Here is an 88,329-nt window from a genome sequence, read left to right on the forward strand (position 1 = left end):
TGTCCGGAGTGGACCTGACCCTGCGCGCCGGCTCCACGGTCGCCCTGGTGGGCGGCAACGGAGCCGGCAAGACCACCCTGGTCAAGCTGCTCAGCGGCATGTACGCGCCCACGGAGGGCCACATCGCCGCCGACGGCGTACCGCTCGCCGAACTGGACCTGGAGGCCTGGCGGCAGCGGCTGACCGGCGTCTTCCAGGACTTCGTGAAGTTCCAGCTCCCGCTGCGGCAGGCGGTCGGCGCCGGCTGGCTGCCGTCGATCGACGACACCGCCGCGGTGACGCGGGCCCTGGACAGGGCCGGCGCCGCGCCCGTCGCCGAGCAGCTCCCCGACGGCATCGACACCCAGCTCGGCCGGCTCTACGCGGGTGCCGAGCTGTCGCACGGCCAGTGGCAGCGGCTGGCCCTGGCCCGCGCGCTGATGCGGCCGCACCCGCTGCTGCTGGTGCTGGACGAGCCCACCGCCGCCCTCGACCCGCAGGCCGAGCACGAGCTGTACGAGCACTTCCTGCGCCACGCGGCCACGGGGCACGGCCGGATCACGCTGCTGGTCTCGCACCGCTTCTCCACCGTCCGCAGCGCCGACCACATCATCGTCCTGGAGGAGGGCCGGGTCACCGAGCAGGGCTCCCACGAGGAGCTGATGGCACTGTCCGGCCGGTACGCCACCCTCTACAGCGCCCAGGCCGAGGCCTACTCATGAGACGCGGCGGCCACGGTGACGCCGCTGATCGACAGGCCCTCGACGTCCTGTGCCACGTCGGCCCGCAGCACCCCGGTGAACGAGCTGTCCCTGATCGTGATCTCCCGCAGCGGCTGCTCGGGGTAGCCCCGCAACAGGTACGCGCTGCGCGTCCGGTCGCTGCGCACCCCCGCGACGTTGATGTTGCGGATGAGCGGGGCCTCGTCGCCGTTGTGGCCGTCGCCGTGGTAGAGATCGATCGAGACCGCCTCCTTGGTCAGCCCGCTGATCTCGATGTCCTTGACGAAGACGTTCTCCACGAAGCCGCCGCGCACCGAGTTCGTCTTGATGTAGAGCCCGAAGTACAGGCCGGGCCCGCCCCAGCGGCAGCGGCGGACGAAGACGTTGCGGATCCCGCCGGTCGTGTCCGTGCCGATCGCGACCGAGCCGTACCGGTGACGCATGTCGCAGTCCTCGATCAGCACGTCCTCGCACGGCACCCCCACCCGCCGTCCGTCGGGGCCGCGCCCCGCCTTGATCGCGACGCAGTCGTCGCCCACGTCGAACACGCACCCGGAGATCACCACCGAGCGGCACGACTCGGGGTCGCAGCCGTCGTTGTTGGGCCCGCGCGAGTGGATCGTCACGTTCCTGACCAGGACGTTCTCGCAGCGGACCGGGTGGATCTCCCACATGGGGGAGCGCACGATGCGCACGCCCTCGACCAGCACGTTGCGGCACAGGTACGGCTGGATCAGGTTGGGCCGCAGGTAGTGGCCCGCGCCGAACACGCGCTCCTCGACGGGCACGTTCCGCGCGGCCATCCGCTGCAGCGCGGCCCAGTCGGCGGCCTCGTGCGGCGTGCCCGGCCGCCAGCCGAACTCCGGCGTGCCCACCCACGGCCACCAGTGCTCGGGCCCCGCCCCGCCGTCGAGCGTCCCGGCGCCGGTGATCGCGATGTTCTCCTGGCCGTAGGCGTAGACGAAGGGGGAGTAGTTGTAGCACTCGATGGCCGAGAAGCGGGTGTAGACGGCCGGGAGGTAGTCGGCGGGGTCGGTGCTGAACAGGATCGTCGCGCCCGCCTCCACGTGCAGGTCCACGTTGCTGAGCAGGTGGACGGCGCCGGTGGGGTAGGTGCCCGGCGGCACCCGCACGTGGCCGCCGCCCGCCCGGTGGCACGCCTCGATCGCGGCGTGGAACGCCCCCGTCCACGTGCCCCCCGAGCCGCCGAAGTCCGTGACGTCGAACCAGCGGTCGGGGAACTCCGGCGGGCGCACCCGCTCGCGCAGCTCGTCGGCGTACCGCCACGCCTCTTCCTCGTTCATGCCACCTTCCTCATGCGTAGCGCGTGGTAGAGGGGCAGCGCGATCACCCAGGACGGGTTCCACGTGTTCGCCTCGCCCTTGCGCTGCCAGTTCGTCTGGAAGAAACCCTCTCCCTGCTCGCCGGGCGTCTCGAAGCCCCAGTCGCCGGGCTCGCGGCAGATGCCCTGGCCCATGGCGTGCAGGATCGTCTCGGCCCTGGCCGCGTACCGGGGACCGCCGGTCAGCAGGCCGAACTCCATCAGCTCGGAGGTCGGGAAGAACACGTCGAGGTGGTGGTTCTGCACGCTGACCGACGGCCAGCCGCACGCCTTGAACCCGCGCCGCTCGAACGTGCTGCCCGCGTCGAACTCCGGCGACCAGACGTAGACGAACGTCAGCAGCCAGTCCGCCGCCGCCTGCGCCCACCGCGCGTAGAGGTCGCGGCCGGTGAGCCGGTAGAGCTCGAAGGCGGCCAGGAAGTAGTACATCCCGGCCTCCTTGTCCTCGCCGGAGGCGTCCAGCGTGGCGTGCGCGAACGGCCGCTCGAACGTGGCCGCGTGCAGCCGGTGGTAGCGGCCCAGCACCTCCTCGGCGCGCCGCAGCCACACCCGCTCGCCGCCCAGCCGGTACGCGCCCAGCATGGCCTGGACGCAGGCGATGCCGGCCGCGCTGACCATCGTCGAGAACGGCCGCCCGTCCGGCGTCCAGCCGATCGGGACGATGCCCTCCTGGAGCCTGGTCCGCCAGAAGAAGGCGGCGGCCTCCTCCACGGCCTGCTCCCACGCGGGCGGGACCGGCAGCCCCGCCTCCCGGAAGTGCAGCGCGATCCCGGCCAGGTCGGCGACCGTCTCGCCGTGGGCGCGGCTGGAGACGAAGTCCGCGCCGTCCTTGCGGAACATCTCCCACCTGCCGTCGTCGAGCAGGTACCGGCCGTGCCGCAGCCCCGGGACCGGCGTCCGGCTGCCCTCGACGTAGAAGTCCGCCGCCCGGCGGGTCCGCTCCGGGCGGCCGAGCAGGGCGTCGCACAACGCGAGCTTCAGGCACTGGCCGGTCCAGCCGTACAGGTACGACCGGGGCCGTCCGTGGCGGGTGCCCTCGTAGGCGAGGTAGCCGTGGCCGGTCCAGCGCGCGTCCATGGCCCCGGCCTTGAGGCGGACGATGTCCTCCCGGGCGAGCGGGCGGGCGCCGTCGTCCTCCTGGTAGAGCCGCGTGTGGACGATCTTCCTGAAGCCGTGGCCGCGCGGCTCGACCGGGCCCCAGTCGAGGGTGTGCCTGGTGGTGATCGTCTCGCCCGGGGCCAGGTTCCGGTAGCCGATCGGGGCGTCGGCCACCTCGGCCTTGCTGACGTAGCAGACGTCGGGCCTGCCGTCGAACATGATCACGCCGGTCATGGCCGCCACCGTGAGGCCCGGCGACCTGATGACGCCCAGGGAGCCGTAGGTGACCTTGCCCTCCGCGTCGCGGCGGGGGGCCGGGTGGGCGAAGAGGCTGACGTACCGGCCGGACCAGGCGGCGTTGACGGCGGGGACGGGCAGGCGGTCCAGCTCGCACACGAACCCGCCGCCCGGCTCGACGCGGGGGACCCTGCGGCGGGGGTCGGAGGAGGGGTTGCCGTTGTAGAGGACGCCGGGCACGGTGACGTTGGCGTCGGCGGTGGGGAGGGGGAGCAGGAGGCCCGCCGCCACGTCGGTCACCTCGTGCTCGCAGTCGTTGGACCAGGTGGCGGTGAGGGCGAGCAGGCCGTCGGGGGTGAAGGCCAGCTCCAATCGGGCCCCGAGCGGTCCCGTCCGCGCCGTCACCACCATGGCCTCGCCCCGGGGCGCGACGTGGACGGAGGCCGGGTGCTCGATCCGCCAGGGGCGGCCGGTGGAGGCGGTGAGCAGGCCGCGCAGCGGCGCCCGCAGGTGCGGGCCGTCCGCGTCGCGGTGGCACAGCCGCACCTCGGGGCCGCCCTCGCCGGGCACCACCTCGACGAGCTTCCCGCCCGGCTCGGCGAGGGCGGCGACGACGCCGGGCGCCGGCGCCGTCATGGGCGCCGCCTGAGGCGGACGGCCTGGGCGCCGATGGCCGGCAGCGGGACCGTCAGCGTCTCGCCCTCCTGGATCCCCAGCGAGCCGACCGTCATCTGCCACGTGTCGATCACCTCGACCTCGTACCGCCCGGCCGGCACCTCGTACACCCGCTCCGGGAACCGGTGCTCCCCGCAGTACTCCAGGTAGAACTCGCCGGGCACCTCCAGCATCGGCGCGTCCCGATCCCGGTAACGCGCCTGCGCGGGCGTCTCGGCGATGACCTCCCGCAGCAGCCCCAGCCGCGCCACGGCCGAGCCCACCAGCGTGCCGCCGGCCTCCGACCAGGTCAGCCCCTCGTCGTCGAGGTACGACTCCCCGTGCGTGACGTACCGGCGCCGCACCGACCCGTCCCACGCCTGGGCGACGACCTCCTCGGGGGTCAGGCTGTGCCATGGATCGTCCGAGTCCCCCTCGTACCCGCACATGTCCATGAGCACCGGCTTGTAGTGGTCGCGCGTCAGCACCCAGGCGTCGCGCGGGCTGCGCGCGGCCACGCTGCCGTGCGTGAACGCGCGCCGCCACAGCAGCGGCGCCCCCGCCTCGGCGGTGATCGACAGCGGGTGGTGCCCGGGATCCTCCTCGGCGACCAGATCGGCGAGACGTACCCAATCATGTTCGGAAATCTCAGGGAAAAGGGTGGCATCGGCCGCCAGCGACCACCACACGTTCGCGTGCGCGGCCAGCCGCGGCACCACCTCCGCCACCAGGCGGGCGGCCGCGTCCACGTCGCCGACGCCGTCGGAGGGGTGCAGCAGGACCAGCTCGCCCGTCACGCCGATCGCGCCCAGCTCCGCCACCCGCTCCTCCAGCGAGTCCAGCGAGCACCGGGTCGCGAACGCCGCCATCCGCACCCGGTCGAACGGCGACGACTCCAGCGTGGCCAGCGTCCGCGCCCGCCGCTTGTCGTCCTGCAGGTGCCAGCCGAGCGCGGTGGTCGCCATCGAAACCATGATCACACCCTCGTCATTCGCAGCGCCAGGTACGGCCGGCGTGGCAGCCCGACGCGCACCTGGTCCCGGTGCACCCCGTCCACCGGGGTGATCGTCATGTTCCAGGCGTCGATCAGCTCCACCTCGTAGTCCCCCGCCGGGAGCTCGACGGTCACGGAGGACGGCTGCCGCCGCCCGATATAGCGCAGGTGCACGCCGTCGCGGCGGGTCTCCATGACCTCGCGCAGGAACGCGATCCTGGGCGGGCTCTCCCCGTACAGTCCGCCGCCGTTGCCGATCCACGCCCGTTCCTGGAAGCCGGCCAGGCTCTCGCCATGCCCCACGTAGCCGCCGCGGGTCATGCCTTCCCAGAACCGGTCCACCAGCTCGGCACCGGTGACGTTGCCCCAGCGTCTGCCGATGTTCCCCTCGTAGGAGATCTCGTCGATCACCACCGGCTTGGGGCAGGCGCGCAGCCACCCGTCCGTCAGCGTGGCGTCCCAGTGCTGGATGCTCTGGTGGGTGATCCACGGCCTGGTGTTGTCGTACAGCGACGCCACCTCGTACATCCGGGTCCCGTTGTGGATGGAACGCAGGTGCTCGTACGGGTCCAGCCGCTGAATCGTGCGCAGGATGTCGTCCCAGTCGCGCACGGTCTTGGCGCGGTTGAAGTCGTACTCGTTGGCGGCCGACCACCACACGTTGCGGTAGGCGGCCAGGCGGGAGATGACGTGGCGCAGGTAGGCGTGGTCGGTCTCCCGGCCCATGTCCTCGACCCCGCGCAGGCCGCCGTCGTACGGATGGAAGAGGATCACGTCGGCCTCGACCCCAAGGTCGCGCAGGTCGCGGATCCTGGCCTCCAAGTGGCGGAAGAAGGCCGGATTGAACCGGCTCTTGTCCAGCCCGTCGGGGTCCCGCCCGGCGAACGGCACCTCGGGGGGCGCCATCTGGCCCGTCGGCAGCACGCACATGCGGAGCTTGTTGAACGGCGAGGCCGCCAGCGTCCGCAGCGTCTCGCGCTCGCGGTCCTCGTCCATGTCGTGCGTCCAGTGGTAGCAGGTCGTCCCGAACGGCAGGTACGGCGTCCCGTCGGCGTAGGCGAACCCCGTCCCCACGGCCCGCACGGGCCCGTGGTTGCCGGCGGAGGCGGGCGTCACCTCGAAGTCGCCCGCGTGCCCGTCCAGCTCGCTCACGTTGCTGACGGTCGTGAACCGCCACGGACCCACCGCGTCCGGCATGAACCGGACGCGGTAGACACCGTCGCCGTCGTAGAAGCCCTCGGCCTCCACGACGCGGTTGCGGTAGCGGTACCGGGCCGACAGGCGAACCTCCACGAAGGGGTTGCCGCCTGCCGGTCCGGCCAGCTCGATCTCGTGGACGCCCCAGCGCTCCACGGTCGCGGGAAAGGTCACCAGTCCTTCCCAGCGGCGGCCTGCGCCTTGATGTAGGCGGGGATGCCGTCCTGCTCGGTGACCGTCAGCGACTGCTCGGGTGTCATGCCGTCGCGCAGGACGTGCTGGCGGAAGACCTGCCACAGGGGCAGGTCCCAGTACTCGGTGTTCTGGTAGTTCTGCACGGTGGCGTTCTCACCCCAGTAGACGGCCGAGGTGTCGAGGCCCGCCAGCTCGGGGACGCTCTTGCCGAAGTTCGACACGACGGCGTCGGTCTGCAGCACGGCCTTGATGCCCTGCTTCGACAGCTCCGTCTGGGCCTCCTCCGACACCAGCCACTTCACGATCCGCAGCGCCTGGTCCTTGTGCGGCGCCGCCGGCGGGATGAACGCGGCCCGGCTGTTGGGCTGGTAGACCGCCTTCGAGCCCGCCTTGAGCACCGGAACCGTGGAGACGCCGATGGAGACGCTCTTCGCGTCCTCCTTGAACTGCTCCTCGTCCCCGTCCTCGATGAACAGCTCCCGGCCGGCGTACATGTTCAGCCGGGACAGCGTGTCCACCGCCATCGCCAGGTGGCCCGGCTTGGCCATGTCGCCCTTCAGGAAGTCGTTCACGGTGGTGAACTCGTTGCGCGGGATCATCAGGAACCGGTACAGGCTCTCCACCTGCTGCTTCCACCCGGCGCCGGTGATGCTCACCTTGACGTCCTCGGGCTTGGGCTCCTCGCTCGTGGCCGGCAGGAACGGGTAGAGCCCGAGCTGGTTGAACTCGAGGTACTGGTCGGGGTGTTGCATGTAGCCCTTGTAGTGGTCGAGCCCGTCGTCCCGGGTGAGCTTCTTGGCCAGCCGGTACGCCTCGTCGTACGTCTGGCCCGCCTTCGGGTACGGCACCCGGAACCTGTCGAAGATCTTCTTGTTGTAGAGCAGCACGTGCTCGTCGATGAACAGCGGCACCCCGTACACCCCGCCGTCGGAGCGCGACTTGACCAGCTCGACGGCCGCCTTGTTCAGCTTGCTCAGGTCGATGCCGGCCTGCTGCAGCGACGGCGTCAGGTCGCCGACCCAGCCCAGCGGCTCCAGGTCGCGGTCGATGCGGGTACGCGGGTCGTCGATGACGATGTCGGGCGTGACGCCGGCCTTCTTGAGGTCCTCGTAGCGGACCGGGTAGTCCCAGGTCGCGTACTTGATCTTGACGTCGGGGAACGCGGCGCGCAGCTTGTTGCCGATGACCTCGTCGAAGACCTTGCTCGCCTGCCGGTTGTCGTCGGCGGTGGCCTCGAACGGCTTGTAGTTGGCCGCGAAGACGAACAGCTCGTCGTCGCAGACGCTGAACGGCTTGTTGTACTTGTTGGGCACGTCCTTGCAGGCTGCCGCCGAGGCGTTCGCGGGAGCGGCGACGACGGTCAGAGCGAGGGCGAGCAGCGCGAGCCCGCGGGCCTTGTTGTTCATTGGGTCTCCCCGTTGGAAGGCGTGTAGCTGCACTGGCGCACGACATTCCGCCGGACGCCGTTCTTGAATTCGGTGATCGTGTGCTCGGGCCAGTTCGACAGCAGGCCCACGGCGTCACGGAGGTAGGCCTCGTTGAAGACGACGTGCCGGATGTTGTTGCGGTTGTAGGAATAGACCATGTGGATGAAGCCGTCGCGGCTCTGCGTCAGCACCGGATAGGTGAACTGCGGCCCCGACTGCGCCTCCACGTCGACGGAGTTCTCCCAGGTGCGGCCCTTGTCGGGAGACAGCGACACCCGCATGGGGGAGCGGTGCTCGACCCAGGGGTTGTAGGCCAGCACCAGCTTGCCGTTGTCCAGCTTGAGCGCGGCGATCCGCGAGTTCGGGTTGCCGATGGGCTCGGCGACGGGCGCGCTCCAGGTGCGGGCGAAGTCGGTCGACACGCTCTTGTGGATCGCGCCGTCGCCGGTGCGCATGTAGGCGACCAGCTTGCCCGGCTCCACCTCGACGACCGTCGGCTGGATCGAGCTCTTCGCCGTCTTGATCCAGCTCGTGTGCTCCTCCGGATACGCCTTCCACGAGCTCATGTCCTGGCTGAAGACGTAGAAGCCGGAGCTGGACTCCGCCTCGTCGTAGATCGGCACCAGCACCTCCCCGTTCGACATGCGGATCGGGTTGGTGCCGACCATCCACCCCCACTCCTTGCGGATGTAGGAGGGCGGGCTCCAGGTGTGGCCGCCGTCGTCCGAGGTGATCAGCCGGATCGGCGCCTGCTCCCAGCCGTGCCCCTCGATCGTCACGAAGAACAGGTAGAGGCGCTTGCCGTCCGACCACAGCACCGGGTTGCCGTCGGCCTTGCCCGGCTCGTCGAACACCGCTTCGGGCTTGGACCAGGTCTTCTTGCCCACCGCCAGGCGCGACAGGTAGAGCGCCTGGTTGGGCGCGCCCTCCGAGGTGCCGCCGTAGTAGACGGTCAGGATGTCGCCCGTCGGCGCCTGCGCGATCGCGGCAGCGTGAACCTTGGGCACGTTCGGGTCGGGGGCGGCCACGTCCTGGCGGCAGGCGTACGAGCCGGTCGGCTCCACCCGCACCACGCCGCCGCCGTCATCGGTGAGGTACGACGGGACGGCCACGGCCGCCGCCAACGCGCCGTACAAGATGCTCTGCCTGAATCTCATGGCTGGCCAATCTCCAGGTATTTGATGGTCTTCCGCAGGTAGGAGAAGGCGACGTGGAGGCGTCCGCCGCCGCCGTCGATGACGCTCGGGTAGGAGTAGCCGAGCTCGTTCTGCCAGTACTCGGGGTCGGCGTCCTGCAGCACCCGCCGGTGCGGCCAGCTGGTCCCGCCGTCCTCCGACACCGCGAGGACCAGCGGGGTGCGCAGTGCCTTCCTGCGCCGTTCCCCGTTCTTGGTCACCCATCTGAACTGGTCGCGCTCCAGGCTCGCGTCGTTGTAGACGAGCGCGAGCCGGCCATCCACCCTCGTGAGCTGGACGGAGGAGTCGTTGTTCGGCAGGTCGGTCCGTTCGGGAGCCGGCCACGTACGGCCGTCGGCGGAGGCCGAGGCGTGGATGCGGCCCGCCCTCCGGTCCCTGAACAGCGCGAGCAGCCGGCCGCCCGGCCGCCGCGCGATCGTCATCTGCACCAGGTCGCGGCTGCCCGGGACCGGGTGCTCGGCCCACGTGCGCCCGCCGTCGGCGCTGACCGCGACGACGCTGCGGTCGCCGGAGGCCCCGCAGTGGTAGGCGGGCAGCAGCCAGGTGCCGTCGTCGAGGATCAGCGGCGGGTGCCGCACGAAGATCCCGGGCTCGGCGAGCAGCACCCGGGGCCCGCTCCACGTACGTCCGGCGTCCGCCGAGGTCCTGGCCACGACGTGCGCGCTCTTCTGGTCGTACGGCTCGCTGGAGGTGTGCAGCAGCCAGAGCAGCCCGTCCACCTCGAACAGCACCGGGTTCTGCTCGCTGCGCTCCGGGTCGGCGGCGATCACCTGGGGCGGTTCCCAGCGGTCACCGGTCAGCCGCGACAGCACGACGTCCGTGCCGGGGTGGCCCTCCTCGGGGCCGCTGAACCAGGTGCACAGCAGGTCGCCGCCCCGCGTGCGCAGCAGGTTGGCGGCGTGGTTGTCCGGGCCGTGCGGCGCGGGCAGCAGCGCCTCGCGCATGCCCGGGAGATCCGCCGACGGCCGGATGATGCCGTCGAAGCGGGGGTCGTTCATGCGTTCACCTCCCGTACGTCCGGATCCGCCACGCCGCGCAGCTCCAGCTCCTCGGCCAGGTGGCAGGCCACCTGGCGGCCGCCGACCTCGCGCAGCGGTGGCGGCTCCGTACGGCAGGTGTCCCTGGCGTACACGCAGCGGGGATGGAACGGGCAGCCCGGCGGCACGTGCGCCGGGTCGGCGATGTCGCCCAGCAGCTTGATCCGTTCCCGGTGCCGCTTGGCCGCCGGGTCCGGGTCGGGCACCGCCGACAGCAGTGCCTCGGTGTACGGGTGCAGCGGCCGCGTGTACAGCTCCTCGGTGGGCCCCTGCTCGACGACCTTGCCGAGATACATGACCGCGACCACGTCCGAGACGTGCTCGACGATGCCCAGGTCGTGGCTGACGAACAGGTAGGCCAGCCCCGAGTCCGCCTGCAGGTCCATCAGCAGGTTCAGGATCTGGGCGCGGACCGACACGTCCAGCGCGCTCACGGCCTCGTCGGCCACCACCAGCCGGGGCGACAGGGCCAGCGCCCGCGCGATCCCGACCCGCTGCCGCTCGCCGCCGCTGAAGGCGTGCGGGTAGCGGTTGGCGTACTCGGGGCGCAGGCCCACCCGGTCGAGCAGCTCGCCGACGCGCTCGTCGATCTCCTCCCTGGAGCCGTACCCGTGGGCCCGCATCGGCTCGCCGATGATCTCGCGCAGGGTCTTGCGCGGGTTGAGCGAGGAGTGCGGGTCCTGGAAGATCATCCGTACCTGCGCCCGGTACGGCTTGAGCTCCTTCTCCTTCAGCCCCGCCACGTCGATGACCGAGCCGTCCGGCCGCCGGTAGAGCATGCGCCCGCCGGTCGGGTCGTGCGCCCGCACGATGCACCGGCCGAGCGTGGTCTTGCCGCAGCCGGACTCGCCGACCAGGCCGAGCGTGCTGCCCGGCTCGATGGTCAGGTCGACCTCGTCCACCGCCTTGACCGCGCCCACCTGGCGGCCCAGCAGCCCGCTGCGGATCGGGAAGTGCTTGGTCAGCCCCTCGATGCTGAGCAGGGGTTCCGTGCTCACGCTTCCTCCTCGTAGAGCAGGCAGGAGACCTCGCGGTCGGCCATGGGGACCCGGCGCGGCAGCACGACCTCGCACTTCCCGGCCACGACGGAGTCGCAGCGCGGGTGGAACGCGCAGCCGTCAGGGCGCGCGTACGGCGGGGGCACCATGCCCTTGATCGCCGTCAGCCGGGTCCGCGAGACCCGCCCGAGCCGGGGCATCGAGCGCAGCAGCGCCCGCGTGTACGGATGCCGGGGCGCGGCCAGCACCTGCTCGGCCGCCCCGTACTCCACGACCCGGCCCAGGTACATGACCGCCATGCTGTCGGCCACCTGCGCGGCCACCCCCAGGTCGTGCGTGATCAGCATGATCGCCATGCCGAAGTCCGCCTGCAGATCCCGCAGCAGCTCCAGGATCTGCGCCTGGGTGGTCACGTCCAGCGCCGTCGTGGGCTCGTCGGCGATGAGCAGGCTCGGCCGGCACGACAGCGCCATCGCGATCATCGCGCGCTGCCGCATCCCGCCGCTCAGCTCGAACGGGTAGGCGTCCACCCGGCGCTGCGGCATGGGGATGCCGACCCGGTCGAGCATCTCGATCGCGCGCTGCCGGGCGGCGGCCTTGCCGACGTTCTCGTGCAGCCGGACCGCCTCGACGATCTGGCTGCCGATCGTGTGCACCAGGCTCAGCGAGGCCATCGGCTCCTGGAACACCATCGCGATGTCCCGCCACCTGACCTGCCGCAGCAGCCTGCGGTCCGCGCCGACCAGCTCGACGGGGCCGCCCTCGCGGTGCAGCGTGATCCGGCCGCCCTCGATGTGGCCCGGCGGGTCCACCAGGCGCAGGATCGAGCGGGCCATGACGCTCTTGCCGCAGCCGGACTCGCCGACGATGGCCAGCGTCTCACCCCTGTGCACCCGCAGGTCCACGCCGTCCACCGCGCACACCACGCCGTCGTCGAGCAGGAAGTGGGTACGCAGGTCCTCGATCTCAAGCAGCACGTCGTCTGCGGCCACGCCGAACCCTCCTGTTGCTGCGCCGATGGTCGCGCTCACTGTCGCCCTCCGCGGTCACGCCAGAAGGGCTTCCTTCTCCGGGCTCGGCTCGCCGCTCCGTACGGATCGGCGGCATCGCGCAGACCGTCCCCGAAGAAGTTCATGGCGACCACGACGATCACCACCGCGACGCCCGGCGCCAGCAGCCAGGGCGCGTTCGCGACGACGCGGACGTTCTGGGCGCCCTCCAGCAGCACGCCCCAGCTCACCGCCGGCGCCTGCAGGCCGAGCCCGAGGAAGCTCAGGCTCGTCTCGCCGAGGATCATGCTCGGGATGGCCAGCGACAGCGAAGCGATGATGTGGCTGGCGAACGACGGGATCATGTGCCGGAAGATGATCGACAGGCGGCCCACGCCGTCCAGCCGGGCGGCCATGACGAAGTCCTCCTCGCGCAGCGACAGGAAGCGCCCGCGCACGTCACGCGCCAGCCCGGTCCACCCGATCAGCGACAGGATCACCGTGATGGCGAAATACCTGGTCAGTGGTCCCCAGTCGGTCGGGAGCGCGGCCGAGAGCGCCATCCAGAGCGGCAGGGTCGGGATCGCGATGAGGAACTCGATGACCCGCTGCACGGCGTTGTCCACGCCGCCCCCGAAATATCCAGATATGCCGCCTATGAGCATGCCGAGTAAGAAACTGGCCGCGACCCCCACCAGGCCGATCGACAGCGACACCCGGGCCCCGTGGATGAGCCTGGACAGCAGGTCGCGCCCGTTCTGGTCGGAGCCCACCAGGAAGACCGGCTCGCCCTTGGCGACCGGGCCGATCAGGTGGAGGTCCGACGGGATCAGGCCCAGCAGCTCGTACTCGTCGCCGTGCACGAACAGCCCGACGTCGATCCGCCTGCCGGGATCCTCGGTGTAGCGCTGCTCGTACGTCTTCGGGTCGCGCTCGGTGCGGTAGCCCTGCACGTACAGGCCGAGGTCGCCCGAGAAGCGCAGCACCTGCGGGGGCGCGTACGTCATCGACGTGTTCGCGGTCGCGCTGGACATCGGCGCGAAGAACTCCGCGAAGATCGCCACGAAATACACCGGCACCAGGATGGCCATCCCGGCCAGCGCGAGCCGGTGCCTGCGGAACTGCCGCCACATCAGCCGCCACTGCGGCAGCGTTCCCACTTCCTTGGTCGGTCGCCTGAGGAACATGTGGCGCTACTCTCTCTTGTACCGTTTGCGGATTCGCGGGTCCCACCACGCCAGCGCCAGGTCGCTCAGCACGGTTCCGATCACGGTCAGCGTGCTGAGGATCATGATGAAGCTGCCGACCAGGTACATGTCCTGGTTCATGACGCCGTTGAGCAGCAGCGGGCCGCCGGTCGGCAGGCTCATGACCACCGACACGATCGTCTCCCCGCCGATCAGGCCGGGCAGCAGCCAGCCGACCGTGCTGAAGAACGGGCTGAGCGACATCCGCACCGGGTACTTCAGCAGCAGCTTCCACTCCGGCAGGCCCTTGGCCCTGGCCGTGTGCACGTACGGGCGGTAGAGCTCGTCCAGCAGGTTCGCCCGGGTCACCCGGATCATGCCGGCGGTGCCCGACACGCCGATCACCACGATCGGCACCCAGAGGTGGCCGAGCAGGTCGAGGACCTTGCCCAGGTTCCAGGCGGCGTCCTGGAACTCGGGGGAGAACAGGCCGCCGACGCTCTGGCCGAAGAAGCGGAAGCCGACGTACATGAGGACCAGCGCCAGCATGAACTCCGGCACCGCCATGCCGATGAACCCCAGGAAGCTCGCCCCGTAGTCGCCCCACGAGTACTGCTTGACCGCGCTGTAGATGCCGATCGGGAACGCGATCGCCCAGACCATGAGCAGCGAGCTGATCGACAGCATCGCCGACAGCGCTACCCGCTCGCCGATGAGGGTGGAGACCGCCTGGTTCCAGGCAAACGATTGACCAAAATCGCCGTGCAGCAGGATCGCCGTGATCCAGCGCCAGTACTGCAGCAGGAGCGGGTCGTCGAGGCCGTACCGGTGCCTGAGGTTGGCGATCTCCGCCGGGGTGATGCCCTCGCCGCCCGCCTGCGCGTTGGCCACGAGCGTCGAGACGTAGTCGCCCGGCGGCAGGTTGATGATGACGAACGTGACGATCGAGATCGCCCAGAGCGTCACCACCACGTAGACCAGGCGGCGGCCGAAGTAGCCCAGCACGTCGGCCCCTCAGAGGGAGTACTGCTCGGGCTGGGTCGGCCCGGGGTTGGTGGGGGCGGCGGCCATCGAGTCGGGCACGTTCTTGAAGCTGTTCGACACGATGCCGTACTCGTCCGGGTAGGTGCTGATCCCGATCGCGTAGAACTGCTGCGCCGCGATCTCGACGACCTTCTTGGCGGACTCGATCGCCTTGGCGGGGTCGTACTCGGTGCGCATCGCGGTGAACGCCTCCAGCTGGTCGCGCACCTCCCTGGGCGGCTCGTCGCCGGCCTTGCCCTTGCTGCCGTACCACTGCGCCCAGCGGATGGCGTAGCGGGCGCTGCCGGAGTTGCTCGGCACGTAGTAGTGGTCGCCGCCGGTGCCCGTGATGATGTCGAAGTCGCTGCACGTGTACGCCGAGGCCTGCGGCTGGTTCGCCATCGTGCGCTCGGTGAACAGCGTGCCCGCGACCGGGTCCACCCGGAGCCCGACCCCGACCGCCTCCCAGCCCTTCTTGACGAACTCCAGCGCCTCGGTGTGGTGCGGGAAGTCGGTGCTGGCCATGACCGTGACGACCAGCGGCTTGCCGTCGGGGCCCAGGCGCTTGCCGTCGGCGTCCTTCTTGGTCAGCCCGGCCTGGTCGAGGTGCTCGTTCGCCTTCGCCGCGTCGAACTCGGTGTACTGCTTGGCGAACGCCTCGTCGTAGGCCACGTTCCGCTTGGACGGGGCGGCCTGCCACGGCTCGCCCTGGCCCGCGTACACGCCGTCGATGATCTCCTTGCGGTTGATCGCGTACGACAGCCCGATCCTGAAGTCCTTGTCCTGGAACAGCTTGCGCAGCTTGTCGTCCGCGATCGTCTGGTTGAACTGGATGATCATCGTGTTGCTGAGCCGGCTCGGCACGTCGAACAGCCGGTACTTGCCCTTGGCGGCGTTCTGGGAGATCAGCGGCTTGTTCTCCGGCGTGTTGAAGTTGCGCAGCTGCATGCCGATCTCGCCGTTCATGATCTTCAGCAGCTCGACCTCGACGTCGCCCAGCACCTCCGCCCGGTAGCGGTCGATGTAGGGGAGCTGGCGCCCCTGCTGGTCGACCTTCCAGTAGTACGGGTTGCGCTCGGCCACCAGCGCCGTGCCCTTGCCGACCGGGTTGCTCACCTTCCAGGCGTGCAGCGTGGGCTGGTCGGCGTTGTGCCACGGGTCCTGCTTGAGCATGAACAGCTGCGTCCAGTCCTCCAGCTGCTCGTCCTTGGCGAGCTTGTCGACGTCCGGGTTGTACTTCTTGTGGAACTGCTTGAGGTAGTGCTTGGGCAGCAGGAACCCGATCGGGCCGGGCCGCTCGAACGTCGCGACCGCGATCTGGAACAGGAAGCCCGCCTTCGGCTCCTTGTAGACGTAGCGGACGGTCCGCTCGTCCACCTTCTCGACCTTCACCCGCTCGGTGGTGCTGCCGTTCTCCAGGTAGAGGTCGTAGATGCCGGTGGTGTGCAGGTCGTGGTACGTGGCCACGTCCTCGAAGGCGAACATCAGGTCGTCGGCGGTGCACGGCTGGCCGTCCGACCACTTGAGGCCCTCGCGGAGGCGGAAGACGTACTCCCGGCCGTCGTTCCTGACCTCGAACTCCGCCACGTTGGCCACGATGTCGTCGGGGCCCTTCTGGCCGTTCGTGCCGGGCTTGAGCCTGACGAGCGGCTCGTACCCGAGGGTGTTGGTCAGCCAGTCGATGTCGTCCTCGCCGACGATGGCCGAGGCCCAGGTGCCGCCGTACGTGCCCGGCTCCTTCAGCGGCGTGACGACGAGCGGGTTCTTCGGCAGGCGCTGCTCCAGCGGGGGCAGCTTGCCGCTCTTGACCAGCTGCGCGAGCGCCGGGGACTCCTTGGCGGACATGTCGGCGGCCTGGGCGGCGCCGCCCGTGTCGGGGCTGGTGTCGAAGAAGCTGCAGCCGGAGGCGGTCGTCAGCAGGAGGAGACCGCCGCCGCGGAGGAGGTTCCTCCTCGTCAACGGGTGCTGGGTCATGGGGTGCTCCGTTCTAACGATTGACCTTCACCAGGCTGAAGGTCGCCGTGGTGTAGGGGTGTACGCCGTTCGCCTCCTGGTTGCCGTCCACGGCCAGGCCGACGTAGAACCGGCTGGTTCGCATGACGACGCGCTCGTAGCCGATGCGCGTCCAGTTCAGCGAGTTGTCCGAGAGGAAGGCCTCGAACTCGTTGTCGCCGCCCGTCGGCAGGCTCCGGCAGACCAGGCGCAGCCAGTACGGCTTCTTCGACAGCGGATCCTCGCTGAGGGCCGGGTAGACGCCGACGCTGGGCTCCTTGCCGGTCGAGGCCACCCTGATGGCCTTGGCGCGCATGCCGCCGCCCACGTCGCCGTTCGCCGCGTACGCGATGCCGGCCATCATGAACGGCGAGTTCGGCGCGAGGTCCTGGCGCACCATGATCCCGGCCACGGCCTCGACGTGCGCCGCGCTCACGCTGTCGACCCGCGCGGTGATCTCGATGACCTCGCCGCGCCTGCTGAACCCGACCGGCTGGTAGGCGAAGTGGAAGGAGTCGTTCCAGCCCGCGATCTTCCCCGATCCCTTGAGAGTGAACACGTCGTCCTTGAGCGCCGTGCTGCCCGGGATCGGCACCCTGCCGACGTCCTGGACCTTCCACCCCGTGTGCGTCCTGGTGCGGGTGACGTGGATCGGCACGAGTGAGGAGGTGGTGGCGGTCCCCGTGCTGTCGGTGGCCCTGGCCGTGAGGCAGTGGTCGCCGTCGGTGGCGTCCGCCCAGGTCGCCTGGTACGGCGCCGCCGTGGCTTCGCCGATCTTCTCGTCACCGTGGAAGAACTCGACCTTGGCGATGGACGCGCCGTCCAAGGCCTTGGCGGCGGCCTGGACGACGACGGACTGCTTGTCCTGCGCCGCCGCGAACACCTGGTCGACCTTGGGGGAGGTGATCGCCACCTCGGGGTTGCGGGCCCCGGACCGCTGGATGGAGTTCAGGTAGCGCTCCAGGTTGGTGTACCCGCTGCCGTCCACGGCCTTGGCGTCCTCGGCGTTCTCCGGGTTCAGCCCCTGGGCGGTCTCCCACTCGTCCGGCATGCCGTCGTGGTCGCTGTCGGCCGGAGCGGGCACCTCGGCCGGCAACGGCAGCCAGCCGCCCACGTCCTTCTGCGAGTTGATGTGCCGCCCGGCGCCGGTGCGCACCTCGTTGACCAGCCGCGCGTCGATGGCGTCCCGCCGCGGCAGGATGGCCCCGGCCTGCTCCAGCAGGGTCGCGAACGCCTGCTGCGGCGTCTGCTCGGTGATCCCGTTCTCGAACTCCACCGGCTTCGGCAGCAACGTGATCCCGCCGATCGGGTACGTGATGCCCTTGGTGTTGTCGGCCGTGATGTCCGGGTGGCCCTCCACCTCGTTGCCGCTGACGTGCCACTGCCCGAACCGGCCGGGCGCCACGATCTCCCTGGCGATCGCGGGCAGCGTGTTGGGGCCCGGCTTGTAGTAGTTCCCGACCATGTTGACGCCGTTCGACCACTCGCCGCCGTAGCAGGACGTGATCCCGTGGTTGTAGATCACGTTGTTGCGGTGGTCCACCACCATGGACATGCCCTCGGTGAAGCTGAAGCGGGGGTTGCGGGCGTTCTGGTGGACGAGCAGGTTGTGGTGGTACGTGACGTTGTCGCCGCCCCATAAGCCGCCCATGCCGTGGCGGCCCTTCGGGTGCACCGAGTTCGTCAGGCCCTCGGAGATGATGCACCACTGGACGGTCACGTTCGTGACGCCGTACACGGAGAAGCACTCGTCCACGCCCCAGCTGAAGGAGCAGTGGTCGATGATGACGTCCTTGACGCCTCGGGCGCCGAAGGTGTCGATGGGGGTGCCGAGCTCGTCGCCGCCCCGGAACCGCAGGTAGCGGACGATGACGTTGTTGCCGCGGATCTTCGTCTCGTTGCCGGTGACGCAGATGCCGTGACCCGGGGCGGTCTGGCCGGCGATGGTGAGGTTGGAGCCGGTGATGTCGAGCCCGCCCTTGAGCTTGATGTTGCCGGACACCCTGAAGACGACCGTCCCGTCGGACTTCGCCACGGCCTCCCGCAGCGACCCCGGCCCGGAGTCGTCGAGCGACGTCACCTCATAGACCGCGCCGCCACGACCGCCGGTGGTGTACTTCCCGGCCCCTTCGGCCCCGGGGAAGGCGGGCACCTTCGCCGCGCCCCCGGCGCTCGGACTCGGGCTCCGGCTCGGCTCCGGGGCGGCCGCCTGCGCCGCTCCGGCCCATGCCACGGCGGGGGTGACCAATGCGGCCGAGCGTACGAAATTGCGACGACTTAATTCTGATTGCTGAAGGTCGAAGCCGTCGGCCTCGGTCATGGGAAACGCTCTCTTTCCGCCCGAATAGGCAGGGCTGTGCCACCATTCGGCACGACTCCGGACCACGCTGTCGGTAGGTGAGAATTTTTATTCAGCCATGAATGGAGTGGATTCATCACATCGTGAACGACACCGTTGTGACTGTCAAGAGCGCTTTCCAACCCAGCCAGGACCCGGCGTCAACTCCCCCCACCCACCCGAACCCGCCCACCCCCCTCACACCGACCTCCAGCCGCCCCACCCTCCGCCACCCAAGCCCGCCACCCTCCGCCACCCAAGCCCGCCGCCCTCCGCCACGCGGGATCGCCGCCCTCCGCCACGCGGGATTGCCGCTCCCTCGCCCCGCAAGCTCGGCGACCTTCGCCACCCAAGACGGACAGCCTCCGGCACGTGGGATCGCCCCACCCCGCAAGCCCGGCGACGCTCTCGGCACGCAAGATCGCCGCCAGCCCTGCAAGCCCGGCGACCCCCGCCACACGAGCTCGACGCCCTCCGTCCACGCTGGATCGCCGCCCGCCACCGCATGATCCCGGCGACCTCCGCAACCAAGCCTGGCGATCCCCGCCACCCAAGACGACGCCTCCGGTACCCAAGACGACGGCCTTCGGCACCCAAGACGACGGCCTCCGGCACCCAAGACGACGGCCTCCGGCACCCAAGACGACGGCCTCCGGCACGCGAGCACGGCTCAGCGCACGGTGCAAGGCGTCCAGCCGCCGCGCCCTCCGGTGCCCCTGCTCTCACCGGCCCTCAGCCCTTATCGGACCTCGGCACTCATCGGCCCCGCTGCCCCCGCCCGGCTCGGCCCTCAGTTCGGCCCTCAGTTCGGCCCTCGGCTAGGCCGCCCTCGACGAGGCAGCCCCAGCGAGGCAGGCCCAGCGACGCAGCCCCTAACACCAGGTGAAAGTCAGTCCTTCAGGAGCTGCTCGGCCACACCCACATCCGTGATGAGAGTGTTCACCCAACCCCCACGAAGCGCCGCCCGAACGGCCGCCGTCTTCCGCCGACCCCCCGCGATGGCGATCCGCCGTGGCACCCGGAGCAGGTCAGCGGCCGAGATGCCAAGGATGCGCTCCTCGAGCGGCGAGGGGATCAGCCGTCCCTCGGCGTCGAAGAAGCGCAGGCACACGTCCCCCACCGCCCCCATCTCCCGCAGCGCCTCGAAGTCCTCCTCCGAGATGGCGTTGCCGCTGTCACGCAGCAGCGGCGACGGATCCAGGCTCCCGATCCCCACCAGCACTGTGGTCAGCCGCGACCACGCATCCACGACCTGCCGTACGACATGATCGTCCGAAAGCGCCTGCCGGGCGGCCGCGGATCCGACCAGGCCGGGCGCGGGCAGGAAGACGGGCTCGGCGCCCGTGAGGTCGGCCAGATGGGCGGCCAGGCGGGTGGCCTGGACCTGCGCGGACCCCTTGCCCACCCCGCCGATGAGCTGGACGACCTCCTCCGCCACCTGCACGGGGCGGCGCTGCATGGCCTCCACCGTGGCCAGCAGGCTGGCGCTCCAGGACGAGATGCCCAGATGCTCGCCGCCGATCAGGGTGGCGTCCAGGTACGTGGCGCCGGCCGAGCCCAGCGCGGCCACCACGTCGTGGTTGTCGCCGGTGGCGTCCACGACGATGATCTGCTCCACGCCGTACTTGCGCTCGAGATCCTCCTCCAGTAACGCGTGCACGCCGCTGGGCACCACGACCACCGTGCGTACGATGCCGATCTCCGCGGCCTCCTTGAGCAGCCGCGACACCCGCGGCTGCGAGATGCGCAGCTGCGCCGCGATCTGCGGCTGGCGCACCCCGTGCTCGTGGTAGAGGCGGGCGACCCGCACCAGGAGCCGCATACGCTCCGACTCCTGGCCGAGCCGGCGACCGCTGAACCTCATGGGCTCGCCGCCGGAGCGGCCCTTCTCGAACTGACTGTCAGCTCCCACGATCGCTGGCCTCCGCTTCGGCTCCGCCGCTCCTGCTGGTCCGGTGGCGAGCCCGGGCCACTGCCGAGTGCCATTCTCCTAGCCCGCGGCGACGCTCGCACCACGATGGCCCGGGTACGTGGCACAGCCCACCACCCGACACCCGGCACAGCGCCCACCGGCACAGCACCCAGCGGGACCGCGCCCGCCGGCACAGCACCCGCCGGGACCGCGCCCACCGGCACAGCAACCGCCGGCACAGCACCCGCCGGGACCGCATCCGCCCGGACCGCATCCGCCGGGATCGCACACCGACCGCGGCACCCCTGGCCCCGCCAGCCTCATCCGACGGCCCACTCGCCACAGCCGACCCAGCCTCACCGGCTGGGCGCGGGGCCCACCGCGCAGCGCCGGCCATGGCCGACCCAGCCCCACCGGCCCCCTGCCCGGCCGCCGTAGTCGGCCCAGCACCATCGTCTTGCAACCAGAGCCGCCCCGAGCCGCAGAAGACCGCCGTCGGGGTGCCCGTCCGCCCCGCCGTCGCTCCCGTTCCCGTTCCCGTTCCCGAACGTCAGCGAGCCCACGTCGCGCCCCTCCCTCCCACCACCGCGCCTGGCCAACGCCCGCCACCGCGCCTGGTTAACGCCGGGCGAAGGCCTGCAGCTTCGCGAAAAAGTCCTCGAAGATGAACCGCGCGTCGATCGAGTCGTACATACGGATCGCCCGGTTCTCGAGGGAGAAGTCGTACGACCCGTCGTGGCGGAAGTTCGGGGCAGGCCGCTCCACCCACGTGCCGCAGTCGGGGTGGAGCATCAGACCGATCGCGGGGGAGTCGCCGAGCGCGCGGAACTCGATCGACCCGCTGTGCTGCTCGTTCCACTCGACGAGCTGGCGCACCAGGTACTCGCCGATCTCGCCGTACGGCGCCACCTTCGCGTCGAGCTCGGCGTATCCGACGGCCGTCATCCGGTACGTCGGCGCCGGGACCTGCCAGACCTTGACCGCCGAGGAGAACACGACGTTGGCCGCCACGATGTCGTTGGACAGGTTGAATTCCGGCCGGGCAGGCCGGCCGCCGCGCCCGTCGTACCCGTTGCCGCCGATCCAGATGACGGTCACGTCGCGTTCGGCGATGCGCGGCTCCAGGAGCAGGGCCGAGGCCATGTCGGTCAGCGGGCCGAGGAAGGCCACGTACAGCGGCTCGGGGACGTCCCGCATGGCCTCTTCGATGATCAGGTCCGCGCCGGGCGACGGGACCGGCGTGACCACGTCGTGCAGGGCGTACGGGGCGCCGTCCTCGACCCTGACCGTGCCGTCGAGCTTCATCAAGCGCAGCAACAGGTCGATTTCCGCGCGGCTTTCCTCCATGCTCGACCGGGTGTGGCGGTTGCCGAAATGTGCGGCGATCAGGCCGCGAATATCAAGGCTCGGTGAGAGCAGGGCGTGCACGATGGCGAATTGGTCGTCCGCCTCGTTTTTGGCGTCGGTGTTGACGATCACTCTGCGACGGTGGGAAAAGGTACGACCCGCCATGCACGCCCTTCCATCTGACTTGAATATCTATTCAAGTGAGTATCTATATTCTGATATTAGGTTGTGACATTTGTGGTGTCAAGGTCCCACAGGATGACGGACAGCGCGAACGGCGAGATGGTGTGGTCGTCGTGCGTGGCGTCCTCGAGGAGCTCCCACCGTCCGTGCTCGGGCCGCCCGCCGGCGAGCAGCGCCACCCGGTCGCGTACCGGGGCCTGGTAGACACGGTGCCCGACCCCGTTGAAGCAGCACTCGTCGAACCGGTTGAGGATCTGCACCTGTCCGCGCCCCGGCCCGACGGACGCCAGCACGTACATGTCGAGGAAGTCGTCGGAAGCGGCGGCGTAGAAGCCGGGCAGCGCCTCCTTGGTCTGCTCCCAGTCACCGGTGGTGGGGCGCGGCTTGGGCGAGGCGGGACGCAGGAAGAACGGCAGCGACCCGGCCGTGGGGTAGCTGCGGGTGACGCGCGGGTCGAGCGCCGCGAACACCGTCGTCGTCCAGCCGCCGCCCGACAGGCCGATCATCTCGACGGAGACCGGCCGGTACGTGGCCTGCGCGTAGTTGAGGGTGACCGTGAGCGGTTCGAGGAAGAAGGTCAGGGCGGAGAACTCGGCGCTCTCCCAGGGCGGGAGCTCGCGGTGGGAGGGGTTCGGCAGCAGCTTCGCGGGGTCCTTGGGGTCGGCGATCTGCTGCTGGTTCCAGTGCTGGAACGGCATCGCGTACGCCATCACCCGGTAACCGCGGTCGAGCAGGGCCTGGACGGTGCGGAGCATGGTGTCGAACGGCTCGCCGTGGCCGTTGTGGTAGAGGGCGAGGCGCCGGTTCCACGCGCGGCGCGGGACGATGTCGTACACCTTGGCCGACACCTGGTACCGCAGCGGGACCGTCAGCCGGTCGACCCTGCGGACACCCGTCAGGGAGGCGAAGTCGGGGGCCGACACGTCGGTCTCGACGGTGGGGAGCGTCTTCGGCCGGCCCGCGCCCTTCCAGATGTAGTCGATCATGCCCTTGCGTTTGGCGGCGATGTCGGCGGCCGACGCGATCCCGATCAGCGGCTCGATGTCGACGCCTGCCACAGCGGCCGGCAGCGTCTTGTACTCAGGCCCGAACCTGGCCGCCACCTCCTGATTGACCGGCGCCACCGGCCGCGCCGCCCCCTTACCCCCGCGCACCCCCTCATCCGGTCCACCTTCCTGCACCGCACTCCCGCCCCCGGCCAGACGCCCACTCCCGTCCGCAGTCCCGCCCCCGGCTGCACTCGCGCTCCCGGCGCGGCCCACGGCCCCGGACCCCGCATCGGTATGACTCGCCGCCTCGGCCGTACCCGCCACAACGGCCGTACCGATACCACCCAGCACTCCACCCAGCAGGGCACGCCTACTCGCCAACCTGTCCATTTCGCCCATTCCTTCCACTAAGTCAAACCCGTGATCTCAGCACCACCCACGACCCCGACCCGACCACCTGCATGCGCACCACCCTGGTCCGGTGGCCGGGGGCATATCGCTCTGGCCCGGTCGCCGGAATGCGCACTGCCCCTGGTCTGGTCTCCGGGGATGCACAGTCCTGGCTTGGTGGCCGGGATGCACTGTCCTTTGTTGGTGGCCCGGAGGCGCACGGCCCTGGCTTGATGGCCGGGATGCACACCGCTCCTGGGCCCGGTCTCAGGGGGCTTATTGCCCTGGTCCGTTGGCCGGGAAGTGCTTAGCCCTGGCTTGGCGGCCGGGAGGCGGCTCTCCTTGTCCGGCCGCCGAGGGGGGATCGCTCTGGTTTGGTGGCCGGGAGGTGTGCCGTCACCCCCGCTCAGCGTGACCGGGGATTCCAGCCGCCCAGGACGAACGAGGGGTCGCTCCACTTCTCCGCCTCCGCGGTCGTCAGCTGTCGGGAGCAGGGCAGTCGTTGCGTGGTGTCGATGGCGCGGCCGGTGGTGAGGTCGGTGCTCCCGTACTCCCAGAAAGAGAGAGTCTGGGCCTGCGCGCAGTCGTTCGGGTCGATGGCCCAGCCGACAGGGGCGATGTGGCGGTCCATCTTGGTGTCGATGAACACCGCCTGGCTGTGCGTGAACCGCCACACGGCGCTGCGGCTCAGCACCACCGAGCCGTCCGGTACGCCGGGGGGGCGCGTCAGCCTGGTGCGGACGAACACCGCGCCCGGCCTGGTCGCGTCGTTGCGGCTCTGCGAGATGTAGCCGGCGTCCGTCGACTCCAGCACCGAATCCTGGATGAACACCGTGCCGGTGCCCCACACGAAGTCGGTGTCGCCGCTGATCCGGCTGTCCGTGACGAACCCCTTGCCCTGCAGGCGCAGGGTGTCCTGGTGGCTGCGCAGGTCCACGCGTTCGAGGGTGATCCGCTCGTTGTTGCCCCGGAACGCCTCCGCCTGGGAGCCGCCGTCCGGGGTGGTGTTGTGAAGTGTGAGGTTCTGGATCCGGAAGTCCGCCGCGTCCACCCCGAACATGGCCCGCCAGCAGTTGTGCAGGTCCGAGGTCTCCAGCACGCGGCGCGGGCACACGTCGGCGGGGCCGCCCTGGCGCAGCGCGGCGTCGCCGTTACGCAGGTCGTTGTTGGCGTACTGGATCACGGTCCGGCCCGCGCCCGCCCCGCGCACGGTGATGTACGGCCGGTCCTCGCGAACGTAGACGATCTCGGTGTAGACACCCGGCCGGACGTCGATCGTCACCGGCGACCGATTGCCGGTCGGCACGGCATCGATGGCGCCCTGCACCGTGCAGAAGTCCCCGGTCCCTGCCTCGGAAACCGTCAGGTGCCGCTTCTGAACTCCGCGCTTCCGGGTTTTGAACCCCCACCTTTCAGATTCCTGCATCCCACCGAACCCCGCGAACACCTCGGGGTCGACGGTTACGTAGTACTCCTGTCCGTACTCGAGCTGCCGGTGCAGGTACACGTTGGCCGCGTTGCCGTCGATCATGATCGATTCGTACGAGAAGTCGTGCGGCAGTCCCGTGTCGGAGACGGCGGCACCGATGTTCTTCTTGTCGGCTTTGGCGGCGGCGGCTTCGACCCGATCGACCAGCGTGCCGTCGGCCCGCCGCACCTCGATCGCGCCAGAGGAGCCGAGTGTCGGGGGCGTCGGGAAGCTGATCTTCAGCGGTGCGTCCACGCAGGTTCCCCGCGCCCGCCCTGGCACCGAGAACCGCACCCCGGCTCCACCGCTGGTGGTGACTGTGGTCCTGCTGCTGCTGCTGGTCGTCGTCCCGTTGATGGGGGATGCGGCGGTGCTGATGGATGGGGTCCTGCTGGTCGCTGCCGCTGCGGTGGTGGTCCGGGCTGCTGCGGTGGTGGTCCGGGCCGCTTCGGTGGTGATCCAGGCCGGCTTGGTGGTGGTCCGGGCTGCTGCGGTGGTGGTCCGGGCCGGCTTGGTGGTGGTCCGGGCTGCTGCGGTGGTGGTCCGGGCCGGCTTGGTGGTGGTCCGGGCTGCTGCGGTGGTGGTCCGGGCCGCTTTGGTGGTGGTCCTGGCCGGCTTGGTGGTGGTCCGGGCTGCTGCGGTGGTGGTCCGGGGCGCTTTGGTGGTGGTCCAGGCCGGCTTGGTGGTGGGCCGGGCTGCTTCGATGGCGGCCCCAGCCGCTTCGGTGGTGGTCCAGGTCGCTCCGATGGCGGCCCGCGCTGCTTTGGTGGCGGCCCCGGCCGCTTCGGTCGTGGTCCCGGCTGCCTCGGTGGTGGAAGGGGCTGTTGTGAAGGGGGTGGTGCTCGCCCTGGTGGTGGCTTGAGGGGTTGGTTCTGGGGAGGTGAAGGGCGGCGGAGTGGTGGGGGATAAGGCGAGCGCTGTGGCGAGGAGTGCGGCGATCGGGGCCTTCACATTCACCTCTCTAGGAGCGAATGGATAGTTGGCTTTGAATATATATGTAGACGTCTCGACAAGATCGGTCAAGGGTGGGAGGTCTTGTCGGTTCGTGGGGGTTCGTGGCATGCTGGGCGGCCATCGTGGATGTGACACGTGTAGACTCGGCGCTTGACCTGGTCAGCGGCCGGAAGGCTTGAAGGAGCAAAGCCATGAAGAAGAGCCTGGCCCTGGTGAGCCTCCTGGCCGTGCTGGCGGCCGGGTGCGGATCCGGCGGTGGCGAAGGCGGGGGAGACTCGGCCTCGAAGACGCTGCGGTTCGTCGGGCCCGAGGATCCCAAGACGTTCCAGCCGGTCATCGACGGATTCCAGGCCAAGAACCCCGGCGTGAAAGTCGCGTACACGCAGATCCCCTTCGACCAGCTCAACAGCACGCTGCAGCAGCGACTGGCCGCCAAGGACGACACGATCGACGTCTACACCGTCGACCAGCCGCGCGTCGCGGCGCTGGCCACCCGCGGGTTCCTGGTCGACCTGAGCGACTGGAAGGACCGGGTCAAGCAGGCGGCCCTGCCCGCCCAGTACGAGGTCAACGAGCACAACGGCAAGCTCTGGTCCGTCCCCGTCTGGACCTCCGACCAGTTCCTCTTCTACAACAAGACCCTGCTGAAGAAGGCCGGGATCACCCCGCCGCCGAGCGACCCCGCCAAGCGCTGGACGTGGGAGCAGACGATCGAGGCGGGCAAGAAGGCCCAGGCCGAGGGCGGCGCCCAGTGGGCGTTCATCCCCGAGCAGATCGAGCAGTACTACCAGCTGCAGAGCCTGGCCGAGTCGCTCGGCGGCGGCTCCGGGATCACCGGGCCCGACATGCTGACGCCCGACCTGACCACCGACGGCTGGATGAAGGCGATGACCTGGTACCGCGACCTGTTCGCGAACAAGCTGGCGCCGCGCGGGGTCGGCTCGTTCCAGACCTCACCGCTGTTCAGCGAGGGCAAGGTGGCCTTCTTCGCCGGCGGCCCGTGGGACGTGGGTGTCTTCTCGGCGGCCAAGGACCTCGACTGGGGCGTGGCGCCGTACCCCTACTTCAAGGGCGGCAAGCAGGTGACGCCGACCGGCTCGTGGTCCTGGGGCATCAACCCGGCCTCGGAGAACCAGCAGCTCGCGCGCAAGTTCCTCGAGTACGCCTCGCTCGACCCCGAGGGCAACCTGCTGACCACCAAGGCCACCACGATCATCCCCTCGAACCGGGCCGCCTTCGAGAAGTACGTCCCCACCCTCGACGCGCTGGGCGGTGACAAGAGCAAGGGGGTCGGCGAGATCCTCACGTACGACGCCGACCACACGGCGGTCGCGCGGCCCAGGTCGGTGGGGTACATCCAGTTCGAGGACATCATGACCAAGGCGTTCGCCGACATCCGGAACGGCGCCGATCCCAAGACCCGGCTCGAACAGGCCACGCAGGAGATCAAGACTGCCTGGGCCCAGCTGCGATGATGCGCGCATCGGACGGCCCCCCGTCGTCTGGCGAGACGTCGGATGGGCGCCCGACGTCTGGAGGCGTCTCGGGCGGGCCCCCGACCGCTGGAGGGGCATCGGACGGGCGCACGGCGTTTCGAGGCAAGTCGAACGGGCGCGTCGTCGGGCGGCCGGTGCTGGTGTCGCTGGCCTTCCTGGCGCCCGCCCTCGTAGCGCTCCTCGTCCTCCGGCTGATCCCGGCCGTCATGGCGTTCGCCAGCAGCCTGAGCCACACCAGCTTGGTCACCGGCGAGACCACGTTCGTCGGCCTGGGCAACTACGCCACGCTCTTCGCCGACCCGACGTTCCTCCAGAGCGTCCGCGTCACGCTCGTGTTCAGCCTGATCGTCAACCCGCTGCAGATCGCCGCCGCCCTCGCCCTCGCGGTCCTGTTCACCCGCCGCTTCGCGGGCGTCCGGTTCCTGCGGGTGCTGGTGATCCTACCGATCGCGGTGCCTCCGGCGGTCTCGGCGGCCATCTGGAGCGTCGCGTACCGGCCGGACGGCCTGCTCAACTCGGTGCTGAGCGTGCTGGGCATCCCGCCGCAGCCGTTCCTCACCTCGCCGGGGCAGGCCCTGTGGTCGCTGATCGTGCTGCTGTCGTGGATCGGTGTCGGCTACTGGATGATGTTCCTCATCGCCGGCCTCCAGGACATCCCCACCTCCCTGTACGAGGCCGCCGCGATCGACGGGGCCTCGGCCTGGGCGCGCTTCTGGCACGTCACGCTGCCGCTGCTGCGCTGGCCACTCGCGTTCGTGCTGGTCGCGGACACCGTCTCGAACTTCCTCGTCTTCGCCCCCGTACAGATGCTGACCAACGGCGGCCCGCAGGGCTCCACCAACGTCACCATGTTCGACATCTTCACCCGCGCCTACTCCGTGGGCGACCTGAGCCTCGCCCAGGCCGAGGTGATGCTGCTCGTGCTGCTCGTGCTGGCCGTGGTGATCGTGCAGTTCCGGCTGCTGCGGGGGAGGGACTGACCGTGTCCAGACGTCTGTACGCCCTGCTGGCCACGATCATCGGCCTGGCCTTCGCGCTGCCCCTGCTCTGGGCCCTGTCCAGCTCGTTGCGCGGCGGCTCGGAGATCTTCCGGCACATCTCGCGCCTGTCGTGGGAGACGCTCGTGCCGGCCGATCCCACCCTCGGCAACTACGCGAGCCTGGTCACCGGCGACTTCGGCCGCGCGATACTCAACTCCCTGCTCGTGGCGCTGGTCACCGTGGCCGCGGGCCTGCTGATCTCGGCGGCGGCGGCGTTCGGGCTGTCGGCGGTGCGCTTCAGGGGCCAGGGGGCGCTGTTCGCGATCGTGGTGCTCAGCTTCCTCATCCCCTTCGACGCGATCGCGATCCCGCTCGCCACGCTGTTCCGCGACTGGGACCTGACGAACACCTACGCCGGGCTCATCCTCCCGGGCCTGGGCCACGGCCTGGCCATCTTCCTGCTGCGCCAGTTCTTCCTGGCCATCCCCAAGGACCTCGTGGAGGCGGCGCGCATCGACGGGCTCGGCTGGTTCGGCGTGTTCGCCAGGATCTACCTGCCGCTCTCGCGTCCCGCCCTGGTGAGCGCGGGCCTGACGCTGTTCATCTTCCAGTGGCAGTCGTACGTCTGGCCGCTGCTCATCGGCACCGACGCCGCGCACCAACTCGGCCCGATCGCCTTGGCGAACATGCGCGGCCAGTTCACCATCGACTACGGGCAGCTGTTCGCGGGCTCGATCGTGCTGACGGTCATCCCGCTGCTGATCATCCTGCGCTTCCAGCGTCACTTCACGCAGTCCATCGCCACCACGGGTCTCAAATAACCTCCGAGAAGGGTCTTCATGAGTTCTTCGACCATGCGCGTCATCTTCGACACCGACATCGGCTCCGACGTGGACGACGCGCTGGCGCTCGCCGTCCTGCTCGGCTCGCCGGAGGTGGACCTGGTCGGCTGCACGACCGTCTACGGTGACACGTTGCTGCGGGCGCGCCTGGCCAAGCGGCTGGTACGTCTCGCCGACCGGTCCCTGACCGTCATCCCGGGAGCGGCCAAGACCCTGACGGACCGGCCCGTGTGGTGGGCGGGTCACGAGGGCAGGCTCTTCACCGACCTGGAGACCGAGGCGGTCGACCCCGGGGACGCGGCGGCGTACCTGGTGGACCAGGTGAGCCGCGCGCCCGGCCAGGTGGACGTCGTGGCGGTCGGCCCCCTCACCAACCTCGCCAACGCTCTGACGGCGTCCCCGTCGTTCGCCCGGGACGTCCGGCACCTGTGGATCATGGGCGGCCGCTTCGACAACCCCGACCCGGAGCACAACCTGCGCTGCGATCCGGAGGCGGCGGCCATCGTCTTCGGATCGGGGGTGCCGATCACGGTGACCGGCCTGGAGGTCACCACCACGGTCCGGATGGACGCCGCCGACGTGGCCGCCATCGCGGGGGCCGGGGCGCTCGGGGAGGCGCTGAAGGCCGAGATCGAGCAGTGGTGGCGGTTCTGGAACGAGGAGTGGAACAGCCCGCACGACCCGATCACGGTGCTGAGCATGCTGGTGCCCGGCCTGTTCGCGTTCAGCCCGGAAGGGCGGGTGGAGGTGGGCGCGGACGGCTCCAGCACGTTCGTGCCCGGCGGCGGCCGGACCCGGGTCACCACCTCGGGCTCGCCGGAGCCCGTCACCCGGGAGATCGTCGGCCGCATCGTGGCCGCCGCCACGAAGGCGTGATCCTCACCGGATGCCCGAACGCCCGAGCGCTCGATCGACGGCGATCCGGGTGAGCCAGCCGAGCCCCGCCGTGAACAGCGGCGGCCACACGATCGGTCCGAACGAGTAGCCGATCACCACGGCGAGCGGGATCCACACCCGGTGGACCGCCTGGTGCAGCATTCCGGAAGGCGGGACGCGGGCCAGGCGTGCCAGGTCGGGCAGGGCGACGAAGATCAGCGCCGCCACGCTGGTCGGCAGGCCGTACTTGACGCTCTCGAACACCGCGAACGCCGCCAGGAACAAGGCGAGCGCCGCCCAGCAGACGGTACGGATCCGGTGCATGTCTGGCTCCCGCCTTCGAACGCGCGTCATGACAACCGGCAGGTCGTCTCCTGCGAATATGCGAACTGAGGTTGCTCGGCGACCGCGTCGCGGCCCTGATACTTCCACTGGCACACCGCCGTCGCGGTGATGTTCTTGGTCGTCATGCCGAAGCACGACAGGGAGTCCCAGTTTCCGGCGGCCATGCTGTAGCCCTGCGCTTTGCAGTATTCGTGGGCGTCGTTGAAGGTGATCGAGCCCTGCGAAGGCGCCGGCGGGCTGCTGGTGGGTGGCCTGGTCTTGGTCGGCCTGGTCGTGGGCTTGCGGGTCGGCTTCTTGGTCGGCTTCTGGGTGGGCTCGACGACCGGGGCTTTCGTGCGCGTGGGTTTCCGGCTCGGGCTCGGCGTGCCGCGCGGGACGGCGCTCGTGCTGGGCACGACCTCGGCCGACAGTGACCGCTTGGTGGCCCCCGGGGCGGGCGTGTCCTGCGCGACCGGCGTTTCGGGTGGGCTGTTGGAAGGCACGGCCACGGGCAGCGAAGCCACGGGGATCGACGCCGCCGCGGTCGCCCCTGCCGCCCTGCCGCCGGACGCGCCGGGCGCGAGCGCGAAGTAGCCGGCCGCCGCGGCGGCGACGAGGACGGCCGCGCCCGCCGTACCCATGATCAGGCCGCGCCGCCGGCTGTCCGCCGCCCGAACGGTGACGGCTGGGCGTCCCGGCCGGGACACCGGAACGGTGTGCCAGACGGGGGACGGAAGGGCGCGCAGGCGTTCGATCACCTGAGCGGCGGTGGGCCGCCGGGCCGGAACCTTGGACAGGCACTCCTCCAGCAGCGCCCGCAGCGCCCCGTCCAGCCCGCCGAGGTCCGGCTCGCCGTGCAGGATCGCGTGCAGGACGCCGGGGATCGACTCGCCGGTGAAGGCGTGCTGCCCGGTGGCCGCGTAGACCATGGTCGCGCCCCAGGCGAACAGGTCGCCCGCGGGTCCGACGTCGCCGCCGGAGATCTGCTCGGGCGCCATGTAGGCGGGGCTGCCGATGGCCTGACTGCTGACGACCGACTGGCTGAGGTCCAGCGCCCGGGCGATGCCGAAGTCGATGACCACCGGCCCTTCGGGCCCGAGCAGCACGTTGCCGGGCTTGAAGTCGCGGTGCACCACGCCCGCCTCGTGGATGGCCATCAGGGCGGTCGCGGTGTTGATCGCCAGCCGCTGCAGGGCGGCCGCCCCGCGCGGCCCGTTGTCCCGTACGGCGGCATGCAGCGACGGCCCGTCGACGAACTCGCTGACGATGTACGGCCGGCTGCCGAGAAACCCGCAGTCGAGGATCTGGGCCGTGCAGAAGGGCGCCACCCGCCTGGCGGTCTCCACCTCGAGCAGGAACCGTTTCTGCTCCCGTTGATCGGCCATCAGGTGCGGGTGCAGGAGCTTGACCGCCACCGGAGTGCCGTCGCCGCCTCGCCCCACATAGACGGTGCCCTGCCCGCCCACCCCGAGCCGCCCTTCCAGGCGGTAGGGCCCCACCGTTTTGGGGTCCTCGGCCAACAGGGCCAACACTTCGGCCACCAAGCCTCCAGCCGGTCAAGTGGTCCAAGATCGTATCAGAGCGCCGCCATGGTCGGTTAAGTGACGAGTCAGACAACCAGCGCCGGTGAGGGACAAAATTTGTTCCATGCGCGAGGCCGAGGTTGCCCATGATTCGGTACGCGGTCCTGATATAGGCGTTGACCAGGCATATTGTCCGGGTGGTCAGCGCCCGTCATGGGCATATGTTGGTTATATCGGCTCTTGGCGGCGTATGGTGACCCACTCGCTTGAGCCGATGCGAGGCATCGATGACCATTGCCATGTTGCGCGCCTCGGCGCAGACGTACCTCGGCGGGCTGCCCGCGGAGGTGACCAGTTTCATCGGGCGCCGGCACGAAGTAGCGGCGGTCAAGCGCCTGCTGTCCGAGGCCCGCATGGTCACCCTCACCGGCCCGGGCGGCGTCGGCAAGACCCGGCCGCCCCTCCAGGTGCTCACCGAGCACCTGCGCGAGCGGCGGACGCTGGTCGTCCTGGACAACTGCGAGCACGTCCTCGACGAGTCCACCGTGATGGCCCAGACGCTGCTGCGCTGCGCCCCGGACCTGCGCATCCTGGCCACCAGCCGGCAGCCGCTGGGAGCCGTCGGCGAGCAGGCGTTCCCCGTGCCGACGTTGCCGCTGCCGGGCGGCGATCCCCAGCGCGACACGGCGCTCCCCATGCCGGACGCGGTGCAGCTGTTCGCCGAGCGGGCCGCGGCCGTGCTGCCCGGGTTCACCGTCACGAGCGAGAACCAGGACCTGATCGAGCAGATCTGGCGCCGCCTGGACGGCCTGCCGCTCGGCATCGAGCTCGCCGTCGTACGGCTGCGCGTGCTCTCGGTCCACCAGCTGCTCGACCGGCTGGACGATCTGTTCGGGCTGCTCAGCGCGGGGTCGAGCGCCACGGTGTCCCGACATCGGACACTGCGCGCCCTGATCGACTGGAGTCACGGGCTCTGCACCGAGCACGAGCGCCTGCTGTGGGCGAGCCTGTCGGTGTTCACCGGCAGCCTGGACCCGGAGGCGGTCGAAGCGGTCTGCGCCGGGGCCGGCATCACCCATGACGAGATCCTCGATCTGATGATCGGCCTGGTGGAGAAGTCCGTCCTGATCCGGGAGGAACATCCGTACGGGGTGCGCTTCCGGCTGCTGGACACGATCCGGCAGTACGGACGTGAGCGCCTCGTGGCCTCCGGGCAGGAGCAGGAGCTGAAACGCCGGTATCGCGACTACTACCGGCGGCTCTCGCGTGAGGCGCAGGCTCAGCTGTTCGGCCCCGCGCAGGTCGAGCTGCTGACCCGGCTGCGCGTCGAGCACCCCAACCTGCGCACCGCTCTGGAGTACTGCCAGGCCGAGCGTGCCGGGCTCTGCATCGACATGGCGAGCGACCTGCTCGACCACTGGATCACCAGCAGCCACCTGGGCGAGGGCCGCGACTGGCTCGAACAGGGGCTCGCGCACGCCGCCGGCCGGTCCGAGGCCAGGGCCCGGGCGCTGTGGGCATGCGGCTCGCTCGCCATCATCCAGGGTGATCAGGACTCGGCCCTCGGGTTGCTGGCCAAGAGCAGGACGCTCGGCGAGAAGCTCGGGCTCGAACCGGTGCTCGGCTACGTCGCGCTTTACGCCGGCATGGTCGCCATGCACGTGGGGGACACCGAGTCGGCCATCAAGTCCTTCGAGGAGGCGGTGACCCATCATCGCGCCGGCGGCGACCCCGCGGGCGAGGTCCAGGCGCTGACCTGGCTCTGCTTCGCGCACTCGTTCCTCGGCGGCTCGGAGAGCGCCGTCGCCGCCGCGGAGGAGGGCATCGCCATCTGCGACGCCCACGGCGAGAGCTGGCACCGGGCGTACACGATGACGGCGCTCGGCGTCGAACTCTGGCGCCAGGGCGACGTGCGGGGCGCGACCGCCTTGGCGCACGAGAGCCTGCGCGTCTTCCACACCCTGGGCGACTCGGTCGGGGTCGGGCTCACGATCGAGGCGCTGGCCTGGATCGCCGCCTCGCAAGGGGAGTACGCGCGGGCCGGCGCGTTGCTGGGCGTTCTGCGCGGCCTCTGGGCGGCGATCGGCACGCCCCTGCTGGGATTCGGCCACCTCATCCGGTACCACGACGAATGCGAGGCCGGCACCCGTCACGCCCTCGGCGAGCAGGCCTTCCAGACGGCCGCCAAGCGAGGGGCCAGGCGCTCCCTTGAGCAGGCGCTCGCGTACGCCCCCATGGAGGAGGCGCCCGCTCGCGGCCCCTCCGACGAGGAGGACCAGTACACGCCGCTCACCCCACGGGAGACGGAGATCGCCCAGCTCATCGCCCGGGGAATGAGGAACAAGGAGATCGCGGCGGCGCTCGTCATCGCCCAGCGCACCGTCGAGGGCCACATCGAGCACATTCTGTGCAAACTCGGCTTCAACTCCAGGACCCAGATCGTCGGCTGGGTCGCAGAGCAGGCCCGCCGCGGCGGCGAGTGATCATGCATGTGGAAGACCCGATCTGGAACGCCCCGGGCGCCGAGGAGGCGGCGGACTGGCGGCATACCGACACTCCCGGCTTCGTCGGACGGCGGCACGAGATCGCCCAGGTCAGGCGGCTCCTGGCCAAGACCCGCCTGCTGACCCTGACCGGCGTGGGCGGGGTCGGCAAGACCCGGCTGGCGCGACGGGTGAGCGAGATCCTGCCCCAGAGGTACCGGGAGGGTGTCCGGCTGGTGGAGCTGGCCACCATCGACGACGAGGACCTGCTGGCCCCCGCGGTGGCCGCCGCGCTGGGAATCCACGACCGCACGCCGGACCTCGTGGCCCTGCTGATCGAGCATCTGGCGGACAAACAGCTGCTCCTGGTGCTGGACAACTGCGAGCATCTGCTCGGCGCGTGCGCCCGGCTGGTGGAGCAGCTCCTGCGCGGCACCTCGCGGCTGCAGATCCTGGCCACCAGCCGGCAGTCGCTCGGGGTGTACGGCGAGCGGGTGCTGCCGGTGCCGTCCTTGCCGATCCCGCGGCCCGGCGACAGGACCCGCGACATCGCCCGGCGGGAGGCGGTGCGCCTCTTCACGGAGCGGGCGGCGACGTTCCGGCCGGGCTTCCGCGTCGACGCGGCCAACGCCCGGGCGGTCGCCCGGCTGGCCCGGCGCCTGGACGGGATCCCGCTGGCGATCGAGCTGGCCGCGGTACGGCTGCGGACGACCTCGGTGGAAGACCTCGTGAACGAGCTCGACCAGCGCCTGGAAGTGCCGGCCGAGGTCGGCCCCGGCACGCTGGCACGCCACCAGACCCTGCGGGCGACCATGGAGTGGAGTTTCGAGCTGTGCTCGCCCGGCGAGCGGCGGCTGTGGGAGCGGCTGTCGATGTTCGCGGGGGGCGTGGACGTGGAGACCGCCGAGGCCGTCTGCCCCGGGCAGGGACTGGACTGCGAGGACGTGCTGGATCTGATGATGGGGCTGGTGGACAAGTCCATTTTGGGCGTCGCGGAGCCGCACGGCGCCGGGGCCCGCCACCGCATGCTGGAGACCATCCGCGCGTACGGCCGCGAACAGCTGCCCGCCGCGGAGGCGGAGGCGCTGCGCGAGCGCTACATCGGCCACTACCGCCGGCTGACGGAGCGAGTGCGCGTTGACCGGGTGGAGCCGGACCAGATCGATCGCATGCGTTTGCTCAAGCCGGAGCTGCCCAACGTGCGCGTCGCCCTCGACCTCTGCTTCGCCCGGCCCGGCGACGCTCCCACCGGTCTGATGATCGCCTCTGAGCTGTGGGCCAACTGGCTCGTCACCGGCGCTCTCAGCGAAGGCCGGCACTGGCTGAAGCGCGGCCTCGCGCTCGTGCCCGGATCGAGCGTCGCCAGGGCGATGGGCCTGTGGGCCGACGGGCTGCTCGCCCACTACCAGGGCGACGCGGCGGCGGCCGACGCGCGGGAGTGCCTGGCGCTCGCGCGGCAGCTCGGGGACGAGGCGGTGCTCGCGTTCGCGGTCCAGCTCTCCGGCGTCGCGGCGTTGTCCGAGGGCGACGCCGAGGGCGGGCTCGCGCTCCTGGAGGAGGCGCGCACCCGGCACTGGGCGAGGGGTGACGTCCACGCCGTGGGGGTCACCCTGTATCTCGCCGCCCTCTTCGCCGCCACGATGCGCCCGGACCGGGCCGCCGAGTACGGCGAGGAGCTCGTGGCGTTGTGCGAGAAGCGCAACGCGACCCTCTTCCGCGCGTACGCGCTGTACGCGGTCGGCATGGCCCTTTGGGAGCAGGGCGACTGGCAGCAGACCGAGGCCAGGATGCGGGAGGTGGCCGCGTGCTGGAGCGCCGCGGACGACCGGTGGGGCCTTCCGCAGTGCCTGGAGGTACTGGCCTGGACGGCCGGGACGCGTGGCCGGTACGAGCGGGCCGCCCGGCTGCTGGGCGCCGCCCACCTCCTGTGGGAGGCGGTGGCCTCGTCTCCGGCGCGGCTGCCGTACCAGGCCGGATCGCACCAGGAGTGCGCCGAGCGGGCGCGCCGCGCGTTGGGGGCCCAGGCGTTCACGGCGGCTTTCCGGGACGGCACGCGGCTCGGGCTCTCCCGGGCGGTCACGTACGCGCTGGAAGAGCCGTGACGGCCGGCCTGCGCGGCAGAGTGATCAGCGGTGCAGGCGGGGCTCGGGGCAGCCGCAGGAGCCGCGGGTGACCAGGGTGGCGGAGAAGATCTTGGTGACCGGCTCCACGCCCTCCGACTCGATGGCGCCGACCAGCGTCTCCGTCGCGTGGCGGGCCATCTCGTCGATGGGCTGGCTGATCGTCGAAAGCCCGGGCACCGTGTACGCGGCCTCCCGCGCCCCGTCGAACCCCACCACCGCCACGTCCCCGGGCACCCGCAGCCCGAGATCGGCGGCGGCGCGCATCGCGCCGATGGCCTGACCGTCGATCGAGGCGAACAGGGCGGTGGGACGCGAGGGCGACGACAGCAGCCGGAGCGCGGCCTCGTAACCGCCCTCCAGACTCAGCTCACCTTCCTCGACCAGCCCCGCCTCCTTCGCAAGCTCCCCCTCCACGGCAAGCCCCGCCTCCAGCCCGGCACCGGCCTCCTGGAGCGCGCGGCGCCAGCCCGCGGCCCTGAGCCGCACCGGGGTGATGTCCAGCGGCCCGCCGACGAAGCCGATGCGGCGGTGGCCGTGCTCCAGGAGGTGCCTGGTGGCCTGGTAGCCGCCCTCCTCGTCGTCCACCGCGAGCCGGGAGAAGAACGGCGGCGCCGCGTGGTCGATGGTGACCACCGGAACGCGTCCCCGCATCTCCTCGGCCTGATCGGCCGAGATCGGCACCCGCATGAGCACCAGCCCGTCGACCTGCCGCTCCAGGAACCCCCTGACGTAGCCCTCCGCCCGAGCCGGATCCTCGGCGGAGTTGCCGAACAGCACCGAGTAGCCCCGCTGCCAGGCCACCTCCTCGCAGGCCCGGGTGAACTGGCCGAAGAAGGGACTCTTCCCGCCGGCGCTGTCGGAGGCGATCACCCCGATGGTCCACGAACGCCGCGAGCGCAGCGACCTGGCCACCGCGTTGGGGCGGTAGCCGAGCTGCTTGATGGCGTCCAGCACACGCTGCCGGGCCGACTCCGAGACCGGCCGGGGCCCGTTGTTGATCACGTAGCTGACCACGGCGGGCGAGGTGCCCGCCAGCCGCGCCACGTCGTTGCGCGTCACCACTCGCGTCTCACTCCGGCATTCACGAAACCAGCTTATGGGCCGGTGCACCCCATACAGGTCCGCGGTTGGGCGACGTGCGGCCGAGCACGGTGATCAAGTGGCAGGCGTTCGTAGCGGTGGCGAAGCGCCTGTGGCACGACCTCCTTTGAAGGGGACGCGCGGCAGCATTCCCGCAGATGAACGCGCGGTAGCCTCCCGGAGGAAGACCGGCCCGGCGGCCGCGCCGGATCGTGCACGGTCGATCAAAGCTCAACGTCGATAACGATTAGTTATGATTCGACTCCGTACGGTGATGGCTGTGTCATCGTACAAGGTCGTGGCAGGTGACACCGCAGGGTTGGAGGAGACCCTGGCCCGGGTGGTGCGACTGGCCGGCGATCACGTCGGCGCGCTCGACTCCAGCATGCGTTACATGGCGGCACACGCCTGGGCCGGTGGCGGCGCGGGCCCCTTCGCCCAGGCCATGGGTGAACAGCGGGCCCGGCTGCAGCGTGCCTTCGAGACCGCGGCCGCGCAGATCGCCGACCGCATCCGCGCCCTCGGCGGGCACGCCGCCCCGCCGTCGCTGTCCACCCCGCCCGCCGCCGCCCCGTCCGCGCGCGGCGGCTACGCCGGGATGGACGTGGAGGCGATGACCCGCATGGTGGCGGACCTGGAGCGCGCCGGTCACGAACTCCCCTCCGCCGGCGGCCTGCTCTCCGCGGCGCTGGGCTCCGCGGGCCTCAGCGCCGCCCCCGCCGCGCAGGTCGGGGACGTGGGCGCCTGGGCCGCCGGACAGGTCACCGACCTGCGCAGAAGGCTGACCGTGCTCCAACGCCGCCCCGACGGCGAGGCGGCCACCGCGGCGGTGCTCGGCTTCGGGCTGTTCGGCGGGTCCGCCCCCGCCCCGGGCCCCATCGGCGACGTCCTGTCCGCCGCCGCGACCGGCGACACCTCGGCGCTGGAGAAGCTGGTGGCGGCGCAGCGCACCGGCCAGGACCCCACCCTCGCCGCCCGGGTCAGCGCCTGGTGGCAGCTGCTCGACCCGGCCGCCCGCCGGTGGCTCATCGACGCCGCGCCGCAACTGGTCGGCTCGCTCAACGGCGTGCCCGCCACCACCCGCGACACCGCGAACCGGGCCTACCTGGCCATGCGCAAGGACGCCGTCGCCAAGCGGCTGGCGGAGCTCCGGGCCCTGGACGAATCCCTGGCGAAGGGGATCATCGTGGCGGACGCGTGGCGGCGGATGACCACGCGCCGTGAGATCGAGGAGCTGGAGAAGCAGCAACGGCAGATCGAAGCCGTCACCAAGAGCCTCGCCCTGGGCGGGGTCAACGGCCGCCCGCCCGCGTTCCTGCTCGCCCTCGAACTGGGTGGGCTCGGCAAGGCCGCCATCTCCTTCGGAGACCCCGACAAGGCCGACTCGGTGGTCACCTCCGTGCCGGGCACGGGCAGCACCCTGGAGGGGATCGGCGCCGACGTGGCCCGCGCCGGAACCCTCTGGGACCAGGCGAGCCGCTCGGCCCCCCGCACGAAGACCGCCTCGATCCTCTGGCTCGGCTACACGGCCCCGCAACTCGACGCCGGGATCCTCCGGGCGGACACCTCCGTGGCCTCACCCCATCTCGCCCAGACCGGAGCCGGCCCGCTGGCCGGTTTCCTGGACGGCCTGCACGCCACCCACCAGGCGGCCGGCACCCCCCGGTTCACCGTTCTGGGCCACAGCTACGGCAGCGTGGTAACCGGCATCGCCGCCCAGACGCGAAAGGGGACGTTCGCCGATCAGCTCATCCTCGTGGGCAGTCCGGGGACGATGGCGATGCAGGCCAGTGATCTGGGAGTCAAGCAGGTGTGGGTGGGGGAGTCACCGCAGGACCCGGTAGCCGACTTGGGGCATCTTCCGGTGAGCGGTAGGCGGGACCCCGTCTCGGGCGTCCTGCAACCCGCCTTCCCGAACGGCCCCGGCCCCTTCGGCACCGACCCCAGCAACATCGCCTTCGGCGCCAACCGCTTTGTTGTCAGCCCCACGCCGGTTTCGGGCTTCCTAAGTTTCACCGGGTACGACATTGGGACACACTCCGGTTACTGGAACGATGAGTCGGTCTCTCTGAGGAACATGGGATTCATCATCGCTGGTCGGTATGACCAAGTGGCGAAGCTGCCGACGCCGAAGCAGGTGCCGACGCCGACACCGTTGCCGACGCCGTCGCAACCTCCGGCACGTCCTTCTCCGGAACCCGTGTCTCCGCCGTCGCCCACTCCGCAGCCCTCGCCTACCCCGCCAGGAGACTAGATGTTCCGCTCCGTCAGGTTGATCATCGCGGCCGCGGTTCTCATCGCTGGGTGCGCGCCCGGCGGAGCTCTGGGAGGAGCGATGAACGCATCGGCCGACAAGCCGACGATCACCAAGGCTCAGGCGCTGGCTCGCATTGAGCAGCTCATCAACGGGACCGTCGCCGTCATGCATCCCAAGCCCGAATTGGAGCTGCACCAGCCCAGCCTCAACGACAGCCTCTGCCTCGACCCGGTCGACGGAGGCTCCGAAGATCGGCTCATCATCAATCGCACTTACTACCTGCGCGGACTGCCCAAGGACTCGCTCAAGGAGGTGGTCGCCCAGGTGAAGGCGTACTGGCAGAGCCAGGGCCACTACATCGAGGCACAGTCCGAGAACGGCCTGCAACTCTACGGGCGCTCGCGCCCCGACGATTTCTTCATCACCATCGGCTGGACGGAGGGTGATGTGCTCACCCTGGGCTCCACCTCCACCTGCTTGTGGCCCAACGGCACCCCCGAGCCCTCGTCTACCCCCTGAACCCCAGGCGGGCCTCCCCGTACGGGATGAGGCGGACCGGGCCGAGGAGGCCGTAGGGCTGGCGGGTCAGGTTGCCGTAGACCGTGGGGTCCGTGACTCTGAGGCGGTTGCCGAGGGGGGTGGCCACTTCCACCTGGAGTGTGCGGACGTCCCGGTCGAGGTCCACGACCGGGTTGAGCTGGTTCACGGGGGCCAGGTGGTGGCCGTCGGTGAGGATGCGGCAGGTGTCGGTGACCGCGCCGAGCTCCAGGTACGCCCCACCCTCCAGCTGTACGTCGGTGGTGTAGAGGCCGATGCCGGAGGTGTCGGCCAGGGTGGGGATGTCCGACCAGGGGGTCAGGTGGTCGAGGGTGAGCCGGTGCGTGGTCGTGCCGTCGGGACGCCAGTCGGCGACCTCCAGCCGCCACGACGACAGGGGCACCGGGTCGGGGACGGGGCCGATCGCGGTGGTGACGGTGCGGCCGTCGGACAGGGTGGTCGTGTAGGTGCCGGCGCGGGAGGCGCGCACCACCAGTGTGCCCTTGTCGTATCTCACCAGGTCGGCGTCCGTCGTGACGGCGTGAGGTCCCTTGACCGGTCCGGTCCCGAAGAGGCCGGGGCGGCCGATGGCCAGCACCTTCGACTCGCCCGGCCGCAGCTTCACCCGCAGGCGGATGCCGTCGGCGTCCGCCGCGTAGAGTGCCAGGCGCTCGGCGCGGCCGGTCCACGGGTCCAGGAGGTACGGGACGCCGTCGCGGGCCGTGCGCGACAGCGTGACGTCGTGGTCGATGGGCGCCACCGGCGGCTTGGGGTTCTCGGTGTGCTTGCCGTTGCACAGGTAGTAGTAGTCCACCTCGCCGGCCACCCGGCGGGCCGCCAGCAGCGTGGACGCGGTGGCGTACCGGATGTCGGGCCGCACGCCGAGGGTGGCGAGCGCGCCCGGGACCTCCGCCTGGTCGGCGACGAGCCGGACGGACGGCTCGGCCAGCAGGTCGGTCAGGACCGCTCGCAGCCTCTCGTTCTCCCCCTCCGCGGCCACCCCCGGCACCGAGGCGGACCGCCACGCGCCGAGGAGCACGACGGGCAGCCCGGCCCGCGCGTACGACAGCAGTCGCCGCGCCACCGCGACCGTCATCGTGCACTCGGAGGCGTAGAAGCGGTCGCCCTCCACGAACAGCGCCTTGTAGGCGGGCCCGGAAGGCGCCAGCCGGAGGCCGGAGACGCGGGCGGACGGCCGGTCGAGCAGGGGTGCGCTGATGAACTGGTGGGTCCACCCGGTGGGGACGCCGCTCGCGGTGAACCAGGCGGCGCCGATGCCGGTCTTGGTGTACCCGGTCTGGCGTAGGACCGCCACGTCCGCACGTGGCACGCCTTCCCGCAGAATCTGGTGGATTCGAGCGAAATATCCGGAAATGTCGGCGATGTGCCGCCAAGTCGGCTGGCGGGGGCCCCAGGACTCGGCGTAGCCGGCCGTTCCGGAGTAGGGGGTGAAGGCGGCGAAGCCGGGCCAGGCCGCACCCGGCGCCGTGGCGTAGGAGAAACCGTGCAGGACGGTCTGGTTGAGCCCCGCCGCGTACGCGCCCCCCATCGTACGCAGCAGCTTCGTCCAGGTCGTCGTGTACGCCCCGCCCGCGTACGCCCCTGCCTCGCACGACAGCACCTCCCGCCCCGCCAGGTCCCGGCCACCGGCCAGGCAGCGATAGTCGTCGAGGTTCTTGAAGCCGAGCGACTCACCCTCGGGCACGTCGACAATGGCCGCGGCGGCGATGGCGTCGGTCTGCAGCCCGTACGGCTGCGCCCGCAGCTCCAGGCCGATCGAATGCGCCCAGTCGCGCAGCATCCCGAAGTGGTGCTCGTTGAACAGCTCGGAGACCGTGTCCCAGTAGTCCTTGCGGGCGTGCCTGGTCAGCACGGCGTCGTAGGCGAAGACCGGGTCCTCCTCCGCCAGCACCACCACCGGCAGGAACGGCGCCAGGGAGTACCCCCGCCGCCGCTCGAACTCCGCGAGCAGCCCCGGCGTCCACGGCAGCGCGTCGCTCTCGATCTCGATGGAGTCCTCGAACAGCGCACCGCCCGCCCGCTTCAGCAGCCTGCGCACGGTGGGCGTGAGCAGCGTGGACTCCCAGTAGTCGATCACCGCCCGGGTGCCCGCCCGGCTGAAGTGGTCCACCACGTACGCCTCGGGCACGGTGTGCGGGCCGGACTCGGGACGCTGGCCCGAGCCCCGCTCCCAGTACGCGATCAGCACCCACTCGTCCCCGTCGGGCGCCGTCCAGTCGACGCGCCCGTCGTTCACGGGCACCCGCACCACCGAGCCGGGGTCGAGGCCGGTCTCCTTGCGGGTGGAGTTCGCGGGATCGAGCCGGGCCGCCTGGACCAGCAGCAGCGTACGCGCGGGATGCCCGGCGACGGCGGGCGGCGGCACCTCGCCCGCGTACGTGGCGCCCCCGGCCACGGTGACCGAGCCGTGCGCCAGCTCCTTGACCGCGGCCGGGTGCTCGGGCGTGATCGTGGGTACGGCGGCCGGCCAGGAGGGGCCGATGGTGAGGTCGATGGTCAGGCCGCGCCGGGCCGCCTGGTCGAGCGCGGCCTCGACGGCGGCGTTCCAGGCGGGGGTGCCCCAGCCGTGCCCGGCCGGGTCCAGCACGGACTTGTCGCGGATGCTGTGGTGCACCGCCGCGATCTCCGCCCCGCCGAACCCGGCGTCCGCGAGCGCGTCCACCTCCCGCCGGATCTCGGCGGGATCGACGTGGGCGTCGGGCCACCACCAGCGCACCATCGGCCGCACGGCCCGGCGCGGCCGCACGAACCACCCCGCCCCGGGACGATCGGTTGCGGAGGCCGGCGAGCCGGGGAGGGCGACGGCGAGGGTCGCGGTGAGGAGAAAGCCACGGCGCGAGAGGTCGTCCATGATGAGTGCGCTCCAGGGGGTGCGGTGCCCGCGCGACGGACGCGGGACACAGGCTGCTCGGAGGCTCGAGGGGAGGGCCCGGCCGGACCCAGGCCCGGGGGCGAGGGGCCAGCCCGGGGGGCCGGACCCTCGCGACCGTGTCTAGCTCGGGATCGGGTACGGGAACGCGCTCGTCACACCGATCTTGTCGTACTCCATCTTCGAGGTGTCGAAGCCGTCCGCCCAGTTGGCGTTCTTGACGTCGTTGCACTTGTAGGCCTGGTACTTGTCGTCGCTGACCTTGCCCACCTCGACGTTCTCGATCGAGAACCCGCAGCCGCCCGCGTCCATGTGGACGCCGCGCGTGCCGGAGTCCGGCATCTGCCCGGCCGGGTCGTTGATGACGTCGCCGATCACCATCTGCGAGACGTAGTTGTCGATCGGGTGCGGTTCGACGTTGTGCACGCCGTAGGTGTAGAAGGCGCCCATGTCGCCGCTGTCGAGGCCGGTCTCCTCCAGGCGGATGTAGGAGAACCTGTTGTTGCGGGCGTAGTTGTCCTCGTTCTTGATCTCGGGGCGGACCTCCAGGCTTATGCCGTAGCGGGCGCTGTGCTTGACGACGATGTTGCTGACCTGGTTGTTGCCGGTGTTCATCAGCTCGATGCCGGCCGCGTCGCCGGGCACCAGCTCACCGACGTGGTAGATGTAGTTGTTGGTGAACGTGTGGTGCCCGGTGATGTCGCCCTCGCCGGGATAGCCGCCCTCCACCTTGATGCCGTCGCCGCCGATGTTGTCGAGCAGGCTGTCGGTCACCTTGACGCGCTCGTTGGCGAAGAGCAGGAAGACGCCCGTGTAACCGCTGTCGGACAGGTGCAGCCTGGTCAGGTCGATGTCGCGGGAGTTCGTCACGGTGATCATGCCGAACCGGTTGCGCGGCATCTCGATCTGCCGGTCGTAGATCGGGTACTTGTGCTCGTAGCCCGAGTCGCCGGGGCCGTTCCACCCGTAGCGGTACCAGTCGACGAAGTCGGAGTACTGCAGCGCCAGCCCGTCGAAGACGAGGTTCTGCACCCGCCGCTCGGGCGAGGACCCGGCCAGGGAGATGAGCGTCTTGACGGTGGGCGCCACGACCTTGTCGATCGAGCCCTTCGGCCAGTAGTAGACCTCGCTGTTGGCGAAGTCGAAGTAGTACTCGCCCGGCTGGTCGAGGAAGCGCAGCGTGTTCTGCAGGAAGTAGCGGGAGCCGCTGCGGCTGTTGACGAGGCTGAAGCGGGCGTCGTAGCTGAGCGTGAAGAAGTTCTTGCGGAAGTCGGCCCCGCCGAGCGGCACGGTGTCGGTGAACCAGCTCCACGACCCGCCCGACCAGACGACCATCTGGGCGTTCTTGTCGAAGTCGGCGTCCCACTCCTTCGGGACGTCCTTGGCGTCGAAGAAGAGCCAGTTGTGCACGGCCTGGTACTCCGCCTCGGGCAGCACCGAGAACAGGTACGGCGACCAGAGGTCGTCGCTGGTCCTGTTGGGGTAGCGGGCGGTGGTGGCGCGCTTGCCGTCCTCGAAGAGCGTGTGGAAGTTCCGGTCGACCTTGGTCTTGTAGATGTTGTCGTCGTACTTCTGCCAGCCGGTCAGCGGCCTGGCCCCGAGCAGCCTGGCCTTGCCGGGGCCGTCGGCGCTGCGGTAGATGATCTTGTGGCCGTTCTCGCCGGAGTCGGCCTCGGTGAAGGTGATCGTCTTGTCGACCACGTAGTCACCGGTCTTGAGGTTGACCACGATGTCGCAGTTCTGGTGGTACTTCTTCTTGGCCCGGAGCTGGTCGCGGGCCTGTTCGATGGACTTCCACGGGCGCTGGGCGCTGCCGTCGCCGCGGTCGCCGCCTGCGGGGGAGACGAAATAGTCACACGTCTTGGCGGCAGCCGCCGGGGTCGGGGTCGTCAGCCCGCCCAGGAGTAAGACGACCGCGCCCAGGGACCTGAGGATCACTGGCTCTCCTTAACTTCCCGCCACCGCTCGTACTCGGCGCGGGTCTCGGGGGTGAGTGGGTAGTAGTCAGAAAGCGCCCCGCCCTCCTCGATGCGGGCGCGGCTGTAGCGCTCCCACTGCTCGTGGTCGGCGGCGGCATCGAGCACCGACGCGGCGCGCCGGCGCGGCACGACCACGGCGCCGTCGTCGTCGGCCACGCACAGGTCGCCGGGCAGCGCGAGCGCCCCGCCCACGGCAATCGGCACGTCGTACGCCCACGGGAACAGCTCCGCCTGCGAGGCGTAATGAGGGGTCGCGCCCGTCGTCCAGAGCGGCAGCCCGATGCCGCTCACCCGGGGCAGGTCCCGGATCCGGCCGTCCACGACGATGCCCGCGCCGCCCTTGCGCTTGAAGTAGCGCACCAGCATGTCGCCGAAGCAGCCGGTGTACGCGCTGCCGTACGCCTGCACGAGCAGCACGTCGCCGGGCTCGATCGTCTCCAGCACGGCCCACAGCGCGGTGTGCCGCTCGACGTACTCCTGGCCGAGCCCGGAGGCGATGTCCTCACGCTGCGGCATGAACTGCAGCGTGCGGACCCGCCCGGCGGTCTTCTGCCCTTGGGCGATGGGACGCGGTCCCTCGATGAAGGTCCGCCGGATGCCCTGGGCGTGCAGCTTGGCGCAGGCGGTGGCCGAGCTGATCCGCTTCAACCCTTCCACGAGGACGGGATCGGGTCCGGCGGGCAGCTGCCCGCGAACAGGCAGATCCCAGATGGCGTCGTCCATGTGACTCCTCAGTAGTGCTGGTGCGACGGCGTGCGGACGCGCGCGGTCGTGTGCAGGTCGAGCCGGATGCGGCGACCGGGCGGCAGCTCGACGAGGAGGCGCGGCCCGTCCACCGTCACCTCCCGCTCGGAGTCGGTGATCGGGGGAGTGGTGTAGGCGCGCGGGTCACCCGGGTAGTCCTCGCCCCCCCGGGTGATGACCGCACGGTCGATGCGGTGCTCGCCGAACGCGCCCGCCTGGACCACGACCCTGCGGGTGTGGGTGAGGCCGAGGTTGACGAGCTCGACACGGGTGCCGTCGGGGCGTACCGAGTCGACCAGCGCGGCCACGTCCCGGGGCAGCCCTGGGCGTTGACGGTCGGCGTCGAAGTAGGCCAGCCGGGTGGGCAGCAGCCCGCCGTTGTAGAGCACCTGCGGGGTGCCGGTGACGAGCTGCAGCAGCGCCTCGGTGAGCACGGGGTTGAGCCGCTGCCAGTGGTGCACGTGGATGGCGGACAGGTCCGCGCGGTCGGCGTCGATGAGCGCCATGCGGCGCTGCACCTGGCCGAGCGCGGTGGACAGCATGGCCTCGGGGAAGCCGGGGTTGGCGCCGCGCAGGAACTCCAGCCAGGGCGCCTCGTGCCCGGCCTCCTCCTTGTTCCTGAACGGGCGCACCGTGGCCCAGTCGTAGCCGGAGGCGGCTCTCAGCCGGTCGATCCGGTCGGCGTCCCGCCCCCCGAGCGAGGCGTGCCAGAGCCAGACGGGCAGGCCGAGCTGCGGCGGCTGGAAGTCGAACCAGCCCCGGTCGTCGTGCCGGTTCGGCACCAGCATGGTGGGCTTGCCGGCCTCGTCGCCCAGCTCGGCCAGCCAGCGGTCGCTGATGCTCATCTCCGTCTCGGTCACGCCGGCCTGGACGGCCTTGTCGTACACGATCTCGAGGGGGTCGCGGCCGATGGCGAGCGCGGCCTCGTCGCCGGTCAGCAGGTGTGCGTTGACGGCGGCGATCGCGGCGGCGGCGCCGACGCTGTAGAGGCCGTGCGGCCACTGCCAGCCGTAGTTGCCGCCGTACCAGCGGCCGCCGTGCAGCTCGCCGACCTCGCCGGACGGGCCCACGTTGTCGGGCAGGATCCCGCCGTTGGCCGCGGCCCGGCGCTCCCATGCGCCGATGTAGCGCAGGGCCCAGTCGCGGTAGCGGTCGTCGCCGTCGTACAGCCAGGCGTTGACGGCCAGGCTGGTCGCGGCCAGGTTGACGGCCACGTCGCCGCGGCCGAGGCGCTCGTTCATGGCGGCGCCCATGCGGGCGGCGTTGCTCGGGTCGCCCAGGTCCTCCCACTCCGCGATGCCCGGCAGATCGCGCAGCGGCAGGCCGTACGGCCGCATGCTGACCAGGTCGGTGTGGTAGGACGCCCACTCCCACTGCAGGCCGTAGCGGGGGCCGCCGGCGCCGTTGTGCGGCGCGCGGATGATGTCGTGCTCGGCGTCGTAGTTGGCCGAGCCGGGCAGGTAGAGGTCGGCGAAGCGGCGGGCGCGCTCGCGGAAGCGCTCGTCGCGCGGGTCGGCGGCGCAGATGCCGTAGAACAGCAGCAGCGACTCGCCCTGGTGGAACCAGTCATAGCCGCGCTCGAACTCGTCCACCAGGTAGCCCAGCTCCGTGAGCTGCGCGGTCACGCCCTCCCAGTGGTGCTTCGAGGCGTCCAGCAGGTCGTCGGCCCCGCCCAGCTGGTAGAGGGTGGGCCAGTTGAAGAACGCCTCGTAGAAGTCGTCGGCGCCGTCCCGGTCCGCGGCCGGTCCGTGGTAGACGAGCCGCCCGTCGGGGCCGCAGTAGCGGGCGGCGAACGCCCGCCAGGCCTCGTCGAGGGCGTCGAACAGCCTGCGCTCGAGCACCGCCCAGACCGGTGGCACGCCGAGCGGGACGGTCGCCGTGACAGAGGGGCCGTTCGCGGGTCCCGTAGATACTGTCCGCATCTTCACCCTTTCGTTGCTCCGGCGGTCAGGCCGCTGATGATGTGCCGTTGCATGAAGACGAAGAAGACCAGCAGCGGGGCGATGGCCAGCAGCAGCGTCGGGAAGACCACCGTGTAGTCGGTGGAGTACTGGCTGACGGCCGCGTAGACGCCGGTGGTCACGGTGTAGAGGCCGCTGCCGGGGCCCAGGATGATCTGCGGGTTCACGAAGTCGTTCCACACCGAGAAGGTGTTGAGGATGACCATCGTGGCGACCGCGGGCCTCATCAGCGGGAAGACGATCTGCCAGAACGTACGCAGCCTGCCCGCCCCGTCCACGGCCGCCGCCTGGTCGAGCACGGCCGGGATGGTGGCGATGTAGCCGGCGTACAGGAAGATCGAGAACGGTAGCGTCAACACGGTCTCGAACAGCACGAACCCCCGGATGGTGCCCATCAGGCCGAGGGTCTTGAGCACGTACACGACGGGGATGACCAGCACCTGGCCCGGGATGAACGTCCCGGCCAGGAAGAACAGCATCAGCACCCGGAAGCGACGCTTCGGGCTGCGCGCGATCACGTAGGCGGCCGGCGCGGCCAGCACCACCGACAGCGCGTTGACCGCCACCACGAACAGCAGCGTGACCGCGTACCCCTTGAACACGTTGAACTGCGGGTTCGTCAGCGCCCTGCCCAGCGGCTCCAGCGTGAGGCTCCCCAGCCCGAACGGGTCGGCCAGGATGTCCTGCTGGCCCTTGAACGCGTTGACGGTCAGCACGTACAGGGGGATGAGCATGAAGGCGACGGTGGCCCAGAGGAACGTCCTTCTCACTGGTGCACCGCCAGCTCGCCGCGCCTGCGCAGCCTGGTCACCACGAACGCCAGCGCCGCCGTCACCAGCATGAGCAGCACCGACTGCGCGGAGCCGAAGCCGAGGCGGGCGTCGTGGAAGGAGTTCCACAGGATGAGATAGGCGACGGTCTGCGTCTGCCCGGCCGGGCCGCCCGCCGTCAGCGAAACCACCAGGTCGTACGTCTTGAGCAGCGTCACCAGCGACAGCACGATGTTGACCGTCACGGACGGGCCGAGCGCCGGGAGCGTCACGTGCCTGAACACCTGCCGGCGCGTGGCGCCGTCGATGCGCGCCGCCTCGATCAGGGAGTGCGGCACGGCCTGCAGCCCCGCCAGGTAGAGCACCACGTTGACCCCGAACCCGGCCCACACCAGCACCCCGATCATGGTGACCGTGGCCCATGCCGGGTCCGACAGGAACGGGAGCACCTCGCCGCCCCACTTCGTCACCAGGTTGTTGACCGCGCCGTTGGTGCCGAGGATCGCCGACCAGAGGAAGCCGACCACGAGAGCGCTGAGCACGTGCGGATAGAACAGGACGATCCGGAAGAACGTGTTCGCCTTCGAGGCGCCGTTCACCAGGAGGGCGAAGCCGAGGCCGAGCAGGTTGAGCCCGGCCGTGCCCGCGGCGGCGACCAGCAGGGTGACGAGGGCGGCGCGGCGCAGCTCGGGGTCGTCGAGGAGGTCGAGGTAGTTGGCGGCGCCGACGAAGGCGGGGTCGGCGCTGAAGCCGTCCCAGTCGGTGAGGCTCAGGTAGAGCGCCAGGCCGACCGGGACGATCAGCATCACGGTGTAGAGGACGGTGGCGGGGGCGACCATGATCGTGTTGGCCCACCCGTCGCCGCGCTTCCTTCCCGGAGGGGCGGGAGCTTCGGGGAGGGCTGGGGGTGCTTCCCGGGTGAGCGTCATTTGCGGCCGGCCAGCCACCGGTCCACGCCCTCGGCCACTTCCTTGGGCGACTTGCCCACGTACAGGCCCTGGACCTCGGTGTTCCACGCGGCGTTGAAGCCCTTGGGGAGGGTCGCGTCGCCGTACCCCTCGCCCTGCGGGACGCCGGACGGGGCGCTGTCGAGGATCTCCTGCACCTGCTTCTCCAGCGGCGTGAACTCGCGCTCCACGCCGGCGCGGAAGTTGCCGTCCTGCTCGAGCTGGCTCTTGACCGCCGCCTGGTCGGTGACGAGCCACTGCACGAGCTTGAGCGCCGCGTCCTTGCTCGGGGTGGACTTGAGGATCATGTACGGGGCCGCCATCGTGGCGCCCTGCGGCCCCGGGTACGCCTGGCCCTTGTCGACCGGGGCCGGGAAGACGCCGACCTCGAAGTCCTTCTTCGACTTGGCCTCGGCGGCGGTGAACCAGCTGCCCATCACGTACATGGCGGCCTTGCCGGACAGGAACGCGGTCTCGGCGTCGGCGTACTTCGTGCCCAGGGCGTTCTTGTCGACGTACCCCTTGTCGATCCAGGTGCGGTAGCGCTCCAGGTAGGGCAGCAGGGACTCGCCGGCCTTGAGCTTGCCCGCCTTGACGTCCTGCTGCCAGGTGGGGTGGAGCTGGGCGCGCGAGGGGCCGGAGAACTGCAGCAGCTGGAGCCCGGTCAGGAACTCGCCGCCGGTCTGCAGCGGCAGCCACCCGGCCGACTTGAGCTTGCCCATCGCGGCGTCGAACTCGTCGAGCGTGGTCGGCGGCTTGTCGATCCCGGCCTTGTCGAACGCGCTCTTGTTGTAGAAGACCAGCGACTGCGCCTGCACGCCGACGCCGACCGTGTAGATCTTGCCGCCCAGGCTCGCCTCCTTGGCCAGCGGAGTGTCCTTCGCCCACGGCTGGTCGGTCAGGTCGAGCATCTGCTTGGAGAGCGTCTCGTCCACCGTCAGCGTCTCGACCACGTCGGGCGCGTTGCCCGCGGCGAGCTGCTGCGGCAGCGTGTCGGCCACGCCCTTGCCGGTCGGCGCCTCGACCTTGACGTCGATGCCGGGATTGGCCTGCTCGAACGGCTTGACCAGGCCGTCCCAGTACGCCTGGGTGAGGTTGGGGGTGATGTTGACCAGCATCCGGACCGTGATCTGGCCGCCGTCGCCCTGCTTGGCCTGCGAGTCGCCGGCGAAGCCGCCCCCGCCGCAGCCGGTGAGCAGGAGCAGGCAGCTGAGGGCTGTGGGGGCGAGGAATGGATGGGGGGAACGCATCGCACCTCCAAGGGGGCGAGATCTGCGACGCCTTTTAATGGGTCGATACTCGATTAGCGATTATTTAATACGTTGGTCACATAGCCTCGTCAAGGGGCTATGTGGAGCTACAAATAAGTTTCCAGTGAGTGACTGAGTCATAAATACGTTAAGGTGGAGCCGTGGCTGGACGCGATGACGACAAGCGGCTGGTGCTGGGCGAGGAGGAGCGCACCGCTCTGCGCGAGTGGGCCGAAGGGTCCTCCGGAGGGCTGGGGTTGCGCAGCCGGATCGTGCTCGCCTGCGCGGACGGGCTGGCGCGCAAGGAGATCGCCGACCGGCTCGACGTGAGCCCGGCGACGGTGGCCAAATGGCGGGCCCGCTTCGTGGAGCGCGGGCTCGACGGGCTGGCGGACGCGCCGCGCCCCGGCCGCCCGCGCACCGCGGAGCGGCAGGAGGCCGAGCGCGTGATCGCCGCCGCGGCCGGCGGCACGGCCGTGCCCTCGACCCGTACGATGGCGCGCCAGCTCGGGCTGTCGCAGTCGACGGTGGCCCGGATCTGGCAGGAGCAGCAGATCGCGCCGCCCGCGGCCCGGCTGCTGCCCAGGGAGCTCCTGTCCGACCGCGTCTACGCGCTGCTGCGCGGGTGGATCGTCTCGGGGGAGCTGGTGGCGGGGCAGCGGCTGGTGGAAGCGGAGATCGCCCGCCGGGTCGGCACCAGCCAGGCCCCGGCTCGTGAGGCGATCAAGCGGTTGGCGCACGAGGGGCTGGTCATCTCCTATCCCAACCGGGGGAGCTACGTCGCGGAGATCTCCGACGAGCAGGCCCGGGAGGTCCGCGACATCAGGGTGCTGCTGGAGGAGTATGCCGCACGGGGCGCCGCCGCCCGCATCCAGGCCGACACCCTGCGGGAGCTCTCGGCCGACGTGCTGGCCATGCGGCAGGCCGCCCAGGACGGGGACATCGGCGCCTTCCGCGACGCCGACCTGGCCTTCCACCGGCGGGTCTGCGCGGCCTGCGGCAACTCGTTCCTGCTGCGGTTGTGGCGGACGATCGAGTCGAACCTGTGGAGCCTCCACGTGGTGGGCAATCCGCTGTACGACGGCGACTGGACGGCCATGGCGGGCCACCACGACGACCTGGTGGCGGCCCTGGCGTCGGGCGACCCGGACGAGGCGGCCCGCCTCTTCGCCGCCCACGCCCGCGGCGAGGCCTCCCGCACCCGCCCCCGGGCCCGCACCACCCCGACGGACACCGTCTGAGCCCCGGCGCCCGCCGCCGGGGGATGCCCGCCCGCCCGTCCGGGCGGGGCAGGGCGGGCAGCGGGGGTCAGGTGGACGGGGCGAGGTCGTAGGTGGTGTCTCGGCGGGTGTCGAGGACGACGACGTTGGGCTCGGGGCGGGAGACGGTGACCGGGCGGCCGTGGGAGGTGACCGTCACCGGCGCGGCCGTCCGGAGGGTGAGTTCGCGGCCCAGGTCCGAGCGGATCCGCCCCCGGGTCAGCGCGCCCGCGCTCCACGACAGGTCCACCTCGAACCCGCCCCGCGCCCGGAAGCCCCGGATCGACCCGGCCGGCCAGGCGGCGGGCAGGGCGGGCAGCAGGTGCACCTGGTCCCCGTGGCTCTGCAGCAGCATCTCCGTGATCCCCGACGTCCCGCCGAAGTTGCCGTCGATCTGGAACGGCGGATGCAGGTCGAACATGTTCGGCGCCGTACGGGCAGGCAGCAGCAGGTTCGACAGCCGCTTGTAGGCCTCGGGAGCGTCGAGCAGCCGCGCCCAGAAGTTGATCTTCCAGGCGAGCGACCACCCGGCCCCCGCCTCGCCGCGCAGCTCCAGGGTGCGCCGGGCGGCGGCGGCCAGGTCGGGTGACAGGCGCGGGTCGATCTGGTGACCGGGGAAGAGGCCCCACAGGTGCGAGATGTGGCGGCTGCGCGAGAGCGCCGCGTCCCCCCGGTAGTCCTCCTGCCACTCCTGGATCTGCCCCAGGTGGCCGACCTGGTTGGGGACGAGCCGCGACCGGGCCTCCGCGGCCTTGGCGCGCATCTCCGCCTCGACCCCCAGGACCTCCGACGCCTCCGAGAAGGCCCCGAACAGGTCCCGCAGGATCTGCATGTCCATCGTGGGCCCCGCGCAGATGCTGACGTTCTCCCCGCCGTCCTCGTGGTGCCCGACCTCCGGGGAGTGCGACGGGTTCGTCACCAGGTAGCCGCTGCGGGGATCGGTCTGCAGCGTGTCCAGGAAGAACTCCACCGACCCCTTGATCAGCGGGAAGTGCTCGCGCAGGCGCCGCTCGTCCCCCGTGTAGAGGTAGTGCTCCCAGAGCATCAGGCACAGCCACGCCCCGCCGCTGGGCCACACACCGTAAAAGGCGAAGTCCACGGGCGCCGTCCCGCGCCAGCCGTCGGTGTTGTGGTGCGCCACCCAGCCCTTCGCGCCGTAGTGCGTGGCGGCGGTCCTGGCCCCGGTCTCCGCCAGATCCTTGATCAGGTCGAACAGCGGGTCCATGCATTCGACCAGGTTCGCGGGCGCGGCGGGCCAGTAGTTCATCTCGCAGTTGATGTTGATGGTGTACTTCGACTCCCACGCGGGCGTGAGCGAGTCGTTCCAGATGCCCTGCAGGTTGGCGGCGTAGCCGGGCGAGCGGGAGGAGGAGATCAGCAGGTAACGGCCGAACTGGTAGTACAGCGCGGCCAGCCCGGGGTCGGTGTCGAGCTGCTTGCGCGCGATCCGCTGGTCGGTCGGGAGCGCGGCTGCCTCCGAGGCGCCCAGGTCGATCTCGAGCCGCCCGAAGAGCCGCTGGTAGTCCCGTACGTGCTTGCGCTTCAGCACCTCGTACGGCTGCCCGCACGCACGGGTGAGATGCTGGCCCGCCACCTCGGCCGGGTCGCCGCCGACGTCCTTGTAGCTGCGGTAACTGGAGCCCATGGAGATCAGCAGCGTGACCTCGTCCGCCCCCTCGACGATCAGCGAGCCGCCGTCGGTGCGGACCGCGCCGCCGCGGGCCTGCGCCCTGGCCAGCGCGCGGAAGCGGACCTCGCCCTTCAGGCCCTGCGTGTCGGTGCTGACCCCGTCCAGGGCGATGGAGTCGCGGCCGGCGGAGGAGGTGGAGGACGCCTGCGGGCTGGTGAAGGCCGCCTGGAACGTCACCGCGCCGGGCCTGTCGGCCGTGTGGCGTACGACGATGACCTGGTCGGGGTTGCTGGCGAAGACCTCACGCGTGTGGCGCACGCCGTCGCGCACGTACGTGACCGTGGTGACGGCCCGGGTCAGGTCCAGCTCGCGGCGGTACTCCGTGAACTCCGCGGCGCCGGGGAAGGTCAGCGTGAGGTCGCCCAGCACCTGGTACGGCGCCTGCTCGCTGGGCTTGCCGAGGAACTTCTTGTCCGCCAGGTTCTGGGCGGCCTGCCACTTGTCCTCCCAGACCAGCCGCCTGATCTCGGGGAGCGCGGCCAGGGCCTCGGGGTTGTCGTAGTCGTGCGGCCCGCCGGCCCAGATGCTGTCCTCGTTGAGCTGCAGGCGCTCGGTGGCCACGCCGCCGAAGACCATGGCCCCGAGCCTCCCGCAGCCGACCGGCAGCGCCTCCAGCCAGGCCGCCGCCGGGCGGTCGTACCAGAGCGCGAGCGGGCCGGCGGCCGTGGAGGCGTGCGCGGGGGCGGCCACGAGCAGGGATCCTGCCGCGGCGCCTAAGCCGGTCTTGAGTACGCCTCGTCGTGTGTAGCCGTCGTTGGACACCGTCACTCCTGTTCCAGAACACGGTGGAGGAAAGAGCGCATGGATGCGTACGACCCGTCCGGCTCAGCAGCCGCTCACAGGGACGCCACAAGCGCGGTGAACGTAGGATGTATCTTTACGCGAAAAAGTCATCTGATGTCCATACCTCCCGTAGATCTAGCCGAAAGATGGGAGCTCTGCTAGGTTGCCGATCATGGAGAAGCTCGGGCGAAGCGGCGTTGGCGTTTCCCGGATCGGTCTCGGCACCGCGGGGCCCGGCGCGTACCACGACTACGCCCCGGCGCCCGAGCCCGTGCTGAAGCGGGCGCGCGGCCTGGCCGAGCGCTGCGCCGCCTACGACGTGCCGCTCGCGGCGGCCGCGCTGCAGTTCCCGTTGCGCCACCCGGCCGTTACCGGCATCGTGGTCGGCGCCCGCAGCCCCGAGGAGGTGGCCGAGGACCTCGCCCTGGCCGCCACCCCGATTCCCGAAGCCCTCTGGACCGAGTTGGACTGAGCCATGACCCGCATCGACGCCCACCACCACGTCTGGGACCTCGCCGCCCGCCAGCACGGCTGGCTCGATCCCGAGCCGATGGCGCCCGTCCGGCGCACGTTCACCCTCGACGACCTCGCCGGGCCCGCGGCGGCGGCCGGGGTGAGCGCGACCGTGCTGGTGCAGGTGCTGCCCGATCTGGCCGAGACGCGCGAGTTCCTGGCGCTGGCCGCGGAGTCCGACCTGGTCGCGGGCGTCGTCGGCTGGATCGACCTGACCGCGCCCGACGCCGCCGACACCCTGGCGGGCCTGCCGGCCGGGCTGGTGGGCGTCCGGCACGGCGTCCAGTCCGAGCCTGACCCGGACTGGCTCACCCGGCCCGACGTGCGCCGCGGGCTCGCCGCGGTGGCCGCCGCCGGGCTGGCGTACGACCTGCTCACGCTGCCGCACCAGCTCCCCGCCGCCATCGAGACCGTGACAGCCATGCCCGAGCTCACGTTCGTGCTCGACCACCTGTCCAAGCCGCCGATCGCCGCCGGCGAGCTGGAGCCGTGGCGGAGCCGGATCCTGGAGCTGGCCGCCCGCCCCAACGTCTACTGCAAGCTGTCCGGCATGGTCACCGAGGCCGACTGGGCGTCCTGGCAGGTGGCCGACCTGCGGCCGTACGCCGAGACCGTCCTGGAGGCGTTCGGGCCCGAGCGGGTGATGTTCGGCTCCGACTGGCCGGTCTGCCTGCTCGCCGCCGGGTACGACCAGGTCGCACAGGCCGCGGACGACCTGTGCGCCGGGTTGTCGGAAGGCGAGCGGGCCGAGGTCTTCGCCGGTACGGCCCGCCGCGCGTACCGCCTTCACTAGGAGACGCGGAAGGTCGTCCGGTACGTCCGCGACTCCTGAGGGCCGAGCCAGATCATGCTGCCGTCCTCCCGCGCCGCCGCGTCGCCGGACACGTGGTGGGTGGACGGCTCCAGGCCGACCGCGTAGTTGCCCGAGCGCAGGTTCAGCCACTCGAAGAAGTACGGGAACTCCTCCGCCCGCCACTCCACGGTGACCTTCATCCCGAGCCGGTCGTTGGCCACCGCGACCCGGTGCAGCCCGTCCGCGCCGGGGTTGAGCGCGTGCTCGTACACCTGCTCCACGAAGCCCGGCGCCGGCCCGGGGAAGGTCACGTGGTCGGCCTTCTGCTCGGCCACGCTGTCGCTCTGCCAGAGCGTCTCCCGGATGTCGGCCTCCAGCCGGGCGCCCTCGTCGAGCAGCGGCCAGCCCAGGTTGATGTGGTAGAGGAACATGTGCGGCGCCGGCTCGAACCCGGCGTTGGTGACGGTGTCGACGAGCCTGATCTCGTCGCCGCCCAGGTCGGCCTCGATCCGGCGGACCAGGCGCAGGTTCTCGGCGAACACCGCGGCCTGGCGCACCTCGCCCTCGGCCCACAGCACGCAGCGGTCACCGTCCCAGCGCTCGCCGTACCCGGTGAGCCGGGCCGGGAGGTTGCCCGCGCGGCCGTGCAGCCCGTGCCGCACCGACCGCCGGGGCGGGTACTGATAGGTGTCGGCGGGCACCTCGCCCCCGAACAGCGTGTGGTCCAGCCCGGCCGTGACGATGAGCCCGGAGAACGAGCGCAGCCAGGACAGCCCGTCCTCGTCGGCGTTCTCGTGCAGCCCTGGGTGGCGGAAGCCGGTGGGGGAGCGCCAGCCGAACGAGCGCCCGGCGTGCTCGGCGTGCCCGATGTCCATGCACCTGTCCACCAGCACGTCGAACGCCAGCCCGGAGCCGGTGCGGAACTCCAGCGTCCTGATGCCCCGCTCGACCCCGTCCCCGAGCGTCACCAGCCGGACGCCGCCGGCCGCGCTCAGGTCCCCGGTCAGCTCGGCCAGCCGCCTGCGGTCCGGCGTCATGCCATCACCCACCCTCCGTTGACTTCGATGGTCTGGCCCGTGACGAACGACGCGTCCGGGCCCGCGAGGAACGACACCACGGCCGCCAGCTCGTCGGGCGTGCCGCGCCGCTGGAGCGACTGCCGCTCCAGGACGAACCGGTTGTACGCCTCGGGGTCCTCGTGGATCTCCTCGGCCGCCGTCGGGAACGCGCCCGGCGAGACGCAGTTGACCCGGATCTCCCGCGGCCCGAGCTCGCGGGCCAGCGCCCTGGTCAGCGCCGCCGCCGCGCCCTTGGTGGCCACGTACGCGGCCAGGTCGGACCAGCCGCCGTGCATGGTGATCGAGGCGATGTTGACGATCGCGCCGCCCGAGGTCATCTGCCCGGCCGCGTGCTGGGCGGCCAGCCAGTAGGCGCGCTGGTTGACCGCGTGCACCTCCTCGTACTCGGCCAGCGGCACCTCCAGGAACGGCCTGGCCGGATAGATCGCCGCGTTGTTGACGAGGATGCCGACCGGGCCGAGCCGCGCGGCCGTCTCGGCGAACGCCGACTCGATCGCGGCCGGGTCGCGCAGGTCCACCTTGAGGTTGAGCGCGCCTTCGAGGGAGTCGGCGTCGAGGTCGAGCGCCGCCACCTGGTGGCCGTCGGCCGCCAGTCGGCGGACGATCGCCCTGCCGAGCGCTCCGGCGGCGCCTGTCACGAGCGCCGTGGTCATCTCTGCCTCCATGTCTTGTGCAGGTCCGTGAGCAGGTCGCGGGGCCGGACGCGGGCGAGCAGCCCGTCGCGGATCAGCGCGGACGAGCGCTCCTGCAGGGCGATGTAGCCGGGGAAGCGCGGCCTGATCCAGGCGGCCTCCAGGGTGGCGAGCGTGGGGTCGCCCTCCCAGGCGGAGCGGGCCGCGGGCTGCCCGCCGGTGGCCGGGAACAGCTTCGTCTGCACCGGCTCCGACACCAGGCGGCGCAGGTGGGCGCGGACGGCCTCGCGGATCGCGTCGATGCGCCGCCTGGAGACCACGAGCCCGGTGCCGCCGAGCACGCTCCCGGGTGGCCCGCCCGGCCAGGCGGGGGCGTCCGAGAAGGTCAGCGGGTAGGTCACGTAGCCGTACAGCAGGGGGCAGCAGTCCACGCCGCCGGCCGTCATGGTGTCGAGCACGCCGATCGGGTTGAGCAATGACACGTCGCGGTCGGACAGCGCGAGCAGCTCCGACATGAGCTCCAGCGCCCGCGCCCCGGCCGCCTCGTCGAGGAAGTCACCCGGGCACAGCGCGCAGAACATGAGGAACGCGTGCGGCCCGCCCAGGCACAACGCCATCCGCGCGTCCCGCGCGAAGTCCGTCATCTCCGGCCACGTCCTCGGGACCTCGACGCCGGGCCTGGCCGCGCTCACCTGGGTGGCGGCGTCGAGCGGCAGCGCCCACTGGCGGCCCTCCAGGTGGTAGCTCTCGTAGCTCCTGCCGACGAAGCGCGTCTCCACCGGCTCGTCGAACAGCTCGTCCATCGGCACCAGCGCGTCCATGGCCGCGCCGAGCCCGGGATGGTCGATCACGAGCACGTCGTACGTCTCGCACAGCTTCGCGATGGGCTCCGACTCGAACCCCTCCAGGGGCTGCCGGTCCCACTCGATCGGCTCCGGCACGTCCCCGTAAGGGTTGTCCCCGGCCAGGTCGAGCCGCGTCAGCTCGTCCAGCGGCGCGTACCCCCGGGGATGGTCCCAGGTCAGTCCTCGCATGCCAGCACGCCCTCCGCCACCAGCTCGGCCGTGCGCTCCGGCGGGTAGCCGAGCTCCTCCAGCAGCTCCCTCGTGTGCTCGCCGACCAGCGGCGCGCCCCGGCGCACCCGTGGCGGGGTGGCGCTGAAGCCGTAGGGGAAGCCGGGCGTGGTGACCGTGCCCTCGGTGCGGTGCTCGTACGTGACGAACGAGCCGTTGTGCTTGACCTGCGGATCCGCCACCAGGTCCGCGTACCCGTACACCGGGCCCGCCCACAGGTCGTGGCGGGCGCAGATCTCCAGCCACTCGGCCGTCGTGCGCTCCGGCAGCCGCGCGGCGACCATCGCGGTGATCTCGTCGCGCCTGGTGTGGCCGTCGGCGTCGCCGTCCATGGCGGCCAGCTCCGGCAGGTCGAGGGCGACGGCGAGCGCGTCCAGCCTGGGCATGCCGAGCGCGAGAAAGCCGTCCTTGGTGGCGAACACCCCGTACGGCGCGCGGATGTAGGTGTGGCCGTGCGGCTCGTGCCCGCGCCGCTGCGGCACGCCGCCGACCGTGAAGATCGACAGCTCCTGCATCTGCACGGCGACGGTCGCGTCCAGCATGTTGACGCTCACCCGCTGGCCCTCGCCGGTCCGCTCGCGGTGCAGCAGCGCGGCCAGCGCGCCCTCGAAGGCGCTGTAGGCGGTGATCGCGTCTATGGCGTACGTGCCCGCGGGCGCGGGCGGGTCGCCGTCGCGGCCGGTGCTCAGCATGGCGCCGCTCATGGCCTGCAGGAGCAGGTCCTGGCCGGGTCTCGACACGTACGGGCCCGTCTCGCCGTACCCGGACATGGAGACGTACACGATGCCCGGGTTGATGGCGCGGATCGTGTCGTAGTCCATGCCGAGCCGCTCGGCCACGCCGGCGCGGTAGTTCTGCAGGAACACGTCCGCCGTCGCGGCGAGCTTGTGCACGATGGCACGGCCCTCGCCGGACTTGAGGTTGACGGCGAGGCTGCGCTTGTTGCGGTTGAGGGACAGGAACGAGGCGTTGACCTTGTTGCCCGTCGCGCCTCCCGCCGGGGCGTGCCGCTGCCACTCGCCGGTCACCGGCTCCACCTTGACCACGTCCGCGCCCAGGTCGCCCAGCCGCATGGCGGCCAGCGGGCCCGCCATCGCGATGGACAGGTCGACCACGCGGTAGCCGTCCAGGACGCCCATCAGCGCCCCTCGAAGACGGGCTCGCGGCGTTCGGCGAAGGCGGCCCGGCCCTCGGCCGCGTCCTCCGTGGCGAAGCAGACGGTCTGCAGGTCGCGCTCGTACTGGATGGCCTGGTCGAGCGGCATCGAGTAGGCCGCCTTGAGGTTGGCCTTGGCGGTCTGCGCGGCGATCGGCGGCCGCTTGGCGATCGTCCCGGCCAGCTCGAGAGCGGCCGGCAGCAGCTTCTCCTGCGGGAACACGTCGGTGACCAGCCCCCAGCTCTGAGCGCGGGCGGCGTCGACGGGGTCGCCGGTGAGCAGCATCGTGGCGGCGTTGCCGGGTCCGACGGAGTGGGCCAGCAGCGCAGACTGGCCGCTGCCGCCGATCCAGCCGAGCTTGATCTCCGGCGCGGCGAACGTCGCCGTCTCGGCCGCCAGGCGGATGTCGCAGGCCATGGCCAGCTCCAGGCCGCCGCCGTAGGCGTAGCCGTTGACGGCCGCGATGATCGGCTTGCGCAGGGCTCGGACCGCGTCGCCGTAGTCGCCGCGGTTGCGGAACTCCCACGGCGTGGCGTACTCGTCCAGCTCGCGGATGTCGCTGCCGACGCAGAACGAGCGCTCGCCCGCGCCCGTGAGCACCGCGACCCGGATGGCGGGGTCGGCGTCCACCCGGCCGAGGCAGGCGCGCAGTGCGGCGGCCATGTCAGGGGTGATCGCGTTGAGCTTGGCGGGTCTGTTGAGGGTGACGACGGCCACGGGGCCGTCCACGTCGATGAGGACGTCCAAAGTCAGCTCTTTCTTGCTGGAGATAGCTAGCAGCAGAGGCGTACGTGCTGCTCGGCGTCGGCGCGGGCGACCTCGACCACCTCGCGCATGGCCTCCTCGGCCTTGCGGTGGTGCCGTCGCCTGATCGCCAGCGCCACGCGCTCGTGGCCGGGCAGCGTTTCCTTGTTGTGCGCGACCGAACGGGTGTGCACCTGCCGTACGGAGCGCAGGGCGATGCTGATCATGTCGTAGATGTAGAGCAGCAGGTCGTTGTCCGCCGCGGCGAACACCGCCTTGTGGAAGGCCAGGTCGGCCTCGATGAAGGGCTCGGGGTCGTCGGCTGTGGCATACAGCGCGGCCAGGGCCTCGTCGATGCGCTGGACCGCGACCGCGTCCGCCCGCTCGGCCGCCACCCTGGCGGCGCCCGGCTCCAGCGCGACCCGCAGGTCGGCCAGCATCTGGATGTCCCGGGGGCGCGGCTCGGGTTCGAACCGCCAGCTCAGGACGTCGGGGTCGAGCAGGTTCCAGGACTCGCGCGGGCGCACCCTGGTCCCCGCGCTCCGCCTGGTCTCCAGCAGGCCCTTGCCGGCCAGGACCTTCACGCCCTCCCGGACCGCGGAGCGGCCGATGCCCAGCTCGCCCACGAGGTCCTCCTCGATGGGGATGGAGGTGCCGGGAGCGAGCTCGCCCGTGACGATGCGGGGCCCGAGGGCCTGGACCACCTGGGCGTGCCTGTCCCGCTTGGGATCGATTGCCACGCTCCGGACGCTACCGCTCCCGCCCGATTTTTCATAGCATTTCATCCGATGAAGATGACATTTCATCGGATGAAGTGAGGCTCATGACGAAGAGGCTGGGACTGATCCACACCTCCGCGACCCTGGTCGACGTGTTCGCCAAGCTGTGCGCCGAGCACCTGCCGGGAGTCGAGACCTTCAACATCGTCGACGACAGCCTGATCAAGAACACCATCGCCGCCGGCCACCTCACCCCGCAGACAGCCCGCCGTGTGGCCGGTCACGTCGGCTCCGCGGAGGCGGCCGGGGCCGACCACATCCTGGTCACGTGCTCCTCGATCGGCGCCGCCGTGGAGGCCGCCGAGCCGCTGACGGGCGTGCCGGTGACCAGGGTGGACCGTCCGATGGCCGACCGCGCCGTGGCCCTCGGCCGCCGGATCGGCGTGCTCGCCACCCTGTCCACCACCCTCGACCCCACCGCCGACCTGGTCCGCCGTCGCGCGACGGCCTCGGACAAGGAGGTCTCGCTGACGGCCAGGGTGTGCGAGGGGGCGTTCGAGGCCCTGATGGGCGGGGACGCCGCCACGCACGACGCGCGGGTGGCCGACGCGCTGGCCGCGCTGGGCGCGGAGGTGGACGTGATCGTGCTGGCCCAGGCGTCGATGGCCCGCGTGGCCGGTACGGTCGAGGCCCCGGTCCCGATCCTCGCCAGCCCGCCGCTCGCCATGGAGCACCTGGCGGCCGTGCTGTGAGCGGCGACCGCGACCTCACGGTCGCGACGTACCGGGTGCTCACCCGCCTCCCCTTGGAGCAGGCGGTGAGCGCGATCGCGGGAGAGCAGAGCACCGGCACCTTCGTCAGCGTTCGCGGCGAGACCGACGAGTTACGCGCCCGCCACAGTGCCGTGGTGCTGTCCGTCACGGAGATCCCGCCCGGCTCGCAGCCCCTGCCGGGGGCGATCGGGGACGGACCTCTGACGGCGGCCCTGGTCAAGATCGGCTTCCCGCTGGCGAACACCGGGCCCTCGCTCACGAACCTGCTCCCGGTGGTCGCCGGCAACCTCTACGAGCTGCGCGAGCTGGCCGGGCTCAAGCTGGTGGACCTGGAGCTGCCCGCGGCCTTCGGGCAGGCGTACCTGCCGGCCGGGTTCGCCGTCGAGGGCACCCGGCGGCTGGCCGGCCGTCCCGAAGGCGTGCTGATCGGCACCATCGTCAAGCCGAACGTCGGGCTGCGCCCCGCCGACTACGTGGACCTGGTGCGCGAGCTCGGCCTGGCCGGCGCCGACTTCATCAAGGACGACGAGGTGAACGCCGACTGCCCGCCCGCCCCGCTCGCCGAGCGGATCCGCGCGGTGACGGCCGCCCTGGACGAGGTGGAGCGGCGGACCGGGCGGCGGCCGATGTACGCGTTCAACATCAGCGACGAGCCCGACCGCATGCTGCGCAACCACGACCTGGTGGTGGCCGCCGGCGGCACCTGCGTGATGGTCAACCTCAACGTCGTCGGCTTCCCGGCCGTCGCCATGCTGCGCCGGCACGCCAGGGTTCCGATCCACGGCCACGTGACCGGCATCGGCGCGCTGGCCCGCCACCCGGGGCTCGGCATCGGGCACGTGGCGTACCAGAAGCTGGCCCGGCTGGCCGGGGTCGACCAGCTGCACTGCGGCGGGTTCCACAGCAAGTTCTACGTCACGGACGACGAGGTCGCCGCCACGGTGGCCGCGGTCCGGGAGCCGCTGCTCGGCGGCTTCCCCTGCCTGCCGGTGCTGTCGTCCGCCCAGTGGGCCGGCACCGCGCCCGTCGCCCTGGAGCGTACGGGCACCACCGACCTGCTGGTGCTGGCCGGGGGCGGCGTGCTCGGCCACCCGGACGGTCCGGCCGCGGGGATCACCAGCATGCGCCAGGCCTGGGCGGCCTCCGTGGCGGGCGTGCCGCTGGACGAGGTGGACGAGCCGGAGCTGCGCGCGGCGCTGAAGCACTTCGAGGGAGTGATCCGCAAGTGACGCGGGCCGGGGTGGTGCGGTCGTGACGCTGTTCGCCTTCGTCGCGGACGACTTCACGGGGGCGACCGACGCGTTGTGGCAGTTCAGGCGGTTCGGGCTGACCGGCTCCCTGGTCACGGACACGGCCCGGCTGCACGGCGCGGACGACGTCATCGGCGTCGCCACCACCGCCCGGGCGTCCGCGGACCCCGTGTCGGTGGCGCTGCCCGCGCTCCAGGCCGTGGCGGCGCTGCGGCCGCTGGTCATCCAGTACAAGGTCTGCTCGACGTTCGACTCCTCGCCCGCGCACGGGAGCATCGGGGCGGTCGTCGCGGCCCTCCGCCGTGACGGGCTGTCCCGGGGCCCGGTCCCGGTGCTCGCCGCCCAGCCGGAGCTCGGGCGCTACACGTGGTTCGCGAACCATTTCGTACGCTCGGGCGCCGACGTCCACCGGCTCGACCGGTACCCGCCCATGCGCGACCACCCGATCACCCCCGCCTCGGAAGCCGACCTCCGCGTTCGGCTGGCCGAGCAGGGCGTTGGCCGCGTCGGCTGGCTGCCCGCCTGGCCCGTGCCGTCGGAGGAGACGTACCGAGAGCTGGGGGAGAACGCCGCCTTCGTGGCGGACGCCCAGACCGAGGACCACGTCCGCGCCCTCGGCCGCCTCCTGCTCGCCGACGCGACGAGCCGCGGTGGGCCGCTGTACTGCGTCGGTTCCGGCGGTCTGAGCTACGCCTTCGCCTCCGCCCACGTAGCGGCGGGCGGCGCGGCTGGCGGGCCGGGCGGCGCCGGGGTGTCGGGCGGCGCGGAGTTGTCGGGCGGCGCCGGGGAGCACCGGGGGCCCGAACCGCTCGGCCCGGCCGCGCCCGTGCTGGTCGTGTCGGGCAGCCGCTCCCCGAGCACCGCCCGCCAGATCGACACGGCCGAGCGGGCGGGATGGCGCGTGCTGGACGCCTCCGACGGCCTTCGAGGCGGGGCCGTCGGCTCGGGTGGCTCCTTCGCGGGGCTCCTCGCCGAGGTGGCGGAGAGCCTGGGGGCGGGGCGTCACACGATCGTCCAGTCGACCCGCGGCCCGGCCCGGGACCCCGCGGCCATCGGGGGCCTCCTCGGGCGGATCGCCTCGGTGGCCGTCCGGGCCGGGCTGGTCGGGCGGCTGGTGGTGGCGGGAGGCGACACCTCGGGCCAGGTCGTGGCCGCCCTCGGCGCCCGCTCCCTGGACGTGGTCGCCGCACTGGCCCCTGGCGCCCCGGTATGCGTGCTGACCTCGGACGATCCTGCATGCGACGGGCTCGAAGTGGCGCTGAAGGGCGGCCAGGTCGGCGGCGACGACTACTTCTTGGCCGTCGCACGCTGAAGGGCCGATGGTAGAAGGAGTAGAATCTGAGTAAGGACAGGGTAGAAAGGGGAGGGGTTGTGAGCCTGAATATCAAAAATCCTGAGGCCGAGCGGCTGGCAGCGGAGATCAGCGCGCTCACGGGAGAGAGCAAGACCGCCGCCGTCATCTCCGCCCTGCGTGAGCAGCGTGAGCGTCTGCTCGCCAAGCGCCTGGAGGAGGAAGACGCCACGATGGCGGAAGAGTTGCTCGCGCTCGCCGCGAAGATCCGTTCAAGATTGGGTGATGCGGACCTGTCCACCGACTTCCTGTATGACTCCGAGACGGGGCTTCCCGCGTGATCATTGACACCAGCGCGATCGTCGCGATCCTCAAGGGCGAACCGGATGCCGCCGCCTTCACCGAAGCCATCCGAGCCGCCGCGTTGCGTCGGATGTCGGCCGCGACATATCTGGAGGTGGCCGCCGTGGTCGAGCGTACGCGCGATCCGGCCGCTTCCCGGCTCCTGGACGATTTTCTGAGCAGGATGAAGGTCGAAATCGTGCCTGTCACATCGCACCAGGCACGCATCGCACGCCGGGCCTACTGGGACTATGGCAGGGGGAGCGGTCACAAGGCCGGGCTGAATTACGGCGACTGCTTCTCCTACGCGCTGGCAAGAGATTGTCATGAGCCACTGCTCTTCAAGGGCGACGACTTCGTTCACACCGACATCACACCGGTGCTGTGACCACTACATGCTCCGCGCCGCTGCCCTGACATACCCTCGCGTACGACCTACGGAGTACAGACCGCGCCCCTGGCACACACTTGCGGGCGCAGCCGGAAACGCCCCTCGCGCTTGATGCGCCGGGCCCCCGCACAGGGCAACGTTGTCTCGCAAGGGAACGGCCGCGAGTCGGTGAGGGAGTGGAAATCATGATGTATTCGGATCTAAAGGGCAAGGTAGCGCTGGTCACCGGCGGTTCCGGGGGGATCGGGCGGGAGACCGCCCGGGTGCTGGCCGAGCAGGGCATGCGGGTCGTCGTGAACGGGCGCGACCCCGGGGCGATCGAGGCGGCCGTGAAGAGCATCGGCGGCGGGGCGCTCGGCATCGCCGCCGACACCACCGACTTCGCCGCCGTCGAGGAGATGCGGGCGGAGGTCGAGCGCAGGCTCGGCCCCGTCGACGTGCTGGCGATCTTCGCAGGTGGCGGGTCCGGGATCCCGCGGCCGATCGACCAGACGAGCGAGGAGGACTGGCACGCCACCGTGCACGCCAACCTCACCTCGACGTTCCTGGTGATCAAGGGCTTCCTGCCGCGCATGAGAGAGCGGCGCGGCGGCTCCATCATCACGATGTCGTCGCTGGCGGCCCGCACCCCGACCTCGGCCTCCGTGGCGTACACGGCGGCCAAGGCCGGGATCATCGCGCTGACCAAACAGCTGGCGCACGAGCTCGGGCCCACCGGGATCCGGGTCAACGCGGTCGCGCCTTCGACGATCATGACGGACCGGCTGGCGGAGCGCATGCCGCGGGAATACCAGGAGCGCATGCTGGCCGAACACCCGCTCGGGCGGCTCGGCACCCCGCTCGACGTCGCGAACGTGACGGCCTTCCTCGCCTCCGACGCCTCGTCCTGGCTCACCGGGCTCACGATCGACGTCGCGGGCGGCAAGTGGATGCCGTGACTATCCCGGGGGCGGCGCGGACAGGACGGCGGTGAGCGCGGCGAGCAGTTCCGCGGCGGGGTCGGCGGCCGGTCCAGGGTTGCGCCAGGCCACGAACCCGTCCGGTCGCACCAGCACCGCGCCCCTCGGACCGATGCCGTGCCGTGCCGCCGCGCCGCCGATCTCCAGCCGCCGGGCGGTCACCGGCACCGGCAGCTTGCCCGCCGCCGTCACCCAGTCCTGGCCGTCGTGGCCGGTCAGCAGGACGAAGTGGGCGCCGTACAGGTCGATGGTGGATCGCTCACCGGGGCCGGCGAGCGGGAGGTGCGGCGCCCTGGTGCCGGGCTCCCCGCACAGGCCGGAGACCTCCACCGGCCCGGGTGGATCGCTCTCGGCGCCGATCACCGCCGTCGACCGGTAGCGGTGCCCCATCATCACGGTAGAGCGGTCCACCGGCACCTCATCGGTCATGGGCAGCTGTTCCAGGCGGGACCGGTATCGCGCGAGCGCCTGCCGCAGGGCGAACTCGGCGACCGGGCGGCGCTCGTCCTCGTACGTGCCGAGCAGCCGCCCCCCGGCGTGACCATGGACGACGGCGGCCAGTTTCCAGGCCAGGTTGTGCGCGTCCTCCACGCCCACGACACCGCCGAATCCCCCGGTCGGCGGCATCAGGTGCGCCGCGTCGCCGATCAGGAACACCCGCCCCTTCCGATAGGCGGCCGCCACGGCCGCGCCGACCTCGAACCGCAGGACGGTCCTGGCGGTGCCGGGTATCTGCGGCCGGAGCGTCACCCGCGCCGCCGGCAGGCCGGCCGCGGCACGTACCAGCTCGACGCATTCGTCCTCGTCCGGCCCGGCGCCGTCCGGATCGTCCGTGGTGCCGAAGACCCAGCGCTGACCGGTCCGGTCCAGCGCCATCAGGTACGTCCTCGGCCGGGGGCGTTCGAGGAAGGCCATGTGCACGGTGCGGCCGGCCAGCGCGGGACGGAGGTCGGCGTCGACCATGAGCGTCAGCAGGCGGAAGAAGTCGACGGGTCCTTCCATCGGGATGCCGAGGCCGTGCCGGATCGGGCTGCGCCCGCCGTCGGCCGCGACGACGTACCGGGCCACGAGCCGATGCTCCAGCCCGTCGAGATCGCGCAGGCGCGCCTCCACCCCGTCCTCGTGCTGGGAGAGGCCGCGTACCTCGGTGCCGAACCGGATCCGCGCGCCGAGCTCGCGCGCCCTGATCCGCAGCAGATCCTCCACCCGGTTCTGATCGATGGGCGTGCCCGTGCAGGGGCTGAAGGCGGCGGTCCGGGCGGTGTCGTCCTGCTGATCAATGGGGAGGTGCCGCGCACTGGCCAGCGTTTCCGCGCGGACGGCCACGTATTCGGCCGCGCCGGCGAAGTCCACCCGGTTCTCCCGGATCCTGGGCTCCAGCCCGACCTGCCGGTAGATCTCCATGAGGCGGGGGACCAGGCTGCGCTGCCTGGGGTGGCTCAGCAGGTCGGGATGGCGCTCCACGAGCGTGCACCGTACGCCGTGATGGGCCAGGAACAGCGCGCAGGACAACCCGGTCAGGCCGCCCCCGACGACCAGCACCTCGGTGTCGTGGGACTGCGGCATCGGATGACCCCCGTTCGTGTCGTTGCCCGGGCCAGGCCGTGGCCTGATCGCACAGGATCAGGCCACGGTGTGAATTGTCAGTACCAGTACCGCATGGCGCACCTCCTTGACTCGTCGCCGCCGCCCATCGAGGTCCGATGGACGGTTTCCGAGGCCTGAACGGCGCCCGGCAACCTGGCAGGTGGCCGCGGGACGTCCACGGGGGGCCTCGAGCTCAAAGCCGGCCGTCGTGCCGGGCGATCAGCGTTCCCTTGTCGTCGAGCGGGGTCGCCTCGTCGGCGACGACCGAGCCGCCCACGGCGCTCAGCCCGGCCGCGCGCAGGTCGGCGAGCACGTCGGCGGGCCGATGGAGGTGGTAGTCGCCTTCCACGGTCTCGGTGGCCACCAGCGTGTCGAGGTGGTAGGTGCGGTAGACGCGCCGCACCCCGGCCAGGTCGGGGCCGAGCGGCCGGACGGCCGCCGACAGGGTGTAGCGGCACTCTCCCTGGTGCGCGCCGCGCATCTCACGCTCGGGATGGTCGGGTACGGCCTCGTCGGTCACCATGTCCATGGCCAGCACGCCGCCCGGCGCGAGGTGTCCGGCCAGGTAGGCGAAGAGCGGCCGGCGCGCCTGCGGCGGCACGTCCTGCAGCACGGCGGCCAGGTAGACGTAGTCGAAGCGCCGGCCGAGCCGCAGGTCCGGCGCGGCGCCGCCGAGCACGGTCACCCGGTGCCGCAGGTCCGGCCGCCCGGCCAGCTTGGTCATGAGCACCGTCCGCATCCCCGGGGAGGGCTCCAGGCAGTGCACGCCCGCCGCGCGCTCGGCCACCGCCAGGGTCATCCGGCCGGTGCCCGGGCCGATCTCCAACGCGTGCCCGCCGGGCGGGGCGAGGTCGGCGAAGAAGGAGACCAGCGCGGCTGATCGCGGGCCTGTGTGCAGGTCGTCCCAATGTGCTGCCACCACTCCGTACGGGTCGGCGGTGGATGAAACGGTGAGCGCCACTTACCTGTCCTCTCTCACCGTGGCGGGAGCACCCCGGCCCGCTCGGCGCGGCGCAGATATTCGCCGGTGGTGTTCGCCATGGGGAAGGGCAGGTCAGGCACGTCGACTCCCAGCGCCGCGCAGAGCGGCTCCCAGCCATGCGACGGCTCGACCTCGACGAGCCGTTCCGAGGGCACGGCCTCGCGCACCTCGTCCAGATGGGCCCGGTAGACGCCCATGGCGTGGTCGCGGTCCTCGAACCGTCCGGCGAACGTCCCCTGCCAGACGATCTTCTCGATGACCTGGTCCCGGACGGCTGTCTCCTCCCTGGTGCCCGCGGGTCTGGTGCGATACAGGGTGCGGCTCATGCTGGCGTACCACGAGGCCGGATCCCGCACGATCAGCAGGACCTTCGACTCGGGGAAGGCGGCGGCCAGCTCCCGCCAGTAGAATGCCGCCGGCCAGGCGATCGTCGAGGTGAAACCATCGAGCAGCAGTTTCCAGTCGGGTTTTCCGCCGTCAGCGATCCGCAGCCATTCCCGGGCATGGGCGGGGTCGGCGAAAAGCTCTTTCATGTAATGGCAGGGGCCGAATCCGAGGGTCTCCAGCGCTAATCGGACCGAAGAGGTCCCGGTCCGCCCGAACGATGCTCCGACGACCTTCAGCACGTAAACCTCCTTCACCGAAGGGCAACCTCGAAACGCTCAATGCTGCGGGCGGTCAGGTTCGGGAAATACGTCGGCGCGCCGCGCGCCCTGATGCCGGGATAATGCTCGGCGAGGACGCCGAGCACCACCCGGGTGAAGATGGCTGTAAAGGGGGAGCCGAGGCAGGACTTCGGGCCCCGGCCGAAGCCGAGATGCGGATTGGGATGCCGGTCCAGCCGCACCGTGTCCGGGTCGGGGAAGCGCGCGGGGTCCCGGTTCGCCGCGCCCAGCAGCAGCGTGACGGCCTGGCCCGCGCGTACCGTGGTCGCGCCCACCTCGGTGTCGTGCACGCAGGCGCGGGCCACCGCCTGGATCGGGGAGGCGAAGCGCACCATCTCGTCCACGGCGCGTGCGGTGTCGGCCGCGCGGAACCGCTCCAGCTCGGTGGCCCGCTGGTGCAGCAGGGCGATCGCCACCAGGCCGAGCAGCTTGCTGCCGGAGCTGTAGCCGCTGAACAGCAGCCCCCGCACGGTGTTGGCGACGATGTCCGGGGCCACGCCGCTGCCGGCCGCCCGCCGCGCGATGACGCCGACGACGCCGGAGGGCGGCGGATCGGCGAGCCAGCCGTCGACCAGCACGGCGAGCTCTTCCTGCGCGGCCAGTACGGGTCGCCCCCGCTCCGGCCAGAGCCCGGCGTCCATCCCGGCGACGATGTCGCGGGCGGCCCGGCTGGCCCAGGCCGGATCCGGCATCGGCACGCCCAGGTACGCGGAGGTCGTCGAGAGCGCCAGCGGTTCGGCGAATTCCGTGAGGAACTCGAACGACGGGCGGCGCGCGAGTGCGGCCAGCAGTTCGGTCGTGTGCTGAGCGATCATGTGCTCCAGGGCCGCGTGGTCCTGCGCGCGCAATGCCTCCATGAACAACCGGCGGACCACGGTGTGCTCCGGCGGGTCCAGGGTCAGCATGTTGATCGCCCGTGGCGGCATCGCCTCGCCGACCCGGCGCCAGTCGGCGGCGAAGTTCGTGCTGTCCTTCAGCACGGAGACGCAATCGTCGTACCGGCTGAAAACCCATGAGTTAAGTCGGTCGTAGAAAAACGCGGGTTTTTCCCGGCGGAGGTTCCCGTACCAGGGATAGGGGTCGACCAGGAGTTCGGGAGAGGCGAGGGAGATAATGGGGTCGTGGTCAACAATTTCCGACAAGAGGCCCCTCTAACCGGCTGTCCAGCCTAATCAGACTCAAGCTCTCTAGAGAGATGATCCCTCGCGACCGGTGTGCTGTAAAGGGCGTCAACTGGAGAGAACACTGCGAATTCTCTCGGTGAGTAAACCGGTGCCCACAGTGAGGGCGGACGGCCCTTTCGCGCGCACGGGGACGGTTTTCGCGTGCCATGGAGCGGTGGCGTCCCGAGCTGACGGGCAGCGACGTGCCTGGTCCTCGCCGAGGCGCCGGCGGCCGAGGAGGCGAGGTCGCCCGTCGCTCGGCCCGCGGGGGTGCGACGGACGCCGGCAAGGTGCTGTCCGAACTCACTTGACGATGAGATCAACGTGAAGTGGATCACTTTGCGTAGTCGTCAATTTATGTCCGGATTTCGTGACACAAGCCCCCGGATGGATCCGGAAAAGTCTCCCTAAAGCGGGACGTTTCCGCAGGTCAGAGGGGGTGTGGTAAGCGATCGTTCCGGTCTTGTCGATCTATTGCGAGTGACCTTACCGTTATGTCGGACGGTTTCTGACTGTTACATCTTTCCTTATATTCTGCGCGTTGATCGCCATCTCGTTGCAAGTGGTTTTTGTGCCGCGAGACGGGTTTTCGTTGCGGGGACGCCACTCCGGCCCGGACGTGTGCGCCCCCCGTCAGCGCGAACGGAGAGTAATGGGCAAGTACCTGCTTCGCAGGTTGGCAATAAACGTGGTCCTGGTCGCCATCGCGGCGAGTCTCGCCTACATGCTCGCGGCCACCACCATGAACCCGCGAGCCGCGTATGAGGCCCGCCAGCCTCCCATCGCCGAGTCCGTCATCGACTCCACGCTCGATGCCTACAACCTGAACGACAAGGTTCCGGTGCTCGTGCGGTACGGGACCTGGGCGAAGGGCGTCATCACCGGAGACTTCGGCAAGACCTGGAACGGCGGCTCGGTCAACGACGAGATGGGCCGCCGGATCATGGTCAGCCTGCGACTGCTGCTCATCGGCACGCTGGTGGGCTTCGCCGTCGGGGTGGCGTTCGGCGCGATCTCAGCGGTGAAGCAGTACAAGTTCAGCGACCGGTTAATAGGCGTCAGCTCCTTCGTGATCATGGCGATCCCGGTGTTCGTGCTGGCCACGGTGCTGGCCATCGCGACGTACAGCCTCAACGACGGGCTCGGGTTCACGCTGATCGAGTACACCGGCGAGTACAACCCGAAGCTGGCGGGCTGGGACCAGTTCCTCAACCGGCTGAACCACCTGATCCTCCCCACGATCTCGCTCAGCCTCGGCTCGATCGCGTTCTACAGCCGCATCCAGCGCAACATGATGCTCGACGTGCTGGGTCAGGACTTCGTCCGCACGGCCATGGCCAAGGGCCTGCGGCGCAGGACCGCGCTGATCAAGCACGCGCTGCGCACCTCGCTGATCCCCTCGGCGACGTACTTCGCGTTCGCCTTCGGCACGCTGTTCACCGGGGCCACCTTCACCGAGAAGATCTTCAACTGGCACGGCATGGGCGCCTGGCTGGTCGACTCGATCAACCAGAACGACGTCAACTCCGTCGCGGCGGTGACCTTCTTCGCCGCGGTGTGCGTGTTGTTCGCCGGGTTCCTGTCCGACGTGCTGGTGGCGGCCCTCGATCCTCGGGTGCGGGTGAGCTGAGATGCGTTCGAAAGTCGTCCTCCGGCGCCTGTTCCGCAACAAGCAGGCCCGTTACGGCATCGCCGCCATGATCTTCCTGGTCCTGCTGGCGTACGTCGGCCCCTACATCGGCGCGTACGACTGGACGGACAAGGACTTCATGGCCTTCCTGTCGGCCCCCGACGCCGACCACTGGTGGGGCACCACCTCGATCGGCCAGGACATGTACGCGGTCACGCTCCGCGGCATGCAGAAGTCGATCATCGTCGGCCTGCTGGTCGCGCTGATCGCCACCGGCCTGGCCGCGGTGGTCGGAGCGTTCGCCGGATATTTCGGCGGCTGGGCGGACAAGATGCTCATGTGGGGTGTGGACCTGCTGCTGGTCCTGCCCAGCTTCCTGATCATCGCGATCATCTCGCCGAGGTTGAAGGGCGGCTCCTGGTTCTGGTTCGTGGTGCTGCTCGCCGCGTTCTCCTGGATGATCACTTCCAGGGTGGTGCGCAGCATGACGCTCGCGCTGCGCGAGCGGGAGTACGTCCTGGCCGCCGTCTACATGGGCATCCCGCGCTGGAAGATCATCTTCCGGCACATCGTCCCCAACCTGTCCTCCCTGCTGATCATCGACGCCACGCTCAACGTCAGTGGCGCGATCATCGGCGAGGCGGCGCTGTCCTTCTTCGGCTTCGGCATCCAGCCGCCGGACGTCTCGCTCGGCACGCTGATCGCGGAGGGCTCGCGCAACGCCACCGGTTACCCATGGCTGTTCGTCTTCCCGGCCGGCCTGCTGGTGGCCATGGTGCTCGCCGTGAACCTGATCGGCGACGGTCTGCGTGACGCACTCGACCCGGGGAGCAACTCGTGAGCATCTTGGAGGTCAAGGACCTCACCGTCACCTTCTCCGGCGGCATCGAGGCCGTGCGCGGCGTCAGCTATGAGGTCGAGCGCGGCGAGGTGCTCGGCATCGTCGGCGAGTCCGGCTCCGGCAAGTCCGTGACCTCGCTCGCGGTCATGGGCCTGCTGCCGCGCAGCGCCGCGGTCAGCGGCTCGGTCAAGCTGCACGGCCGTGAGCTGCTCGGCATGGACGAGGACGAGCTGATCAAGGTGCGCGGCAAGGCGATCAGCATGATCTTCCAGGATCCGCTGTCGGCGTTCACGCCCGTCTACACGATCGGCGACCAGATCGCCGAGGCCGTGCGCGTCCACCAGAAGATGGCCAAGGACAAGGCCGCCAAGCGGGCCGTCGAGCTGCTCGACCTGGTCGGCATCCCGAACCCGGACCTGCGGGCCAAGGCGTTCCCGCACGAGTTCTCGGGCGGCATGCGGCAGCGGGCGATGATCGCCATGGCCATCGCCAACGACCCCGACCTGCTGATCTGCGACGAGCCGACGACCGCGCTCGACGTGACCATCCAGGCGCAGGTGCTGGAGGTGCTCAAGACCGCGCAGCGGGAGACGGGCGCCGGCATCGTGATGATCACCCATGACCTGGGCGTCATCGCGGGCATGGCCGACCGGGTGCTGGTCATGTACGCCGGCCGGCCGGTCGAGCAGGGGCCGGTGGACGACATCTACTACCGGCCGCGCATGCCGTACACGATGGGCCTGCTCGCCTCGATCCCCAGGATCGACGGCGAGGAGGGGCCGCTCGTGCCCATCGAGGGCAACCCGCCGTCGCCGTCGGCGCTGCCGCCGGGCTGCCCCTTCGCGCCGCGCTGCCCGATGAAGGTGGACATGTGCGACGACGAGGAGCCGCCGCTGACCCCCTTCGGCGGCGGTCGCCACGTGGCGTGCATCCGCTCGCACGAGATCGAGCACAAGGGCCTGACGGGGGCCGACGTGTTCCCCGTGCCGGTCATCCCGCCGAGCGACGTGGTACGCGTGCCGCGCACCGAGCGCGCCACGGTGCTCGAGCTCGACGACATGATCAGGCACTACCCGCTGATGAAGGGCGCGGTCTTCAAGCGCCGCGTCGGCACCGTGTTCGCGGTCGACGGCATCAGCCTCGACATAGCCGAGGGCGAGACGCTGGCCCTGGTCGGCGAGTCCGGCTGCGGCAAGACCACCACGCTCCAGCAGATCATGCAGCTCCAGCCGCCGCAGGGCGGGCGGGTCGTCGTGCTCGGCAAGGACAGCGCCAAGCTGGACAAGGCCGCCCGCAAGGCGCTGCGGGGCGACCTGCAGATCGTCTTCCAGGACCCGATGGCCGCGCTTGATCCGCGCATGCCGGTCGGCGACATCATCGCCGAGCCGCTGCGCGCGCACGGCAGGAAGGACGCCTCGGCAAGGGTGGCGGAGCTGCTGCAGCTCGTCGGCCTCTCGCCCGAGCACGCCGAACGCTATCCGAGCCAGTTCTCCGGCGGCCAGCGGCAGCGTATCGGCATCGCCCGCGCGCTCGCGCTGGAGCCGAAGCTGCTGGTGCTGGACGAGCCGGTGTCGGCGCTCGACGTGTCCATCCAGGCCGGCGTGATCAACCTGCTGGAGGAGCTGAAGAACAGGCTGGGCCTGTCGTACCTGTTCGTGGCCCACGACCTGGCCGTGGTCAGGCACCTCGCCGACCGCGTGGCCGTCATGTACTTGGGCAGGATCGCCGAGATCGGGACGGTCGAGAACGTCTACGACCATCCCGCGCACCCGTACACGCAGGCGCTGCTGTCGGCGATCCCCCTGCCCGACCCCGAGATGGAGCGCACCCGGGTGCGGATCCTGCTCGAAGGCGACCTGCCCAGCCCGGCCGACCCGCCGTCTGGCTGCAGGTTCCGCACCCGCTGTCCGAAGTTCGCCCAGCTCGGCGAGGGGGAGCGGCGGCGGTGCGTGGATGAGGAGCCCTCGGTTGCCCGGCTCGCGAACGCCGTGGATCACGGCGCCGCCTGCCACTACGCGGAGGAGATCGAGGTCATCACGGCCTCGGACAATCAGGAGGAAGAGTGAAGGTTCGATACCGGGCGGCGGCAGGGCTCGCTGTCCTGGCGATGGCCGTGGCGGCTTGCGGCGGCGGTGCCAGCGAGAGCAAGAAGCCGAGCGCCGAGCAGTCTCAGCAGGCCCAGCAGCAGATGGCGGAGACCCCGGCCATCAGCATCAACCCGGTGCCGTACGAGCAGGTCAAGGACGGTGGCACGCTGACCCTGGCGGTCGGCCAGTGGCCGAGCCAGTGGAACGGCAACCACGTCGACGGCAACCAGGCCGACACGGCCGACATGCTCGACGTGTTCATGCCCCAGCTGATGATGGCCGACGCGGAGGCCAACTTCACGCCGAACAAGGACTACGTCACCGACGTCAAGAACGAGATGGTGGACGGCAAGCAGGTCGTCACCTACACGCTCAACGACAAGGCCGTGTGGTCGGACGGCACGCCGATCACGTGGAAGGACCTCGAGGCCGCCTGGAAGATCAACAACGGCAAGGACAAGAAGTACAAGCCGGCTTCCACGGACGGTTGGGACAAGATCGAGTCGGTGAAGAAGGGCGACACGGACAAGGTCGCCGTCATCACCTTCGCCAAGCCGTATCTCGAGTGGCAGGGCATGTTCAACCGGGCCACCTCGCACCTCTTCCCCGCCTCGCACATGCTCGACCCGGAGAAGTACGAGAAGGACTACCTGCAGAAGATCCCGGTCACCTCGGGCCCCTTCAAGGTGGAGAAGCTCGACGAGGGCACCAAGACGCTCACGCTCGTGCGTGACGACAAGTGGTGGGGCAACAAGCCCAAGCTCGACAAGGTCATCTTCCGCACGATCGAGACGCCCGCCGCCGAGGTGAACGCCTTCGCCAACGGCGAGCTCGACGAGGTCGCGATCCAGGCGGGCAACCCGGCCGACCTCAAGCGGGCCAAGGAGGTTCCCGGCGCGGACGTCCGCAAGTCGCTCAGCCCGAACTGGCGGCACATCACCGTCAACAACCAGAGCGAGTTCCTGAAGGACAAGAACGTCCGGCACGCCGTCGCGTACGCGATCAACCGTGAGGTGATCACGCAGTCCGACCTGAAGGACATGGACTGGCCGATCCAGACGCTCGGCAACCACGTCTTCATGAACAACCACAAGGCCTACGTCGACAACTCCGGCGACATCGGCAAGTACAACCTGGACAAGGCCAAGCAGCTGCTCGACGCGGCCGGCTGGAAGCAGGAAGGCGAGTACCGCAAGAAGGACGGCAAGGAGTTCGACCTGACCTTCGTCATCCCGGCCGGCGTGCCGACCGCGAAGACGGAGGGCGAGCTCACCCAGGCCATGCTCAAGGAGGCCGGGATCAAGATCGAGATCCGCCCGGTCCCCGATGACAAGTTCTTCACGGACTACATCATCAAGGGCGACTTCGACCTGGTGCCGTTCTCCTGGATCGGCACGCCGCTGCCGCTCGGCGGCCTGCCGCAGATCTACAAGACCGGCTCCGAGAGCAACTTCCCCAAGAGCAACGACCCGGAGCTCGACAAGGCCATCGAGGCCGTGGGGAACGAGACGGACCAGACCAAGGCCAACGAGCTGGCGAACGCCGCCGACAAGATGATCTGGGACCTGGTGCACACCATCCCGCTGTACCAGCGCCCCGAGATCAAGGTGGTCAAGAAGACGATCGCCAACTACGGCGCCCGCGGCTACGCGTACATCGACTGGACGTCGGTCGGCTTCACCGGCTGATCCTCGTCCGCACGGAAACCCCCGGCCGCTCCTCGGCCGGGGGTTTCCCCGTTTATCCGGCGTACTCCCGCAGCGTCATGGGCGGGCGGCCGCCGTAGCGCTCGATGCTCTCGGTGACCCGGAAGAGCGGGTGGTCGCCGGAGCCGATCAGGCGGAAGATCGCCCACAGATGCGTCAGGTGCTCGACCGTGTACGGGTCGCCGTAGACGCCCATCGCCCGCGCCTCCCACTCCTCGGGCGGCAGGTCGGCGTACGGGACGCCGAGCGCGTCCGCCGCCTCGCCGATCGTCGCCATCTGCCCGGTCACCAGGCACACCGGGTCGGCGGGGCCGGGGTCGAGCAGGAGCCCGGCGGCGACCCTGGCCACGTCCTCGCCCGCGACCAGCGGGATCCGCGTGTCGCGCGGCCCCAGCGGGAGCGCCAGCGTGCCGCCCGAGACGGCGAAGGACAGGTTCTCGAAGAAGACCGCGGCCCGCAGGTGCACCGCGCCCACCCCGGCCCAGTCGAACACCTGCTCCGCCACCCAGTGCCTGCGCATCCGCGGCGTCAGGGCCTCGGGGGACGCGTCGAGCTGCGACACCTCGACGACCCGCGCCACCCCCTCCTCCCTGGCCGCGGCGGCGAACACGCCGGCGGCGTCGAGCAGCCCCGCTGTCACCGGATACGTGAAGAACGCCCTGCTGATCCCGCGCATGGCGGGCCGCACCGACGTGATCTCCCTGAGGTCGCCGACCACCACCTCGGCGCCGAGCTTGCGCAGCTCCTCGGCCCGGTGGTCGTCGGAGTGCACGAAGGCGCGCACCGCCTCGCCGCGCGCCAGCAGCAGGTTCGTGACGTGCCGGCCGGTCGAGCCCTGCGGGCCGCCGGCCGCCCCCGTGACCAAGATCATCGCTCCTCCTCCTTGTCCGGCCTCTTCGGCAGGATGAGGGTGAACAGGCCGAGCCGCTCCAGGTCGCGCAGGAACGGCTCCGTCGGGAACGCCTCGGCCGGGCCGTAGACGCCAGGGCTCCCCGGGCTCGCGGCCAGGCGGACGGCGGCCTCCACCGAGGTCAGCGCGCTCATGCGCCACAGGTCGCGCCCGCTGACCTGACCGGCGCGACCGCCGTCCGGGGTGATCACCTGCGCGGCGACCGTGAACGCGGAGCCCGCCCGGGTCTCGGCGTCCGCGTCCTCGCTGGTGAACACCTGCTCCTCCTGGAACGTGTCCGCCGTGAGCTGCGCCTCGACCCTTCGCGTGCGTACGTGCCTGGGGACGGTGACGACCTCGGAGAACGGGACAGGGGCGATCATCGTGCGCGGGCCGAGCGGCGGCGGGAACGGGAAGACGGCGTTGCGCGGCTCGACGTAGCCGACGTGCTGCTCGCCGTCGCTGTAGGTGATGCGCCGGGTGTCGGCGAACAGCAGCTCGGCGGTCTGCTTCGCCCCCGTGGTCAGCCGCCAGCCGGACACCGCGTAGGCGGTGATCACCCGTTCGACGTCCGTCAGGCCGTCTGCCACGGCGGCGGCGAGCAGGTCGCCCGTCCCGCCGTAGAAGCTCATCGCCGTGACCATGGTGACGCCCGCGCTCCTCGCGGGCTCTTGCATCGTGTCGAACATCCACTTCGTGTGGTGCTGCTCCAGGGCGTGGTCCACGTAGTGGCAGCCGCCCTCGGCCGCCGCCGTGGCGACGGCCTTGCCGGTGTGCGTGAACGGGCCCGCGCAGTGGACCAGCACGGTCGCCTGCTCCGCGAGCGCGCGTAACGCTGCGGGGTCGTCCAGCGGGGCCTGGTGCACGGCAGCGCCGCCGAGCTCGTCGGACAGGGCCTTGAGCGCTCCGTCGTCGCGACCGGCCAGGATGACCTCCTTGCCGCGGGCGCGGAGCTCCGCCGCGACCAGGCGTCCGGTGTGGCCGGTGGCACCGTAGACGGCGATGCGCGATGAGGACGAGGGGGACACGACTCACCTCCATGTTTCATACTGGCGGTACGTAACTGTTCTTCGAAGTTACGTACCGCGAGTATGTAAGTCAACGGGAGCACGATGATCCGCCGTACCCAGGCAGAGCGATCGGATGAGACGACGGGGCGGCTGGTGCGGGCCGCGCGGGAGCTGTTCGGGGCCCATGGTTACGCGCTCACGTCGATCGACGCGGTGGCCGCCGCGGCGGGGGTGACCAAGGGGGCGGCCTACCACCACTTCGACGGGAAGGTCGCGCTGTTCCGGGCGGCGTTCGTGGGGGAGCAGGAGGAGGTCGCCGCCGCTGTGGAGCGGGCGGCCCTGTCGGAGCCCGACCCCTGGGCGGCGCTGCGGCGCGGCTGCCGCACCTTCCTGGAGCGCTGCCTCGACCCGGGGTTCCGGCAGATCGTCCTGCTCGACGCGCCGTCGGTGCTGGGGTGGGAGGCGGTCCGCGAGATCGAGTACGCCCACACGCTACGGGTCCTGCTCGCCGGCCTCCACCTCGCGACGGCGGGCGAGCAGGCGGCGGGGGTAGGGCAGACGGCCGATGGAGACCGGCCCGGGATGGTCGCACCTGCGGCCGATGGCGACGTGCCCCTGGTGGTCGGGTCCGTGGCCGATGGCGGCCTGTCCATGCGCGCGCAGCTCGTCTTCGGCGCCTTGTGTGAAGGCGGCATGCTGCTGGCCCGCTCCGCCGACCCGGCGGCCGACCTGCCGCGGCTCGCCGCGGAGGCCGACCGCTTCCTGGCGGCACTCAGGCCGTGATCAGCCGTGCGAGTCGGTCTGTGCCGCCTTGACGGTCGCCCCCTCAGGGGGGAAGCACGACGGTCCGTTCGGGCCGTCGAAACGGACGGAGTCGAAGAAGTCGCGGAACGGAGTGTAGAAGTTGCCCTTCCCGCCGGCGCTGGTCACGGCCGAGCAGCCGCCGTAGTTCGCCTCCGAGTAGAGGTGGATGGTCGAGCTGGTGCGGTTCCAGTCGGACTTGGCGCGGTCGGCCATGTTGAGGGCCGCCAGGTCCGGGGTGTTGCTCTGGATCTGGACGATGTCGCCGGTGCCGTCCAGGCCGGAGAACAGGCAGTAGTAGTTGGCGGGGCAGCGGTCATAGCCGTCGGCCGCCTGCGCGGGGACGGCCGTCAGCGCCAGGGCCGCGGCGGCGACCGGTAATGCCAGAATGTGAAGCTTCTTGCCCAACGATCCTCCATTGGTGAAACTTTCTTTCGGATCGAACATACAGGGCCGGATCTTGTCAGGAAAGAGGGTGGACCAACCCGCTGCACCACCGCCGTCGCCCCGTACCGCCGCCGGGCGCGTGGTGGGCCCGGCGGCGGGAGCGGGAGTCAGAAGCGGGCGCCTACGTCGGCGCCGTTCTTGGGGCGGAGGAAGGTGGAGGAGGGGATGGAGCCGTCGGGGCGGCGGGGGCCGGTCAGGGCGGAGGGGTCGGTGCTCGCCAGGGAGCTGTCGTCCCAGGTGCCGCCGAGGTCCCAGGAGTTGCCGCTGCCCGACGACGACGAGCCCAGGTCGACCGCCTTGGCGTTGGTGGCGGCCAGGTTGCGGGTGAGGGTGCCGTCGGCGTCGGCGAGGTCGAAGCCGGTCCCGCCGTTGCGCCAGGCCGTGTTGCGGGTCAGCGACAGCGCCCCGGGGTTGGCGTTGTCGATGAACCCGCCCACCGCGTTCCGGAAGGCCATGCTGTTGCTGACGACGTGCGCGGCCGGCAGGTCCTCGTCCCCGCCGCCCAGCTTGAAGCCGTTGCCGTCACCGGTGTAGTCGGGCAGGTTCCAGCGGTTGAAGCCGTTGCCGTACGCGACGCTGTTCTCGATGCGGATCGGCGACAGGAACTCCCACGCGTCGAGCCCGTCGTCGGAGTTGTTCCACAGCCGGGCCCCGCGCACCACGTTCCCGGTGCCGCTGCCTTCCTTGATGGCCAGGCCGTCGGCGCTCTCGCCGTTCTTGCGCGGGTCGCGGTTGCCGTAGCTGTCCAGGTTCTGGATGAGGTTGTTGCCGGAGGCGGCCTGGATGTGCAGGCCGGACTCATAGTTGTCGCGGGTGACGAGCCGGTCGAAGACGTTGTTGTTGCAGCCCCGGCAGAAGATCCCGTACGGGCCGTTGGCGATCTCCAGGCCGGTGATGCGCCAGTAGGAGGCCTCCATGTGGATGGCTCCGCGCTGCGCGTTGGGGATGCTGCCGCCGACCGGGGCCGGCGTGTTCGGCAGGGCCTCGCCGTCGATCACGACCCGTTCCGTGCCGTACGCGGCCAGCGTGATGGGGCTGGACGAGGTGCCGCTCTTCATGATCTGGATGTTGGACGTGAGCGCGTACGTGCCGCCGCGGACGGAGATGACCGTGCCGGGCTGGGCGAGGTCGACGGCCCGCTGGATGGTGGCGAGCGGACGGTCGAGGGTGCCCGGGTTGGCGTCGTTCCCGCTGGTGGCGACGTGGAGCTGGGTCGCGGCGGCGGTCGCCACCACGGGGGTGATCTTGCCGTAACCCGCCCCGGCCCGGACCGCCGCCGGGACGTTCTGCGGCGGGTCGACGGTATAGCCGTAGTACGTGTCCGGCTCGACGACGGATCCGGCGGTCTCGGGCGTGCCGGAGTTCACGAAGACGTTGTTGCGCTGGACGGCCCGGCCGGGGCCGCTGTCGGCGTACCCGCTGGCCGAGTAGAGCGGGTGCGGCACGTTCTCGAAGTAGTTGCCCTCGACGACGGCCCCGGCGTTCTCGGTGGAGGCCACCCCGTACAGCTCGTTGCCCAGGAAGTAGTTGTTGTAGATGTGCACCGGCTCCCCGAACCTGATGCGCGGGTGCCGCTGGCGGCTGTGGTCGAAGAAGTTGTGGTGGATGGTCACCTTGAGGTGGCCGACGTCCGTGCCGGCGGCGCCGTCCGAGTGGCTGATCAGCATGGACTTGTCGGAATGGTCGAAGTGGTTCCAGGAGACGGTGACGTAGTCGGCGCCCCTGACGATGTCCACGGACCCGTCCACCGCGCCGGAGAACGTGTTGTGGTCGATCCAGATGTGGTGGGACTGCTGGCCGATGTTGACCGCGTCGTCCTCGGCGTTCGTGAAGCGCAGGTTGCGCACGATCACGTTGTACGAGCGGTAGAAGTCCAGCCCGCCGCCGGTGATGTGGCCGGTGTTGCCGACGCCGACGATGGTCTTGTTGGGCCGCACCCCCTGCTTGCTGGTGATCGAGATCGTCCCCGACACCCGGATGACCAGGGGTTCGAGGCTGTCGATGTACTCGAGGAACTGCTCGGCGTTCGTGGCGGTGACGGTCCTGCCGGCTGCGCCGCCGGTGGTGCCGTTCTGGCCGAGGGCGTTGACGGCCGCGAAACCGGTCGGCCCGTCGGCGGCCACCGCCTGCGCGGGAACGGCCCGCATCGACGGTACGGCGATCGCGGCCGCCACGAGGACGGCCGTCCAGCGTGGGGCGCGTAACGAGGTGAAGGGCATAGTGCTCTCCGTCTGCCGGGTGCCTCCAAAGGTCGTCGGAAAGCGCTTTCCTCCGCGTATTATCTGCACATCCTCACAGGCGGTAAAGCCGCGATGAAAGTTTCACGCCGCCCCCATCGCCCGGAGGCCGTGGATGAACAGCTCCAGGTGGCGCCGGGCGAGCGCGTGGTTGGCCTCGTCCGGGAGCAGTCCGGGGAGGGGGCGGGCGATCCGTACGAGCATGGTCGTGATGTCCATGAACGTGACGCCCTCCGGCAGCGTGCCCGCCGCGTGGGCGTCGGAGATCATCCGGCGTATCGTGCGGGCGGACTCCTCGCGTACGGGTGACAGCAGCGGGTCGTTCGCCGGGTCCACCGCGTCGAGCAGGGCCGGGAGCACGGCTGAGACGCGCAGTTCGAGCGCCGCGCGCAGGTAGCGCGCCAGCGCCTCGAACGGCTCGCGCTCCTCCTCGGCCGCCGCCTTGGCCGCGGCGGCCGTCCTGGTCAGGGCGTCGAGCGCGACCGCGCGGAGCAGGGCGTCGCGGTCGGGGAAGCGGCGGTAGAGCGTGGCGCTCCCGACCCCGGCGCGCCGGGCGATGTCGTCTAGCGGGACGTCGGGGCCGCGCTCGGCGACCATGTCGCGGGCGGCGAGCAGGATCTGCTCCAGGTTGCGCCGCGCGTCGGCCCGCATGGGCTTGGTCATCACACCCTCCAGCATATGGGGGAAAACTCCCCGGTTGGGGTTGTGCCCACCATCGATGCCGTGCCAGATTGTAAGTGGGGATTCTTTCCCCGGTTAAGAGAGGGGCAGATCATGAGCAGCCAGGAGCAGGTTCTCGACCTCGTCCGCCGCTGGGCGCAGGCCGAGTTCGACGGCGACGCGGACGCCTTCGGCGACCTCCTCGGCGAGGACTTCGCGGGAATAGGTCCCGTGGGGTTCAAGCTGGACAAACGACAGTGGGCCGGCCGGCACCGGGGGGACCTGAAGAACCACCACTTCGAGATCCTCGACCCGCAGGTGCGCCTCCACGGCGACACCGCGATCGTGGGCGGTGTGCAGGAGCAGCGCACTTCGGTCAGGGGGCACGAGGTCAACGACTCGTTCCGGCTGACGCTGGTCGCCGTCAAGGAGGGCGAGCGCTGGGTCATCGCCAACATCCAGCTCAGCGGTCCGCTCCAGGACCCGGCCGCGCCGCCGCCGTTCGCCCGTGAGCAGGGGTGAAACTTTCACCTCGTTTCCGCTGCTGAGGGTCGCGGGTGCGAGGCGGGCCCTGGGCGGCGGCGCCGGCGTGTCCTAGAGTTGTGGGAGCGCTCCCAATCACGGCTCCCACAACCTCTGGACGTGCCATGAGCAGCAGACAGTGGGCGATCAGGGCGGCCGTGCCGCTGCTCGTCGCCGCCGGACTGGTCGTTCCCCGGGCGTCCGCCGCGTCCTTGTTCGGGGCCGCCCCCTATCAGGATCCGAGCCTGCCGGTGCCCACCCGGGTGGCAGACCTCATGTCCAGGATGTCGCTGGACGAGAAGCTCGGCCAGATGACCCAGGCCGAACGCGGCTCGGTCAGCAACTCCGACATCACCACGTACCGGCTCGGTTCGGTGCTGTCGGGCGGCGGCTCCGCCCCGTCGCCCAACACGGCCGCGTCCTGGGCGGACATGTACGACGGGTTCCAGAACGCGGCCCTGGCCACGCCGCTCGGCATCCCCCTCCTCTACGGGGCGGACGCCGTGCACGGCCACAACAACGTCGTCGGCGCCACGATCTTCCCGCACAACATCGGCCTCGGCGCCACCCGGGACCCCGCCCTGGTACAGCGCATCGGCCGGGCGGTGGCCGAGGAGGTGTCGGGCACCGGCGTCGACTGGGACTTCGCCCCCTGCCTGTGCGTGGCCCGCAACGACCGGTGGGGGCGCACGTACGAGTCGTTCGGCGAGACGCCGGAGCTGCCCTCGTCCATGGCCACGATCGTCACGGGCCTGCAGGGCGCCACGCTGAACGGCCCCGCGTCCGTGCTCGCCACCGCCAAGCACTACGTCGGCGACGGCGGCACCACGGGCGGGGTGGACCAGGGCGACACCCAGCTGTCCGAGGCCGACCTGCGGGCGATCCACCTGCCGCCGTTCAGGGCGGCGGTGGAGCGCGGGGTCGGCTCGGTGATGATCTCGTTCAGCAGCTGGAACGGCGCCAGGCTGCACGGACACCAGTACCTGATCACCACGGTGCTCAAGGGCGAGCTGGGTTTCTCCGGGTTCGTGGTCTCCGACTGGAACGGCGTCGACCAGATCGACGGCGCCCCGGGCACGTCCGCGCTCGACGTGCGCACCGCCGTGAACGCGGGCATCGACATGGTGATGGTACCCACGGCGTGGCGCCAGTTCATCGACCTGCTGCGGGCCGAGGTGCAGGCCGGCCGGGTGACCACGGCGAGGGTCGACGACGCCGTTCGGCGCATCCTCACCAAGAAGTTCGAACTCGGGCTGTTCGAGAAGCCGCTGACGGACCGCTCGTACACCTCGACCGTGGGCAGCGCCGCGCACCGCGCGCTGGCCCGCGAGGCGGTCGCGAAGTCGCAGGTCGTGCTGAAGAACGCCGGCAACGTGCTGCCGCTCGCCCGCAGCGGCAAGATCTTCGTGGCGGGCAGGAGCGCGGACAACATCGGCCACCAGAGCGGCGGCTGGACGATCACCTGGCAGGGCTCCTCCGGCAACATCACTCCCGGCACCACCATCCTGCAGGGCATCAGGAACAGCGCGGGCTCCGGCACGACCGTCACCTACAGCCAGGACGGCACCGGCATCGACTCCTCCTACCGCGTCGCCGTCGCGGTGGTCGGTGAGACGCCGTACGCCGAGGGCCAGGGCGACCGGACCGGCAGCCTGGGCCTGGACGCCGCGGACCTCAACACCATCGCGAACCTGCGCGCCTCCGGCGTCCCGGTCGTCGTGGTGCTGGTCTCCGGCCGCCCCCTCGACATCGCCTCCCAGCTGTCCGGCTGGAACGCACTGGTCGCCGCCTGGTTGCCGGGCACCGAGGGGCAGGGCGTGGCGGACGTGCTGTTCGGGACCGTGCAGCCGACCGGCAAGCTGCCGGTGACGTGGATGAGCAGCGCGTCCCAGCAGCCGATCAACTCCGGGGACGGGAAGACGCCGCTGTTCCCGTACGGGTTCGGGCTGGGGTACGCGCAGGGAGACTCCACCCCGCCCACCGCGCCCGGCACGCCCACGGCCTCCGCGGTCACCTCCTCGTCCGCCACCCTGACGTGGGCCGCCTCCAGCGACGACGTGGGGGTGACCGGGTACGACGTGGTCCGCGTACAGGGCTCGACGGAGACGACCGTGGCCACGAGCGCGACGGCCTCGGCCACCGTCACGGGGCTGGCGGCGAGCACGTCGTACACCTTCGCCGTGTACGCCAGGGACGCCGCCGGCAACCGATCGCCGCGCTCGGGAACGGTGAGCGTGACGACGGGCGGCGGCGGTCAGACGGGCGGCTGCACGGCGACCGCGACCGTGCAGAGCCAGTGGAGCACCGGGTACGTCGTCCAGGTCACGGTGACCAACACCGGGACCACGCCCCTGGCCGGGTGGGGCGTCACCTTCACGCTGCCGCCCGGGCACGCGGTCACCGGGTCGTGGAACGTCACGATGACCACGGCCGGCCAGGCCGTCACCGCCCGCAACGCCGCGCACAACGGCTCGCTCGCCCCGGGGGCCAGCACGTCGTTCGGCTTCCAGGGCACCCGGCCGAACGGCGACACCCGCCTGCCGTCCGGCTACGCCTGCGCGTGACGCCGGCACCCGCCTGCCGTCCGGCTACGCCTGCGCGTGACGCCGGCACCCGCCTGCCGTCCGGCTACGCCTGCGCGTGACGCCGGCACCCGCCTGCCGTCCGGCTACGCCTGCGCGTGACGCCGGCACCCGCCTGCCGTCCGGCTACGCCTGTGGGGTGACGGCGGCACCGGCCTGCTGCCCGGCTATGCCTGTGGGGTGACGGCGGCATGCGCCGTCACCCCGGGACCGGTCAGCGGTCGACGTGCAGCCGGTCGAACTCGACCTGCGGCGTGCTGCCGGCGAAGTTGCGGTCGACCTCCGCCCGCTCGGCGGCGCTCGGGTTCGCGTTGGTGCAGCTCACGGGCGCGCTCGACCCCGACATCAGGTCGGAGCACAGCCCGGTGCGCCGGTCGGGCAGGCCCAGGATGTGGCCGATCTCGTGGGTGGAGATGCGCAGCGGGCTGTAGCCCTGGGTGGTGGCCTGCCTGCCGATCCAGACCGTGCCGCGGCCCAGGCTGGTGGGCAGCGCGCGCGGCCAGCCGTTGTCGGCGTACACGACGAAGTCGGCGGGCGTGCCCTGGACGAGCCGGACGTTGACGACGCTGGAGTTCCAGATCTGGGCCGCCTGGTTCACCACGGACACGAACTCGGCCGCCCTGCTCGCGTCGTACCTGACGACCCTGACCAGGGCCGCGGCCTGCGCGGGCGCGGTGACCAGCAGGAACGTGAGGCCGAGTAAGAGGGAGAGCGCGAGACGAAGGGGTCTTGGCACGGAGCCTCCTCCGGGAGTTGGGGGTGCCGCCACGGTATGCACGCCCTCCGCCCCTGGAAGAGGTACCAGATTGCCCCTATCGCGGTGATATGGCGGAGCCTCGGCCGTCGCGAAGCGCAGTCGAATCGAAACTGTCAGTGGCCGACCGCATACTCAGAGCATGCAGGATGAGCCTCTCGAACTCGGCGAGATCGCCACCCCCACCTGGAATGTTCACAACGACAAGATGGCGGAGGTCGGATTCCTGGCCATCGCCAGGCGGCTGCCGTCGCTCGTGACACAGGCGATGCGCATGGCCTGGGGCGCGAGCCGGCGCGACACCCTGGCCACGATCACGCTCAACCTCCTCGGCGGCGTCTTCACGGCCTTCGGCCTGCTGGCGACCACCGGCGTGCTGACGGCCCTGTTCAGCGAGGGCCCCACCCCCGATCGCGTGATGGCCGCGCTGCCCAGCCTCGTCCTGGTCGGTGGCGCGGCCGTGCTGCGCACGACCGTTCAGGCCGGCGCGGGCTGGGCGGAGTCACGCCTAACCCCGCAGATCACCCGGCTGACGGAGGAGCGCCTGTACGGGCTGACCAGCCGGGTGGAGCTCGTGGCCTACGACGACCCGGAGTTCCACGACGCCCTCGAACGCGCCAGAGGCCGGGGCGCGGCCGTGGCCGACTCGGTGGTGTCGTCCGCCATCGACGTGGTCACGGCCGCGGTCGGCATCGCGGCCGCGGCCGGCGTGCTCGGCCTGCTCCATCCGGTGCTCCTGCCACTGCTGCTGCTCGCCGTCCTGCCCGACGCCTGGGCGGCCGTCCGCAGCGCGCGCATGCGCTACTCGACCATGTACGGCCTGATCCCGGCCCGCCGCCGCAAGTGGATCATCGCGGAGCTGCTGGCCGAGCGCGAGGCCGCGGCGGAGGTGCGCTCGTTCACCATGCGCGGCTTCCTGCTGCGCATGTACGACGCCGTGGCCAGGGCCGAGCAGGAGGTCCTGCTCCAACTGGCCAGACGCCAGGCCTTCGCCCGGCTGGTCGGCGAGGCCCTCGGCGGCCTCGGCTCCGCCCTCGTCTACGTCGCCCTCGGCGTGCTCCTGGCGGTGGCGGCGATCCCGCTGGCGGTGGCGGGCACCGCGGTCCTGGCGATCAGATCGGGCCAGTCCTCGCTGAGCAGTTTCCTGTACGCCACCAACCGCCTCTACGAGCAGGGCCTCTACTTCACCGACTTCCTGGAGTTCTGCGAGGACGCCGAGCGCCGCCTCACCGGCCACCGCGCCGCCGAGGTCCCGGCCGGTTTCGACCACATCACGGCCACCGACGTCACCTTCACCTACCCCGGCGCCGAAGAGCCCGCCCTGCGCGAGGTCTCCATCGAGATCAAACGCGGCGAGGTCATCGCCTTCGTCGGCGAGAACGGCTCCGGCAAGACCACCCTCGCCAAGA

Annotated in this window: 71 protein-coding genes; 27 read left to right on the forward strand and 44 right to left on the reverse strand. The window is 70.8% G+C overall.

What is annotated here, in order from left to right:
* The coding region (locus tag ACFKCF_RS09265) for an ATP-binding cassette domain-containing protein (RefSeq protein ID WP_394492545.1) at nucleotides 1–701 on the forward strand (701 nt) is incomplete at its 5' end.
* On the opposite strand, the gene ACFKCF_RS09270 is transcribed toward ACFKCF_RS09265, so the two are convergent.
* From ACFKCF_RS09270 to ACFKCF_RS09350, 17 genes are all read right to left on the reverse strand, one after another.
* Nucleotides 692–2,005 carry a glycoside hydrolase family 28 protein gene (locus ACFKCF_RS09270; RefSeq protein WP_394492546.1) on the reverse strand — a complete coding sequence of 438 codons (1,314 nt, stop codon included), beginning with the start codon at nucleotides 2,003–2,005 and terminating at the stop codon, nucleotides 692–694. The genes ACFKCF_RS09265 and ACFKCF_RS09270 overlap by 10 nt on opposite strands.
* Nucleotides 2,002–4,014, reverse strand: coding sequence for a hypothetical protein (locus tag ACFKCF_RS09275; protein ID WP_394492547.1), 2,013 nt, complete (start codon nucleotides 4,012–4,014; stop codon nucleotides 2,002–2,004). Before ACFKCF_RS09275 ends, ACFKCF_RS09270 begins: the two co-directional genes overlap by 4 nt.
* Nucleotides 4,011–4,997, reverse strand: a complete 987-nt coding sequence (locus ACFKCF_RS09280) for a DUF5605 domain-containing protein (RefSeq protein ID WP_394492548.1) — start codon at nucleotides 4,995–4,997, stop codon at nucleotides 4,011–4,013. The genes ACFKCF_RS09275 and ACFKCF_RS09280 overlap by 4 nt, the downstream gene beginning before the upstream one ends.
* Nucleotides 4,998–5,008: 11 nt before the next feature.
* Nucleotides 5,009–6,397, reverse strand: coding sequence for a DUF5060 domain-containing protein (locus tag ACFKCF_RS09285; RefSeq protein ID WP_394492549.1), 1,389 nt, complete (start codon nucleotides 6,395–6,397; stop codon nucleotides 5,009–5,011).
* Entirely contained in the window at nucleotides 6,394–7,824 is a 1,431-nt protein-coding gene (locus ACFKCF_RS09290; RefSeq protein WP_394492550.1) for an ABC transporter substrate-binding protein, read from the reverse strand. Before ACFKCF_RS09290 ends, ACFKCF_RS09285 begins: the two co-directional genes overlap by 4 nt.
* The gene (locus ACFKCF_RS09295; protein WP_394492551.1) at nucleotides 7,821–9,002 is read right to left on the reverse strand and encodes an exo-alpha-sialidase; all 1,182 of its coding nucleotides are present in this window, start codon (nucleotides 9,000–9,002) and stop codon (nucleotides 7,821–7,823) included. The genes ACFKCF_RS09290 and ACFKCF_RS09295 overlap by 4 nt, the downstream gene beginning before the upstream one ends.
* Entirely contained in the window at nucleotides 8,999–10,039 is a 1,041-nt protein-coding gene (locus ACFKCF_RS09300; RefSeq protein WP_394492552.1) for an exo-alpha-sialidase, read from the reverse strand. Before ACFKCF_RS09300 ends, ACFKCF_RS09295 begins: the two co-directional genes overlap by 4 nt.
* Nucleotides 10,036–11,076 (reverse strand): ABC transporter ATP-binding protein, encoded by a 1,041-nt coding sequence (locus tag ACFKCF_RS09305; protein ID WP_394492553.1) that lies wholly within the window; start codon nucleotides 11,074–11,076, stop codon nucleotides 10,036–10,038. Before ACFKCF_RS09305 ends, ACFKCF_RS09300 begins: the two co-directional genes overlap by 4 nt.
* The gene (locus ACFKCF_RS09310) at nucleotides 11,073–12,068 is read right to left on the reverse strand and encodes an ABC transporter ATP-binding protein (RefSeq protein WP_394492554.1); all 996 of its coding nucleotides are present in this window, start codon (nucleotides 12,066–12,068) and stop codon (nucleotides 11,073–11,075) included. The genes ACFKCF_RS09305 and ACFKCF_RS09310 overlap by 4 nt, the downstream gene beginning before the upstream one ends.
* A gap of 35 nt (nucleotides 12,069–12,103) precedes the next feature.
* A complete protein-coding gene (locus tag ACFKCF_RS09315; RefSeq protein WP_394492555.1) occupies nucleotides 12,104–13,252 on the reverse strand; it encodes an ABC transporter permease in 1,149 nt (382 codons plus the stop codon).
* Between the two features lie 6 nt (nucleotides 13,253–13,258).
* Nucleotides 13,259–14,257, reverse strand: coding sequence for an ABC transporter permease (locus ACFKCF_RS09320; protein WP_394492556.1), 999 nt, complete (start codon nucleotides 14,255–14,257; stop codon nucleotides 13,259–13,261).
* Nucleotides 14,258–14,266: 9 nt separating this feature from the next.
* Nucleotides 14,267–16,249 (reverse strand): ABC transporter substrate-binding protein, encoded by a 1,983-nt coding sequence (locus ACFKCF_RS09325; protein ID WP_394492557.1) that lies wholly within the window; start codon nucleotides 16,247–16,249, stop codon nucleotides 14,267–14,269.
* A gap of 13 nt (nucleotides 16,250–16,262) precedes the next feature.
* Nucleotides 16,263–18,587, reverse strand: coding sequence for an Ig-like domain-containing protein (locus ACFKCF_RS09330; protein WP_394492558.1), 2,325 nt, complete (start codon nucleotides 18,585–18,587; stop codon nucleotides 16,263–16,265).
* A gap of 907 nt (nucleotides 18,588–19,494) precedes the next feature.
* Nucleotides 19,495–20,517: a sugar-binding transcriptional regulator gene (locus ACFKCF_RS09335; RefSeq protein ID WP_394492559.1), complete on the reverse strand. Its 1,023-nt coding sequence runs from the start codon at nucleotides 20,515–20,517 to the stop codon at nucleotides 19,495–19,497.
* A gap of 618 nt (nucleotides 20,518–21,135) precedes the next feature.
* Entirely contained in the window at nucleotides 21,136–21,996 is an 861-nt protein-coding gene (locus tag ACFKCF_RS09340; protein ID WP_394492560.1) for a nucleoside hydrolase, read from the reverse strand.
* Between the two features lie 89 nt (nucleotides 21,997–22,085).
* Entirely contained in the window at nucleotides 22,086–23,201 is a 1,116-nt protein-coding gene (locus ACFKCF_RS09345) for a hypothetical protein (RefSeq protein WP_394492561.1), read from the reverse strand.
* Between the two features lie 631 nt (nucleotides 23,202–23,832).
* The gene (locus tag ACFKCF_RS09350) at nucleotides 23,833–25,149 is read right to left on the reverse strand and encodes a pectinesterase family protein (protein ID WP_394492562.1); all 1,317 of its coding nucleotides are present in this window, start codon (nucleotides 25,147–25,149) and stop codon (nucleotides 23,833–23,835) included.
* 64 nt (nucleotides 25,150–25,213) lie between these two features.
* Between ACFKCF_RS09350 and ACFKCF_RS09355 the strand changes: the two genes are divergently transcribed.
* The 5 genes from ACFKCF_RS09355 to ACFKCF_RS09375 all read left to right on the forward strand — a co-directional run bounded on the left by ACFKCF_RS09355 (nucleotide 25,214) and on the right by ACFKCF_RS09375 (nucleotide 30,042).
* Nucleotides 25,214–25,756, forward strand: a complete 543-nt coding sequence (locus ACFKCF_RS09355) for a hypothetical protein (RefSeq protein WP_394492563.1) — start codon at nucleotides 25,214–25,216, stop codon at nucleotides 25,754–25,756.
* Nucleotides 25,757–26,039: 283 nt separating this feature from the next.
* Nucleotides 26,040–27,323, forward strand: a complete 1,284-nt coding sequence (locus tag ACFKCF_RS09360) for an ABC transporter substrate-binding protein (RefSeq protein ID WP_394492564.1) — start codon at nucleotides 26,040–26,042, stop codon at nucleotides 27,321–27,323.
* A gap of 155 nt (nucleotides 27,324–27,478) precedes the next feature.
* On the forward strand, nucleotides 27,479–28,324 hold the full coding sequence (locus ACFKCF_RS09365) for a carbohydrate ABC transporter permease (RefSeq protein ID WP_394492565.1): 846 nt from the start codon (nucleotides 27,479–27,481) through the stop codon (nucleotides 28,322–28,324).
* Nucleotides 28,325–28,326: 2 nt separating this feature from the next.
* Entirely contained in the window at nucleotides 28,327–29,145 is an 819-nt protein-coding gene (locus ACFKCF_RS09370) for a carbohydrate ABC transporter permease (protein WP_394492566.1), read from the forward strand.
* A gap of 18 nt (nucleotides 29,146–29,163) precedes the next feature.
* The gene (locus tag ACFKCF_RS09375) at nucleotides 29,164–30,042 is read left to right on the forward strand and encodes a nucleoside hydrolase (protein ID WP_394492567.1); all 879 of its coding nucleotides are present in this window, start codon (nucleotides 29,164–29,166) and stop codon (nucleotides 30,040–30,042) included.
* 3 nt (nucleotides 30,043–30,045) lie between these two features.
* Here ACFKCF_RS09375 and ACFKCF_RS09380 read toward each other — a convergent pair whose 3' ends face one another.
* Both ACFKCF_RS09380 and ACFKCF_RS09385 read right to left on the reverse strand, forming a co-directional pair.
* Entirely contained in the window at nucleotides 30,046–30,366 is a 321-nt protein-coding gene (locus ACFKCF_RS09380) for a hypothetical protein (protein WP_394492568.1), read from the reverse strand.
* A gap of 26 nt (nucleotides 30,367–30,392) precedes the next feature.
* The gene (locus tag ACFKCF_RS09385; protein ID WP_394492569.1) at nucleotides 30,393–31,907 is read right to left on the reverse strand and encodes a serine/threonine protein kinase; all 1,515 of its coding nucleotides are present in this window, start codon (nucleotides 31,905–31,907) and stop codon (nucleotides 30,393–30,395) included.
* A 269-nt stretch (nucleotides 31,908–32,176) separates the two neighbouring features.
* On the opposite strand from ACFKCF_RS09385, the gene ACFKCF_RS09390 reads away from it, so the two are divergent.
* Both ACFKCF_RS09390 and ACFKCF_RS09395 read left to right on the forward strand, forming a co-directional pair.
* Nucleotides 32,177–34,372, forward strand: a complete 2,196-nt coding sequence (locus ACFKCF_RS09390; protein WP_394492570.1) for an ATP-binding protein — start codon at nucleotides 32,177–32,179, stop codon at nucleotides 34,370–34,372.
* A 2-nt stretch (nucleotides 34,373–34,374) separates the two neighbouring features.
* Entirely contained in the window at nucleotides 34,375–36,474 is a 2,100-nt protein-coding gene (locus tag ACFKCF_RS09395; protein WP_394492571.1) for an ATP-binding protein, read from the forward strand.
* Nucleotides 36,475–36,498: 24 nt separating this feature from the next.
* On the opposite strand, the gene ACFKCF_RS09400 is transcribed toward ACFKCF_RS09395, so the two are convergent.
* A complete protein-coding gene (locus ACFKCF_RS09400) occupies nucleotides 36,499–37,554 on the reverse strand; it encodes a LacI family DNA-binding transcriptional regulator (RefSeq protein ID WP_394492572.1) in 1,056 nt (351 codons plus the stop codon).
* A 301-nt stretch (nucleotides 37,555–37,855) separates the two neighbouring features.
* Between ACFKCF_RS09400 and ACFKCF_RS09405 the strand changes: the two genes are divergently transcribed.
* Entirely contained in the window at nucleotides 37,856–39,829 is a 1,974-nt protein-coding gene (locus ACFKCF_RS09405) for an alpha/beta hydrolase (RefSeq protein ID WP_394492573.1), read from the forward strand.
* Nucleotides 39,830–40,351 (forward strand): hypothetical protein, encoded by a 522-nt coding sequence (locus tag ACFKCF_RS09410; protein WP_394492574.1) that lies wholly within the window; start codon nucleotides 39,830–39,832, stop codon nucleotides 40,349–40,351.
* Here ACFKCF_RS09410 and ACFKCF_RS09415 read toward each other — a convergent pair.
* From ACFKCF_RS09415 to ACFKCF_RS09445, 7 genes are all read right to left on the reverse strand, one after another.
* Entirely contained in the window at nucleotides 40,341–43,241 is a 2,901-nt protein-coding gene (locus ACFKCF_RS09415) for a glycosyl hydrolase (RefSeq protein WP_394492575.1), read from the reverse strand. The genes ACFKCF_RS09410 and ACFKCF_RS09415 overlap by 11 nt on opposite strands.
* 141 nt (nucleotides 43,242–43,382) lie before the next feature.
* The gene (locus ACFKCF_RS09420; protein WP_394492576.1) at nucleotides 43,383–45,197 is read right to left on the reverse strand and encodes a right-handed parallel beta-helix repeat-containing protein; all 1,815 of its coding nucleotides are present in this window, start codon (nucleotides 45,195–45,197) and stop codon (nucleotides 43,383–43,385) included.
* Nucleotides 45,194–45,961: a hypothetical protein gene (locus ACFKCF_RS09425; RefSeq protein WP_394492577.1), complete on the reverse strand. Its 768-nt coding sequence runs from the start codon at nucleotides 45,959–45,961 to the stop codon at nucleotides 45,194–45,196. The genes ACFKCF_RS09420 and ACFKCF_RS09425 overlap by 4 nt, the downstream gene beginning before the upstream one ends.
* 8 nt (nucleotides 45,962–45,969) lie before the next feature.
* Entirely contained in the window at nucleotides 45,970–47,904 is a 1,935-nt protein-coding gene (locus tag ACFKCF_RS09430) for a hypothetical protein (protein WP_394492578.1), read from the reverse strand.
* A 2-nt stretch (nucleotides 47,905–47,906) separates the two neighbouring features.
* A complete protein-coding gene (locus ACFKCF_RS09435) occupies nucleotides 47,907–48,713 on the reverse strand; it encodes a carbohydrate ABC transporter permease (RefSeq protein ID WP_394492579.1) in 807 nt (268 codons plus the stop codon).
* The gene (locus ACFKCF_RS09440) at nucleotides 48,710–49,642 is read right to left on the reverse strand and encodes a carbohydrate ABC transporter permease (protein ID WP_394492580.1); all 933 of its coding nucleotides are present in this window, start codon (nucleotides 49,640–49,642) and stop codon (nucleotides 48,710–48,712) included. Before ACFKCF_RS09440 ends, ACFKCF_RS09435 begins: the two co-directional genes overlap by 4 nt.
* Complete coding sequence (locus ACFKCF_RS09445) at nucleotides 49,639–50,910, reverse strand: ABC transporter substrate-binding protein (RefSeq protein WP_394492581.1); 1,272 nt, start codon at nucleotides 50,908–50,910, stop codon at nucleotides 49,639–49,641. Before ACFKCF_RS09445 ends, ACFKCF_RS09440 begins: the two co-directional genes overlap by 4 nt.
* A gap of 161 nt (nucleotides 50,911–51,071) precedes the next feature.
* Between ACFKCF_RS09445 and ACFKCF_RS09450 the strand changes: the two genes are divergently transcribed.
* Nucleotides 51,072–52,151 (forward strand): FCD domain-containing protein, encoded by a 1,080-nt coding sequence (locus tag ACFKCF_RS09450; RefSeq protein ID WP_394492582.1) that lies wholly within the window; start codon nucleotides 51,072–51,074, stop codon nucleotides 52,149–52,151.
* A 67-nt stretch (nucleotides 52,152–52,218) separates the two neighbouring features.
* On the opposite strand, the gene ACFKCF_RS09455 is transcribed toward ACFKCF_RS09450, so the two are convergent.
* Nucleotides 52,219–54,621: a glycosyl hydrolase family 95 catalytic domain-containing protein gene (locus ACFKCF_RS09455; RefSeq protein WP_394492583.1), complete on the reverse strand. Its 2,403-nt coding sequence runs from the start codon at nucleotides 54,619–54,621 to the stop codon at nucleotides 52,219–52,221.
* Between the two features lie 193 nt (nucleotides 54,622–54,814).
* Here ACFKCF_RS09455 and ACFKCF_RS09460 point away from each other — a divergent pair, with 193 nt between their 5' ends.
* Complete coding sequence (locus tag ACFKCF_RS09460; protein ID WP_394492584.1) at nucleotides 54,815–55,114, forward strand: aldo/keto reductase; 300 nt, start codon at nucleotides 54,815–54,817, stop codon at nucleotides 55,112–55,114.
* Nucleotides 55,115–55,117: 3 nt separating this feature from the next.
* A complete protein-coding gene (locus ACFKCF_RS09465) occupies nucleotides 55,118–55,948 on the forward strand; it encodes an amidohydrolase family protein (RefSeq protein ID WP_394492585.1) in 831 nt (276 codons plus the stop codon).
* On the opposite strand, the gene ACFKCF_RS09470 is transcribed toward ACFKCF_RS09465, so the two are convergent.
* The 6 genes from ACFKCF_RS09470 to ACFKCF_RS09495 are packed head-to-tail and all read right to left on the reverse strand — an operon-like array spanning nucleotide 55,945 to nucleotide 61,372.
* Nucleotides 55,945–56,985: an aldose 1-epimerase family protein gene (locus ACFKCF_RS09470; RefSeq protein ID WP_394492586.1), complete on the reverse strand. Its 1,041-nt coding sequence runs from the start codon at nucleotides 56,983–56,985 to the stop codon at nucleotides 55,945–55,947. The genes ACFKCF_RS09465 and ACFKCF_RS09470 overlap by 4 nt on opposite strands.
* Nucleotides 56,982–57,680 carry an SDR family NAD(P)-dependent oxidoreductase gene (locus ACFKCF_RS09475; RefSeq protein ID WP_394492587.1) on the reverse strand — a complete coding sequence of 233 codons (699 nt, stop codon included), beginning with the start codon at nucleotides 57,678–57,680 and terminating at the stop codon, nucleotides 56,982–56,984. The genes ACFKCF_RS09470 and ACFKCF_RS09475 overlap by 4 nt, the downstream gene beginning before the upstream one ends.
* Nucleotides 57,677–58,693, reverse strand: a complete 1,017-nt coding sequence (locus tag ACFKCF_RS09480; protein ID WP_394492588.1) for a hypothetical protein — start codon at nucleotides 58,691–58,693, stop codon at nucleotides 57,677–57,679. Before ACFKCF_RS09480 ends, ACFKCF_RS09475 begins: the two co-directional genes overlap by 4 nt.
* Nucleotides 58,681–59,871 carry a CaiB/BaiF CoA transferase family protein gene (locus ACFKCF_RS09485; RefSeq protein WP_394492589.1) on the reverse strand — a complete coding sequence of 397 codons (1,191 nt, stop codon included), beginning with the start codon at nucleotides 59,869–59,871 and terminating at the stop codon, nucleotides 58,681–58,683. The genes ACFKCF_RS09480 and ACFKCF_RS09485 overlap by 13 nt, the downstream gene beginning before the upstream one ends.
* Nucleotides 59,871–60,635, reverse strand: a complete 765-nt coding sequence (locus tag ACFKCF_RS09490) for an enoyl-CoA hydratase/isomerase family protein (protein WP_394492590.1) — start codon at nucleotides 60,633–60,635, stop codon at nucleotides 59,871–59,873. Before ACFKCF_RS09490 ends, ACFKCF_RS09485 begins: the two co-directional genes overlap by 1 nt.
* A gap of 26 nt (nucleotides 60,636–60,661) precedes the next feature.
* Nucleotides 60,662–61,372 carry a FadR/GntR family transcriptional regulator gene (locus ACFKCF_RS09495; protein WP_387575919.1) on the reverse strand — a complete coding sequence of 237 codons (711 nt, stop codon included), beginning with the start codon at nucleotides 61,370–61,372 and terminating at the stop codon, nucleotides 60,662–60,664.
* An 83-nt stretch (nucleotides 61,373–61,455) separates the two neighbouring features.
* Between ACFKCF_RS09495 and ACFKCF_RS09500 the strand changes: the two genes are divergently transcribed.
* The 6 genes from ACFKCF_RS09500 (at nucleotide 61,456) to ACFKCF_RS09525 (ending at nucleotide 66,336) form a co-directional block, all read left to right on the forward strand.
* On the forward strand, nucleotides 61,456–62,103 hold the full coding sequence (locus tag ACFKCF_RS09500) for an aspartate/glutamate racemase family protein (RefSeq protein ID WP_394492591.1): 648 nt from the start codon (nucleotides 61,456–61,458) through the stop codon (nucleotides 62,101–62,103).
* Nucleotides 62,100–63,353 carry a RuBisCO large subunit C-terminal-like domain-containing protein gene (locus ACFKCF_RS09505; RefSeq protein ID WP_394492592.1) on the forward strand — a complete coding sequence of 418 codons (1,254 nt, stop codon included), beginning with the start codon at nucleotides 62,100–62,102 and terminating at the stop codon, nucleotides 63,351–63,353. The genes ACFKCF_RS09500 and ACFKCF_RS09505 overlap by 4 nt, the downstream gene beginning before the upstream one ends.
* Nucleotides 63,354–63,375: 22 nt before the next feature.
* Entirely contained in the window at nucleotides 63,376–64,686 is a 1,311-nt protein-coding gene (locus ACFKCF_RS09510; protein ID WP_394492593.1) for a four-carbon acid sugar kinase family protein, read from the forward strand.
* Nucleotides 64,687–64,745: 59 nt separating this feature from the next.
* Complete coding sequence (locus ACFKCF_RS09515; protein WP_394492594.1) at nucleotides 64,746–65,006, forward strand: type II toxin-antitoxin system VapB family antitoxin; 261 nt, start codon at nucleotides 64,746–64,748, stop codon at nucleotides 65,004–65,006.
* Nucleotides 65,003–65,395, forward strand: a complete 393-nt coding sequence (locus ACFKCF_RS09520; RefSeq protein WP_394492595.1) for a type II toxin-antitoxin system VapC family toxin — start codon at nucleotides 65,003–65,005, stop codon at nucleotides 65,393–65,395. The genes ACFKCF_RS09515 and ACFKCF_RS09520 overlap by 4 nt, the downstream gene beginning before the upstream one ends.
* Nucleotides 65,396–65,583: 188 nt before the next feature.
* On the forward strand, nucleotides 65,584–66,336 hold the full coding sequence (locus ACFKCF_RS09525) for an SDR family NAD(P)-dependent oxidoreductase (protein ID WP_394492596.1): 753 nt from the start codon (nucleotides 65,584–65,586) through the stop codon (nucleotides 66,334–66,336).
* Here ACFKCF_RS09525 and ACFKCF_RS09530 read toward each other — a convergent pair whose 3' ends face one another.
* The 4 genes from ACFKCF_RS09530 to ACFKCF_RS09545 form a co-directional block, all read right to left on the reverse strand.
* Nucleotides 66,337–67,923, reverse strand: a complete 1,587-nt coding sequence (locus tag ACFKCF_RS09530) for an FAD-dependent oxidoreductase (protein ID WP_394492597.1) — start codon at nucleotides 67,921–67,923, stop codon at nucleotides 66,337–66,339.
* A 214-nt stretch (nucleotides 67,924–68,137) separates the two neighbouring features.
* The gene (locus ACFKCF_RS09535; RefSeq protein WP_394492598.1) at nucleotides 68,138–68,905 is read right to left on the reverse strand and encodes a class I SAM-dependent methyltransferase; all 768 of its coding nucleotides are present in this window, start codon (nucleotides 68,903–68,905) and stop codon (nucleotides 68,138–68,140) included.
* A gap of 14 nt (nucleotides 68,906–68,919) precedes the next feature.
* A complete protein-coding gene (locus tag ACFKCF_RS09540) occupies nucleotides 68,920–69,552 on the reverse strand; it encodes a sulfotransferase family protein (RefSeq protein ID WP_394492599.1) in 633 nt (210 codons plus the stop codon).
* Between the two features lie 11 nt (nucleotides 69,553–69,563).
* The gene (locus ACFKCF_RS09545; protein ID WP_394492600.1) at nucleotides 69,564–70,571 is read right to left on the reverse strand and encodes a cytochrome P450; all 1,008 of its coding nucleotides are present in this window, start codon (nucleotides 70,569–70,571) and stop codon (nucleotides 69,564–69,566) included.
* A gap of 835 nt (nucleotides 70,572–71,406) precedes the next feature.
* Between ACFKCF_RS09545 and ACFKCF_RS09550 the strand changes: the two genes are divergently transcribed.
* From ACFKCF_RS09550 to ACFKCF_RS09565, 4 genes are read left to right on the forward strand one after another with little or no spacing between them, the layout of a single operon-like run.
* Complete coding sequence (locus tag ACFKCF_RS09550) at nucleotides 71,407–72,384, forward strand: ABC transporter permease (RefSeq protein WP_394492601.1); 978 nt, start codon at nucleotides 71,407–71,409, stop codon at nucleotides 72,382–72,384.
* 1 nt (nucleotide 72,385) lies between these two features.
* Complete coding sequence (locus tag ACFKCF_RS09555; RefSeq protein ID WP_394492602.1) at nucleotides 72,386–73,225, forward strand: ABC transporter permease; 840 nt, start codon at nucleotides 72,386–72,388, stop codon at nucleotides 73,223–73,225.
* A complete protein-coding gene (locus ACFKCF_RS09560; RefSeq protein ID WP_394492603.1) occupies nucleotides 73,222–75,291 on the forward strand; it encodes a dipeptide ABC transporter ATP-binding protein in 2,070 nt (689 codons plus the stop codon). Before ACFKCF_RS09555 ends, ACFKCF_RS09560 begins: the two co-directional genes overlap by 4 nt.
* Nucleotides 75,288–77,000 (forward strand): ABC transporter family substrate-binding protein, encoded by a 1,713-nt coding sequence (locus ACFKCF_RS09565; protein WP_394492604.1) that lies wholly within the window; start codon nucleotides 75,288–75,290, stop codon nucleotides 76,998–77,000. The genes ACFKCF_RS09560 and ACFKCF_RS09565 overlap by 4 nt, the downstream gene beginning before the upstream one ends.
* Before the next feature lie 52 nt (nucleotides 77,001–77,052).
* Here ACFKCF_RS09565 and ACFKCF_RS09570 read toward each other — a convergent pair whose 3' ends face one another.
* Nucleotides 77,053–77,889, reverse strand: a complete 837-nt coding sequence (locus tag ACFKCF_RS09570) for an NAD(P)H-binding protein (RefSeq protein WP_394492605.1) — start codon at nucleotides 77,887–77,889, stop codon at nucleotides 77,053–77,055.
* On the reverse strand, nucleotides 77,886–78,935 hold the full coding sequence (locus ACFKCF_RS09575; RefSeq protein ID WP_394492606.1) for a saccharopine dehydrogenase NADP-binding domain-containing protein: 1,050 nt from the start codon (nucleotides 78,933–78,935) through the stop codon (nucleotides 77,886–77,888). Before ACFKCF_RS09575 ends, ACFKCF_RS09570 begins: the two co-directional genes overlap by 4 nt.
* 84 nt (nucleotides 78,936–79,019) lie before the next feature.
* Here ACFKCF_RS09575 and ACFKCF_RS09580 point away from each other — a divergent pair, with 84 nt between their 5' ends.
* A complete protein-coding gene (locus tag ACFKCF_RS09580) occupies nucleotides 79,020–79,700 on the forward strand; it encodes a TetR/AcrR family transcriptional regulator (protein WP_394492607.1) in 681 nt (226 codons plus the stop codon).
* On the opposite strand, the gene ACFKCF_RS09585 is transcribed toward ACFKCF_RS09580, so the two are convergent.
* From ACFKCF_RS09585 to ACFKCF_RS09595, 3 genes are all read right to left on the reverse strand, one after another.
* Entirely contained in the window at nucleotides 79,701–80,126 is a 426-nt protein-coding gene (locus tag ACFKCF_RS09585) for a peptidase inhibitor family I36 protein (protein ID WP_394492608.1), read from the reverse strand.
* Nucleotides 80,127–80,272: 146 nt separating this feature from the next.
* Complete coding sequence (locus ACFKCF_RS09590; protein WP_394492609.1) at nucleotides 80,273–82,384, reverse strand: right-handed parallel beta-helix repeat-containing protein; 2,112 nt, start codon at nucleotides 82,382–82,384, stop codon at nucleotides 80,273–80,275.
* A gap of 102 nt (nucleotides 82,385–82,486) precedes the next feature.
* A complete protein-coding gene (locus ACFKCF_RS09595; RefSeq protein WP_394492610.1) occupies nucleotides 82,487–83,065 on the reverse strand; it encodes a TetR/AcrR family transcriptional regulator in 579 nt (192 codons plus the stop codon).
* Between the two features lie 111 nt (nucleotides 83,066–83,176).
* Between ACFKCF_RS09595 and ACFKCF_RS09600 the strand changes: the two genes are divergently transcribed.
* Both ACFKCF_RS09600 and ACFKCF_RS09605 read left to right on the forward strand, forming a co-directional pair.
* A complete protein-coding gene (locus ACFKCF_RS09600; protein ID WP_394492611.1) occupies nucleotides 83,177–83,584 on the forward strand; it encodes a nuclear transport factor 2 family protein in 408 nt (135 codons plus the stop codon).
* 125 nt (nucleotides 83,585–83,709) lie between these two features.
* The gene (locus tag ACFKCF_RS09605) at nucleotides 83,710–86,148 is read left to right on the forward strand and encodes a glycoside hydrolase family 3 N-terminal domain-containing protein (protein WP_394492612.1); all 2,439 of its coding nucleotides are present in this window, start codon (nucleotides 83,710–83,712) and stop codon (nucleotides 86,146–86,148) included.
* Nucleotides 86,149–86,380: 232 nt separating this feature from the next.
* Here the strand turns inward: ACFKCF_RS09605 and ACFKCF_RS09610 are convergent, their stop codons facing one another.
* Nucleotides 86,381–86,902 (reverse strand): snapalysin family zinc-dependent metalloprotease, encoded by a 522-nt coding sequence (locus ACFKCF_RS09610; protein WP_364852317.1) that lies wholly within the window; start codon nucleotides 86,900–86,902, stop codon nucleotides 86,381–86,383.
* 160 nt (nucleotides 86,903–87,062) lie between these two features.
* On the opposite strand from ACFKCF_RS09610, the gene ACFKCF_RS09615 reads away from it, so the two are divergent.
* A partial coding sequence (locus ACFKCF_RS09615; protein ID WP_394492613.1) for an ATP-binding cassette domain-containing protein occupies nucleotides 87,063–88,329 on the forward strand: 1,267 nt, incomplete at its 3' end.

It is taken from the genome of Nonomuraea sp. JJY05 (genome assembly GCF_043496855.1).
Classification (GTDB): domain Bacteria; phylum Actinomycetota; class Actinomycetes; order Streptosporangiales; family Streptosporangiaceae; genus Nonomuraea.

Excerpts from the sequence above, each read along its gene's own strand:
- ACFKCF_RS09415 (WP_394492575.1), bottom strand. The coding sequence starts at position 43,241 with ATGGACGACCTCTCGCGCCGTGGCTTTCTCCTCACCGCGACCCTCGCC.
- ACFKCF_RS09375 (WP_394492567.1), top strand. The coding sequence starts at position 29,164 with ATGAGTTCTTCGACCATGCGCGTCATCTTCGACACCGACATCGGCTCC.
- ACFKCF_RS09570 (WP_394492605.1), bottom strand. The coding sequence starts at position 77,889 with ATGATCTTGGTCACGGGGGCGGCCGGCGGCCCGCAGGGCTCGACCGGC.
- ACFKCF_RS09590 (WP_394492609.1), bottom strand. The coding sequence starts at position 82,384 with ATGCCCTTCACCTCGTTACGCGCCCCACGCTGGACGGCCGTCCTCGTG.
- ACFKCF_RS09325 (WP_394492557.1), bottom strand. The coding sequence starts at position 16,249 with ATGACCCAGCACCCGTTGACGAGGAGGAACCTCCTCCGCGGCGGCGGT.
- ACFKCF_RS09470 (WP_394492586.1), bottom strand. The coding sequence starts at position 56,985 with ATGACGCCGGACCGCAGGCGGCTGGCCGAGCTGACCGGGGACCTGAGC.
- ACFKCF_RS09290 (WP_394492550.1), bottom strand. The coding sequence starts at position 7,824 with ATGAACAACAAGGCCCGCGGGCTCGCGCTGCTCGCCCTCGCTCTGACC.
- ACFKCF_RS09500 (WP_394492591.1), top strand. The coding sequence starts at position 61,456 with ATGACGAAGAGGCTGGGACTGATCCACACCTCCGCGACCCTGGTCGAC.
- ACFKCF_RS09295 (WP_394492551.1), bottom strand. The coding sequence starts at position 9,002 with ATGAGATTCAGGCAGAGCATCTTGTACGGCGCGTTGGCGGCGGCCGTG.
- ACFKCF_RS09595 (WP_394492610.1), bottom strand. The coding sequence starts at position 83,065 with ATGACCAAGCCCATGCGGGCCGACGCGCGGCGCAACCTGGAGCAGATC.
- ACFKCF_RS09280 (WP_394492548.1), bottom strand. The coding sequence starts at position 4,997 with ATGGCGACCACCGCGCTCGGCTGGCACCTGCAGGACGACAAGCGGCGG.
- ACFKCF_RS09270 (WP_394492546.1), bottom strand. The coding sequence starts at position 2,005 with ATGAACGAGGAAGAGGCGTGGCGGTACGCCGACGAGCTGCGCGAGCGG.
- ACFKCF_RS09315 (WP_394492555.1), bottom strand. The coding sequence starts at position 13,252 with ATGTTCCTCAGGCGACCGACCAAGGAAGTGGGAACGCTGCCGCAGTGG.
- ACFKCF_RS09460 (WP_394492584.1), top strand. The coding sequence starts at position 54,815 with ATGGAGAAGCTCGGGCGAAGCGGCGTTGGCGTTTCCCGGATCGGTCTC.
- ACFKCF_RS09605 (WP_394492612.1), top strand. The coding sequence starts at position 83,710 with ATGAGCAGCAGACAGTGGGCGATCAGGGCGGCCGTGCCGCTGCTCGTC.
- ACFKCF_RS09580 (WP_394492607.1), top strand. The coding sequence starts at position 79,020 with ATGATCCGCCGTACCCAGGCAGAGCGATCGGATGAGACGACGGGGCGG.
- ACFKCF_RS09465 (WP_394492585.1), top strand. The coding sequence starts at position 55,118 with ATGACCCGCATCGACGCCCACCACCACGTCTGGGACCTCGCCGCCCGC.
- ACFKCF_RS09410 (WP_394492574.1), top strand. The coding sequence starts at position 39,830 with ATGTTCCGCTCCGTCAGGTTGATCATCGCGGCCGCGGTTCTCATCGCT.
- ACFKCF_RS09390 (WP_394492570.1), top strand. The coding sequence starts at position 32,177 with ATGACCATTGCCATGTTGCGCGCCTCGGCGCAGACGTACCTCGGCGGG.
- ACFKCF_RS09440 (WP_394492580.1), bottom strand. The coding sequence starts at position 49,642 with ATGACGCTCACCCGGGAAGCACCCCCAGCCCTCCCCGAAGCTCCCGCC.
- ACFKCF_RS09395 (WP_394492571.1), top strand. The coding sequence starts at position 34,375 with ATGCATGTGGAAGACCCGATCTGGAACGCCCCGGGCGCCGAGGAGGCG.
- ACFKCF_RS09485 (WP_394492589.1), bottom strand. The coding sequence starts at position 59,871 with ATGGGCGTCCTGGACGGCTACCGCGTGGTCGACCTGTCCATCGCGATG.
- ACFKCF_RS09445 (WP_394492581.1), bottom strand. The coding sequence starts at position 50,910 with ATGCGTTCCCCCCATCCATTCCTCGCCCCCACAGCCCTCAGCTGCCTG.
- ACFKCF_RS09600 (WP_394492611.1), top strand. The coding sequence starts at position 83,177 with ATGAGCAGCCAGGAGCAGGTTCTCGACCTCGTCCGCCGCTGGGCGCAG.
- ACFKCF_RS09360 (WP_394492564.1), top strand. The coding sequence starts at position 26,040 with ATGAAGAAGAGCCTGGCCCTGGTGAGCCTCCTGGCCGTGCTGGCGGCC.
- ACFKCF_RS09430 (WP_394492578.1), bottom strand. The coding sequence starts at position 47,904 with ATGCGGACAGTATCTACGGGACCCGCGAACGGCCCCTCTGTCACGGCG.
- ACFKCF_RS09525 (WP_394492596.1), top strand. The coding sequence starts at position 65,584 with ATGATGTATTCGGATCTAAAGGGCAAGGTAGCGCTGGTCACCGGCGGT.
- ACFKCF_RS09330 (WP_394492558.1), bottom strand. The coding sequence starts at position 18,587 with ATGACCGAGGCCGACGGCTTCGACCTTCAGCAATCAGAATTAAGTCGT.
- ACFKCF_RS09380 (WP_394492568.1), bottom strand. The coding sequence starts at position 30,366 with ATGCACCGGATCCGTACCGTCTGCTGGGCGGCGCTCGCCTTGTTCCTG.
- ACFKCF_RS09425 (WP_394492577.1), bottom strand. The coding sequence starts at position 45,961 with ATGGACGACGCCATCTGGGATCTGCCTGTTCGCGGGCAGCTGCCCGCC.
- ACFKCF_RS09550 (WP_394492601.1), top strand. The coding sequence starts at position 71,407 with ATGGGCAAGTACCTGCTTCGCAGGTTGGCAATAAACGTGGTCCTGGTC.
- ACFKCF_RS09555 (WP_394492602.1), top strand. The coding sequence starts at position 72,386 with ATGCGTTCGAAAGTCGTCCTCCGGCGCCTGTTCCGCAACAAGCAGGCC.
- ACFKCF_RS09480 (WP_394492588.1), bottom strand. The coding sequence starts at position 58,693 with ATGCGAGGACTGACCTGGGACCATCCCCGGGGGTACGCGCCGCTGGAC.
- ACFKCF_RS09300 (WP_394492552.1), bottom strand. The coding sequence starts at position 10,039 with ATGAACGACCCCCGCTTCGACGGCATCATCCGGCCGTCGGCGGATCTC.
- ACFKCF_RS09475 (WP_394492587.1), bottom strand. The coding sequence starts at position 57,680 with ATGACCACGGCGCTCGTGACAGGCGCCGCCGGAGCGCTCGGCAGGGCG.
- ACFKCF_RS09275 (WP_394492547.1), bottom strand. The coding sequence starts at position 4,014 with ATGACGGCGCCGGCGCCCGGCGTCGTCGCCGCCCTCGCCGAGCCGGGC.
- ACFKCF_RS09530 (WP_394492597.1), bottom strand. The coding sequence starts at position 67,923 with ATGCCGCAGTCCCACGACACCGAGGTGCTGGTCGTCGGGGGCGGCCTG.